Genomic DNA, 115,343 nt, shown 5'->3' on the forward strand with positions numbered 1-115,343 from the left:
GCGGGGGCTTGGGCAAACCCTGCGGCAAAGGCGGCGAACGCACGTCCGAAGGCCTCAGGATCGAGCAGGCGCAACAGCCGCGAGAAGGTGTCATGGCTGGGCGCCTCTTCATATTCGATCAAACGCGATAGCGCCTGCTTGCGCTCTTGCGCGAACAACGAAAACTCCGTCGCGTTGGTCGCGCCACACAGGCTTGCCGCGATCATCATCACGATCAGGTCGCCAAGCCGGTGCGTGGCGTTGGCTGCGCGYGGATCTGGCACCGCGCCGAAATAGCTCTCAAGGCTGGAAATGGCAGTCGCTCCTTCGCTAAGACTGCCTTCCCAAAGAATCCCTTCTCAAACCAACTTCAAGCCCAAAATCCCCATATGCGATTCCCCTGCCCTTGAGGGGAGGGTGCCGAGCGAAGCGAGGCGGGTGGGGTCCTCTCGCGTCGAGCACTGCCGCAGCGACCCCACCCGTCTATCCGCCTTCGGCGGCTGTCCACCCTCCCCTCGAGGGGGAGGGGAGCCACTCTACTTTCCACCGCCCCGGCAGGCTGATAGGCTCGGCTCGTCTGCGGAGGAGACGGCGATGGCGATTCATCTCGACGAGTTGAAAAATGCCACCAATCTGCGCGGTCGCGGCCTGCGCAACGGCGGCACCTTCGTCGCACCGCTCGACGGCCGGGCGCATGTCTCGGGCGAGCGTATCGTGCCGCTGCTGCACCAGACCATACCCGCACTGTTTTCCGACACCGTCAGCAAATACGCCACGCAAGATGCTGCCGTCTTCGTCGATCAGGACAAGCGCTTCACCTGGAGCGAACTGTCGGACACGGTCGACACGCTGGCCGCCGGCTTCCTGGCGCTCGGCCTCGAAAAGGGCGACCGCGTCGGCATCTGGTCGCCCAACCGCTGGGAATGGCTGGTGACGCAGTTCGCCACCGCCCGCATCGGCCTGATCCTGGTCAACATCAACCCGGCCTACCGGCTGACCGAGCTGGAATATGCGCTGAACAAGGTCGGCTGCAAGGCGCTGGTAACAGCGGCCAGTTTCAAGACCTCCGACTATCTCGGCATGATCGAGACGCTGGCGCCGGAGATTGCAACGGCCGTCCCCGGCAAGCTCAAGGCGCAGAAACTGCCGGCACTCAAGATCGTCATCCGCATGGGCGACGAGAATTCGCCCGGCATGTTCAATTTCGCCGATGTGCTGTCGATGGCCGGGCGCGACGAACATGACAGCCTCGATCGCATCTCCGAGGGATTGAAACCCGGCGAGGCCATCAACATCCAGTTCACTTCCGGCACGACAGGCGCGCCCAAGGGGGCGACGCTGACCCACAACAACATCGTCAACAACGGCAATTTCGTCACGTCGGCGATCAAGCTCACTGTCGACGACCGGCTGTGCATCCCGGTGCCGCTCTATCACTGCTTCGGCATGTCGATGGGCACGATGGGCTGTGTCACCAAGGGCGCCACCATGGTTTTCCCGGGCGAGGGTTTCGATGCCAGCGCCACGCTGAAGGCGGTGGCGCAGGAACGCTGCACCGCTCTCTACGGCGTGCCGACCATGTTCGTCGCTCTGCTCGACCATCCGGATTTCCAATCCTTCGATCTCTCCAGTCTGCGCACCGGCATCATGGCGGGCTCGCCATGCCCGATCGAGGTGATGAAGAAGGTGGTGTCGCTGATGCACATGGCCGAGGTGACCATCGCCTATGGCATGACCGAGACCAGCCCGGTGTCGTTCCAGAGCAGTGTCGACGACCCGCTGGAAAAGCGCGTCTCGACCGTCGGCCGCATCCACCCTTACGTCGAGGTCAAAGCCATCGATGCCGATGGCGCCACCGTCGCGGTTGGCGCGCCGGGCGAGCTCTGCACGCGCGGCTATTCGGTGATGAAGGGCTATTGGGACGACGAGCAAAAGACCCGCGAGGCCATCGACTCGGACGGCTGGATGCACACTGGCGACCTCGCCACAATCGACGCCGAGGGCTATTGCAACATCGTCGGCCGCGTCAAGGACATGGTCATACGCGGCGGCGAGAACGTCTATCCCAGAGAGGTCGAGGAGTTCCTCTACCGCCACCCCAAGATCAAGGAAGTGCAGGTCTTCGGCATTCCCGACGCCAAATATGGCGAGGAGCTTTGCGCCTGGATCGTGCTGAGACCTGGCCAGATCGCCACCGAGCAGGAGATCAAGAACTTCTGCGCCGGCCAGATCGCCCACTACAAGATCCCGCGCTACATACGCTTCCGCACGGAATTGCCGATGACGGTGACCGGCAAGCCGCAGAAGTTTCTGATGCGCGAGGCGATGGTCGAGGAGCTTGGGTTGGTGACGCAGAAGACGGCGTGAGCATAGCCTTTCCCTAGGGCTCGCAGCAACGCACAGGGCTTGAATGAGCGGTTTCGCACGATCGGTGACGTCTTATGCGATGCCCTTGGCCGCGCTGGCGATGGCCGTCGCAGTCAGAGCCAGCGGGCTGTCGGTAGACGTAGGTTCGCCGAGCGTCAGGATCCTTGTCGGAGCGCTTTCGAGTGCGATCATGTTCGTCACCATTTTCGTCGTGCTCGACCACGCCGAAGCGGTGGCCCACCGCGTTGGAGAGCCCTACGGCACGTTGGTGCTGACTTTTGCGGTGACGGCAATCGAAGTGTCGATCATCGTTTCCATGATGCTGCATGGAGAAAACAACCCAACGCTTGCGCGTGAGTCCGTCTTCTCGACGGTGATGATTACATCCACCGGCGTTGTCGGCCTGTGTCTCACGCTTGGCGGCTGGCGTCATCGCAAGCAGGTGATTGTCCGGCAAGGGACCAGCGCCTATCTGGCGGTCCTGGCCGCGCTGACCGTGATGACGCTCATTCTGCCGACCTACACGCGAACGACGGATCCCGGCACCTTTTCGGCGGCTCAGCTCGGATTTGTGAGCGTACTCTCAGTCCTGCTTTATGCAGCTTTTGTGTTCGCGCAGACTGTCCGGCACCGGGACGACTTCGTCGAAGGACAGGCAGACGATGTTTCGATCCGAACGTCCTCCCGCCAAAGCATTACTTCCAGCGTTCTGCTCCTGTTGATCGGGCTGATCGGAATTGTCATGCTCGCCGAGCAGGTCGCCGCAGGTGTCGAGGATGCGCTCGTTACCTACCAGGTGACCCAGGCTGACGCTATTGTGGGGGCAATGATCGCGGGGTTGGTTTTGATGCCAGAGGCCATTTCGGCGGTCCGTGCTTCACTCAACAATGAGCTGCAGCGTGGCTTGAACGTTGCGATGGGTTCGGCTTGCGCCACCATCGGTCTGACAATACCGGCGGTCGCAGCCGCCAGCCTGCTGACGGGAAGAGGGCTGACCTTAGGGCTCCCGGAAACTGACACAGTGCTTTTGATTTTGGCGCTGTTCATATGCAACGTAAGCTTCAGCACGGAACGAACGACATTCCTGACCGGCATGGTCCATCTTGTCGTGTTTCTTACTTATGTGTTTCTGATATTTGTGCCGTGAAGGTTGCGGAAGCGGCGCCGCAGCGAGACTGGCGCCGACGCAGTGGGGCCTCTCAGGATCGGCGGCACCCATGGAATTTTCTGGCCCCCATGTCACACTGGCACCCCCTGGCTCGTCATGGTCTCGCAACCATCAGAAGGAAGCCAATCATGACTGTCAGACTTGAACCCTTTGCCGCCGCCCCTTCGCTGATGAAGGAATGGCAACGCGCATCGATCGCCATTGCCGCCAGCCTCGAGCCGGGCCTCGCCGAACTGGTGGAGATCCGTGCCTCCCAGATCAATGGCTGCGCCAATTGCATCAACATGCACACGACCTATGCCCGCGAGAGGGGAGAAACCGAGCAGCGCATCTACTTGCTGCCGGCCTGGCGCGAAGCGCCCTGCTACACCGATCGCGAACGGGCAGCCTTGGGCTGGACCGAAGCGCTGACGCGGATCTGCGAAGGCCACACCCATGTCGCCGCCTACGAGGCCCTGAAAGCCCAGTTCACGGGGGAAGAGCAGGTGCAACTCACCTTGATGATCAACATCATCAATGGCTGGAACCGCATTGCGGTCGGCTTCGGCGGCTTCGCCGATCCGGCAGCGGTGAAGGCCGCTTCCAGAGCGCTTACTGCGCAAGCGGCTGCTGCCAAGGCGGTCGCGGCTTGACGGCGAAGCCAACGCTTGAGGACGCAGCGGCGGAATTCGATCCGCTGCGTCCAAAACTCATGCGCGTCGCCTACCGCATGCTCGGCTCCGTCGCCGACGCCGAGGATATGGTGCAGGAGGCCTTTATCCGCTGGATGAGGGCCGACCGCGCAGCGGTGCGCGAGCCGGAGGCGTTCCTGCGCCGCACGCTGACCCGCCTCTGTCTCGACCAGCTCAAATCGGCGCGGCGTCAGCGCGAGACCTATATCGGTCCCTGGCTTCCCGATCCCGTCGTCGAAGAAGACGAGGTGGAAGACGTCACCTTGCCGCTGATGCTGGTTCTGGAGCGTCTGTCTCCGCTCGAACGCGCGGCCTTCCTGCTGCACGATGTGTTCGGCCTCGGCTTCGAGGAGGTCGCCGAGACCATCCAGCGCGACCCTGCCGCCTGTCGCCAGCTCGCCGCCCGGGCGCGCAGCCATGTGCGGGACGCCCGGCCGCGTTTCCAGATGGAACGGCAACGGAGCCTGGCGCTTGCCGAGGCCTTTTTCGCGGCCTCGCGCAGCGGCGACATGCAGGCGCTTGGCAGCATGCTGGCGGCCGATGTCAGTGCCCATGCCGACGGCGGCGGCAAGCGCCCGGCGGCGATCGAGGCGATCCTCGGTTTCGACGCCGTCCTCAAGCAATACGCTTACATAGCGAGCCTGATCCCGAAGAACGGCTCAAAACTTGTCCGCGTCGGTTTCGTCAACGGACTGCCGGGTTTTGTCACGCTTGAAGCCGATGGCGAACTGCAGACCACCGCGCTCGAAATCGAGGACGGAAAGATCGCGGCGATCTATGTGGTGCGCAACCCTGACAAGCTGAGGCATCTGCATTAGTCTGGATTGCAGGCGATCCGTTTTTCGAGGCCGAGCTCACATCGCCGAACGCGGCCCCGCCCTAAGCCCCCAGCTCCGTATTCACGCCCAGCGCCTCTTCCGCCTCATCGTCGTCCGGAAGGATCTCGCCGTTCACTAGCGCATAAGATGTGACGATCCCTGTTAACCATCGATTAACTATGCGGTCGCCTTTATCTCGATGTTGGAGCATACTGATTTTGGCAGCGAACAAGAGAGCGATTGTCTGACACGAGCGCCTGTCACTTCGACCGTGCGCGACAGCCGAAATCAGAAAAGAAGCGACGGAAAACCGTTGTCTCCCAGGGAGGCGCCATCATCAGGTTTGATGAGGAGCGCCAAATGCAGATCGAAGAAGCAGTCACCGCAGCGACGGCAGAAGCCAGCCCGCTTCTGTCATGCCTCGGCCAGCCCGTCATCGCCTACCATGTCGCGGCAATCATGAGAGAGACGGACGCCGAACACGCCCGGACGATGCAGCTCGCATTGATGCGGCGAAGCATCGAGGCTCTCGTCGATGATGGCTTGGAGAGCGTCGAAGCCGAACTCTTTGCATCACAGTTCCAAGGTCGCGTTGGCTTGACCTGGGAACTCCTGCATTTGTCCGACGGCGCGCCGCACTGACCTCTACCAAACTGGCCTCGATGGCCGCTTGCGGCCGGCCTAACACCAGCTCTGAGAGACGCCGCCATACCTTGGCGCGGGACAAGCTCGATGTCGCCGACCGGTTATTCCATGACTGCTTTGGGTCAACAGCAGGCTTAAGCCACCCCTCAAGCCGCCAGCACCGCCGCGTCCAGCCCGCGAATGATCTTGGCCAGTTCTACGCACTCGTCATGCCGGACCTTGTTGCGCCGCCATGCAAGGCAGATCGTGCGTTGCGGCATCGGCTCCTGGAACGGCACAATCTTCAGGTCGCGCATGCTGCTGGCCGGCCCTGCCGCCATTTCCGGGATGAGCGTGACGCCGAGACCGTGCGCCACCATCTGCAGCAGTGTCGTCAGGCTGGTGGCGCCATAGCTTGCCATCGCCACCGGGCGCACGCTGCCGCAGACGGCGAGCGCCTGTTCGCGAAGGCAATGGCCTTCCTCCAACAGCATCAGCCTTTCCAGCGCCGGGCTTTCTGGCGGCACCGGCGGCGAGGCGAAAGCGGGATCGCCTGATGGCACGGCAAGAAAGAAGCGGTCGGCGAAAAGCGCCTCGGTGATCAGGCCGGGATGGTCGAGGGGCAGGGCGGCGATGAAGGCATCGAGCTTGCCCGAATTGGTGTCGTCGAGCAGTGCTGCGGTCACCGCTTCGCGCAGTTCGAGCTGCAGCGCCGGGAAATGCCGTTTCAGCTCCGGCAGTACATGCGGCAACAGATAGGGTGCCACCGTCGGGATGATGCCAAGCCGGAAGCGGCCTTCCATGGCCGGGCGGCCGCGCCGCGCCGTGGTCTCGATCTCGCGAATGTCGGCAAGGATGCGCTCGATGCGCGGCAGCATGACCAGCGCCTCGTCGGTCATCCGCACCGCTTTGCCGCCGCGCTCGAACAGCCGGCAGTTGAGCCGCTGCTCCATCTCGGCGATCTGCGACGATAGCGCCGGCTGGCTGACGCCGGCGAGTTTCGCGGCGCGGCCGAAATGCAGCGTCTGCGCCAGCGCTTCGAAATAATGCATCTGTCGCACGGTGAGGCCAATCATAAGAAAAAACTATCGCAACAAACAGGAAAGGCAATTTGTTTTTATCGGCTAGGCAGCCTAGTCTGGAACCATTCCAGAGTGGCGCGGCCCAAGGCCCGCCCGGGAAATCAGCGAATCGGAGAGCAAGATGGACGCGAACACTGACGATCCCAGCGCGGGCAAATGCCCGGTCGTGCATACGACAATTGCCAGGGCCAACCGCGACTGGTGGCCAAACCAGCTCAACGTCCAGGTTCTCCACCAGCAATCGCCGCTGTCCGATCCGATGGGCGAGGCGTTCGACTATGCCGAGGAATTCAAAAGCCTCGACCTCGACGCCGTCATCAAGGACCTGCATGCGCTGATGACCGACTCGCAGGAGTGGTGGCCGGCCGATTTTGGCCATTACGGCCCGCTGTTCATCCGCATGGCATGGCACAGCGCCGGCACCTACCGCATCGGCGACGGCCGTGGCGGCGCCGGAGCCGGCCAGCAGCGTTTCGCGCCGCTGAACAGCTGGCCGGACAACGTCAACCTCGACAAGGCCCGCCGCCTGCTGTGGCCGATCAAGCAGAAATATGGCCGCAAGATCTCCTGGGCCGACCTGATGATCCTGACCGGCAACGTTGCTTTGGAATCGATGGGCTTCAAGACCTTCGGCTTCGCCGGCGGCCGCGCCGACGTCTGGGAGCCCGAGCAGGACATTTATTGGGGTCCCGAAGGCAAGTGGCTGGCCGACGAGCGCTACAGCGGCGACCGCGACCTGCAGAACCCGCTCGGCGCCGTGCAGATGGGCCTGATCTACGTCAACCCGGAAGGGCCGAACGGCAACCCGGATCCGCTGGCCTCGGCGCGCGATATCAGAGACACCTTCGCCCGCATGGCCATGAACGACGAGGAGACCGTCGCGCTCATCGCCGGCGGCCACACCTTCGGCAAGACCCATGGTGCTGGCGATGCGGCTCTGGTCGGTGTCGAGCCGGAAGGCGCCGACATCGAGCAGCAGGGCCTCGGCTGGGCCAACAAGTTCGGCACCGGCAAGGGCGGTGACGCCATCGGCAGCGGTCTGGAAGTGACCTGGACCACGACCCCGACCAAGTGGAGCAACGACTTCTTCGACAATCTGTTCGGCTTCGACTGGGAACTGACCAAGAGCCCGGCCGGCGCGCATCAGTGGACGCCGAAGGGCGGCGCCGGTGCCGGCACGGTGCCGGATGCGCACAACGCAGGTAAGCGCCACGCGCCCGCCATGCTGACCTCGGATCTCGCGCTGCGTTTCGATCCGTCCTACGCAACGATCTCAAAACGCTTCCATGAGAATCCGGACCAGTTCGCCGACGCCTTTGCCCGCGCCTGGTACAAGCTGACCCACCGCGATATGGGTCCGCTCGTGCGCTATCTCGGCCCGTTGGTTCCCAAGGAAGAGCTGCCCTGGCAGGACGTCATTCCGGCGGTCGATCATGTCTTGATCGACGAGCAGGACGCTGAAGCGCTCAAGGCCAGGATCCTGGCGTCCGGCCTGTCGGTATCACAGCTGGTCTCGACGGCCTGGGCGTCAGCCTCGACCTTCCGTGGTTCCGACAAGCGCGGCGGTGCCAATGGCGGGCGCATTCGCCTCAGCCCGCAGAAGGACTGGGCCGTCAACCAGCCGGCGGAACTGGCCAAGGTGCTCGACAAGCTTGAAGCGATCCAGAAAGACTTCAACGCTTCGCAGTCCGGGGGCAAAAAAGTCTCGCTTGCCGATCTGATCGTTCTCGGCGGCAATGCCGCGATCGAGAAGGCCGCCGGCCACAGCGTGGATGTTCCGTTCTGGCCAGGCCGCATGGATGCCTCGCAGGAGCAGACGGACATCCACTCCTTCGCACCGCTGGAACCGACAATTGACGGCTTCCGCAACTATGTCAGCGGCAAGCAGCGTCTGTCGCCCGAGGAGGCGCTGGTCGACCGCGCGCAGTTGCTGACGCTGACGGCGCCCGAACTGACGGTCCTTGTCGGCGGCCTGCGCGTCCTCGGCGCCAATGCCGGGCAGTCGAAGCACGGCGTCTTCACCAGCCGGCCGGAAGCGCTGAGCAACGACTTCTTCGTCAATTTGCTCGACATGGGCACCGAGTGGAAGGCGACGACGGACGCCAAGGACGTGTTCGAGGGCCGCGACCGCAAGACCGGCGAAGTCAAGTGGACCGGCACCCGTGCCGACCTCATCTTCGGTTCGCACTCGCAGCTGCGCGCCATCGCGGAAGTCTATGCGACGGCCGACGCCAGGACGAAGTTCGCGAAAGACTTCGTTGTGGCATGGACCAAAGTGATGAACGCCGACCGCTTCGACATCGCCGGCTGATCCAGCCAGAGATCTGTCTCACAAAAAAGGCGCGGGCCGTGGCCCGCGCCTTTTTCACATTCGGGCTTCGAAGATCAGTCTTTTTCGAAGATACGTGCCTTGGCTACCACGCCGGCGATGGCGCCACCAATCAGCGGTGCGACGATGAACAACCAGAGCTGTTTGAGCGCGTCACCGCCCGTAAACAGTGCCGGGCCGATCGAACGCGCCGGATTGACCGAGGTACCGGTCACAGGGATCATGGCGAAGTGAATGCCCGCCAGCGTCAGGCCGATGACCAGCCCGGCGAATGCCGTCGAGTGCTTTTCCGCGGTCACGCCAAGGATCACGGTGACGAAGGTGAAGGTGCCGATCAACTCCCACAGGAATGCCGAGCTGACGCCCCATTTCGTAACGTCCCAGCCATTGGCGCCGAAGTTCGCGATGGGCTCGCCGGCTTTGCCGGAGACGATGATCAACAGCGCCAGCGAGGCCAGGATGGCGCCGATGATCTGCGCGATCCAGTAGGGGATGACATCCTTGGCAGGCAGCCGGCCGGCAAGGAAGACGCCGAGCGTCACCGCCGGATTGAGATGCGCGCCCGAGATCGGGCCGATCGCATAGGCCGCCGCAATCAGGCCGATGCCGAACGCCAGACCGATGCCTTCCTGGCCGAGCGGCAGCGCGCCGCCGAAGCCGCCCGTCACCACCGAAGCCGTGCCGATGAACACCAATAGAAATGTACCAAGAACTTCCGCCAGATAAGTCTTCATTGCCCTCTCCTCGTATCGATCCGCGGCTCCGCTTTTCCGCGACGCGAATCATGCCGGGGAGAGTATTCCCAACGGAAAAACTTGGAAAGCAGAGCGGTTGCGCCGCCGCTCATGCTTGCAGTCGCCAGTTGCGAACATTAGAGACCTGTCATCTATTGAGCGGTCTGTCGTTGCAGGGACATATACTGGTCGGGAAGCTTCGCCGGCCTCAATTGGCATTGCCTGACCCAGCGAGGCGAAGCGGGGTTCAAACCGGGCGCGAAAGGCTCTAAGAGCAGGCCGGGAAGATCATGTGCTCGATTTTGGTGGAATGACGAATGCGACTGGGCGGACGGCTGGCGGCAGCCATCGAAGTGCTGGAAGACATCAGCCGGCGCCACCGGCCGGTGGCCGACGCACTGAAGGACTGGGGCCTGTCGCATCGCTTCGCCGGCGGCGGCGACCGCGCGGCGATCGGCAACATCGTCTACGACGCGCTGCGCCACAAGCGTTCCGCCGGCTGGCTGCTCGGCGATGACACGCCGCGCGCCGTCGGTTTCGGCGCCCTGCTGCTCGAATGGAACCAGACGGCGCAGTCGCTGAACCAGGCGCTCAACGGTGACAAGTTCGCGCCGCCGCTTTTGAGCGAAGAGGAATTGAAGGCGCTCACCGAGCGCCGGCTTGCCGATGCGCCGCCGGCGGTGCGGGCCGACATTCCCGACTGGTGCGCGCCGCTGCTCGAAGCAACCTTCGGCGAGACATGGGTCGACGAGGGGGCCGCCCTTGCCACACGTCCGCCGCTCGACCTCCGGGTCAACACGCTGCAGGCCGATCGCGCCAAGGTGCTGGCCGAACTGACTGATACCGGCGCCAAACCAGCACAGATCGCGCCATACGGCATCCGCATCCCGCCGATCGATGGCGATGGCCGGCATCCGAACGTGCAGGCCGAACCCGCCTTCCAAAAGGGCTGGTTCGAGGTTCAGGACGAAGGCTCGCAGATTGTAGCCGCATTGGCTGGCGCCGAGGCCGGCATGCAGGTGCTCGACTTTTGCGCCGGCGCCGGCGGCAAGACATTGGCGCTGTCGGCGGCGATGGGCAACAAAGGCCAGGTGTTTGCGCATGATTCCGAAAAGGCGCGGCTGGCGCCGATCTTCGACCGCATGCGCCGCTCGGAAAACCGCAACGTGCAGATCGTCACCAAGCCTTCGGAACTCACCCCGCTCACCGGTCACATGGACATCGTCCTGGTCGACGCGCCATGCACCGGCAGCGGCACCTGGCGGCGGCGCCCCGACGCCAAATGGCGGCTGACGCAAAGACAGCTCGATGCGCGCAAGGGTGAGCAGTCGGCGATCCTCGATGCCGCCAAAGCCTACGTCAAGCCGGGCGGCCTCCTGGTCTACATCACCTGCTCGGTCTTCGATGAGGAGAATGGCGAGCAGGTCTCCGCCTTCCGGGAACGCAACAGCGGCTTTGTCCCGGTCGATCATCGCGCGCTTTGGGACGGCCGCTTTCCAGACCACGCGGCGGCTGCACGGGTCGGAGAAACCGGCGATATTTCCTTGTCGCCGGCGCTAAGCGGCACCGACGGGTTTTACTTCTGCGCGCTGCGCCGGGCGAACTGACACCACGGTTGACATCTCGCCCCGGCGCTCCAATTCCGGTCTGCGGTGCTGAAGCCGCCAAACGGGGGACCTCCTTGCAGAAATACCTGTCGCTTCTGTTTTTCCTCGTTCTGGTGCTGGGTGCCGGCCTGCTGATCGGCTACGCGACCTTGCCGGGTGAATGGTATGCATCGCTCGCCAAGCCGCCCTTCAATCCGCCGAACTGGATCTTTGGCCCGGTCTGGTCGCTGCTCTATGTGATGATCGCCATCGCCGGCTGGCGAACCTGGCGGCACGATCCGGACGGCACGGCGATGAAGGCCTGGGTCGCGCAGTTGTTCCTGAACTTCCTGTGGTCGCCGACCTTCTTCGGCACCAAACTGATGGGGCCGGCTCTGGTGGTCATTGTGCTGCTGCTTGCCAGCATCCTTGTCTTCATCGCCCGCAGCCGCGACCGGGCTTCCCGCTGGCTGTTCGTGCCCTATGCGGCGTGGGTGGCTTTCGCCACTCTGCTCAACGCATCGCTTCTCTGGTTGAACTGACCTCTTTGCTGCAGTGCAGCAAATGAGATTGCCTGCCGCTTCTGCCTCTGCGATAAGCTTTGGGTAGAGAAGTGAAGGCAACGGCCATGGCAGCAAAGATCGTACCCGCCCCGGACTATGAGGATCGTGTCAGGACCTCCTTTGCCCGCCAGAAGGCGATGGCGACCATCGGCGCCGAACTGACGCTGGTGACGCCCGGCATCATCGAGATCGAGATGCCGTACTCGGCGGCACTGACCCAGCAGCATGGCTTCCTGCATGCCGGCGTCATTTCGACGGCGCTGGATTCTGCCTGCGGCTATGCCGCGTTTTCGCTGTTGCCGGAAAGTTCCAGCGTGCTGACCATCGAGTTCAAGGTCAATCTTCTGGCGCCGGGCAGGGGCGAACGCTTCCTGTTCCGCGGCTCGGTCACCAAGCCCGGCCGCACCATCATCGTCGCCGACGGTCAGGCCTATGCCTTTACCGCCGACGGCGAAGCCAAGCTGATCGCCACCATGACCGGCACGATGATGACGGTGGTGGGCCGTGATGGGATTGCGGGCTGATCCGATGGGTGATGTTGTGCGCATCGGCGGCAAGTCCGTTCTCTTCGTCATGGCGGCGCAGGCTGAATACGGCCCGCATTTGCAGCGCCTGTTCACGCCGCTGATGACCGGCGTCGGGCCGGTCGAGGCCGGCGTCAGGCTGGGCGCCGAACTGTCGCGGCTGAAGTCCGAGAAGGCACTGCCGGATCTGGTGGTGTCGCTCGGTTCGGCCGGCAGCCGGACACTGGAGCAGGCTGAAATCTATCAGGCCATCTCGGTCGGCTATCGCGACATCGATGCCTCGCCTTTGGGTTTTGAGAAGGGCGCCACGCCCTTTCTCGATCTGCCGGTGACCGTGCCGCTGCCGCTCCGGATTCCTGATATCAGGCAAGCGACGCTGTCGACCGGCGGCGGCATCATTTCCGGCGCCGCCTACGATGCCATCGCCGCCGACATGGTCGACATGGAGACCTTCGCCTGCCTGCGCGCCTGCCAATTGTTCGGCGTGCCGCTCATCGGCTTGCGCGGCATTTCCGATGGCGCCGCCGATCTCAGGCATGTCGGCGACTGGACCGAATATCTGCACGTCATCGACGAGAAGCTGGCGGGCGCCGTTGGGCGGCTCGAACAGGCGATCGGTGACGGCCTGCTCGGCGCTTGACCGCAACCGATCAGGCCGCAAGGCGTTCCGGATCGCCGAAATCGATGCGTGAAATGCGCCCGCGCACGGTGCCGGTCGCGTCGACATAGTCGATGGCGCCCGGCGTGTGGTCGAGTTTCCAGGCGCCGGTGGGGCCGTCCTGCCATTCGACCTTGTAGCCGTCGTCCTGCAGCGTCCAAAGCCCATGGAAACGGGTGCCGTCCGGCAGCAGCATGTGCGCACGGGTCCCCGTTTCGTAGTGGATGAAGGCGCTCTTGCCGCCCATATCGATGACATGCGTGGTGCCGATCATGATAATGGCCAGCGTATCCTTGTTCAGAATTGTCATTGTCCCTGTCCAAAGGTTTGAGTTCGAAAACGCTCGACGCGATGGAAATCGTCAAGTATCTTGACTATATGGAGTCTCAAGAAAATGGTCAAGGAGCTTGACGAAAAAACCGACGCTTTGCCCGACCACGTCGGCTGGCGGCTGTGGCAGGCGAGCCGTGCCTGGCAGGCCGAGTTCGCCGCCGCGATGCGCGCCGCCGGCCATGGCTGGTTCACTGAAGCGCGCGCCGGACTGCTTGGGCACATCCCCCGCGGCGGCACGCGCCAGTCGGCACTGATCGATCGCTCGGCGATCTCCAAGCAGGCGGTTCAGCAATTGCTCGACGGCCTGGAAGCGGACGGCGTGCTGGAGCGTCTGCCCGATCCCATGGATGGTCGCGGCAAGCTTGTGCGCTATACCCGCAAGGGGCTGGACGCCTTGCGCGACGGCGACCGCATCAAGCTGCAGATCGAACAGGGCTACATCGCCCGTCTCGGCCAGCAGCGCTTCGCGGCGTTGATGGACGCCTTGCGCTCCCTCGACGCGGGGCAGGCGCACGCATTGGAGAAACCCGTCGGACCTCGAGACGAAGCACCGGAATCGAAGTGAGAGGCGCGGCTTTCTAACCCATTGCGCCGACTCATTTCTTTCTCTAAACGCTCGCCATGAAGACAGCCAATCACCCCGACACCGTCCTGATTGTCGATTTCGGCAGCCAGTTTACGCAGCTCATCGCCCGCCGCATCCGCGAGGCCGGCGTCTTTTCCGAGATCGTGCCGTTCCAGTCGGCCGAAGCAGCGTTCAAACGCATCAATCCGAAAGCCGTCATCCTCTCCGGCGGCCCGGCCTCGACCTCCGATATCGGCAGCCCGCGCGCGCCGCAGATCGTCTTTGACGCCGGCGTACCGGTGCTCGGCATCTGCTACGGCCAGATGGCGCTCTGCGTGCAGATGGGTGGCGTCGCCGAGAGTTCCGATCACCGCGAATTCGGCCGCGCCTTCGTCGAGATCGAAAAGGACAGCCCGCTGTTCGAGGGCCTGTGGGCGCCCGGCCAGCGCCATCAGGTGTGGATGAGCCACGGCGACCGCGTCATCTCGCTGCCCAAGGGCTTCGAGGTCCTGGGAAAGTCGGAGGGCTCGCCCTTCGCCATCTTCGGCAACGTCGCGCGCAGGATGTACGGCATCATGTTCCACCCCGAAGTGGTGCACACGCCGGACGGCGCAAGGCTGCTGCGCAACTTCGTCCACAACATCGCCGGCATCGAGGGCGACTGGACGATGCGCGCCTACCGCGAGCACGCGGTCGAGACCATTCGCAAGCAGGTCGGCAAGGGCAAGGTCATCTGCGCGCTATCGGGCGGCGTGGACTCCTCGGTTGCGGCCTTGCTCATCCACGAAGCGGTCGGCGACCAACTGACATGCATCCTTGTCGACCATGGCCTGATGCGCAAGGACGAGGCGGCAGGCGTCGTGGCGATGTTCCGCCAGCACTACAATCTGCCGCTGATCCTGGTCGATGCGTCGGAAAAATTCATCTCGGCGCTGGAAGGCGAGTCGGACCCCGAGAAGAAGCGCAAGACCATTGGCCGGCTGTTCATCGAGGTGTTCGAGGAAGAGGCCAAGAAACTCGGCGGCGCCGATTTCCTGGCCCAGGGCACGCTCTACCCCGACGTCATCGAAAGCGTCTCCTTCTCCGGTGGTCCGTCGGTGACCATCAAGTCGCACCATAATGTCGGCGGCCTGCCCGAGCGCATGAACATGCAGCTGGTCGAGCCGCTGCGCGAACTGTTCAAGGACGAGGTGCGGGCGCTCGGCAAGGAACTCGGCCTGCCCGACAGCTTCATCGGTCGCCATCCGTTTCCCGGCCCCGGCCTTGCCATCCGCTGCCCGGGCGGCATTTCCCGCGAGAAGCTGGAGATTCTGCGCGAAGCCGACGCAATCTATCTCGACGAGATCCGCAAGGCCGGCCTCTACGACGCCATCTGGCAGGCCTTCGCCGTGCTGCTGCCGGTGCAGACCGTCGGCGTCATGGGCGACGGCCGCACCTACGAATTCGTCTGCGCGCTGCGCGCCGTCACCTCGGTCGACGGCATGACGGCGGATTTCTACCACTACGACATGACGTTCCTGGGTGCCGCCGCCACGCGCATCATCAACGAGGTGCGCGGCATCAACCGCGTCGTCTACGACGTGACCTCGAAGCCGCCCGGCACAATCGAGTGGGAATGATTCAGACCCACCCAAACGCCGCCGAGAACACGCCAATCTGCGACGTAACATGCTGAAAACAAAAATAAATCGTTCCGGGGACAATCAGCGACAATCGGTACGCACATAAGTCCGCATGGCGGATATCGGCTGCCTTGGGATATGACGCCTCGCAGACCCTGCTTGGCCATTCGGGCAAGAAGGTGATCCGCTGCCGAGCATCGTGCTACCGAGATGGCACAGCGCCACGCCTCGCGCAGCGCCTTTGAGTCACGCAAAAGGCTCGGAGGGAGAGCCGCCTACACGTCCGCCCTGAAGGTCTGCTTCTGCTGGCCGAGCCCTTCGATGCCGAGCTCGACCACATCACCAGCCTTCAAAAACACCGGCGGCTTCATGCCGAGGCCGACGCCGGGCGGTGTGCCGGTGGAGATAATGTCGCCGGGGTGCAGCGACATGAACTGGCTGAGATAGGAAACCAGATAGGCGACGCCATAGACCATGGTCTTGGTCGAGCCGTTCTGCATGGTCTTGCCGTTGACCGTCAGCCACATCTTCAGGTTCTGCGGATCGGCCACCTCGTCCTTGGTGACCAGCCACGGTCCGGTCGGCCCAAAAGTGTCGCAGGACTTGCCCTTGGTCCACTGGCCCTGACGCTCGGCCTGGAAGGCGCGCTCGGAGACGTCATGGGCGACGGCATAGCCGGCGACATAATCCAGCGCGTCGGCCTCGCTGACATATTTTGCTTTTCTGCCGATGACCACGGCGAGCTCGACTTCCCAGTCGGTCTTCTCCGAACCGCGCGGGATCAGCACGTCGTCATCCGGGCCGACGATGGCCGAGCTTGCCTTCATGAAGATGATCGGCTCCGACGGCACGGTGGCGCCGGTTTCGGCGGCGTGGTCGGAATAGTTGAGGCCGATACAGATGAATTTGCCGGTGCCGGCAACGCAGGCGCCGAGGCGCGGTTTCCCGAAAACGGCCGGCAGCGACTTCGGATCGAGCTTCGACAGCGCGGCGAGCGATGCCGGATCGAGCGCCTTGCCGCCGATGTCGGTGACATGAGCGGAAAGATCGCGGATCGTCCCATCGAGCAGGCCGGGGCGTTCGCTCCCGATCTCGCCATAGCGCAGCAGTTTCATCTTGTTCTCCTGATTGCGCGACAGACGGTAGCAAACTGTCCCATCGATGCGGCCAGCGGTGTTTGATCACCAGCGCTGGTGCACGTAGGGCTTGATGTCCTGGTCGTAGATATCCCGGATATTGCCCATGAGTTCGACGGACAGCGGCGCAAGCTCCGCGGCTTCGGCATTGGCGATGGCCTGCGCGGGATTGCGCGCGCCCGGGATGACCACCGTGACCGCGTCGAACATCAGGATCCAGCGCAGGGCAACTTCGCCATCGTCGTGTCGCCCGAAACGAGTGGCCGGATGCGTTCGACCACAGCCAGCCCGACTTCGTAAGGCACGCCCGAGAAAGTCTCGCCGACGTCGAAGGCCTCGCCGTTGCGGTTGAATTTGCGGTGGTCACTGTCCTCGAATTTGGTCTCGGACTTGAACTTGCCCGACAGCAATCCGCTCGCCAGCGGGACACGGGCGATGACCGCCACATTGTTCTTCTTCGCGAGATCGAAGAACAATTCAGCCGGGCGCTGCCGGAAGGCATTGAAGATGATCTGGACGCTGACGACGCCGGGATATTGCATCGCCTTCAGCGCCTCTTCGACGCGCTCGACGCTGACGCCGTAGTTGCGGATCTTGCCTTGCTCCACGAGGCGGTCGAGCCGCTCGAACACTTCCGGGTGGTAGTAGAGGTCTGTCAGCGGGCAATGCAGTTGCACGAGATCGAGCGTGTCGGCCTCGAGATATCTGAGGCTGCGGTCGATCCAGTCGGTCCGCTGGCGACCTTGCTGCCACTGTGCGAGCAGCGCGGCACCAGGATCATCATCGGTGGTCCCTACAATTCCGGCATCCTGGCGACAGGAGCGGTCAAGGGCGCGACCTTCAACACCCGGCTGGCGCCGGAACCAGTGCTGGAGCGTGTGCGGCGCATCGAGGTGATCTGCGCCCGCCACAATGTTTCACTGCCCGCGGCAGCCTTGCAATTCCCGCTGGGGCATCCCGCCGTTTCGAGCGTCATCCCGGCCGCGCGGTCGGTCGAGGAACTGACGCAAAACCTGGGCTATCTCAGAGAGGATATTCTCCCGGCTCTCTGGGTCGATCTCAAGGGAGAGGGGCTCATCGAGCTCGGCGCACCCGTTCCCGCAACGTGACAAACGACCTGAAAGATGGATGAGGCGGACCGGAAGAATCGCACTTTCGCGCCGCCTGAAGCTCCTTTGGAGCTATCGCTTGCGAACGTAATTGGTTGGTCGTGAGCCTAGTTGGTCTTTAACTGGCCGACGCGGTTTTCGGCAATCCAGCGGGCGGCAAGCACCAAAGCGCCCATACTGAAATCCTTGCCATGCTTGGCCACAAATTATCGACTACCCAAGTCATTGATTTTTTTGGCCCTGCGAAAAGCCGCGCTGTGACCGGCGGTGTCACAGCTTTCCTACTCCGTTGTGCCAGCTTTTTTTCTCCGCCGATTGGTGTGCGACTGCGCGACCGCCATTTGCAACTCGGGTGTGATCTCCAATGGCGCATTCTCTGCATCATGTGGGTTCTGTAGCCCTTGGACGTGGACAGTCGGAAATGGCAGTTCGATGCCCTGCTCCTTGAAGACCTGGCGCAGGCGCACATAGAATTTGCGTTTCATGCCGAAGGCGCCTCCGGGTCTGGTCATGGCCTTGACCCTCAATACGATGCCGTACTCGCCGAATTCCTGTACGCCCTGCATCTTGATCGGGTCGAGCACCCAGTTTTTGAACTCGGGATCTTCCGCCAGTTCGAGGCCGATCCGCTTGATCAGCTTACGGGCGAAGTCGATATCGGTGTCATAGCCGACGGTGATGTTGAATTTGTCGATGACCCAGTCACGGCTTTGGTTCTGGACTGCCCCGAGTTCACCGAACGGTATCGTGAACAGCGGACCACGATGGTGGCGCAGCTTCACCGAGCGCAGCGAAAAGCTTTCCACGGTACCCTTGTAATTGCCCGAGGAAATATATTCGCCGACCCGAAACGCATCATCGAGCAGAAAAAACACGCCCGAAATGATGTCCTTGACGATGGTCTGTGCGCCAAAGCCCACCGCGACGCCGACGACGCCGGCGCCGGCGATCAGCGGGCCGATCTGGATACCCAGCGAGGCGAGCATCATCAACACCGCCATCACGATGATCGATGCAAGCAGAATGTTCTGGAGGATCGGCAACAGCGTGTGCAGCCGCGCCTGTTGCGGATCGAGGATCGGGACCTCCTCCTCGCTGATCACAGGGTGCGGTGTTTCGATGCCCAGTTTTCGCTCGATCAAAGCCTTGATGATCGACCAGCCGAAATCGGCTGCGAGGGCAATGACGACCACATTGATCAAGCCGCGCAATATGAATGTCGTCGTCGTATCGCTGTCGCGCATGGATTGCATGTTCAGACCCCACACACGCGCGAGAAAGTAAGCCGCCGCCAGGATGAAAATCATTCGGATTGCGCGATCGATGACGGCGATCGTCACCGCCGGGATCGTAGGCCGGCCGGCATCTTCCGAACCCGGCCGCAGGACGAAATTAACCCCGCGCTGCGTCAGCACGACTGCCAAAGGCAGGAAGAATGCGGCGAAGGTAAACCAGAAGTACGTATAAAGGCCGCCGATGCGCTGCAGGAACAGGGTGACGAAATAAGCAGTCAACAACCATGTCGCTTCCATGTGACCGCTGTGGCGCGCACCGTCTCGCTGCATTCTTGGCCGACGCCAGATGGCAAGCAGCAAGAGCACCAGCAGCACGAAATCGGCGCCCAGTGAAAGGACCATCATTCCGTCCTGATCGATGCCGAGCCCCGGCAAGAGGATGAACGCGGCGCCAAAGAAGGCGAAGACGCCGACGATCCGGGGTAGCCAATAGGACCAATGGTCAGCCACTTCGTTGGAGATAGGCAAAGCACGAACCTCGACGGCGTTCTTGACGTTCATGAAGGAAGGGACGAGCGTGGCCATGACGTACAGGCGCACACCCCATGTAACGACTGCCGCCATCAGAAATGTCAGTACAATCTCGCGGATAAGCATTGGCCAGTCGAACAGCATGAACGCGCCGGCGCTGCCCAGTGCAAACGAGACGATGAGCATGCTGGAATAAAGCGCGCGACCACCAATCTTCTTGGCTCGCCCGATGGGTGTATCCTTCGACTGCGCGATAACCCAAAGACGAAATGGGCGGGTGACTTTGTACGTCGCCCAAGTGAGCGCCAGGCCGGCAGCGATGAACATCGCAATTAGGATCAATACGCTGACGGGCCCCTTGCTGGACATATCCTGCATGGTCTCTGCCCGAACGCGCGCGAACTGGCCTGGCAGCAGGGGCAAGGTCCGCACGATCCGTTCGATATGATGCCTGACCCGATCGAGCGTCGAGGACGCCATCGTATTCATCTGGCCGGGTGCGGCCGCAGCGTCGGACGATACGTCGGTCGGCGAAGCTCCCGTCTCGGCAGGCGTTGATCCGGCGTTCTGATTTCGTTGTTCGGCCACCCAGGCCTTCACCGACGGATCGTCGAGAAGCTCGAACAGCTGTTTGACCCTTTCAGGCGGGACGGTTGCCGGCGCCTGCGCCTGTGCCTGACCAGCCAACAAAAGGGCGAAACCAAAGACGAGCGGCCTGGCAATCAGGACAAACATCGCAGTCAGATCTCCGAGCCGGCGTGCCGGACGCGCCCCGTTCCTGGCTCCCAATCGTCGAATCATGCGTGGCATCGTGCTATAACCTTCCGGTCAAATCGGCGGGCAACGACATCTATGTCCATCGTTGCTCCTACCTTGAACAAGCCGATCTTGTGGTGCAAGACGTCATCGTTCCTAGCTAGACCGTTGGGCAGGGCACCTTGGCGTTGGCGGTGTTTATTTAGCCGCCGGGGGCAGGGGATTCCGGCCTTGGCCTAGGCCTCCAGCCGCTCTATGGACTAGGCATCCGTGATGCAGGGCGCAGAACGCCCGGCACCGGAATCCCAGGCCAATGCTACGAGGGCATCAGCGCTTGCCATTCAGCCTGTCTTCAAGTCTTTTTTGCCTGCCTCTAATTCGCCCCGTTCTTGACAGGGCAGTGCTGCCATCCGATGCCGTCATCCGTTTTTCGACATTCGCCGACTCTTGCCGAAGAGAACGAAAGCTCGATGATCCAGGACAATGATACCGCAGGCGGTGTGGTACCGATGTTCAATGCCGAGCAAACCATCGGCGCAACGCTTGCCAGCATCCGCAGGCAGACCTATCAGGTACTGGATGTAGTCGTGGTGGACGATGGGTCGACGGACGGATCGGCGTCGATTGTGACGGATCAACGGATCTTGTTCTATCTTCGAACCAGGCGCGGGTAAGACGGCGTGGCGCATAGTCCCTTGGTTTCAATCGTGGTCCCTGCGCGCAACGCGGAGGTAACGCTGGCGCGCGCACTCAATTGCCTTCTCGATCAGGAAATTGTGGATTGGGAGGCGATCATCGTCGACGACGCCTCCACGGACCGCACCCCCGCGATCATCGCCGGTTATGTGGAGCGCGATGCCCGATTTCGGACGTTGAGCTCTTGCGCGCATAGCGCAGCCGGCGCGCGCAATAGCGGGATTTCGACAGCGCGCGGCCACTGGCTCATGTTTCTGGATGCGGACGATTGGGTGGATGCCAGCTTCCTTGCGAAAATGCTTGCCGCGCTGAAAACCGCTCCCGATGCAGTGGCCGCCTATTGCGGTTCTCGGCGCGTGATGCCCGATGGCGACCTCACCCCGTCGAGCATCTCAACGGAGGTTGCGATCCGGCCCTTCGAAACGCTCGCCCGCCGGTGTGCCATCCGCACGCACGCACTGCTGGTCGACCGGGAGACAATTGTCGAGTTGGGCGGTTTCGATGTGTCGCTGCGCACCTGCGAGGACTGGGATCTGTGGCAGCGCCTCGCACGTCTGGGCAAAAATTGGGTGCTGGTCGACGAGCCGCTCGCTTTCTATCGGGCCAGCCCCAATGCACTCTCCCGCAATTCAACGCAGATGCTGGTAGATGCGGAAATCGTGATCGCCCGCGGCTTTTCTGCTGATGCCAGGGTCAAACACCCGGCGTCAGCGCACGCCAATGGAGCGATTTCGGCGAACGGCGGCACCGCTACCGAAGCACTCGCGTGGTTCGCGTTGTGGAACGCCGCGTCGGATTGCGGCTGCGGCTCGCGCTCGATCGACCCGCAGTCCCTGCGCGCGCTCCCGGCAGGACGTAAGTGGGCGCGTGAGATCGCCAAGGTGGCCGTCGATGGCCTTATGGCAGGAAGCCTGTCGGTGCCAGCGCAATTGGCTGCCAGCTGGGACAGGTTCGGCGGCGCCATCACCGAGTTGATCATCGAACTCGGCAAGGTCTGGGACAATCCCGCAGCGGCTCGCCGCGTCCAGTATCACCTTGAGCAGATGCTTCTCGAGGCCGACGATCTTGCCGCGCCGCGTAGGCTGGCGCGGACACTTGGACTTCGCGTCGACGCTCGAAATCCGACCTCGATCGAACTTCCGGAAGGAATCGATCAAATCTATGCCTACCTGATGATGGATGGCCAGATCGAGGCTGTCGTGCAGTTCGGCGTAGTCGGGACAGTGACAACGGATCATTGGATCGAATTGATTCTGGATGTCGTGCCGCCTGAGCGGCTTTCAGACAGTCCCGCAAGGCTTGCGAGACGATCGCCTCTACCGCAAGAGGGCACCGGTGCCGACACGTCAAACACGCTTGCAGCCGAGGCATTGTTGTCCACAGCCGAACGCCGGTCCGATCCGGACGGTCACTTCGGCAAACTCGCCCAATTGGCCGCTGAAGCGCGGGAGCTGGTTCGGTCGAGCGCCGAACCAGCACAGCCTCCTGCAGCGCGGCGCCGAGCACGGGCCGCGGATAGGAATGATCGCACGGCGTTCTGGAACAGCTATTTCGCGACCGAGGATCCGTGGAACTACGGCTCGCTCTATGAGCAGGAAAAATATCAGCGGCAGCTCGAAATCCTGCCTGCCGGTCCCATCGGACGGGCGCTTGAGCTGGCCTGCGCGGAGGGCCACTTCACGCGGCAGCTGGCACCGCGTGTGAGCCATTTGACCGCAACCGACATCTCCGCCGTAGCCATCGAGCGGGCCTGTGCGCGATGCAGCGATCAGCCTAACATTGAGTTCGGCGTGCTGGATTTCGCCGCGGACACGCTGCCGGGTGAGATGGATCTGATCTTTTGTTCGGAAGTGCTCTACTATCTGGATGATCTCGCCGAGTTGCGGCGCATCACCAAAAAATTCGCTGAGGCGTTGACGCCTGGCGGCAGTTTCATCAGCGCACACGCATTCGTGCTGCGTGACAATGTTGAAAGGACGGGCTTCGACTGGAACACATTCGGTGCCCAAGCGATCTCAGAGGCGCTGGCAGCGACCGAAGGCCTCGTCTTGGAGCAATCGATCCAGACCGAGCTCTATCGCATAGACCGCTTCCGCCGCCTGTCACCGGACGACGAGGCGACGGAGCCGGTGATTGATCATGTGCCAATCCGCGCGCCCATCGAAATCGGGGTCGCGCGAAATATCATCTGGGGCGGGGCGCGGGCCTTGCGCCGCGAAGTCGCGCGTAACGAGCGGCGGCAGCGTATCCCTGTCCTCATGTATCACAGCGTCGCCGATGATGGTCCGGCCGCGCTTGCCCGTTTTCGGCTCACGCCCGCCGCATTCGCCAGCCAGATGGCCTGGCTGCGCGCCAATGGCTTTCACGCGATTGGGTCCGAGCAGCTGGAGGGGTTTATCGCCAACCGTCAGCCTTTCGCTGGCCGCCCGGTGGTCATCACCTTCGACGATGGCTTCCAGAATTTCGCCGACCACGCCTGGCCGATCTTGCGCGCCAACGACCTGACCGCGGAAGTGTTCCTGGTGACGGACCTCGTGGGTGAAACTGCAGGATGGGACGCTTACAGCGGTCCGCCGGCGCAGCTTATGGACGCCGGGACGGTGCGACGCCTCGCGGCCGAAGGTGCGTTCTTCGGTAGCCATATGGCAACGCATCGCGCGATCGATGGTCTGTCGAGTGCTGACCTGGCCGCCGAGCTCCTGCGCTCCCGTCTGTTCATCGAACGGTGGACTGGTCGGCCAACCACCGCGTTCGCGGCGCCCTTCTCTGTCACCGACCGACGGCTCGGCCGTCTGGCCCGGGAGTGCGGCTATCGAGTGGGCTTCGGCCGCAAACACGGGCCGGCGGACCACGATAGCGATCCCATCGACCTTCCGCGCATCGAGATTCGCGGCGACCGCTCGCTCGATGACTTTGTTGCCACTATCGAGGCCGTGCTCGATGAACGCTGAACGTGTCAGTGTCCCGCTCACAATGCGCAAGATACAATCGACGAGACGCGCCGTAGCCTAAGCGCACAGCCCCGTGCGCGCCGCCTAAGTCCTGAGACACACGGAGGGTTCCATCCATTCGCATCGGGCAGGATTTCTAGTAGGCTGCCGCTAGGGAAACTGGGGATTTCGGCATGATGGTGGTCGACGATCGTCTTCTCGAAAGCAAGATGACCGAGATCGAGCAAGCGCGCGCATGGAGCCCGCGCGTTATCTCAAAATTCGAAACGCTCATCAGGAGCGGCGACGACCAGGCGCTCTATCGTGTCAATCCGCTGGCCTTCGCCCGCGACCGCGCAATCGCCGAGCCTGAAGCAATCGACCTCTTCCTTTACGCGGCCCGCTGCGGCCTGTTCGATATGAGCTGGGACGTGCTCTGTCCCCAGTCCGGGATGGTGCTCAACAGTTTCGGCGCCCTGCGCACGCTGCAGACGCACTACGTCTGTGGCCTGTGCGACGTATCGGGCGATACCGACCTCGACGACTTCATCGAGGTCTCCTTCTCCGTGTCGCCCCATCTGCGGCGCCTTCCGTTTCACGAGCCCCAAACGCTCTCCGTCGAGGATTTTCACTGGAAGCTCCACTTCGGACATGACGGGCGGCTGCCGGGGCAAGACGTTCGCTTTCTCGACGTTCTGCGCGGCTTCGTCCGCGGCATGACGTTTCTGCCGCCGGGCACCACAACAATGCTGCGCGCAGACCTCGGTCCCGGCGCCCTGTCGGGCGTCAACGTTGAGACACAGGCGGCCTTCGCTGTACCTATCTCAGGTGATCCGGTGTCGGCGCCGACATTTCTCAGGATCAGCTATGACGGCAAGCGCTTCTTGCCGTCGTTGCCGGCTGTGCCGCCCGGTCCGGTTGTCATTGAGGTTGCGAACACCGGACCCGGTCGTGGCGCCTTGCTTCTCATAAACTGGCCGCCCGAGCTTGTCGCGCTGACCACCAAACCGACGCTCGATTTCGACCCATACGTTTCCGGCGGGGCGCTGCTTGCGCGGCAAACCTTCCGACACCTCTTCCGTTCCGAGCGTGTCGACGAGAAGGAGGGACTCGGCATCCGGCAGATCACCTTCCTGTTCACGGACCTCAAGGGTTCCACCGCCATGTATGAGCGCCTTGGTGATCTCAACGCCTATGCTTTGGTCCGCGAGCATTTCGCTCTTCTCAATGCGGCGGTCCACCAGCATTCCGGTGCTGTCGTGAAGACGATCGGAGATGCGGTGATGGCAGTATTCTCGCGGCCATCGGACGCAATCTCGGCCGCCCTGCACATTTTCGAAGAGATCGATCGCTTCAACGGCGGTCATGTCAGGCCGGGGATTATTCTGAAGATGGGTGCTCACTGCGGTCCATCGATTGCCGTCACACTCAACGACAACCTCGACTATTTCGGCCAGACCGTGAATGTCGCCGCACGCGTGCAGTCGCTGGCGGAAGCCGGGCAGGTCTGCATCTCCGAGGCGCTCTATTGCGCGCCCGGCGTGAGTGACTTGCTTGCGGGCCGAAGCGTCGTCGCGTTTGATGCGCCGCTTCGAGGTGTAGAGGGCGATGCAATTGTCTATCGCATCATGCGAGGATAGACCGCCTGTTTGCCTCGTTCACAAGTCTATTGGGCGACTTGGGATACGGCTGACATCAGCTCCTTCGGGTTTGGCGCGCCAAACATGTATCGCCCACCCTCTGGAACCTCGGTGAAGCTCCAGCGGACGATCCCCTGCCGGTCCAGCAGGAACTGACCAACCAGTTGTCCGTGTCCCGTTGCCATCATCTGCTCGTCGGCTTCGGTCAGTTCGTAGTGGTCCTTCTTGTCGAGGATTGCGGCGGCTGTCATAGGATCCATGGGACCGGGCAATTCGCCAGGTATGTCGACCCGCATATCCTGTGCCGCTGCCATCGCTACCTTGTACGGCCAGTTCGTCTCGTTCTCGGTGAATTCGAGATTGGGCAGCCCAAAAGCACGATGTGAAGCGCGTTCCGGGTCCGAGGCCGCCAGCAGGTTCGGCATCGGGTGGTAGCGGAAATAGAGACGCGCCCGTTCGATCGGCGTGTTGACCACAGTCAGACTCCCCACGCCCCTTTCGCGGAGCTCCGGATCAAGCCGCGCCTGGGCGGCGATATGGCGCCGGCAAAACGCACAATGCAGACCTCGAAACAGGCCGACCAGCACCGGCTTTTGTCCGCGAAAGTCGTCAAGCGCGATCTTGCCTTCCTGGGTAATGGCGTCGAGGACCACGTTCGGTGCCCGGTCGCCCGGTTGAAGCGGCAACAAGTCACTACGCGCGGACATTTCCAACCTCCAACCCCGGCTAGTCAAGAAACGGCAGCACCACAAGCCCTTCCGGGTCGAGCCCGTGCTGGGCGCATATACCCTGCGCCAGGGAAAAGTAGCGTTCGGCCTCGGCCAGATTGTCTAGGTCGAGATTGAGCGTTGCAAGACCATCATAGCACGGAAACAGCAGTTGGGGTTCGCCCGTTTCGCGGGCTACGTCCAGTGCTTCTTGGAACAAGCCAACCGCCAGGTCCGGACGGCCGTTGCACTGGTGGATCTGCCCAAGCACGATCAACGGCACCGCCAGGTGCTCGCGCTGGTCGAGCGCGCGGTCGATCTCGATGGCCTTCTCGGCGGCAGGCACGCCCTCCGTTGGACAGCGATCCGTGAAAGTACAACAAGCGACCGCCAGATTGACGAGAAGGCGCGCCTGGAAGCCCAGATCACCGATACGGCGCGCCACTTCAAGACCGCGCCGGCAGACATCCATCGCCTGCGCCGGATCGATGGTCGTGTAAAGCACGCCGAGATTGGTGTAGCCGCGGCAGGCCGCGCCCGGTAGACCGGCGGCTTCCGCCAATTCAATGCTACGCTCAACCTGACGCACGGCTTCATGGTTTCGCCCAAGGCGAGCCAACGCGACAGCCTTGGTATTGAGTGCCTCGGCGGTCACGAGAGTGGCATCACGCCCCACCTCGGAGATATGCTCGGCTGTCAGAGCACCTACGCAATCCAGCGCCGCGTCTGCCCATTTTGCCGCGAGAGCGTGATCTCCGCTACGGAACGCCTGTCGGCCACGTTCTTGCCACAGATGCGCTTGCTCGACCGGAGCATCCGCTCCATCGAGGAGCGCCGCCGCTTCAGCATAGCGGGATTCTGCGTTGTCCCGCTTGCCGACGTCCCAGAGCAGCCGACCGATCTTACGCAAAACGCGCGCCGCAGCGACACGATCGGCTGACGCGCGGTACGCCTGCAACACCGTCTCGTAGTGGTGGTGCGCGATCTCGCGGCGGCCTGCCGGGCCGCTCAAATCGGCAATGCGCTCTGCAATTGCCAGTTTGAGCGGTGTTTGCCCGATCGCGTCCAACGCAGTCAGTGCTCGCTCGTAGAAACGAAGGGCGTCGTCGTTGGCGTATATCATGCGAGCGCGATCGCCCGCCGCCTGCAGGTAATGCGCGCCCTTCTCGCGCTCGGCGCTCAGTGCGAAATGATGACCGAGCACGGTCAAATCCTCGAGCCGTTCCGGCTTGTCGCCGCACAGTTGCTCCAAGGCAGAACCGACCCGCCCGTGGATGTCGGTCCGGCGCTGCAGGAGCAGGTTCTGGTAGATTACGTCCTGCAGCAATGTTTGCGTAAAGCGGTAGCTTTGCGACGAGACCGAGCCTGATCCGGCAACCTCCTCGATGATTTCCGCGTCGCAAAGCAGTTCGCAGCCGGCCTCCAGGCGACCGGGGTCGGCTGTCACGGTTTTCAAAAGTGTGGCATCGAAGCGCGGGCCGATTACCGCGGCTTCCTGGGCCAACCGGCGCACCTCCTGGGGCAGCCGGTCGACGCGAGCAAGCAACATTGCCTGGATAGTGGCGGGAATGCCGGTTGCGACTTCGCCTGTCACAGTTCGCCATCGCTGGCCCTCGCGCACCAGTACACCGCGATCGATAAGGCCGCGAACGATCTCCTCGATAAAAAGCGGGTTGCCGCCCGCGCGCTCGAGGATCTGGTCGACAAGCCCGCCTGCGGAGTTTACCCAGCTCTCGCCGAAAAGCGCCGCCAGCAGGCTGCGTCCGTCATCACTGTTGAGTGGCGAAAGCCTGAGCGCTGTGTGACTGACCCGACTTGAGTCGAGCTGGCCGTTGTCGGGCGCCGGACGATGCGTGACCAGCAACATCAAGCGCGTGCGTTCCAACCTGTCCATCACGAAACGCAGTGCCTCGAGCGACACGGCGTCGGCCCAGTGCAGGTCTTCGACGACAATCAACAAAGGCGACAGCGCAAGCCGCCGTTCGATGATTGTGCGGACCGCGTAGAGAATTTGCCGCCGCAACTGTTCGGGCTCGACATGCTGCAAGGTGGCATCGGGGTCGCCAAGGCCAAGCACATGGTAGAGCAAGGGCATCAGCCGCTTCGCCTCGTCGCCCTGCAGGCCGAGATCGGTAAGCAAGGCCGCGAGCTTCGCCCGCATTTCGTCCCCACTGTCGTTTTGCATCATCCCGGCAGCGCTGCGCACCACCGCGCCCAAGGCGCCGAAGGATTGTTCGCCCAGCGGTGAGCACGTGGCCTGCCGCACGGCGACGTTGCGAAAACGATCCTCGTCGCCGACGCGGGCGACGAACTCCTTCACCAGCCGCGACTTCCCGATACCGGCTTCGCCGACGAGGTGGACAAGTTGGGCCGAGCCGCCGCATGCTTGGTCAAGGCTGGCCAGCATTCTGTTGAGCTCCGCACCACGACCTATTATCGGCGCGCTGAGGCCGAGCGCCTCGAGCCCACGCGCTGCACGGGGCGCCGCCAGTGGTGCATCCAGTCGATGGACGAGCACACTGCCAGCCTTGCCGCGAAGCACGACATCACCCATCGACTCGTAGGAGAACGCATGCCGGGTCAGCCTGTGCGTGAGCTCGCCTACCAGCACCTCGCCCGGCGCGGCCAGCGATTGCAGGCGTTGCGCCGTATTCACTGTGTCGCCGGTCACCGAATAGGATTTGGCGGTGCCGATGCCCAATCCACCGGTAACGACGGGACCGGTGTTTATGCCGATATGGAGCAGCAGAGGCGAGCCGGAGTGGGGGGCGCTTTCGCCGAGCCGCGCCGTCCGGGCGATCATGTCGAGAGCGGCGCGAAGCGCACGTTCCGGATCGTCCTCATGCGCGACCGGCGCACCGAACAATGCCAGCAGCGCATCGCCGATGAATTTGTCGACGAAACCACCGAAGTTTCGCACGGCCGCCGTCAGTTCCTTGAACAGTTCGTTCTGCAGCGTTTGCATGACCTCGGGGTCGAGCTGCTCGCTGAGCGTCGTGAAGCCGCAAAGGTCGGCGAACAGGACCGTTACCGTCCGGCGATCGGCGTCAGAGACGGGATGCAGCCCTTCCTCGCTTTCGATGTTCGCAAGCAGCGACGGAGTTCGAGAAGGCGGCACAATGGCCCGGCTTGGTGTCGGAGCAGGCCGTTCGACGGCCTTTGCGGGCGCACCGAGGCTTGCCCCGCATTTCGGACAGAACTCGAAATCAGGTGCGCAGGCATAGCCGCAACTGGCGCATTGCACGGGCTGGCGCCTGCCACACCTTGGACAGAAGGCGAAGCCGCTCTCAACCTCGAAACCGCAGCCCGAGCAGTCCATAGAACAAGACCTCACTAGGGGCCGTGACGGCGTGATTTCGCTACGCCTTCACGGCCAGGGTAATCACAAGGATGAACCGATAGCCGTCGACCAGCAAGCGGCAGCGCAAATGGGCGTCAAGCGATCCGTGGGTCCTGGGGCAAAGCGCTGCCGATTCGGGCGGCTGCGTGGCCGTCGTTTGCGAAAATTCCCTCTTACCCTTCCGTCTTCCTGCTATCGTGGAGATGAGGAGACGAACCCATGAGCGAGAATCGCAAGCTGGCCGCAATCCTGGCTGCAGATGTGGTCGGATACAGCCGGCTCGCGAGCGCCGACGAAGATCGTACCTTGGCGAGGTTGCGGGCACTGCGCAGCGACCTGATCGATCCGATCATCGCGGTGCACAACGGGCGGGTGATCAAGCGCACCGGGGATGGGGCGCTGGTTGAGTTTCGCAGCGTCGTGGATGCGGTGCGCTGCGCCGTTGAGGTTCAGAACGGCATGGTAGAGCGCAATGCCGGTGTGCCGCAGGAGCGCCGCATCGAGTTCAGGATCGGCATCCATCTGGGGGATGTGGTCGAGGAAAGCGACGGCGACCTGATGGGCGACGGCGTCAACATCGCCTCGCGTTTGGAGGGCGTCGCGGCGCCCGGCACCATCTGCCTGTCCGAGGATGCGTATCGCCAGGTCAAGGCGAGGCTCGACCTCTCGGTCAGCGATCTCGGCAGCACGCAGCTCAAGAACATCGCCGAGCCGATCCGGGTCTATTCGCTGCAAGTCGGCAGCGCCGGGGCCAAGGCGACCGCGACCTCGGAAACCGCCGCCGGCCGGCCGGCGGCCGCAGTGCCGCCGAAGCTGTCGATCGCCGTCCTGCCGTTCGCCAATATGAGCGGTGACGCGGAACAAGACTACTTCGCCGATGGCATTTCCGAAGACATCATCACGGCGCTGTCCAAGCTGTCGCAGCTCTTCGTCATCGCTCGCAATTCGTCGTTCACCTTCAAGGGCCAGAACGTCCATGTGCAGGAGGTGGGCACGAAACTCGGCGTGCGGTATGTGCTTGAGGGCAGCGTACGCAAGTCGGGGAACAGGGTTCGCATCACCGCGCAGCTCATCGATGCAGGTTCGGGCGGTCATCTTTGGGCGGAGCGGTTCGATCGCGACCTGACCGACATATTCGCCGTGCAGGACGACGTGACGCAGCAGATCGTCGGTGCGCTGGCGCTCAATCTGACCGAGGATGACCGTCTGCGGCTGGCGCCCGAGCACCCGCGCAGCCCGGAGGCGTATGACTGTTTCCTGCGCGGCCGGGAGCTGTGGCATCGGCTGACGAAGGACACGAACGTCGCGGCCCGCGAGCTCCTGCATCGGGCCATCGAACTGGACCCCAAATTTGCCGCGGCCCACGCTTTCCTCGCCCTCACGCACGGACTCGATTACCTCAACAGGTGGGGTGCGTCGGAATCGATGGCGCAAGCGGAAGAGGCCGCAGCGCGAGCGGTAACGTTGGATGACAGCGATCCCTGGGCGCACTGGGCGCTGGCGACGGCCAAGCTGTACACAAGGCGACACGATGGGGCCATCGACGAGGTCGAGCGCGCACTGGTCCTCAATCCGAACTTCGCCGAAGGGCATGTCTGCCGCGGCGAGGTGCTGTATTATTCGGGCAGACCCGAGGAGGCCCTCGAGAGTTTCGCCCGAGGAAAGACCTTGAACCCATACTTTCCCGATGTGCTTCTGCACTTCCAGGCCTTGGCGTCGTTTCAACTGGGACGGTACGAAGAGGCCGTTGACCTCTTGCTGCAACGGCTGGCTCGCAACGCTGTCACCGACGTCTCGCGCGCGCTTCTGGCTGCCTGCTACGGCCATCTGGGCCGTTTGGAGGAGGCCCGCGCGGCATGGCAGGACTTGCTTCGCGTCAATCCCGACTATTCGCTGGAATACCGTCGCAAAGTCTTGCCTTACAAGAACCCTGCCGATTTCGACCTCATGGTCGAAGGGCTCCGCAAGGCCGGTCTGGTGCCATGACAGGGTGACGGCCGGATCAGACGCCGGAGGCCCGGCCGATCTTGCGCCATCGGGCGTTTTCGCGAACCAGTTTCAGATCCTCGGTCGTGTCGGCAAATGTCCGCAAACGGTATTGCCTAAGCAGGTCTGGGAAGAGCGCTCCTTCCGGCAGGCCGGCAAGCTGCTCGCGGACCGAGATCTTTTCATCGATGACCCGCATGCCCCAGGCATTTTCCCGAACCTGCAACTCCGCAGCCAGATCGCGCTCTTCGGGCGCGCTTTCGTCCAGCGCAGACAGCAGGATCGAGTGGAAAAGCGCTACATAGCCAACCTGTCTCAGGCCGCCCACAACCCGCACCCGCGGCAATATGGCAAGGACGAGGAACGTCAGGAACAAGTCCGGCAGCAGCACGCCGTCCAGCAGCGCCTGCCTGAGATGCGGCCGCTCGAACGGGATGGAAACACCATGCGGCCTGTCAGGCTCGATCAGTTGCCCGTTCTCCAGGGCGAGCTTGCGCACGCGCTCCTCGCGGACGCCCCAGAAATAGGTCGTGGCATTGGGCAGGAATCTGCCGAATGGGCCCAACGCGGCCTCTTGCAAGGCATGGTCGAGACGCTGGCGCCTGGCGGGCTCAAGGAGCAGCCTGGAAAGAAGGCTGCCGTCATCGTCCAGATGCCGCGCCATGGCAGAAGCGGCGAGCCTATCGTCGATGAAGACCGGCCGGGCCATGCCGGAACGATCCCAATCGGCAACCAAATCCTGGTTGAGGGCTGTCAGCGCATCGGCGGCGGTTGCAAACACCTTGTCCTGGCTGGCGAGCAGTGTACCCAGCCAGCGGCTGGTGTCCGTTTCGTCGCCCACCGCTTCGAGTGCGCGTTTGTTGAGGGTGACGGGACCGGCCGCGCAGACGCTTTTGCGGCACAGTTTGTGGCGCCCCATGCCAAACAGGTTGACCTTGTCGTCGCCGACATCGAGCCATCCCGGCCCCTCCCGGCCGATAGTCTCCATGGTCATCGTCGCCCCCATGAAGCCGAAGAAGGCCGATAGCCCGTTTTCAACCGCGCCGAGCCAGGCAAGCAGCAGCGCATCGAAGGTGATACGATCCATCAAAAGCAGGCAGTGCAAGCCGGACTGGATCACCGGTCTGTGCTCGAATTCGTCGAGGGCCTTGCCGATCTCTTCGGGCTGTATGATCAAACCAAGGCGCTGATGCAGAACGTCGCGCAGGATCGAGCGGGCAGCGATCGCCGGCCCCGATGCAGGCCTTGCCACCGGCCGCCACAGATGGCGCGCGTATTCGGAAACCGGTGCATTCCAGTTCTGCTTGATATCACGCACGACTTCCGGGCAGAGCAGCGACAGCACAGCCAGAATTTCCACCGGAGGCGCAGGGGTCGGGGCAAAGTCGGCGGTCATCAGAACCGCAGCCGTGCCATGGTCAGGAGGTCGTGATACTGCCCGTCGGTAAAACCGGCCTTCAAATGCCGGCCTTCGATCTCGAAGCCGTGGCTGGTGTAGAGGCGGATGGCCGGTTCATTGTCGGCATAGACGGTCAATTCGACCCGCTTCAGGGCGCGCCAATTGTCGGCCACCTCAAGCAGCGCGCCAAGTATGGCAGAGCCGATGCCTTTGCCAACAAAGGCATCGTCAAGGCCGATATTGATCTCGCCTATATGCGAACGGCGCGGCGAACCCTGCACGACCAGGCTGCCATGGCCGACCACCTTGCCGTCCAGCTCGGCAACGATCCAAGTGGTCTCCTGGCCGGATTTGGCGATGCGCCGCTCCACCTGCTCCACCATCTCGAACGGCATCCTGAGCGTCCCCCAGCGGAAGCCCGGCATGTTGAAGATAGCGCAAAGCGCCTCCGCATCGCTTGGCCGGACGGCCCGGAGTTGCGGCTGGATTTTCTCGGATGGCGAGGTCATGGCTTTCCCGGCGAACGCAATCGGCCCGGCACGATGCACCGGACATCACCTGAAAATCCAGCCGTCTCTGCAGACTATGCCGCCGATTGCGCGCTAAAATGCCGGGAGGCGGCGTAGAGCTTGAAGGCGCCGCTGATGCCGATCCAGCCGAAAAGGGCGAGCCAGCACAATGTCCCGGTCGCCGTCCAGTCGATCCGGTGCACTGCAGCGTCGGTGATGACGAGGCCAAGGATGGCAAGCAGGCCAACCAGAAACTGCGCCAGGCCGAGCACCAGCAACTCCTCGCGCGGCGCGCTTTTCCAGACGAGATACACGCCGCCAGCGCCGGCGAGGAAGATGGCGCTGTAGACCTGGGCGTGAAAGGGATCGACCGGCCATGGCCAAGTGCTGCTGACCATCAGGGGAAACAGCAACATGCCGAAGCCATAGAGCCCAAGGATCGCCGTTTCCGCCAACATGTAGCCGCGCCATGCGGGGTTTAGGGTCACGCCTTTTGCTGAAGGATGGGCCCTGGCCCGCCACAGGAACAGCCCGGATACCGCGGCCGAGGCAAGATAGACCAGGAACCAGAGCCAGGTCGCTTTTCGCTCGAAGTTGAAATAGCCGAGATTGATCAACGAAACCGCCGACACCATGACGGTGAAGATGAAGGCCATGACGAGCACCAGCCTGCCGGGCGACCAGCGGTTCCAGAACAAGAGCGCCGCCATCACCGCCATTTCGGCAGTGTAGAAGCCGCCGAGGAAGCGGGCACTGAATGGCGTGACGGGCCAAGGCCAGCGCGGCTTGACCAGCGCAGGCGCGAAAAACAGGCCGGCGCCTACGATCAGGACGATGATGACCCCCACCGAGAAAAGCCGCAGGGCTGCGGGAAACGGCGGGTTGTCGGATGTCGGCGTGGGAGAAAGCCCCAAAGATGAATGCCCCATAGACCCATCATAGTTCCGAATCCGCCGAATGGAAATTGACCTGTCACCAGGCTTGTCCATTCGAATGGCCGTACGGTCCGTTTCGACGTAAGATGGGGCGCTCGGACCGAAGACCGGTCCGGTTAACACGCCTCGGGGGCGCATTTTCCGGAGCCTGCCCAATGAACGAAGCTCAGGATCTGTTCTCGCTTCTGCGGCAATCGACCGACGTCGACCCACAGGCAATCGACGCGATCAGGCGAACCATCGCGGAGGGCAATGACCGCGAACTTTGCCGCATCAATGCGCCAGCCTTCGCCAGCAAGCATGGCCTCGACGAGGAGCGCGCCATTGGAGCCTTTCTCCATGCGGCGCGGGTGGGCATCTTCGACATTTCCTGGAATGTTCTGTGCCCCGGCTGTGGCGGCGTGCTCGACACCAACGCCACGCTGAAAACCCTGCAGAAGGACGAATACACCTGCGCGCTGTGCTCCCAGGGCTATTCGCCGACCCTCGACGAGATGGTCGAGGTGACATTCACCGTCAGTCCCCGGGTGCGCAGGATTGCCGCCCACAATCCACACGAACTGCCGATGGTGGAATATTTCCGCCAGATCTACTGGGCGTCCGGGGTCGATCTGCCGGACGAGGATTTCGCGAAAACGATCGAAGCGTTCTCGCTGGAGGATATCGAGCTTGCGCCCGGTGAAAAGGCGGTTCTGCCCATACAGCTTCCGTCCGAATTCATCATTGTCTTCGAGCCGGTCACCCATTCAGCGCAGTTCATAGACGTGAAGGGCGAACCAACAAAGGAGCGCCGAAGCCTCTCTCTGGTCTTCGACCGCGACCATGTCCAGAACCAGACGCTGGAGATGCAACCCGGCCCGTTGCGCATTTCGCTGGAAAACAGGACCGACACCCGCGTGCTGCCGACGGTCTTCATCGCCGGCCAAGCATTGCATGATTTGCTGGGCAAACGCCGGCCCTTCCTGACCGCTAAGCGCCTGCTCACCAACCAGACGTTCCGCGATCTTTATCGCACGGATACGCTCGACATCAACCAGCGCCTTAAGATCACCAGCCTGACCTTCCTGTTCACCGACCTGCGCGGATCGACCGCGCTTTACGAGCGGGTGGGCGACCTTTCAGCCTTCGATCTCGTGCGCGAGCATTTCCAGGTTCTGCACGAGATCGTCGCGGCGGAGGCAGGCGCGGTGGTGAAGACGATCGGTGATGCGGTGATGGCGACCTTCGCGACACCTGATCGTGCGATGGCTGCGGCCCTCAGGATGCGCGATGCCATGCGTGCGCTCAACGACAAGAGCGGGCGCGAGGATCTGCTGCTCAAGATCGGAGTCCATGCCGGCCCCTGCATCGCCGTGTCTATGAACGAGCGGCAGGACTATTTCGGCCAGACGGTCAACATTGCTTCGCGGGTCCAGAACCTTGCCACTGCACAGGCGATCTTCGCCACTCGTGCGGTGGTCGACGACAATCTCACCGCCGATCTGTTGCGCAGGAACGCACTGACGCCCGTGCCTCACGAAGTCTCGCTGCGCGGCATTGAGCGGGAGATAGCAGTCTATACGATCCCCTGAAGACTCGGCCCCGAAGAGACGACCTAGGCTCCTGAAGATTTGGGCCGTCTCCGCCCCTTACACGCGCCTGCAGAGGAAATAACGATCGGCGGGCTCCGAAGTCGGCGGCGGGAGGCGTTGCAACTGCGGGTGATCGAGCGGTGTGCCGCTGACCGCGAAGCCGCCGACGCGAAGCAGGCGCGCAATCAGATCGGGAAGCCAGGTAGCGGTCACTGCATCGCGATCGTCATAGCCAGTGCCGATGTCGGCATGAACAAGAGCGGCGTCGATGCCGATGAACCTGACCGCCGTCTCGCGTATTTCGCCGAGCACGAGGTTTTCAGCGTCGGGAATTGAGCTGGCGTGTGCGCCAACTTCACGGTCGAACACCACTATCCGGCGTCCGGGCAGACGCTCGCGCAGATGGTGGAACGTCCGGCCATTGCCGAGGCCGAGCTCAAGCACAAGCCCCTCCATCTTCGCCACCTCGGGGCAGATTTGATTGAGAATGTCGCGCTGTGCGGTCATCCTGCTGATGAAATTATCGAGGCGACTCATATGCGATTGTATGTCCTGAACCAGCAGCCCCGGTCGAGGCTTGCCGCATATAGAGGCGAACGACGAACCCTGCAATAACGCAACCGGCCGCCGACAAGCGTCATATCGGGTGGAGTCGTCGGCAGGCCGCGCGGCGGAACAGCGATCTCACTTGTAGGGGTCCGCGGCGTCCCGCAAGCCGTCGCCGAGGAAGTTGAACGCCATGATGACGAGGATAACGGGCAGCATCGGCAAAAGCAGCCATGGATAGAACGCGATCACGCTGACACTGCGCGCCTCGGTGAGCAGGATGCCCCAGCTGGTTATCGGGGCCCTCAGGCCGAGCCCGAGGAAGCTCAGCGCCGTCTCGCCCAGGATCATGCCGGGTATGGAGAGCGTCGCCGTCGCGATCAGGTGCGACATGAAACCGGGAATGAGATGCCGCCTGATGATGCGGCTGCTCCCGGCACCCATCAACTGCGCGGCCAGAACGTAATCCTCCTCGCGCAGGGCCAGAAGCTTTGAACGCACGGCCCGCGCCAGTCCGGTCCAGTCGAGCAGCCCGAGGATGACGGTGATGCCGAAATAGATCAGGATCGGACTCCAGGTTATCGGCATGATCGCCGCCAGGGCCAGCCATAGCGGAATGCTGGGAATCGATTGCAGCACTTCGATTATTCGTTGAACGATCAGGTCGAAGATACCGCCGTGATAGCCGGCCAGTCCGCCGATGACGATGCCGAGCAGGAAGCTGAAACTGATGCCGACGAGGCCGATTGTCAGTGAAATGCGTGCGCCATAGATCATGCGCGAGAGCACGTCGCGCCCAAGCCTGTCAGTGCCGGCCAGAAAGAGTTGGCCGTTTTCGGGAGGGCAGACAAAATGCCTGTCACCTTCGATCAGGCCCCAGAACTGGTAACTGTCACCCTTGCAGAAGAAACTGAGCCGCTGAACATCGTCCTGGTTCTCGATGTAGTTCCGCTTGAGCGTGTCCATATCCAGCGTCATCTGGCGGCCATAGACGAACGGCCCGACGAACTCGCCATTGTGGAACAGATGCACCTGCTGCGGCGGCGAATAGATGTAGTCCATGTTGCGCGTGTGCAGATTGTAGGGCGCCAGGAACTCGCAGATCAGTATCATGAAATAAAGCGCTGCCAGGAATATGCCGGATATAAGCGCAAGCCGGTGCTTGCGGAATTTCCACCACATCAGCCGCAACTGCGACGCCTGAAAGACCTTCGACTGCTCCGGCGTCATCGCCTCGACAGACTGCAGGTCAAAGGGCGCGATGGAAACGTAGTGTTGCAGTGGAGCGCCCGGAGCGGGCAGCGGCGATTGCGTGTTCATTTGGTGCTGCCGCCCTGCAAACGAATTCGTGGATCAAGCAACGCCAGCGCCAGGTCGGAAATCAGCACGCCGATGACCGTCAGGAAGGCGAGAAACATCAGGAACGACCCTGCCAGATACATATCCTGGCTTTGCAGCGCCTTGATCAGCATCGGCCCGGTCGTTTCCAAAGACAGCACGATCGCCGTGATTTCGGCGCCGGAGATGATGGCCGGCAGGATGGAGCCGATATCGGAAATGAAGAAATTGAGCGCCATGCGCATCGGATATTTGACCAGTGCCTTGAATGGATGAAGGCCTTTGGCACGCGCCGTCACGACATATTGCTTGTGCAGCTCATCGAGCAGATTGGCGCGCAGCCGCCGGATCATGCTTGCCGTGCCCCCGGTGCCGATGATCAAGACCGGGATCCAGAGATGGGCGAGGATCGACTTCGCCTTGACCCAGCTCATCGGCTCGCCGAGATATTGCTGGTCCATGAGATGGCCGATGGACGTGCCGAACCAGATGTTGGCGAAATACATCAGGATCAGCGCCAGCATGAAATTCGGAATGGCAAGGCCGAGAAGGCCGAAGAAAGTCAGGCCGTAGTCGCCCCAACTGTATTGATGCGTGGCGGAGTACATGCCAATCGGAAAGGCGATGAGCCAGGTGAAGATGATCGTGACGAAGGAAACCAGCACGGTCAGCCACATTCGGTCCCCGACGACGTCGCGAACCGGCAGCTCATATTCGAAGGAATAGCCGAAATCGCCGTGCAGCATCCCGCCGACCCAGTAGAAGTAGCGAATGACCGGCGGCTGGTCGAAACCATATTCCTTGCGCATCATCTCGATGCGATCAGAATCCACCGCTTCGCCCTGGGCCCGAAGCTCGGCGACATAGCTGTCGAAATAGTCGCCCGGCGGAAGTTCGATGATCGTGAACACCAGCGCCGATATGACCATCAGCGTTGGAACCATCACGGCGATGCGCCAGACAAGATATCGAAGCACGCTCAGGAGCCTCCAAGCCAGAATGTATCCGGCATGTAGACACCGAAATAGGCGGTCGGGTCATAGCCGTAGAGCGCCTTGTCAGGCAGATTGCGCAGCCGCGAGGACACCAGAATCGGCTGATGCGTTCCATTCACAGTGCCGATCGAAAACACCTGATCGGTGTAGATCGACAGCATCGAATTCCAGATTTCGGCGCGCTCCGTGGCTTCGGTCGATCCGTTCCAGCGCTTGAGCAAAGCCATCAACTCGACCACTTCAGGAAGATCGGGCGCCTCACCCATCTTGCCATGGGACAGATAGTGAGCACCCCAGAGCGGCCACTGCAATTGGTCATCGATGGTGGGGGCAAGTTGGTACGGGTTCATGTCGGCGGTCGGCACGCCATTGTCGATGCCCGACCACATCGACATCATGATCTGGCCGCCAAGCGCGCGGCTGCGGAAGATATCGCGCTGCGAAGTCCGGATGAACAAAGCGATGCCGATCTTGCGCCAGTGATCGGTGATGAGTTCGAGCGCGTCGGTTTCCAGCGTGCTTTCGCCGGCCGTTTCCACGATGATCTGCGCAGAGCGTCCATCGGGAAGCATCCGCAGGCCGTCATCGTCACGTGCCTGAAGCCCGACCTCGTCGAGCAGGGCATTGGCCTGGTCGGGATCATGGGCGACCCAGGCTTTCGCGAATTCCGGCCGGTAGAGCGGGCTCTCCGGCAAGACCGTATCGGCACTTTCCTGCGCCAACCCGTAGAACACGGCCAAATTGATCTCGCGCCTGTCCACAGCGAGCGAAAGCGCGCGGCGCACGCGCACGTCACGCAAAAGGCCACGCCACACCGGGTCGGCACAATTCAGATTGGGCAGCAGCGCCAGCCGCGAACCCTGTGTGCGTTTCCACAGATGCATCTTCACCGGGTAGCGCTTCTCCGCGTCCTTCAGGAAGGAGTAATCGCTGAAGTCAATTCCCATGCATTGCAGGTCGCTCTCCCCCGCACCGGTCTTGGCCGAGATGATCGCCGACGAGCTGACATTCATGATGATCCGGTCGACATAGGGCAGTTGCCGGCCATTCTCGTCTATTCGATGAAAGAACGGGTTGCGCTCGAAGATGAACTGCTCGGCCGGCGGCTTGGTCCGGTTCTGCCAGGGATCGAGCGTCGGCAGATCCGGATTCTCCGGGCGATACTGCCGCGACATGCGGATATGCAGGAGCGTCCATTTCTTGGCCCGGTTCTCCTTCATCAGGCCGGCGAGCCGGAATGGATCCTGATATTTCTTGTGGAACTGCTTGAGATAGGCGGCCGGCAGAACAAGCGACAGCGGCGCGGCAGCAGCGAGCTTGGGCAGGAAGTCGGGATTGGGCGCATCCCAACTGTAGCGCACCGTCAACGGATCGACGATCTCGAAGCGTGGCGGCTTGCCATCCGCCATCAGGGCCGGAGCGAGCCCGCCTTGCGAAAGCTCATCGTTCAGCCAGACATCTTCCCAGCAATAGCGAAAATCCTCCGGCGTCAGCAGGCTGCCGTCGGACCATTTATGTCCTTCCCGTATCTTGAACGTGAAGATGCGATCATCCGCTACGTCGAAACTTTCGAGAATGTCGGCTTGCAAGCTAAGCTTTTCGTCATAGCCGACCAGCCGAGAATACCCGTAGATCGTCATCATCCGGATATCTTTCTGGCTGCCGATGATCGTCCGCAGCGTGCCGCCATACTCGCCGGGTTGCCGGCCCATGGCGGCGAGATTCAACGCGCGCGGGCTCTTGGGCAAGCGCTCAGCGAGTGCCGGCAGCGCCTTGGCCGTTAGCTGCGGCCGAAGAAAATCCGGCTCCAGATCGCCGGCACGCGACGTGCCCGGCAGAAATACCGAAGCCATGAGACCAAGGACGGTGCGACGGCTGATCAATGGCGCAACTCACTGACATCGGCCGAACGTCGGGCCAGCACGAGATGGCCGCCGCCAAGATCGAGCGGCGACAGCATATCCTCTTCGCCCTCGTCGCGGAATTGCGGTCCCCACGCGCTGGTGTCGGAAGCGCCGCCGAGCTTCAGCGTCTTGAAATCCATCGGCCGGTCGAGATCGGGGAAAGGGACTGCGGCGAGCAGTGAGCGCGTGTAGGGGTGGATCGGTTTCCTGAGCAGAATTTCGCGCGGCGCAAGCTCGACGATACGCCCGCCGCACATCACCGCGATACGATCCGCCATGTAGTCCACCACCGCCAGATTGTGGGATATGAACAGGTAGGTCAGGCCGAGTTCCTTCTGCAGATCCTTCAGAAGGTTCAGGATTTGCGCCTGGACAGAGACATCGAGCGCCGAAACGGGCTCGTCGCAGATCAGCAGTTCAGGTCCCAGCGCCAAGGCGCGCGCGATGCCGATACGCTGACGCTGCCCGCCGGAGAAACTGTGGGGATAGCGCTTGATGAAGCGCGGATCGAGCCCGATTGCCTGCATCAGGCTCTTGACCGTGGCGAGTCGGGACGCGGCATTGCCACGTTGATGGATTTCCAGCGGCTCGCTCAAGATGTTCTCCACCGTCATGCGAGGTGAGAGCGACGAAACCGGATCCTGGAAGACCATCTGGATTTTCGCGCGCAGCAAGCGCAGGGCGTCTCCCTCGGCTTCCAGGACGTCGATCGGTCCTTCGCGACCGTTGAAGACCACGGAGCCGCCGCTGGGGGTGACAGCCCGCATGAGGATCTTGCTGACGGTGGTTTTGCCGCAGCCGCTTTCGCCGACCAGACCCAGGCACTCACCCCGCCTGATGTCGAAGCTCACGCCGTCCACGGCGCGAACGGAGGTTTGACGGCTCCCGCCGAACCATCCGGACTTGCGGGTGGTGTAGACCTTTTTCAGATCCCTGACCGACAGCAGGATGTCGTCCTGCCCCTTCGATTCCGGCGCCGTCTGCTTGCCGAGCAGGTTCTCAACATTCACCGGCACCTCGCGGAGCGCCTTCAGCCTTTCGCCAGGCTTCAGGTCGAAATGCGGAACGGCTGCCATCAGGCCCTTCAGGTAAGGGTGACCTGGCCGGCGGAATATCGCCTCCACAGGTCCCGCTTCCATGATCTCGCCATGGTACATGACCACCACCTCGTCAGCGACATTGGCGACCACCCCGAGGTCGTGTGTGATCAACAGCATCGCCATGTTCAGCTTGGTCTGAAGCCCGCGCAGCAATTGCAGGATTTGCGCCTGGATGGTGACGTCCAACGCAGTCGTCGGCTCATCGGCGATCAACAAAGCGGGCCGGCAGATAAGCGCCATGGCGATCATGGCGCGTTGCCGCAATCCTCCCGAAAGTTCAAACGGATACATGTCATAGGCGCGCTTGGGATTGGGAAAGCCGACAAGGCTGAGCATTTCCTCGGTCCGCGCCTTGCGTTCCGCGCGAGCCATGGGCGTATGAATCTGCAGGGATTCGCTGACCTGATTGCCGATCGTGTGCAGCGGCGACAGTGATGTCATCGGCTCCTGAAAGATCTTGCCGATGCGGCTGCCTCTCAACGCCCGGATTTCGGGTCCATCGCGCGGCATCTGCAGGATATCCTGCGTCGTGCCGGGCTTTTCAGGATCGGAAAACAGGATACGGCCACGAACATGGGCTGTGTTCGGCAAAATGCCCATCACGGCCTGGCTGAGAACCGATTTTCCGGAACCGGACTCGCCCACAAGCGCGGTAACCTTGCCGGGCAGGACGCGAAGATTTGCACGCCTGACGGCATGCAACGGTCCCCCGATAATGGCAAAAGAGATGCCAACATCCTCGATCCGCAGCAGATCCACGCCCGAACTCATCCTCACACCAGCCCCGCTCTGTCGGCCTGCCGGCCGCCCCCACAAAGCGAGACTAGCGCATTGCCAGCCTAGAGCAACTTGGATTCGAAACGAGCTTCCCCGGCGGACCCGGCGACCCAGGTGTTCTGGTCAGATCGTGGCGGTTACTGGAGCTTCATCGGGTCGCCCGCCGACAGCCGCGAGGCATCGCGATGAAGCAGCATGAGCTGCTCGGCGTCCGATCTTCGGTCGTAGATCGGCTGCAGTGCACCGTCTTCCTCGAGTGCGAGAGCACCCGACAGATCGGGTGAAAGCACCGTCAGCTTCTGCTTGATGCCCGCCAGTTCCTCCTCGCCGAGCGTCAGCCAGTTGTTGGTGCCGCAATAGCCGGCGAAGTCTTTGCTGGCGAGAACGCTGTGCGGATATTTCTTGGTCAGGGTCTGGAGGCGCTGGACCTCGTTTACAGCCGAGCCGAAGACAGAGAATGTGAGCCGGTCGGTAAGCCCGACATTGCCGAACATCACATTGCCGACATGCAGGCCGATGCCAAACTTTATGTCGCCCAACCCCTGTTCTTTTCTGCGCAGATTGAGATCCATCATGCGCGCGCTGGCCTTGTGCGCTGCCGCAAGAGCAGCCTGGCAGGCGATCTCGGACTGCGCGCGGTGCCTTTCGCAAGGGTAGACGGCAATGAAGCCATCCCCCAGGAAACTCATGATCTGCCCGCCTTCACGATTGAAAGGTGCAGCAATGGCATCGAAAAACTGGTTCAGCGTATCGATATAGACTTCGCGGCCGGAGGTTTGGGCAAGCCTTGTCGACCCGCGCATATCGCCCATGACCAGTGCGGCCCGGATTGTATCACCCTCGCCGCGCTTGATCTGGCCGTCGAGCACGCGCCTGCCGGCGTCGCCGCCGAGATAAGTGGTCATCATGTTGTCAGCGAGCTTGGTGAGTACCGCCATCTTGGTTGCGATAGCGAGATGGTTCTGGATGCGCAGCAGCGCCGAAATCATGCTGTCGCTGAAGCCTGCAGCACTATCGGTTGACCAGGACCCCAACATGCCCTGACTGGTGTTGCCGTTGAAGGGATGGACGAAAGCCATGTAGTCGGTGACGCCCATAAGCTTGAGTTCATCGAAAACAGGAAACTCCGACGGCACCGACGCGTTGAACCGGCGCCGCAGATGGTCGAGCTTGTTGCTGAGCAGATGGTAGTAGGGGCTGGTCAGGAATCTGTCGGACTGCACGCCGCCCTCCTTGCGGAAGCCTTCCATTTCCATGCCCTGGCCGCGAAGCCAGGTGAAGCCAAGCGCGTCATAAAGCGGATGAAGCATCGAAAAGCTCAAATGCACCCGCTTCAGTGGCAGGCCGGCAGCAGCCAGCCGTTCACAAAAGCCTTTTACCAATGTTTCCAGGTCGTTGCCGGCCAGCGCCGATTGCGTCAACCAATCGGCAACCTTATCCATGAGAATGGTGGAAATTTCTGCTTGTGCTGTGCTCATGCTATCTCGAAACCCGTCGAAGACGAGCCATCTCCTTTGATCCGCCACACCCTCGAAGTTAATGAAGCCGGCTTCGGCGGCAAAAGCCGGCGAAGAATTTCCCGAATGACTGTCCTTGCAGGCAAGGAGCAGGCGTAACTGCATCTATCTCCTGGGGCACATATGTGGCGAGGCTGCCGGCGGAGTGCAACCCCGATCCTGACATCGGGCAAATTCGCCGGCTCAGACGCCGTCAGGCCTTCACCACCGTCTCTCGGGCTAGCCCGAGGCGGCCAAAAACATTGCGTGTGTCGACGATCAGAAGAGCGTGATCAGCGATCGCCTGATAATCGATCGCGTCGTGGTCGGTTGCAACGACGACAGCGTCGAAATCCTTCAAGGCCGCCTCGGTCAATTCGACCGAGCGACGCCCCTTGATCGCCATATGCTCCCGTGTGGTCGGGATCTCGGTAACATGCGGGTCGTGGAATTCCGCCCTGCCGCCCCATTCCTCGATGAGTTCAATGAGCCGCAATGAGGGGCTTTCGCGGATGTCGGGCACATTCTTCTTGTAGGCTAGCCCGATGATGAGAATGCGCGAGCGGCTGAGCGCTTTGCCGCAGCGCCGGTCCAGCGCCTTCGCCAGTTCATCGACCACATGACGCGGCATGGCCGTGTTGATCTCTGCCGCCAGCTCGATGAAGCGGGTCGGCAGTTCGTATTCGCGCGCCTTCCACGTCAGGTAGAAGGGATCGATCGGAACGCAATGCCCCCCAAGTCCGGGGCCAGGATAGAAAGGCATGTAGCCGAAGGGCTTGGTCTTCGCGGCCTCGATCACCTCCCAGATGTCGATGCCCATCGCACCGAGCACGACCTTCAACTCGTTGACGAGGGCTATATTGACCGAGCGGAAGATGTTTTCAGTCAGCTTGACCGCCTCGGCGGTCGCCGTGGTGGAAACCGGAACGACGGTCTCGACCACGCCCTGGTAGAAAGCCTGCACGAGCGTCGCCGCTTCAATGCCGTCGCCTGCCACGACCTTGGGGATCGTCGCGACTTCAAAGCTGCGGTTGCCAGGATCCTCGCGTTCGGGCGAGAAGCCGAGGAAGAAGTCTATCTTCGACTGCAAGCCAGTTGCTTCCAGTATGGGCTTGATCACGTCGTCGGTGGTGCCGGGATAGGTGGTCGATTCCAGCACGATCACCTGGCCGAGACGCAGATGCTTGGCGATGGTGCCTGCTGTGTTCCTGACAAAGGAGAGGTCCGGCTCACGGTGTTTCGTCAGCGGTGTGGGAACGCAGATAATGATGACATCGCAGACGGCCAGGTCGGCAAAATCCGTAGTGGCGCGGAACCGTCCGCTCGCCACATGGCCGGCAAGGGCTGTCGACGTCACCGCCTCAATATAGGATTGGCCGTTGTTCAGGCTCTCAACCTTCTGGGCTTCAATGTCGAAGCCGGAAACCGGGAAGCCGGCGCGTGCGATCGCAACTGCCAGCGGCAACCCGACATAGCCCAGTCCGATCACGCCGACTTGCGCGGTGCGCGTCGAAATCCGGTTCAGAAGACGGTCATATGTCGATCGTGAGGCGTCCAAAAATCTGCTTTCCCGTCAATTCGGACAGACTACCCGCCCCAATGGCGGGGCTCACCGGGTCCCGAGAACCATGGCCGAGGCATATTGCCGAAAATCGAATTCCGCAAGCCGTCATCGGACCGGCGCCTTCGCCTTCAGGCTTGCGGCAGCCATCGCATAGCCGCCGTCGGCGCCATCGATGAAATGAACGTGATCGGGCTGCAGCGGCGAGATGACGAGGCATGTCATCAAGGCCGACTGCTGGCGGTGCAGGCCATAGCTGCAGATGCCCACCTCTTCTGCCTGCTTCAGCCGGTTCTCGATCCGTTGCAACACATCCGCGTCGACGTCGATGGTCATCTTCAAGCCGTCGTCGAACTTCCGGAAATCCGAATTGCTGGCCACCTCGCGTTTGTAGACCTTCGGATCGAAACGGCCGATCGTCCAGCCAAATCTATCGGTGACGGCCGTAAGCGTCATCAGGAACACTACCCACAGCTTCATCAGCCACCGCCGCCCTGGCGGCGCCGTGGCCCGCGCCTCGACATCGAGGCCGGCGGGCAGAAGACTGTAGGCCGGCCCGTCCACCGGTACCGGGTGGCCATCGCGCTCCTGCCTGCTCGCAAGGGCGATGATGTCGGAAGCCAGAAACTGAAAACCGCGCAAGTCGCGCGATGCCCCTGGTATGGCTATGATCGAGACGATTTCGCCGTGCCGTGCTTCAATCGGGTTCCAGCGGCAGGAGAGGCCGGTCAGATCCGGCCGCGCGCCGGCCGGCGCAGGGTCGATGCGGTAGCGCCCCGCTTTCATCTCGGCTTCCGCCCAACTGCCGCCACCGCCGGCGAACATGGCATAGAAGGCCGCTTCGGAGGCCTGGAACCTTGCCACGCGAACATCGAGGCCTTGCGCCCTTATGTCCTTTATCGGCACGATTGCCGCACGCAAGGTCAGGTCCAGTTCGTCCGCCACCCATCTCTGGACAGAAGCCAGCGCGTTGCGGGCGATCTCCAGCGCCGAGCCGGGAAACGCCACGAGTGCGCCGTCGCCGCCGAAGACAAAGGGAAGATCTTGCCGACCCAGCGCATTGAGCAGCGCCGAAATGACGCTGGCGCCGGCCATATTGACGGTTTTATAGCGCCCGGCCTCGATCGCCTTGGTCGAGCCGACGATGTCGGCGGTGGCCAGCGCCCAGCCATCGGGGAGAGGCCGATAGTTATCGATATCGGCAACGCTTTCGAACTTTGCGAAGACCGGCAAAGAAGCGACAAACGGGTCGGACGCGACATCTGTTTCCATGAGCATCAGATAGCACATTCCAGCGCTTGAAGGTGAGGTCGATCGTGCGTCGAAATTGACTTGCGCAGGTTTACCGATGATAGGATCGCGCGATGCGAATTGTCTTCTACGCGCCGCTGAAGTCGCCCAATCATCCTGTTGTCTCCGGCGACCGCCAGATGGCACGGATGCTGGTCAAGGCGCTGGAGCATCAAGGGCATAGCGTCGAACTGGCATCCGAGTTGCGCTTCTATCTACGCCAGCCGGAGCCGAAAAGTTTCGATGCGCTCAAGATCGAGGCCCGGGACGAAGCCGCGCGGCTGACAAGGCTTTGGCACCGTGACGGCAAACCCGATCTCTGGTTCTCCTATCATCCCTATTACAAGGCGCCCGACCTGATCGGGCCCGAGCTGGCGTCGGCCTTTGCCGTCCCCTATGTGACAGCAGAAGCCTCCTATTCCAGGCGGCGCAACGCCGGCTTGTGGGCCGATAGCCAGGCGTTGGTGGCGAAAGCCGTCGAACAGGCAGCGCTGAACATCTGCTTCACGCAAAGGGATCGTCAGGGGCTGGTAGATGCGATTCCCGACGCCGCTCTCGGTATGCTTTCGCCCTTCATCGACACATCGGCATTCCGCGAAATGCCGGCACGGGGTTGTTCGACGCGCCTCGTTACCGTCGCCATGATGCGCCCGGGCGACAAAGTCGAAAGCTATCGCATGCTGGCGCAAGCGCTCGGCTCGATCGGCCACCTACCCTGGACCATGTCGGTCGTCGGTGACGGGCCTGCCCGTGACGAGGTCGAAGCGCAATTCGCCTGCTTGCCCGCCGACCGTATCGAATGGCTTGGCGCCATCGAGCCGGCCGCCGTTCCGGATATCCTTTACAGCGGGGGAATTTACGTATGGCCGGGTTACGGCGAGGCCTATGGCGTTGCCTATCTTGAAGCACAGGCCGCCGGCCTTCCGGTGGTGGCTCAGGACATTGCCGGCGTGCCGGAGGTCGTGCGGGATGGCCAGACCGGGTTTCTCACCCCGCCGGGCGATGTAGCGGCGTTCGCTTCCGCCATTGAAAGGCTTCTGGCCCATAACGACGAAAGAATCATCATGGCCGCAGAAGCCAGACGTTTCGTCCTTGAGGAACGCTCCCTCGGTGGTGCAGCGGAGCGCCTGGCCGAACTTCTCAAGAAGATTCCGGTCTCATGACATCCGATCCGATCTGGCAGCCCTTGGTGGAAGAACTGGCGCGCCGGCAACGGGCGGGCCGCAAGGCAGAGTTCTGGCTGCGCGACGATGACGCCGTGGACCCGACGCCTGCGCTTGATCGGCTGCTCGACCTCACCGGTGAGTTCGCGGTTCCGGTCAGTCTGGCCGTCATTCCGGCGCTGACGGATGAGAAGCTTGTCGTCCGGCTTGACGAGGCGCCGCATGCCACGGTCGCCGTCCATGGCTGGGCGCACCGAAATCATGCGCCCGAGGACCAGAAAAAGCAGGAGCTCGGCGCGCATCGGCCACGCGAGGCGGTGCTCGATGATCTGGCTCGCGGGCTGTCGCACATAACCGGCCTGCACGGCGCACGTGCCGTTCCGATGCTGGTGCCACCCTGGAACAGGATCGACGCCGGCTTGGTATCCGACCTTGGATCGATAGGGTTTGCGGCATTGTCAGTCTACGGGCCGCCGAAGCCGGCTTCGCTGGCGGTGATCAACAGCAATGTCGACATGATGGATTGGCATGGCACGCGCGGCTGCCGCGATCATGGCCTGTTGGTTCAGGCTATCATCGCGCAATTGCAGCATGCAGTCGACGGCGGCGAGCCGGTCGGCCTGCTCACCCACCATCTCGTCCATGATGAATCGGCCTGGCTTTTCCTCGAACGGCTGTTCACAGTCACCGCGCAGGCTGAAGCCTGCGCATGGCTGCCGATCAAGACATTGATCGGGCGCAGCGCCGCTGGAGGATGATCCCGAAAAGTGGAATCCGGTTTTCGGATAAGATCATGCTCAAACAAGGAGAGGAAAACAGCTCAGCGCTTTTTGTGCAACGAGACTGGAAATTTAATCGTCTGGCCATCACGCGCGGCAAAAGCGCCGGCAAACCTGTCTTTGGCCAGTTTCTCCATCTCGTCCAGTTCCCGGTCGGTGCGTGACGGATCGTGGTGAAACAGCGCAAGCCCTCGCGCACCGGCCGCCTCACAGAGCTTGACCCCCTGTTGCCATGTCGAGTGCCCGTTGCCGCGGTAGCGCTCCATTTCTTCCTCGGTGTAGGTGCAATCGTAAATGACGAGGTCGGCATCTTCGATCAGCCGAAGCACCGCCTGATCGAGTTTGCCCGGCTCGTGCTCAGTGTCTGTGATCACCGCCACGACGCGGCCACCCCATTCGACCCGGTAGCCTATGCAGCCGCCCGGATGGGTAAGACTGCCGGTTCGCACCACCACCCCTTCGCGCGGGCGAAGCACATCTCCGGATACGAAATCGCGGCAGTCGAGGCTTGCCTTGCAGATATCGAGTGTCACCGGAAACCACGGCGGCCGAATGAACTCATCGACCATCTCGCGGGTCGTCATGCGTCCAGCGAGATGCCCGGACCAAAGCGTAAGCTTGATGCCCCGTTCATAGATAGGCTTAAAAACCGGCAGCCCGATGATGTGATCGTAGTGGCAATGGGTGAAGAACAGGTCGAAATCGGTCACGCCCGACGCGCGAAGCACCGCGCCGGCAGGCCGCAGGCCAGAGCCCGCATCGAACAGAAGCGTATGCTTGCCGCATCGCATCTCAATGCAGTTTGTGTTACCGCCATAGCGAGAGAAGTCTGGCCCAGATACCGGAATGCTGCCGCGCACGCCCCAAAACCTGACCAGGAAACCGTCGTCGTCCATGCTACCCCTTAGCAGTCCAGTCGCCCATCGTAGCCAAACAACTGTTGCTAGGCGAGACAGGTTTTTCTCCTGGTGACCTTGTCAGTATGAGGCCAGTGCCATCAAGACGGCGAGGATTGAGCGCAGGTCATTCGTCATTTGGCGCTTCGTGCGTCGATCAGATCCGCGGTCGTATGGCTCAGGCGATCGGCAAGAACCCGCACCATTTCGATGGTCATTTCCGGAAACTCGTTCATAAGCCTCAGGAAATGATCCTTGCGGATTCTCAAGGCTTCCAGCGGACTTGCCGCTCTGACGGTTGCCGTGCGGGAGCTGTTGCACAATATGGCGATCTCGCCAACAATCGAATTTGGCGCCAGTTCGGCAACTTTTATCGGCCCACTGTCGGAATCGACCAGAATATCCGCGCTGCCTGAAAGGATGACATAGGCGGCGTCTCCCTCGTCGCCCTGCCGGAAAAGGATCTGGCCGGTGCTGTAGCTCACCCGATCGGATGTGAACGCAAGCAGCTTGAGCTTTGTCGGCTCGATGCCAGAGAACAAGGGAACGCGTTGCAGCATTCCAACTTCATCCTTGAGCAGCATTTTCGCAAACCTTCCCAAAATTCGCGTTTGCCAGACTAGAGCAACGGTCGCCCGGATGGAATCAATTCTGTTACCGGATGGACAGACGAGACACGCGAAAGGTGGCGAGCCCGATCAGCCGGAAACCTCAATGACCATGCAGCAAGTTCCCAGCGGCAGAATGATCCCATCTGAATGTCCAATGCTCTATGACAGCAATTCCTTGAAAATACCGTTCCCTGCCAAAAGTGTCTCGTGTGTTCCGTCTTCCACCAATTGACCCGCGTCGAAGACGACAACGCGATCGAACATCACCGCCATTGCCGGATTCGTCACGACCCACACAATTGCCGGCGAATGGCCGTCGCGCCTGGCTTCCTCGAGCACGTTTCGCAGCACCTTATCCTGCATGCGCTGGTCGAGCGCCGACAGCGGCCGGTTGAGAATGAGAAAATCGGGGCGCTTGAGCAGGGCCCGGGCAACATCGAGCTTTTGTCGCTGTCCACCGGTCAGCCGCCTGCCGGCGGAGCCGACGTTGAAGTCCAAGCCGACATCCAGAAGTTCGGCATAAAGCCCCAGTTCGTCAAGAATGTCATAGACGATGGAGCGTATGCGGTCCGGCGCGTCGGGATGGTTGGTGCCCACACGCCCGAACAGGACATTATCCATGACGGTGGCCGCGGCAATGTATTTGGCAGGATCATACCGTTCGACCGCATTTTGCAGTTCGGCCGGCAGGTTTTCATAGAACCGGTTGCGTGCAGCGACGATCTTGCTCATTAACTCGTCGCTCAGCAGACCGAAGCGGTGCCGGGGCTCGATATAGGCAAAGCTCAAGGTGATGATCATGGCGCGATCGTTCTCCGAAACCGCCTCGTGAGGACGGTTCTTGAGCCGTTGCAGCAAGGTTTCGTAGGCGGGTATCTCCTCGGCGCTCATGAAGGCGAGCTGCTGGAAGAACTGATGATCGGGCGGCAGGTCGGCAAACAGCTCGATCGTCTGTTCGGCGATCTCCATGCCCATTTCGTAGAGCGTGCGGTCGAGGCCGGCTTGCCTCAGCACAGAAGCAAAATAGGGGTTGGCCGCCAGGGCCCTGTCGGCCAGTTCGGGGCCAGCGGCAGCGCCGAAGAGCAGGTTTTGGCCGATTGTTGCTTCCTTGTTGTAAGCGCCCGGTTCGAAAGGAACCACCAGTCCGCTCAGCCCTTCGTGTTCCAGCCGGGTTCGCAGCGCCGCACGCAGTTCGACGATCCGCCTGGCAAGCTCCGTGTGACGCGTGAGGTCGGCCGAAGACCGCAAGCCAAGATCCAGAATGTCGCGCGACAGAACAACCGCGTCGAGCGCACGGCGCACGGCTTCAAAGAGGTCGTGTGGGCCGGTAGCGCCGGCGGAAGCATAGTTGATCCAGTCGCTGTGGATATCAAGATCCGGATTGCCCGACCGGCGTGCCTCGTCGACGTTCCAGCGGCGCTGGTCTGCCGCGGCACCGTCATAAGGCACCGATGTCAGCGGCGCATGCTTCAACCCGTAGAGCAGGTTATCGCGGAGGCTTGCCTGGAACAGGAAAACGTCCGACGAGGCATAGGACATGCGCCGGCCGGTCACTGCTTCGGGGAGTTCAAGCAGGTCGTCGGCGCCCGAAGTGACCCTTCCGCTGTCCGGCCAGTGCAGCCGCGCGAAGGCTTCTGCGAGCGCCTCCGCTCCACCTGTTGCGGTACTGACCAGCGCCACGGTCTCACCCGGCTTGATCTGGAGGGAGATCCGGTTGAGGAGCATTGCACCGCCATCGTCTGCTATGGACAGACTGATCGCCGACAGGGGGTTGGTCATCGGATCAGGATCGTCGATCGTCAATGCCCCGATTTTCGGCGCGATGAGACCCTCGACGGTGAACTGTTCAACGACCTGTTGATATTTGACCTGGACATCCTGCCGATCCTGATCCCAGTCGATCAGTTCCTTCATCGGTCCGGGCAGGTCCTTGTAGGCGCCGATCACGGCCACGAGCTGGCCGACGTCCAGCCGGCCCCCGATGACCAGATACCCGCCGATCATGTAGAACAGAAAGGGCGTGAGCTGCGCGAGAAAATTGTTGAGGAACTTCACCATGAATTTCCATTGGTAAAGATCGAAGCGGATCTTGAAGATGAGCCCGAGCCGGGCAGCTATGTCGGCGCGCTCGTAGTTTGATGTATCGTGGACGTGAACCGCGCCGATGCCGTCGACGATTTCGCCAACCCGGCCCGAAAGCGCGCGCGCCGTCAACTGCCGTTGGCGCCCGAGCACGATCAGCCGCCGCCGCATTCGCGGGATGAGCACGATCTGGATCACCACGATCACGACCGCTATCATTCCGAGCCAGACGTTCTGGATCATGATGAACAGCATAGCCGTCAGCGCCTGGCCGCCGAGCAGTACCGGCTGCAGGAAGGCATCGCCGATGAAGCCGCCCAGCGGCTCCACCTCGTCCTTCACCATGGTCGCCACTTCGGCGGATTTCACCCGCTTGAAGTAAACCGGCGGAAAACGCAGCACACGATCGATCAGATCGAAGCGGATACGCCGCAGCATGCGTTCGCCGAGGCGGCCCTTGTAGGTGTTGATGTAGAGTTTGAACAGGCCGTTGATGACGACCAGCAAGAGGAACACGAGGCTCAGGGCAAACAGCGTCTCCGTGCGGTCGAGCTGAAAACCGGAGAAGAATTGCACCTCTCCAATGAACGGCAGGTTGTAGTGCAGCCTCATGAAGGGCAGGGTCGCGCCGGGTTGCTCGAACCCCTTGCCCTGGATTGGGCCGTTGACGATCAGCTTCGGCAGGTCGAAGGACATGAAATACGGGATCATCGAAAGCAAGACGATCATCAATATCCAGATCTGCTGCTTCCTGGTGTGCTTCCAGATATAGCGGGCTAGGCTGGGTTCCATATGCGACTGTGGATCCTTCAGTTGGAAGGATGCAGGGTGCAAAAGCACCTGCCGGCGAATGGCGTATCGGCAATGTCTTCGTCGCCAGCGACACGCTCGAAGCTGCGGTGCATGGAGGACGCCGACGGTCCGGACAGATGCAACCGGCACTCTCCGGCACCGGGCAATGGAGAAGCGGCTAGCAGCATATTCATGTCCGCGGATCAAACAGCCTTGCTGGGGGCAAGATTGCGTTGTGTCGCCCGAAATCCCACCATACAAGACGAATATGATGGATGTCACGCAACCACGCAATGCCGGCATTGACAGGCGCGAGCAAGCCCTGGACCTCACGCGGGGAATTGCAGCCTACGTCAACCATCCTCTCGTGGCCGGGCTGGCGCGCGTCATCGCCAAGCATCCGACGGCCGATATCGCCAACGCCTTCAACCACAAGCAGGTCGCCTGCAAGATGTGGGCGCTCGACAGGCTGTTCGAAAGCTGCGGCGGCCGGTTCGGGCGCATATGGGTTCTGGGTGGATGGTACGGCGTATTGCCGGCAATGCTTTTCAACGACGCCCGCTTCGACATCACGGCGATCGACAGCTTCGACATCGATCCTGCAGTCGGACCGGTCGCCCGAACCCTCAACCGGGAAGCCGGCGACCGCTTCCGGGCGCTGACGGAAGATATGTACGCACTCGACTATGCGGCCGGGCGGCCCGACCTGGTGATCAATACGAGCTGCGAACACATAGCCGACCTGGGCGCATGGCTTGCCCTGCTTCCGCGGGGGACGAATGTGCTGCTGCAATCGAACGATTATTTCAGCGAGCCGACGCACATCAATTGCGTGGCGTCGCTTGCAGCCTTCGAAGCAATGGCGGCGCTACGGGAGGTGCGGTTCTCCGGCGAACTGCCGACAAAAAATTATACGCGCTTCATGCTGATTGGAACTGTTTGATGCATTTCGGCCAAAAGCGCGTAGCGGTTTTGGGACAACGACATGCATTAAAACAAGGACTTGAAGCGCGTCGCACCAATCTCACCAGACGCGACGCGCGTCAGGATCCAGCGTCTGTTTGATCATGAACCTTTCCGAAACCAGGCCGCTTTTAGGGACCATGTTCGATACCGCTCGCGCAGGATTTGCGCCGAGCGACGCGCGCCTTCCAGATCGAGACGATGCGCGGATGGCGTCGGTCCCACAAGCGCCTGTTCGATCGCTTGCGCCAGACCTTCAGGCGTCAGGTCCTTTTCCATCAGCACCATTGCAAGACCGAGTTCTTCGAGCATCAGGGCGCGAACCGTCTGTTCGGTTTCCCCGCCGGCTGCAAAGGGAACGAGCAGGGAGCGACAACCCGCACGCAGGACGTCACAGACCGTGTTGTAGCCGGCCTGCGAGACTGACAGGCGGGCGCCGGTCAGCAGGCTGGCGAAATCCTCGCGAAACCGGAAGATTGACAGGCCCGGCGTGGCGTCGCGTGCAATCGCGTCAACCTCGTCTTTCGGCAGATTTGGGCCGGTGATCAAGCACCATTTCCAAGCGTTGTTGGCATTCCGTGCCGCTGCGATGGTGGAGCTGACAAGGCCCTTTCCGGCAGCCCCGCCGCCAACCGACACCAGAACATCGAAGCGCTCGGGGGCCGCGGGGGGTGGCGGCGCGGCAACTAGCCCTGTGTAGGTGACCTCGGTCCTGATCGTCCCAGCCAGCGGAAATGTCTTGTCGATGGCTACGAAAGCCGGATCGCCATGGACCATAACAAGATCGAAATGCCTGTTGACGAGATCGACCGTTTCCTCGTTTCGGCCCGGCTTGACGCGCTCCTGAAGGATATCACGGACGGACGTCGCCAGCAGCGGTCTGGGCGACGTCGCGTCGATGGCCTCGATCAGCGGCAAGAGTTCGAAACGCATCTGCCGGCGCCCAAAGGGAAACGCCTCGACAATGACGATATCAGGCCTGCAGTCCCGGAATGCCTGCAGCAACATCTCTGAACGCCATTTCTTGAAGTCATCGTCGATGGGTTTGCCCTGCAGGTCGACAAGTCCGGAAAATCCTTCATCGCCGGAGGTGACAGGTGGCAGGGTTACAGATTTTACACCCGGTCCCGGAAACCCCGCGATCGGCGCTCCGCCGGTCACCACGGTTACGTCAAACCCGTCATCGACCAGAGCCGCCGCAATGCGGCTGGCGCGCGCGAGATGGCCAATACCGAGCAGATGCTGGACATAGAAGAAAGCGCGCGGCCGCTTCATTCGGCGGCCCGCCACTCCCGCTCGAACAATTCCTTGAGCTGTCCAATGCTTGCCATATGATCGAAATTGCCGCGCACGCGCGCCTCTGCGGCGTCGCCGAGGCGGGCACGGAGCACGGGATCACGGATCAGGCGCTCCAGCGCCTGTGCCAGGGCAACTGGGTTTTCCGTCGGAACCAGCAGCCCGGTTTCATCCGGCGATAAAAGCTCCGGCACGCCGGAAATATCGGTCGACACGCAGGCAAGCCGCTGGCTAGCCGCCTCCACCAGGACATTCGGCAGACCGTCCCGGTCGCCATCTGCGGTGATCCTGCAGGCCAGGGCGAAGATGTCGGCACTGCGATAGTGCTCAAGCACTTCCTTCTGCGCCAGCGCGCCTTTCCAGGAGACGCGACCCTCCAGTCCGAGCTTTTGCGCTAGCCCCTTGAGCCGTTCCAGTTCCTCGCCGCCGCCGATATGCTCGAAACGCCACGCCAAATCACCAGGCAAGAGGGCGAGAGCCTCCAGCAACGTGTCGTAACCTTTCTTTGCAACGGCGCGCCCGACACTCAGGATGAGGACCGGTTCGTCCGGCGCCGAGCCGTCATGCTGCTTTCGCGCCTCGCCGGAAATGCCGAAGCGATCAAGGTCGAGCCCATGATAGCTCAGATGCACAGACGAGTTGCCGTTAGCGAGTTTTTTCAGACGGTCGAAGCCGGTTTTCGTGCAAGTGACCGTCCAGCGCGCCGAGGCAAGCTTGCCAGCCAGATCCCAGTCCGCCGAAGTCCAGATGTCCTTGGCATGAGCCGAGCAGCTCCAGGGCAGGCCACGAAGCTGGCTGGCATAGCGCGTCACCGATGCCGGCGTGTGCGCGAAATGTGCATGTAGCCAGCCCGCGTCTTTCGGCCATTCGGTCGCCAGCACGAGCGCTTGCCCGAAGCGGCGCACGCGATTGCGCGTAAAGTCGCGGGGGATATCGGCCGCAAGCGATCCGAGCGCGCGCCAGAAGCCCGGCCGCAGCAGACAAGCAAACAGCGAGCGAACCACGCGCAGCGGCTCTTCATGCAGATATTCCGGTAGATAATGGACGGGCGCTTTGATCTCGTCATGCACGGGGTGGCGTTTTGCGTCGGTCGGCCGCCTGAGCGCGAAGATTATCAGGTCGAACCCCGCACGCTCCAGACCGAGCAGTTCCTGCGCGATGAAGGTTTCCGACAGCCGCGGATAGCCCTTCAGAACCACGACGATCTTGCGATGTTGCAACTCAGTTCATGCCTTCAATGACGGAAAGGTGATGGCCGGCCCGCCGGTCGAGCAGTTCCGCGACGATTTCAGAAATATGAGGCAGCCCTTCCAGCGTCAGATGCGGATTGCTCTGCGACGGACGGGGCCGGTCTGGCAGCACCTTCAGTGCATCGGCAAACCGCTGGGAATCCTCGGCTTCTTCCGGCAAAAGCATCTCGATGAGGCCGAGTTCGGCTGCGCGCCGTGCGCGGATCAGTTGTTCCTCGCGGGGCTCGACGCGCGGCACGATCAGCGCCGGCTTGTCGAAAGACAGTATCTCGCAATAGGTGTTGTAACCGCCCATCGCCACTACCGCCTTGGCGCCGGCAATCAGCTCTTCCATGCGGTTGTCGAACTCGATGATCTTGATATAGGGGATCTTGGACCCCTTCCTGAGCAGCTTGTTGCGCTTGCGCGCCGGCATGTAAGGCCCAAGCACGATCAGCGCCCTATGCTGCAACTGCGGATCCTGCTGATAGGCATCGATGACGTCGTGGATCAGATCGGCGCCGTCACCACCGCCACCGGTGGTAACGAGGATATAGTCGCCCTCGGGCCGGTGGCCGGGCAACTCGTTCTTCTGCAGGCTCCGTTGCAGGAAACCGACAAACTTCATCTTTGCCCTGACAGCCGGCGGCACATCCAGGCCGGTCAACGGATCGTAGAAATCCGGCGGACCATAGGCCCAGACCTTGTCGTAGAACAGGCCTATCTTGCGCATCACATCCCTGCGCGCCCACTCTGCTTCGAGCAGATGCGGCGCGTCCATCACCTCGCGCAGGCCAAGCACGAGGGTGGTGCCCCGCGTCTTGAGGTAGGACAGCGTGTCCTCGATCTCACCGCGCAGGCCGAGCGGCTCCTTGTCGACGATGAAGATATCCGGCCTGAAGCTCTCGGCTGTGTGGCGGATGATCGACTGGCGCATCCTTAGCGTCTCATGCAGATCGATATCCTTTTCCAGCGAAGTGTATTCGCCGTTGCGCAACTTGATGACGCTGGGGATCTTCACGAAGTCGACACGTGCGCGGTAGTCAAAGGCGCCAGCGATAGGCGCACCCGAGATGATAAGCACCTGAAGTCCGCGGAAATCCTCGACCAGCGAATGCGCGATCGTCCGGCAGCGCTGCAAGTGGCCGAGCCCGAACGTGTCGTGGCTGTACATGAGAATTCGAGCGTTTTGTACGTGCTGTGTCATTGTTGAACGTCTCTTAGAATTCTCGCATTGAGGACCGTGAGCGACCCGCAGGCTTCGAAACCATCCTGGTCTACCGACCTGTTTTGAAACATGATGGCGCAATTTTCAATTTGTATTACCCAAGGGGTCCAAGGATGACGCACTTCTTGATCGTGCCTTCAGGCTGATCGTCGTCCGCTATACGACGTTCGACGATGTCGTCCAAAAGCTTATTAATCACTCCAAAGGTCGGGTAATCCGAGCCGCCGCTTGACAGCGCCTCGTGGCTGATAGTGGCGCCAGCTATCACCAAATCGAAAGTATCCCGTGGAATGCCCGTCAGATAGGCTTTCTGATTACCTGAGCCCGAAACTGGATGGAATGGCGAATATCGCTCGGCAGGAGCCGGCCGAGACTCCATATTATCGTTTTGGGACGGATCGAACGGCAAAGCGGTGTCCAAAAGGTTGGCAGGGGCCATCCCCTCTTGATTCCAGTTAACTCCTGTCTCTCCGAACTCCATTGGTTTCAGAACGGTGAAGGCGAATTCCGCTATCCCGCCAACATACCTAATTGCTTGATGGGCATAAAGGACAAGGTCGCCAGGCGTCGCACGGCGCATATTGTTGTAGAACTCACGTCGCGCGCCATTGCTCTCGGTCTTGGGGGACCAAAGGTGCTGCCCATCAATCTCTTGACGTGCGGTCCGATTATGATTCACCCACCAGAGCTGAGCCATCTATCGCCCAGCCTAGCCGGAAATTCGGCAGGAATCGAGTGGATGCCAGCGTTCAAAACACACCGCCTGCAGTAGGGTGTGTGCAACACCGTTTGCCTGTCGATCGCAGACGTGCGTGGTTTGGCGTGCTTGCACTTGCAGGCCTCAACCCGAGACGAGTTCGGCAAGTTCTTCGGCTGCTTCATTGATACCGTGTGCAGCCGCTCGCTCGAGCCAAAGGCGACCGGCCGCTGGGTCGCTCTCCCCGGCGAGACCTTTGGAGAGATAGCGCCCGAGCATGAGTTGGGCTTGGCCATGCCCACGCTCGGCGGCGGCGACGAACCATTTCTGCGCCGCCGTCTGGTCGATCGGCAGGCCATGGCCGGCTGCGTACAGCGCACCAAGTGCAAACATCGCCCCGGCGTGGCCGTCGGCGGCTGCCCCCTGGAACAGCTGCACTGCGGTGTCTGGTGCGCGTGTGCCCCCGCGCCCGTTGAGCAGCATCTCGGCAAGCGCCACCTGCGCGTCCAGCACGCCGCCATTGGCCGCCCGGGCAAACCACAGACGGGCCTGCGTTGGGTCGGCCGCCACGCCGCGTCCATCCTGTAGGAGGCGGGCATACATGTACTGCGCCTCGGCGACGCCCTCGGCCGCGCGCCTCAGCCATTGAGCCGCCTGCCCCTCGTCCTGGCGGACGCCAACCCCATTGGTGAAGCAGAGCCCAAGATTGAATGCCGCGATCAGGTCGCCCGATGATGCGGCCGCCTCGAACCATCCGGCAACGCTTGCGCGGTCGTCCGGCTCGCCGGCTCCGCCGAGGACGAGATTGGCGAGGTCGATCTGTGCTTCCTGATTGCCGTGATTTGCGGCAGCGCGCAGCCAGCGCGCCCCCTCTTGGACGTCCTCGGCTACGCCGTTCCCCGTCAGGTAGAGAGATGCCAAAGCGCGGGCTGCGGCTTGGTGACCCGCTTCGGCCGCCCGCCGATACCAGTTTGCGGCTTCTGCAAAATCCGGCCGCTGCGTCTTCACATAACGATCGCCAAGGAGATAGGCTGCTTCGATATTGCCGGCCAAGGCGGCACGTCGCATCCAGGCCTCTCCGGCAATGATATCTTGGTCAACGAGTCCACCATCAATAAGTGCTAATCCCAACCGGAACTGGGCGGAGGGAAGGCCCTTCTCTGCAGCAGCCTGATACAGTCGGGCGGCTGCAGCCATGTCGCGTACCACGCCGAGTCCGTGCTCGGTAAGGACCGCCATAAGATAGGTAGCGGTCGGCAAGCCGGCGTCGGCAGCGCGTCTTACCTCGACCGCAATCCTGACCCGATCTTCGCGATTGCCACGCCGGGCGAGTGACAGGGCAAGGCCGAGACACCCTTCGGCGCAGCCAGCCAAAGCCGACTTCTCGTACCAGCGGTGCGCCGCATCTGCATTGCGCATCGGTTTGGGGCCGCTGGTAAGGATGTAACCGAGGATCGCCTGTCCGGTTGCCGAGCCCGCCTCGGCCGCCCTGGTTGCAAAGTCGAACGCGGCCGTGAAGTCTGGTTTGCCCGAGGAATCCGGTTTGAACAATTGCGTCGATTCGGCGCCCGTGCCATCAGCTTCCTTGGTCACCAGCCCGGTCAGGTAGAGAGCGGCGAGGAGCGCTTGCGCATCGGCGCTCCCGTGGTTGGCTGCCCGCAGCAGCCATCGCGCACCTTCCATACGGCTCGGCGGCACACCCGAGCCTTCGAGATAGCAACGCGCGACCCGGTACTCGGCGTCGACGATCCCCGCGCGCGCCGCTACCGCCATCAGCGGAAAGGCTTCAGCGGGCTTGCCGCCGTCAGCGAGCTGGATCGCCCGGCGCAACGCTGCCGCCGGGGAGGCCAGACCAGTCAGCCGATTTAGGATTGTCATCGATCCAGGCCTCTGATTCATCAGTACTCTATGGCTCCCGCATCGCCTCCTGGCCGATCGGGAGCATCACACCGAGAATGTACTTGAGCACTGTGCGCCGGCCGACCTTTACGTCGGCGGTCACCGGCATACCGGGGCTGACGGTGAAACCGGCAGGCACGCCGTGGAGGGCGACCTGGTCGATGGAAATTCGCGTGCGGTAGAACGGTTCGGCGTCCGAAGGCAGCATGGCCAGGGAGCTGTTCGGATCGCGAGCCTGGTCCTGCGCAGAGAAGGAATCAGGGCTGAGCGTCCGCACGGTGCCATGAGCGAGGCCGTATTGCGAATAGGCGAAGGTGTCGAACTTGATGACCACCGGGTCGCCGACATGCACAAAGCCGCTGCTGCGGCCGACGATGTTTGTCTCGATCTCAAGCGGCGCGTTGGCCGGCACCAGCGTAATCAATCGCTCGCCGGACTGCAGGACCGAACCGACCGAGACCTTGGCCACGGATTGAACGATGGCGTCTACTTCGCTCTTCAACTCGACCAACTGCTTGCGCAGCTTTGCCTTGTTGAGAAGTTCGCGGGCGTCGGACATCCGCGAGCTCGCCTCCGAAAGACTCTGCGAAACATCCGCTCGCCAACCTTGAATGTAGCCGTTGCGCTCTGCGGCCACCGCCGCCTGCTGGAGCTTCGCGGCTTCTGCAGTCTGCTCGGCATTGCCGAGCGCCCTGGACATTTCCGCGCGATTGTCCTCGGCGAGCAGTGTGTTGAGGCGGCTGCCCACCTGTCTTGCTTCGAGCTGCCTGCGCATCTCTTCGATCGAGCCCGCGACCGCGAGCCGCTGGCGGTAGCCATCGGCATCCGATAGCGAACGCGAGATTACGGAACTGAGTTCGTCGCGCTGGCGGTCGAAATTTTCCACCTTGGCGTCGTAGACCGCCTTGCGGCGCTCAAAGATCGATGCCTGCAGGGTCCAGCTTGGGTCGAGACCGTCATAGTTGAAGGTCTGGCCATCGGCTTCCGCCTTCAGCCGCGCCACTTCGGCTTCAAGCGCCGAAACCTGCATCGCAAGCGCCGCCAGGTCCGCTGAAGCAAAGGTAGCATCGAGGCGAGCAAGCACTTGACCGGCCTGCACGTGCTGACCTTCACGGACATCGATCGAGCGCACGATCGCGGTCTCTAGCGGCTGCACGACGATGTTGGGCGATTTTGACACCACGAGCCCTCTGGCCGTCACAACCTGATCGACGGGTATCAGTCCTGCCAGGGCGATCAGCGCGATGACCAGGCTCGTAATGATCCAGACGATGCCGCGCGCCGCCTGCGGAATGGGCGCATTGGCGACAGCCGTCGACGGCCACTGGAACTCGAGTATGGCTGGCATCGTCGGGTCCCTCGTTTCCATCCGATGCCGCCGAGCGGGGAGGGTGGTGAGCGAGGTACTACTCATGGGTTACCTGACCTGAAGCGCAAATGAGCCGCAGCATCGTCAAACCAACCGCGGCGGGATGGCGACCGGGCGGCCGCGGCGGCCGTCGAGGTGCCGGTTCTGCTGCGACCACAGCTGGCGATAGAGCGCGCATCGTTCGAGCAGCGTCGCGTGCGGCGCGACGTCGAGGACCTTGCCCTGATCCATGACCAGAATATTGTCGCATTCGGTCAACGAGGAGAGCCGGTGCGAAACGATGATCATGGTGCGCCCGCTGGCGATGCGCATGAGGTTGGCGCTGACCACGGCCTCGCTCTCCGGGTCGAGTGCGCTAGTCGCTTCGTCGAGGATGAGGATGGTCGGATCGTGGATGAGGGCGCGCGCGATCGCCAGCCGCTGTTTTTGACCGCCTGACAAATTGGGCGAACCTTCCTCGATGTAGGTGTCATAGCCATTCGGCATACGCTCGATGAATTCCTGGGCGCCGGCGAGGTGCGCGGCACGCATGGCGTCGGAAAGCGTTAGGCCTGCGCGTCCGGCGATAATGTTGTCGCGGATCGATCCGCGGAACAGAAAGTTGTCCTGGAGAACCACGCCGAGTCCTTGGCGAAGATGGCGCAGGTTGATTTCCTTGAGGTCGACGCCGTCAAGCTTGAGGAAGCCGCTGTAGTCGCGGTTGATCCCCTGCAGGAGGCGCGCGATTGTCGATTTTCCCGACCCGCTGCGCCCAACAATGCCAAACATGCTCCCGGCTGGGATGTGGAAGCTGACTCGGTCGAGCGCCGGTGTCTTGGTACCGATATAGCTGAAGGTCAGGTCGCTGAACGCGACCTGGCCGACAAGCCTGGGTCTCAGGCCGGTGGAATTTGAACTGCTCTCCAGCGGCCGGTTGAGGACCGACGCTGCCTCCCCGATCGCTGCACCGACCTCCTCGTAGTCCTCAACCAGTCGCGCCAGGCCGACCAGCGGCTGCGCCACGCGCTGGGAGATCATCATGAAGGCGAACAGGCTGCCGACCATATAGCCCGAACGGTCGTTCAGCGCGAGATAGGCGCCGATCAGCATGGTGCCGAGCACCATCACACGTTCGATCGGCGTGACCAGGGTCTGCGGCCAGTTGGCGAGCTGTCCGAAGGCGAGACGAGCCTTTCCCGCTTCCGCCACCCGCTCATCCCAGAGCGCCTTACGCTGCGGCTCAAGGCCAAGCGCCTTCACCGTCTTGATTCCGACGACAGTCTCGCCGAGCGCCGCCGACTTCCAGGTCTCGGCTTCGACCACCCTCTGGTATCTCCGGCGCAGCGGTCGGAGATAGGCCAGGATGATCAGCATGATCACGACCGCGCAGGCCAGCACCACCCAGGCGAGGGTGGCGTTGATGTAGAACATGACCGGTACCAGCACGCAGAGCGTGATCAGATCCAGGAACGTGCTGAGGAGTTTTCCGGTCAGGAATTCGCGGATACGATAGACTTGGGCCAGATGATACATCGTTTCGCCGGCCGGATGGCGCTCGAAATAGTCGAGCGGCAGGCGCAGCAGCCGACTGAAGACGTGCAGTTGCAGCTTGGTGTCCAGACGGGCGCCGACGACGTTGATGATCAGTCGCCGCGCATGGCCAAGAAGTGTCTCGTAGGCGAAGACCACGGCGATCACCGCAGACAAGAGCACCAACGTCGAGATGCTGTTGAACTGCAGCACCTTGTTGACCAGCGTCATGACGATGAGCGGCGGCAAGATGGTAAGGACACTCAGCGTGAACGAGGCAATGGCGATGTCGCGCAGGGGCCGGCTTTCCAGCCGCACCAGCTCGGCGAGCCAATGAAGAGTAAAAGGCGCATCCGCCGCCACATGGGACCGTGTCGCGCGCAGCAGCACCGCCTCGCCGGTCCACGCCTGCGACAGCCGCAGCTCATCGATGGCAATAGCCTCACCATCGTCTGGCGCGTCAGCGCTTTTGAGGAAGACGACGTTCCGCTCGGCACTCGCCCCGGTGAGCAGACCAGCGCCGCCATCGCTGAACAACAGGACGACCGGTCCGGTGTCCTGGAAGCGCAAAAGGTGGGACCAGCGGATGCGGACGGCGCGCGACCACATGCCGGCGTTCTGCGCCCACTCGGAGAGATCGGCGGCGGTCGGAATCGCGCTCGCTGCCCTGAATTCGTTGGGATCGAGTTCAACGCCGTGATAACGCGCGGCCCGCAACACCGCCTTGAGCCGCGGCCCGACCTGGTCGAGCTCGGCAGGGCCGCCAGGGGCTCGCGCGGCTGCGTTCTGGCCGCTCGCCTGGTCCGCTACGGTCTCGACTTCGGTGCCCGCGCGGATCGAGACTGGCGAGTTTTCGGGGTTTGCGGGGACGTTCACCATGGACTTCTCATCCGGTACGCGGGGCGAGGTTCAACAATGGCCGGGCCGAGGCGTTTCCGCCGAGGTTTCCGGCAATGCCCCATCGTACTCCGAACTGATCGGCCGCGCGACTCTCATGCCACCCCCTGTTTCGAGATGATGAACGCGCGGGCCTCGCTTTCCAGCGAAGCCCGCGCGCGCTTTTCAAACCTGGACCAATCTCCGTGCGTGGCCCATTCAACAATCCTGCTCACTCATGCGGCTTCAAGAGATCCTTCAGGGTCGTCTTGACGGTGTGATCGTTGTTGGCGTAGCCGGCGCCAGGCTTCGTGTGGTCGGAGGTGAGATCCGTGCTCGCCCCCGACGGCTTGTTCTGGTTCTGACCTCCGCTGATCGTCTTGAGGACGTTGAGCAGGTCTGTCGTTACCGACGTGGCCGCCAGGCCGACCAGGTTGCGGAACGACGCATGGTTGCCGGGATCACCGTTACCGTCGGTCGAGCCCGACTGCAGGAATTTCGCAGTGTCCTTGAGGCCGAGCGAGTCGGATGTGACCTTGGCGTGGTTGTGACCAGGACCGTTTTCTGCATTGTTATTGTTCCCGGAACCACCAGGTGCATCCTGATCTCCGTTGCCAAAGCCGTTATTGCCATGGCCCTGGTCACCTGTGTCACCGCCGCCCGAGCCCGTCGCTCCGGTCGCACCTGTCGCACCAGCCGAGCCTGTGGCGCCGGTCGAGCCAGTCGCACCTGTCGAACCAGTAGCGCCGGTCGAACCGGTGGCTCCGGTAGAGCCCGTTGCACCAGTGTCGCCAGTCGCTCCAGTCGAACCGGTCGCTCCGGTATCGCCGGTCGCACCCGTGGCTCCAGTCGAACCGGTTGCGCCGGTTGCGCCGGTCGAACCCGTTGCGCCGGTCGAACCCGTTGCACCCGTATCGCCGGTCGCGCCTGTGGCACCCGTGGCTCCGGTCGAACCGGTTGCGCCAGTTGCACCCGTAGCTCCCGTCGAACCCGTTGCTCCGGTATCACCAGTTGCGCCAGTCGAGCCTGTCGCTCCGGTGGAGCCAGTGGCTCCGGTCGAGCCTGTTGCTCCAGTCGATCCGGTCGCTCCGGTCGCTCCGGTCGAGCCAGTCGATCCGGTTGCACCAGTCGAGCCAGTCGCTCCGGTCGAGCCGGTTGCACCAGTCGAGCCGGTCGAGCCGGTCGCTCCGGTCGAGCCAGTCGCACCAGTTGAGCCGGTCGCTCCGGTCGCTCCGGTCGAGCCCGTTGCTCCGGTCGAGCCAGTCGCACCAGTCGCACCAGTCGAGCCAGTCGCTCCGGTCGAGCCGGTGGCGCCGGTCGAGCCGGTGGCACCAGTCGAGCCAGTCGCTCCGGTCGAGCCTGTTGCTCCAGTCGATCCGGTCGCTCCGGTCGATCCGGTCGAGCCAGTCGCTCCAGTTGCACCAGTCGAGCCAGTCGCTCCGGTCGAGCCGGTTGCTCCGGTCGAACCCGTCGCTCCAGTCGAGCCCGTTGCACCAGTCGAGCCAGTTGCGCCAGTCGAGCCTGTTGCTCCAGTCGATCCGGTCGCGCCGGTTGCTCCGGTTGCACCAGTCGAGCCAGTCGCTCCAGTCGAGCCAGTCGCTCCGGTCGAGCCAGTCGCACCAGTCGCTCCGGTCGAGCCGGTGGCGCCGGTCGAGCCGGTGGCACCAGTCGAGCCGGTTGCTCCGGTCGAGCCTGTTGCACCAGTCGAGCCAGTCGCTCCGGTCGAGCCGGTGGCGCCGGTCGAGCCGGTGGAACCAGTCGAGCCGGTTGCTCCGGTCGAGCCTGTTGCTCCAGTCGAGCCAGTCGCTCCGGTCGAGCCGGTTGCTCCGGTCGAGCCGGTGGCGCCGGTCGAGCCAGTCGCACCGGTCGAGCCGGTGGCACCAGTCGAGCCAGTTGCACCCGTCGAGCCGGTTGCTCCAGTCGAGCCAGTCGCTCCGGTCGAACCCGTTGCGCCTGTGGAGCCTGTTGCACCGGTCGAGCCGGTTGCGCCGGTAGAGCCTGTGGCACCGGTCGAGCCGGTTGTTCCGGTCGAGCCTGTGGCACCGGTTGAGCCGGTTGCTCCAGTCGAGCCCGTAGCTCCGGTATCACCAGTCGCACCAGTAGAGCCGGTTGCTCCAGTTGAACCAGTCGCACCGGTCGAGCCTGTCGCACCGGTTGAGCCGGTTGCTCCAGTCGAGCCAGTGGCACCGGTCGAGCCGGTTGCGCCGGTAGAGCCTGTCGCACCGGTTGAGCCGGTTGCTCCAGTCGAACCTGTGGCACCGGTTGAGCCAGTTGCTCCAGTCGAGCCCGTCGCTCCGGTATCACCCGTGGCGCCTGTCGAGCCGGTTGCCCCTGTCGAGCCAGTTGCACCTGTGGCTCCCGTTGCGCCAGTCGAGCCTGTCGCTCCGGTATCGCCCGTGGCGCCTGTCGAGCCGGTTGCCCCTGTCGAGCCAGTTGCACCTGTGGCTCCCGTTGCGCCAGTCGAGCCTGTCGCTCCGGTATCACCAGTCGCACCAGTTGAGCCGGTTGCTCCAGTCGACCCAGTCGCACCGGTAGAGCCGGTCGCACCCGTTGCTCCGGTATCGCCGGTCGAACCGGTTGCGCCCGTATCACCGGTGGCACCAGTCGATCCCGTCGCACCGGTCGAACCTGTGGCACCCGTATCGCCGGTCGCACCTGTGGCTCCGGTGGCACCAGTCGAGCCGGTCGCGCCTGTGGAGCCTGTTGCACCGCTCGCTCCGGTCGCACCTGTGGCGCCAGACGAACCTGTGGCACCCGTATCGCCAGTCGCACCCGTGGCTCCGGTTGCACCAGTAGAGCCTGTTGCACCACTCGCTCCGGTCGCGCCGGTATCGCCGGTTGCTCCGGTCGAGCCAGTTGCGCCTGTGGCACCCGTCGAGCCGCTCGCGCCAGTGGAGCCTGTAGCGCCTGTAGCGCCTGTTGCTCCAGTAGCACCCGTTGCACCTGTGGCGCCGGTCGCGCCTGTGGCGCCGGTCGCACCGGTCCCACCTGAAGCGCCCGTGGCACCTGTGGCGCCGGTCGCACCAGTAGCGCCCGTCGCCCCCGCCGGACCCGTCGGGCCTACGGTACCGCTACTTGCAAGGCTCAGGGTTCCCCCATCGAACTTATTGCCGCCATTGCTGGTGCCGCCAGTTCCATTGGCCGGACCGGGGTCAAAATCATAAGAAGTAACTGGATGTACAGGATAATCCGCCGGGATATTTGGAGTAAGCGTACCTACAAGGCCGAAATTCGCATTATATATGACATATGTATCAAGTGTATTTGGAATAGTTATCGTTGCATTAAACTCAAAAACTAGTCCATTTTGCGCAGACGGTAGAGAGAATGTTCCAACAACAGTGTCTGGGTCAAGTGATGTATCAACAAGATAATAGGTGTTTATAGATTTGCTACCGCCAGTGGCAGTTATCTCGCCAGTTATTGTCAAGTCACCTGAATCAAGCACCAAAATGTACTTTTCAACCCCGTCGGCGGTCAGTGGCGGCAAAGAGGCAGGCACGCTCGCCCGTGCAGTTAGCTCCCAAGCGCCGCCCAGAGCGGCCGCGCCAACCAGCGATCTGGATGCGCCGACGTCCGCGCCAACGGCCGCTTCCAATGCCGCTACGAAGGCCTCGCCCGCATTCCCCAATGCCGTCCGGCAGCTCCACAGCCGCAGCTCGCCGTCCGCGGCAAGCGCCCGGCCGATTGCGGCAAGATCCTCGGCCTCTTCCTTCAATGTGGCCGATGACCACTCCCCTGCAGTGAAGCTGACCCGGCCAGGCGTGCCGTGTGCGATGACGTGCACCGCATCGAGGCCATGGTGCCCTGCGAGCGCGGCAGCGATCTGCTGCGCCGCCGGTCGGCGGACGTCCAGCACAATTGCTTGGACTTCTGGCCTCAGGTTGCCGAGAACCGTCTGGAGGTCGGAGACTGAAGGGTCGACAAAAAGAATTTCAGAGGCGCGGGCCATGACTGGCTCCTGTTGGCTTCGAATTCGTTTTCAAGGGAAAACCGCCCACCGGGTTGGCCGGCGAGCGGTCAGGACAAGGAGCTTGGGCGCAATCATCGTCCAGACGGCCCGACGGCGCCGCCGGGACGTGCAACAGTGGGGCTCTCTACGCGAAGGAAGCTGCAGGCCTGGAAAGTCCCGCCATCGTCAAACGTGCCAATCGCTAATGAGCCGGCCGCGGCCGGAACCTTGACGGTGACAGCGACGGCGAGGCTTCGTTTGACGGCCTTGGGAAGAATGACCTGACCGACGATGGCGCTCTTGGCCGTGTCCAGGATAAAATAAGGCACATTTTCGGTCGTGTCGCCGATGGGCAAGACGCCTCTAACGGCAACTTCCATGACCGCAAACCCTGCTATGTAGCTCATCGTGTGCTCCTTGGCCGGCGGCCGCGCCGCGTTTGTCTTGTTTCGTGTCCTAGGGTTTCAATCGCTGCCGAGCGCCCGCGCTCGCTGATGCGGGTCGCAGCTTCTACCGGCGCTCGAGCCGCGCGCATCGGCGCTTCGATAAAGTGCTGACCCGGGCTGCCGGCATATCCGCGAACCAATCGGCGCCGCGCAGGGCGACGAGACGCGCGCGCAAGGCTTGACGGCCTCTTCGTGCCTCTCGACCGAACGGCGTCCGGCTTGTCTTCACTGAGGTGAGTGCGGAGTTCGCAGGCGCCCGGCTGCCCGTAGGGCGCCGAGGTATACCCATCAAGCGCCAGGCAATCTTTGCTGGCGGCCAGGTGCGGATAATTGAGGGATTGATTGAAGCGGAAACCTGCGTCGCGGGCGCATCGCTTCTCACTTGGTATCACACCAACCACAGCCAACTCCCAACACGCAACTTTCAAGGGAATCGACTACTTGCGAGGGAACATCAGGTTGGGAAAACGCCGGCCTTGAGTTCAAGGCAGTACGACGTCTTCTTTGCACGCCACCAAACACTCTCTGCGCCCTCACGCACGAAGTGGCTTGCTCCTGGATACTCTCCTGGCTTCGCAGACTGCGCGGACCGACAGGCCTTCGGCCCGGTCCACGGCTACCCTCCCAGACACATAAGACATTAGTAAATTATAAAATTAGCAACTTGTAAATAACCTGTTTACAATTTGTTAACTACCCAACCAAGACTAACTACCTTGGCAAACATCGAGATGGCGCGCATGCGGCCAAATGCATTGAAAAATCCGGGGCTTAAAGATGCTCCACCTTCGTTGGTAACGAAACCTTGATATCGCGGCGGGGTTTTTGCGTGAGCGATTGACCCGATTGGAAGGGTTGTTCGCCCCCCTTCGTCCAAGGCGACCGCGAGACCTTGCTGCGGTGGAAAGTGCTGGCTAACAATGGATAGCGCTGAGGTCGCGTTTGCAAAGGAAGGGATGAGCGATACTTTGCAACAAAGGTCATGCAAAATGGCCAAGGCAGGGGGTAATGGACATGGGGCATGAAGGTCGGACACGTCCGCATCGGAACGGATCGCTGTCCCAAATGACACCCGGCCACAAATGTGACCGCCTCAGCCCGCAGTCCTGCGGAAAGCCGATAGTCAGCACATGACAAGCGGCAAGCGCCTCTGCCTCAACATGATCGTCAAGAACGAGATGGCGAACCTTCAACGCTGTCTCGGGGCGGTTGTCGACCACATCGACTGCTGGGTCATCGGCGACACCGGCTCGACCGACGGAACCCAGGATTTCATCAAGGCGTTCTTTGCCGTCCACAACCTGCCTGGCGAGCTGCATGAGTTTCCGTTCCACAATTTCGAGCAGGCCCGCAACGCGGCGCTCGATCACGCCTATGCCTCGCCGCTCGCCTATGACTATCTGCTGTTCGACGATGCCGACATGGAGCTGATGGTCGAGGATACGGGCTTCCGCGAGGGGCTCGACGGCCCGGGCTACCGGCTGCTGCAGCGCTCGGATGCCGACCTCGCCTATTGGAACACGCGCCTTGTCCGGCGCGACGCCGGCGCGCGCTACCATGGCGTGACCCACGAATATCTCGATGTGCCCGGTGGCGTGCAGGAACTGAGGCGTGTCTGGTACAAGGATCATGCCAGCGGGTCGAACCGGGTGGACAAGTTCGAGCGCGATGCCAGGCTTTTGCTGGAAGCCCTCGAGAAGGATCCGGAAAATCAGCGCTACTGGTTTTATTTGGCGCAATCCTATCGCGACGCCGGGCGGACGGCGGAGGCAGCGGTGGCCTACGCCAAACGCGCCGCCATGGGCGGCTGGGACGAGGAGGCTTGGAACGCCCGTCTGCAGGAGGCTCGCTGTTTGCGCAAGCTCGGCGACGAGCCAGGCTTCATCGGCCAGGCGCTTGCCGCTTTCAACCAACGGCCGCAACGTGCCGAGCCGCTTTATGACCTGGCGCGGTTCTACCGCGAAAAGGGGTTGAACGACGCCAGCCTGCTGTTTTCGGAAGCCGGCCTGGCGATCAAGCGACCCGAGCAGGACATCCTGTTTATCGAGGACTACGCCTACACGACAGGCCTGCTGGAGGAGTTTGCGATAGCGGCAAATTATGCCCGCGACCCCGTGCGCAAGGACCGAGGTTTTGCGGCCTGCAACTGGCTGGCGCTGAACCGGACCATCGGCGACGGCCCCAGGGAACTGGCATGGTCCAACCTGTACTTTTATGTCCAGCCCGCTACCACAGCGATGCCTTCCTTCACCGCGCGTCCGGTTGGCTTCTCGGCGCCCGATGGCTATCGGCCTCTCAATCCTTCGGTAACGCGATTGGGCAAGCAGATCGTGCTCGCGCAGCGAGCCGTGAACTACACGATGACCGAAAACGGACTCCAATATCAGACCAAGGACGGCGATGCGATCCGCACTCGGAACTTCCTGCTGCGATTGAGCAATGAACTTGGTATCGAATCAGCGACAGAAATCCTGCCGCCGGTAGACATGCCGGAACCCGTTTACAAAGGCGTGATTGGCTTCGAGGATTTGCGTCTGTTTGCTTGTAACGGTGAGTTGTGGGGCTCGGCGTGTGTCCGAGAATTTACGCCAGAGGCATGGTGTGAGCAGGTCGTCGCGCGCATCGATGAGAGTGGCGCATGCAGGTTGGCTGACTGGCGCGTGCTCCGTCCGGTAGGGCCGCGGGTGCATGAGAAGAACTGGATGCCCCAAGTCAAGCCAAGCACGGCGGAGGCAGGCACTGAGACGCTGCAGTTCATCTACCTCTGCGATCCCACCCGGATCGTGGACGAGCGAGGCGCGACTCTCGCCGAAACTCATCCCGCGATTGCCGCCCAACGGTTCAGGGGTGGAACCCAGCTGATCGCATTCGCCGGCGGGTGGCTCGCATTGATTCATGAAGTACAATGGCGCACTGCCGAGAAGCGGCGTTACTATCTGCATCGGTTTGTCTGGTTCGACGAAGCCAACATCCTGCGCAAGGTGAGCCGACCCTTCTTCTTCAACAAAAAGGGCGTTGAATTCGCTGCCGGGCTGGCATGGCACCCGGACGAACGACGTCTGCTGATTTCCTACAGCGTCACCGACAGCGAGTCCTGGATCGCGACCGTCGACGAGGCAGAAGTGAGGTCGCTTCTGGAGGATGTGGATAACCTGCCATCGGGTGCGGCTGCAGCGTCCGGGCTGACGCTGTCGTCGCCGGCCTCTCGCGTCCAACCGGATTGTTCCGGGCCGTCGACGAAAGCCGGGATCAAGCCTGACCGCGCTGACGACGGAGCCAAAGGCGGCGCAAGCCAGGCACCGTCGGAAGGCAACGGCCTTAGCGCTGGCGGCACGAAGTCGACCGACGAAATCTTTCATGAGCTCGCGCCGTTTCTGCGCGACGTCGATTCTCCGCTGGAACGGCGGGAGGGATCGCGCCAGTTCGACGCGCGGATTTCTCCCTTCCTTGGCAGCGACGACACTGCACTTCCGCAGATCAACTGCTTCTACCAGGTGATGTCCGACAAGGCCGAGCATCGTACCTTGATTGCCGCCACGACGTCGATGCGAGCGGCAGGCCATCCGGTGCGGGTATGGAGCTACGCGCCCGAAAAGCTCGCCTTCCTCTTCCCTCACGGTATCGAAGTCCGCAATGCCGACGACGTCATGCCGCGCGCCTTGTTCGAGCGCATCGTCGCCGGCTCTGAGATCAGGTATTTCAGCGATATCTTCCGCTACGCCTTGCTCTACGAGCATGGCGGGCTATGGATGGATTCCGACGTCATCCTGCTGCGGCCCTTCCCCTTCCACGGCGATCATTTCTTCAACCTGCAATGGCGTGGATCGCACAAGGGTCACTTCATCTGCGGCAACGTCATGTATGCCAAGCCCTACAGCCATCACCTTAGGGCGCTGTACGAGATTTCGATCGAACGCTTCCATGACGACGGCGGCAAGGAGTTTGGAGATATCGGCCCCAAGCTGTTGTCCGACTACATAGCCTCCGATGCTGGAGCCGAGCTGCGAGAATGGGTGTTCAGCCCGATGTTCTTCAACACCATCGATTGGAATGAGATCGATCGGTTCGAGAAGCCGATAGCGGAATTGAGCGACTATCTGAACGACCAGCGCGTGGTCGGCATCCATCTGTGGACGGCGCGCAACGACGCCCGGCCGGGCGGCGAAGGCGCAGCGCTGATCTCGCTGTTGGTCAGTCCGCTTGAAAGCTTCCCCGCCTTCACCGGCCTCGCCGATCGCTTCAACACAGACAAGAACAGGCACACGGGCAACCGTCACTGCTACGCAAGGGTTTACGACCGCCTGCTGTCGACGCGGCGCTTGTCCATGCGGCGGCTGATGGAGATCGGCCTGTGCCGTGGTCTGGCCGAAGGCAACCAGACCGAGACCCCATCCGTCTCGCTGTGGCAGAGCTATTTTCCGTTCTGCCAGGTGATCGGTGTCGACCTGACGGATTTTTCGCAGCTCAACAATGAACGGTTCAAGTCGTTTGTTGGAGACCAGTCCAAGCTGGACGACCTGCGCCGTGTTGCCGCGAAGCTCGAACCGGGATCGCTCGACGTGATCATCGACGACGGCAGCCACGCCTCGTTCGACGAGCAGCTCACGCTGCGCGAGTTCTTCCCGCTGCTCGCCGAGGGGGGCTGGTATTTCCTGGAAGACCTCGACTGGCAGCCGCCCGGCGAGGACCTCGGCAAGATCACGCTGACCAAGACCCTACTGCGGGAGATCCAGCAGCACGGCAGCGCGCGATCGGTCGATCCGCTGAGTGTGAGCGCGCTTGCCGGTCAGTTCGCCGAGATCCTGTTCTTCGACAGCCACTATGAGTTGAATCGGGCAAAGCTGCTTGGTGGCCTGGTGGCTATCCGCAAGGGCGCGTCGGGCATTTTCAACAGGCGAGGTCTATCATAGCCGTTGAGTGAGGGAGTTGATTGAAAGTCGCCGTCTACACCATCGCCTTGAACGAAGCCGCCAACGCCGAGCGCTGGGCCAATTCGGCCGTCGACGCCGACTATCGCATTGTGGCCGACACCGGCAGCACCGATGACACGGTGGAGCGGCTAACAGCTGCCGGCGTTACCGTGCACCGGATAGCGGTCCGCCCATGGCGTTTCGACGATGCCCGCAACGCCGCAATGGCACTTATCCCCGCCGACGTCGATGTGTGCTGCACGATGGACATGGACCGGTTTCTCGAACCCGGTTGGCGGGCGAAGCTCGAGGCCGCCTGGACCTCCGAGACGACTGCCCTCTATTGCCAGACGATCTACAGAGCGAGTGTCGATGACCCGACGCCGCTGCGCAGCTGGCCGGCGAAGAATTTTCACCATCGCTGGGGCTATCGGTTCAGTCGACCTGTCCATGAGGCCCTGGTCTTCACCGGAGAACGGGAAGTCACGGCGAACAGCGGCGACATCGTCATGTTCGAGGTACAGGATCTCACCAAGCCAACAAGGAGCAGCTACCTGCCGCTGATGGAAGTGGCGCATAAGGAAAATCCCGACGACGCGCAGATCTGCTTCTGGCTCGGCCGGGATTTGATGTGGGCCAACCAACAGGAGCGGGCCGCCCAATTGCTTGAGGGCTACCTCGCGTTACCGACAAGCAAGTGGGGGGAAGAACGATCCGAAGCGATGCGGTACTTGGCACGAATGCAGCCGGAGCAGAGATTGTCGTGGCTGGACAAGGCTCGAATGGAGGCGCCCCATCGGCGCGAAATCTGGCTGGACCTCGCAGAGGAGTTCCATAGCAAAGCCGACTGGCTGAATTTGTTTTGGGCCAGCACCAACGGGATCGAGAAGACTCACCGGACCGGTAGCTATCTGGACGACCCGAACTGCTGGGGCTTCCGGTTGTATGATCTCGGTGCAATCGCGTCATGGCACCTCAATGTCATGAACCGGGCGGTGGAGTGGGGGCAGCGAGCGCTTGACCTCGACCCGAACAATCAGCGGCTGAAGGACAATCTCGACTTCTTCATCCGGCGACGGGAAGAAAGTCGAGCGGAAATGTAGCGGTGTCCGAAGGCTCAAGTTTACCGCGGAAGGGCTGAAATGAGTCGAGAGGACATAATTGCGCTGGTAAAACGCGAGACTAAGATGGTCGTGCAAACCGGCCCTTTCGCCGGTTTGCGCTTGCACGACGTGCAAACCTGGGGAGGCGGCGAGGATATCGGCCCACAGCTCCTTGGTATCTATGAGCAGGAGCTTCACTCTTCTCTGCTGGGTTTTGTAGAGCAACGTCCAAGTATTGTTATCAATGTTGGATGCGCCGAAGGGTACTATTCCATCGGCCTGGCACGGCTACTTCCCGACGCCCGTGTGTTTGCGTTCGACATCGACCATCGCGCGCAGGAAGCATCTCGCGCGAATGCCGATCTTAACGGTATCGGCGAGCGCTTTCGCATCGAGACGAATTGCACGCCTGCTCACCTCCGAGAACTCGTTCTCCAAGACCCGCATGCTCTGATTGTAGTCGATTGCGAAGGATGCGAAAAATTACTCTTTGACGAGACCAACATCCCTGCCTTATGCCAGGCAAACATTCTCATCGAATTGCATGAATTCACGGATAGAAATATTCTTACGCGCTTGAATGACCTATTTTCTTCTTCCCATCGAGTGTCAGTTATTCATAGTGGACCTCGCGATCCTCACAAATTTTCTTTCCTGGATGGATCGGGGGACTATGACAAATGGCTTTTGGTCTGTGAGAATCGCCCTGAGCTCCAGCGTTGGCTCATCTGCGAGCGGCGCGCTTCGTCCGAGGTTCTCGGTTCAAACGGGCGCCAAATCGCAAAACCAAACGGCGGGGAGAGCGTGACGGCCTCGCCCAAAGTTTCCAGGATGTCAGGCGCCCGACCCTATGAAATAGGTGAGGGCGGAAAACTATACCCGCTCTACCGACCGCTGATATGCACGATTGTGTATGGGCCTGATGAGTATTTCGAATGCCTTCGTTGGTTTTTGACCTCACTCGATCATTTCGGCAAATACCGCGGCGAAATAGCTGTCATATCGGACAGATCACCAGACCAAGTGCTAAAGTTTGTTCCTCAGAATTTACATGGGCGTTTAGTTTTCAAGAAAGAAACAAATATTTCTCACCTATCAAGATATAGCTTAAATGATTTCGGGTTTGATAACTACTCGCCAATAATTTATTTTGATAGCGATATTGTTATAGAAAACGAGCTAACTGACGTTATCTACGAGGTCTTCGTATCGGGGGGAGTATGCGTCTCGACCGAGGCTGCAGCATATCCTGAATTAGCCTCCACAAGTATCAGCCATATTCGGGACACAAGACGAATTGGTAATTGGTTTGGCTTGGATTTACTATCTGGAGATCCTGACTGTTCGAACGAAAATCTGCCCCTTGCTAATTCAGGAATCATTGGTTTTTGCAACAAGTATGACTTCAAGATTGTTTCGGATATCGTACAGCAAATGTATGATCACGCAGAGCATAAAATTTTGGTAAGTTTTTTTGGGGATCAGCCTTTCCTAAATTATGCGTTGGTAAAGACAGGGCTTGGTGTATATCGCCCTCTTGGCGATAAGTGTAGATTTTCGGCTCTCTGGCAGTTAGGTCAGAACGAGCGGCGCGGGTTCCTTCATTTTGTTTGGGCCCGAGGTGAAGATAAATGCAAGCAGATGAAGTCTTACGTTGATTTTCTGAATGGCGAGGCGGCGGTAAAAGTTGAGACGGGAGGTGTGTCTGAAGAGACGTGGTACCGCCGGTGGCAGGCGGCCCAATACCTGAACGAGGCGGGTGACGAAGCGGGATTTGTAAGAGTGGCGCTCGAGTCGTTTCGGAACCGCCCTCACCGTGCTGAGCCACTTCATGCTTTGGCACGCCATTACCTGCATAGATCGCGCGGCGATATTTCTATCGACTATGCCGACGCTGGGCTTTGGTTGAGCGTTCCATCAAAAGATGATTTCGGGGTCGAGCCGCAGGTGTATTCAACTGGCCTGAAGGAGGCCTTTACGATAGCTGCCTCATATTCCAGTGATTCCGCCAAGAAGGAGCGAGGACGCCAAATCTGCAACTGGCTATCGATGACCCGCGACGTAGCTGACAACGCAAGAGGCCTTGCCAGATACAACTACCGGTGGTTTGCCGAAACAGCCAGCACATTGATGCCGTCGATTGTTTATCATCCGCTATCTGTTCCAGCTCCAGAAGGTTATAAACCCGGAAACGTCTCGATCGCCCGCTCCGGGCGGGGCTTCGTTGTTTTGATACGTGCGGTGAACTACGACCTGCTGGATAGCGGGTTCTTTGACCGTCATGGCGATACCTCGTTCCGGCAACGGACCTTGCTCGTGTACCTGGACGACAGCTTGCAGGTCGAGTCTTGCAACGAAGTATTGCAGCCCGAGGACATGCCCTCGCCACGACATTCTGACTCGCTTGGCTTCGAGGACCCCCGCCCGTTGATCTGGCACGACAGGCTCTGGTGTCTTTCATCTGTGCGCCAATTGAACGAAGAGGGGCGTGCGGAAATGGTGCTTGCTCGCGTCGATCAAACATCATCAGGGCAGTATGTCTTGGCCGATTGGCGAGTGCTGCCATCAGGCATGCCAGCGCAATGGGAGAAAAACTGGATGCCGCAGCTGGTTGGCGATGAATTGCGTTTCATCTATTCGGTAGAACCAACCCGCATCATAAACGACGCTGCGGAGGTTTTATTTAATGAACCTGCACCGGTTGCAGCAGAGAATTTTCGCGGCGGAACGCAAGCTGTTCCATTCGATGGTGGGTGGCTAATGCTGATCCACGAATGGGAGCTCGCAGGAACCAGACGGAATTATTTTCATCGATTTATCTGGTTGGATGCGGATAACCGCCTTGCACGTTTGACGCGCCGCTTCTTTTTCCGGCGAATGGCCAGTGAGTTCGCCGCTGGGCTGGCTTGGCACCTGACTGGCGACCATTTGGTCGTCAGTTTTGGCACTGATGACCATGACCCAACCCTTGCTGTGGTCGAGGCTGACGAGGTTCGTCGCGCTTTGTCTGCAATTGAGGATCACAAAAAGGCAAGTGAACAGGCCTGTGAGGCAGGTCGACCCATGTGGGAAAGTATAAGCCACGGCTACCAGCCCTTGGACGGGGGCACATAATTCCGCAAACTTCGTTGCTTTTGGCCGTGAGTGGCCTGACGTTGGGTAAACTGAATGAGGCGGCGCGAGTTCACCGTAGTGGTTGCCGGCGGTGCAATCGCAAGCTTAGTGGGCACCTCGCTGACGCGGCGGCGTGACACCGACGTCGGATACCCGGCCATGGCGGCACAGATGACCCTCCCGCTCGAACCGCCGCCAACCCTCCTTACCGCCCCTATCGAGCTCGCCGGCGATTGGGGCCATATGCTTCCTCGCTCCGCCGATCTGGTCGTCGAACGCATGCGGCACGCCTGCCTTGATGGCGTCCGCCTCGTCTCCGATCGCCAACCGATTCGGCTGCGCGTCGACGAGCACACGTCGGGCCCGCCGGCTGTGTGGCTGCACCCGGACGGCGGCAGCATGGCGTGGATCATCGTCGACATCGGCGAGCGGGACTGGTCGAAGCTTGCCTACCAGTTCGGGCACGAGCTCGGCCACGTCATGGCCAACAGCTGGCAGGCGGACGCCAAGCCGGCGCCGCCCTGCCAGTGGCTCGAGGAGGCGTTGGTCGAGGCCTTCTCGCTGCGCGGTCTCGGTCGTCTGGCGAAGGACTGGAAAGAGAATCCGCCATTTGCCGGCGACAACGCGTTCGGCGATGCCATCGCGGCGTATCGCGACAACATCGTCCGCAGCTATGCGGCGCTCGCCGACAGCCAGGGGCTCAGCCGCGACGCCGCCGCGTGGTTCGGCGACCATCGCAGCGAGATCGAAATGCCCGGTCTCAATCCGTTTGCCCAAGCAATGTCCCGGACCGTCCTCACTGAGTACGAGGCGGCGCCCGACTGCGTCGAGGCGCTGGGCGCACTCAACCGTTGGCCAGGCCGCACAGGTATACCGATCGCCGAGTATCTAAAGCTATGGGAGGCGAGTTGTGTAGAACTGCAAGCCTCGCCGCGACTGCCGGCCCGGCTGCGTGAACTGCTGCGCATCATCGATTAGACGATCACGGTATTTTTCGCACTGCTGCTAAGCGGATCGATGCCAGCCTGCGGGGAGAAAATCGACCGGTCCTATCGATAGTTCGCGAAAGCACGGAATTCACGAACAGCGAAAATTCGTCATTGAAATCAAAGCCCAAGACTTTTGACGGTATCTGCGTTGAGGGAAAAATAGATTGCGCTCAAAATCAGCCGGTTATCATGGGCTGGAAACAATCGAGTGGGAAAGAGGGAAAGACGGTGGCAGCAGTAAAAACTGCGCGGGAACGGCGCGACTACCAATGCCTAAGTTTCTTCGCTCACCTTGATCACAGGCTCCGGCAGACCCGGACTATCGACTGGCCGCATGAAAACCGCGCCGCCCACATCGCTCATCTTGGTCGCTTCCGTCGTGCTGCTGTTCCAACCTGTCGTCACATACAGCGTCTTCAGTTCCGGTCCGCCGAAACAGAGGCTGGTTACGAAAGTGGCCGGCAAATAGAGCGACCTTCGAAGCGTTCCCCTGGCATCAATGCACACGACTTTGCCGCCGACATAGAGGGCGCACCAGACATTGCCGGCGCTATCGACCGCGAGGCCGTCCGGCATCCCGTCATTGTTTGCAAAGGTGAAGAAGATCCGACGGCCGGATATTTTCCCGTCCCGGTCGAGGTCGTAGGAGAGGATGCGGTGGCCGACCGTGTCACTGAAGTAGAGCATGCGATTGTCGGGTGAGAAGGCCGGGCCATTGCAGATGACAAAACCTTTGTCGGCCACTTCCGCCGTGCCGTCCAATCCCACCCGATAGAAAGCCGCGCCGGGCTCCCTCTCGGACAGATCATAGGTTCCGATCCAGTAGCGTCCGGCACGGTCGACCTTGCCGTCATTGTAGGCCAGATTCATTTTCCCGTCTTTGGGATCGGCGAAGAAGCGTGTTTTGCCGGTGCTGGTATCGAGAAGGTGTAGGCCGTGATCAACGGCGAGAAGGAGGCGGCCCTTGTCGCCAAAGACGAGCGATCCGATCGTTTCCCCGAGATCGATCTTCCAGCTTTCGACCACGCCGCTGCCCCTCTTTTGGCGATGCACGAGTGGGCCGTAAAAATCGATCCAGTAAAGAGCTTCCTCCGCCGGATGCCACAAGATGCTCTCGCCCAGCCGGTCGCGCGTTTGAGAACAGATCTGCCATTCTGAATTGCCCGTCGGCATGTCAGCTCCCGATGTGGAACGTCTCGGTGTGCCCGTCGACGGCGATGGCCTGGCCGGTCACCATCTTGGCGGCCGGCGAGGCTAGGAACAGGCACATATCGGCGATCTCTTCCGGTTTCACGAAGCGTTTGATCGACTGTGACTGGACGTATTCCGTCTGGACGACGTCGAGCGAGACGCCACGGCTTTCGGCCTCGGCCTTCATCACATGCTGCATGCGAGCGCCATCGACGGAGCCCGGGCAAATTGCGTTCGCGCGCACATCGTAGGGGCCGAGTTCGACGGCGAGAGATTTGGTCAATCCGATCACCGCCCATTTGGCCGCGGCGTAGGGCGTGCGAAGGCCGTAGCCGTAGAGCCCGGCGGTTGAGGCGATATTGATGATGCTTCCCGAACGTTGGGCCTTCATGGCGGATGTGGCGCGTCTGGCGCAGAGGAACTGCGAATCGAGACAGACACTCAGGCATGCGCGCCAGTCGTCCAGCCTGATGTCTTCGACGTAGCCGGTCGGCCCTTTGGTGCCGGCGTTGTTGACCAGGACATCAAGGCCGTTCAGGTCGCCCAAGGCATCATCAAACCAGCGGTCGATCGCTGCCTCGTCCGTCAGGTCGAGCCGTCTGACGGCGATCTCAGGATATGTCCTGGTGACTTCGTCCAGCGCCCGCTCGTCGACATCGCAAATATGAACCTTGGCGCCATTGTCAGCGAACGCCTTCGCGATCGCCCATCCTATGCCTGAGCCGCCCGCTGTGATCATGACACGCTGCGGCGATGGTGCTGCAGTCATCGCGAAAGCTCTCCGCCGTCCACGACGATATTGGATCCGTTCACATAGGAGCAGAGGCCTGAGCAGAGTGCCACGGCGACCGAGGCAATCTCCTGGGGTTGCGCGAAGCGGCCCATCGGAATGGCAGCCTCATAGCCGGCGCGAATAGCCGCGGCATCAGTTCCCGATTGCCGTGCAATATTGGCCGTCGTTGTTGCGACCATCTCCGTGTCGACGCTGCCGGGCGAAATCGTATTCACGCGTATGCCTTGCGGCGCGAGTTCCCCGACAAGCGTGTCCGCAAGCCTCAAGACGCCGGCCTTGGAGGCACAATAGGCTCCCCACAGGGGCCAGCCCTTGAGGCCGTACTGGGACGCGACAAGGACGAGATTTCCGCCGCGGCTCAAATGGCGCGACGCCTCTCGCGCAACCAGGAAGGCGCCGGTCAGGTTCACGTCCAGTACGCGGCGGAAATCCGCCGCCGACATGTCAGCCAGCGCAGCGACAGCGCCAATGGCTGCTGCGTGAACGACGTCGTCGATAGGACCCTCAGTGGCCACATCCATAAAAGCACGCACCACTGAGTCTTCATCGGCGACATCGCAGCCGCGAACGGCGTCGGATGCATTGATATCGAGGCGGACGACTGTCGCTCCGGCTTGGTCAAAAGCATCGGCAATCGCCTTGCCAATTCCGCGTGCCGCGCCGGTCACGACAGCACGACGTCCAACAAGAAGCGGTGGCGTCTGGAATTGGGGGGACGACCTCCCCTGCGGCGAGTGATTGAGTGTCATGGCAAAGGCTCCCGGTAAAGCATCTTGGATGTGCCGGAAGCGTATCGCACAGAGCGCGGCGCCAACAATGGTGCCGACGGTCACCATCTGCGGAGGCGCCTCTGCTGCGGCTTGGCCGCCGTTTGCCGAAGTCTTCGCGGCAACGCACCCAAACGTGTCGGCGCATAGTTTATGGTGACCGTCGGCACCATTGTTGGCGCCGCGATCCGTGAACTAGGCTTCCGGCACATCCAAGATTGTTTTGCCGGGAGCCTTTGCCATGAAGCCAGATACTCTTCCCAAATGCTGCATCATCGGGGCCGGCTGCAGCGGGATCGTCACCGCCAAGGCGCTTGCCGAACGCGGCATCCCTTTTGACTGGTTTGACATGAGCGACCAGATTGGCGGCCAATGGGCATTCGAGAATCCAAATGGGAAGTCGGCGGCCTATCGCTCCCTGCACATCGATACCTCGAAGTTGCAGCTGCAGCTGTCGGACTTTCCGATGCCTGCCGACACGCCTCACTATCTGCACCACACGCAAGTGCTGGCCTATCTGACTGCCTATGTGGAGCACTTCGGCCTGTCAGGCAAAGTCAGGCTCAACACCGAAGTCACCGAGGCCACACGAGACGGCCAGGGAACATGGCAGATTCGCTTGGGCGACGGCCAGACGCGCTCTTACGATGCCCTGTTCGTCTGCAATGGGCATCACTGGGATTCCCGCTTGCCGGACCCAGCCTATCCAGGCCATTTCGACGGCACGCAAATTCACTCGCATGGCTATCGCGACCCATTCACCCCGATCGACTTCAGAGGCAAAAGCGTTCTCGTCGTCGGGATGGGCAATTCGGCAATGGACATCGCCAACGAGCTTTGCCCCCGCCACATATCGAAGAGGCTCTTTGTGAGCACGCGGCGCGGCGCGCATATCTTTCCACGATTTCTGCTCGGAAAGCCGGCCGACAAGGGCAAGCTCTATCCCTGGCTGCCGCTGTCATGGCAACGCTGGGTCGGTCGTCGGATATTCCATTTCGCAGTTGGCTACATGGAGGACTTCGGTCTGCCGAAACCGGACCACCGCGTCTTCGAGGCTCATATCTCGGTATCGGACACCTTCCCGACTCTGGTCGCTTCAGGCGATATCGAGATTCGGCCCGGGATCAGAGAGCTCGATGGGGACAGCGTCGTTTTCGAAGACGGGCGCCGCGAACAGATCGATATCATCGTCTGGGCCACCGGCTATAGGGTCAGTTTTCCGTTCTTCGATCCGTCTTTCATATCGGCGCCCGGCAATCGGCTGCCTCTCTTCAAGCGCGTCCTCAAGCCCGGCATCCCGAACCTGTTCTTCATCGCTTTGGCCCAACCCAGCATCACGCTGTTCGCGCTTGCCGAGCGCCAGGCGAAATGGATCGCGGCCTATCTGTCGGGTGAATACGCATTGCCGGACGTGGAGGAACAGTCACGCATGATCATCGCCGACGAGAAGAAGCACATGGCGCGCTATTACGCTTCGGCGCGCCACACGATGCAGCTCGATCAGGACATCTATTTTGCCGAACTGGACGGTGAGCTGCGGCGCGGCCGGAAGCGAGCGCGTGCCCTTGGCTTCGGACGCACACGACTGCCGGTGCCTAGCCTTGCTGAGACCGAAGTTCCCGCTGCAGCCGAGTGAACACGGGTATCATCTTCCAGGTGCTCGCAGATGTTGCATGTAGGTGAGGAAGAGTTCTCTCTCGGTGGTGATGTCGAGCTTCTGGTAGAGGCGAAGCCGATGGTTCTTGATGGTGCCGCGCTTGAGGCCGAGGCGGCCGGCTATGCTGGCGATCGGATGCCCTTCCAGGGTGAGCATCACAATCTGTTTCTCGCGGTGGGTAAGGCAGGCAAGCCAGCCGTCGTCTTGCCCGCTCGGAGCGTGCAGGGCGGACACTTCCACCTGATCACACATGCCTCCCGGAGCAACACCAAAATCCGTAGCCAGGGGAGACCTGATGATGAGCCGGCCGTCGGCAAGCGTTGTCTGCGTTCTGCCGGGGCTGGCCAAGTCCGCCAGAGCCTCAGTGAGCCCGCCATTTGGATCAGCCTCAAGCGTCCTCCAGGCGCGATTGGCGGCGAGCTCCTTGCCGCTGCGGTCGATCAGTCGGAACGGTTTCTCGGTCGAATGGTCGACCAGGCCACGGCCGATGATTGCCTTGAGGTGCGCTTTGTGCAGCCCCGCCAAAAGCGGAAAAACGCTCTCGATGCGCGCGATCTCAACGGCGGTGAATTCACCTGCGGCCCGGTCAAGAATAAGCGTCGGGCTGGCGCCGCCGATTGGCGGCAAAAACACCGCGATTTCATCGCTGATTCTTGCGGCGCGCAGGAACTCCAGGGCGTAGCGGCTCTTCCACAATTCCGCCGGTGCCAGTCCCCGCAATGATTTGACGGCAGGCGCGGCGACTGTTCGCCAGTAATGATGGAAAGGGTCGAACGCATAGAGACCAGAGTCATAAGGCGCTGCAACCTCAGTCCTGATCTGACGAGGGATCACGAGGTCTGGCGCGCCAAAACTTGAATAGCGGACCAACGACAGGAGATCGGCTTCGACCAATGATGTCAGCACCTCCAGCAGCCGGTCATAGAAAGCCTCGCCGCCTATGGCAGCACTTGCACGCTCCATCGCGTCCCAAAATCCCGTCCCGGTCATGTTCCGCGGAACTTCGAAGGCATTCAACGACAAGGCTTGGTGTCGAGCATCGGCACGTACCGGAGAAAGAACGTTCATGTCTCACCTCCTTGGCTGATTGGCTTGAAAATTGGTCGTCTGGCCAAGTATTGATCCCATTGGCCAAATATGTCAATATCGACGCATGAGCCTGACCAGAATAAGCGATATTCGACGCCGAGAACTGCGCCATGCCGCCTATGAGGTCCTCCAGGCGGAGGGGATGGGCGGGGCAACCATCGAAAAGGTTGCGCAGAAGGCGGGCGCGTCCAAGGGCATCGTCCACCACTATTTCAAGACCAAGCAGGAACTGTTCGAGCATGCCATGCGGCACTCGAATGCTTTGCTGCGCGATGAAGTGATCCGGCTGATGCGCCTTGCATGTAGCCCTGATCAGCGGCTATGGGCGATCATCGAAGGCAATTTCAGCACGGCGTTCTTCACGCCCGGGATCTGTCGCGCCTGGCTTGCCCTTTGCGCCGAAATCCCGCGCGAGCCACAGCTGGCGCGTATCCAGCGCGTCGTTCATGCCCGCATGCATTCGAACTTGATGACCGCACTGTCGGCACTGGTTCCGGCAGACGAACGGGAAACTGTCGCGCTTGGCATAACGACACTTATCGACGGGCTTTGGCTCAGGCAGGGGCTGCATCCAGGCCAGCTGACCGCATCGGAAGCCTTGGTGCAAATGGCCGATTATCTGGCCCATCGTATCCCGCATCTAGAATGGCACGAACATCTCTCCCGGACTCATGCTGCTGTTCAGCAACTGCGCTAGTTGACCGTCTCCATTGCCGGGCTTGCTTGAGCCGGTTGGAGTTGAGCAGAGCGAGGCGCGCGGAATTTTCCAGACAGAGGTTCGGCGTCGTTTGAGCTAGGGCGATCACGGCCAGCCTCCTGGCTGGGCTGCCCGCGGCGCCTCCCCCATCAGCCAGCGGTCGGCGTTCGGTGCTTCTTGGCCTGTTGAAAACGAGTGATAAGGTCGGCCTGCGCTCAGAGTCAAAGATGGGCCGAGGGTACAGAAAATGGCACACCGCCTATGCTACGCGATGCTTGGCTTCTCGGCCCTTGCCCTGGTCGCGTGCCAAACTGCCCCTGAAACGCAGCAACCTGCCGCTGTCGAACCTGGGCTAGGACCTGGTCCCAATCCTTCCCAACCTGCCTTGGGTCCTGCCGCTGTTTCTTCCGGTTCGGCACTCATGGATCAATCCGTGGCGATCACGCCCCCTGGCAAAGGCATTCCAGCAAAGTACGCTGCCTTTTCGGGCCTATGGGCCGGACGATTGGAGGGAATGTATGAAGCCAAACTTGCGGTTCAGACGATTTCTTCCAACGGAAAGGTGACGGTCACCTATGCGTGGGGAAATCTGGCCGACAACTATCCGGGAGAGGCCGCCGGCGCCGGAAGAATAATAGGGACCACGTTGAAGCTTGGGCGGCTCCCGAATGGCGCGGACCTCAGCTTTGTGATGCAGTCAGACGGAACCCTGGCCGCAACCGTTGCGCTTTCTGGCCAGACCTACACGGGCGCGTTCCTCAAGCAATAATCAAAGACGCGTCTGCTTGGTGGCGCTCCGGCCAACCTCCGGGGCAACATGTCAGTTCGTAGATTCCCGGTGCTGGAAGAACTGCAAAAACAGTTCCCGCTCGGTGGTGATGTCGAGCTTCTCGTAAATGCGGCGGCGATGGTTCTTGACGGTGCCGACGGTGATGCCGAGTCGCTCGGCGATGTTGGCGGTCGGATGTCCGGCCAGGATGAGCTGCACGAGTTCGCGCTCGCGCTGCGAGAGTTCCGGCCACAGGCAGGCCGGGATGCTGGGCTCTTGCCGCGGTGAAGCCCCGGGGCCGGTCGGTGCCGATGTGCGGGAAAAGTCCGCGCCGCGCGCGGTAATGTCGAGCGCATGCAGCGCCTCGAACACCGGCAGCCGCTCTTCCAGCTGGGCGATTTCGCTGTCCTTGAACGAATTGGTCGAGCGGTCGAGGAAGATGCCGAGGCACCAGTCGCCGCCATCGGCAAGCATGATGCCGACCTCGTCGCAGATTTCCGACTGCGCCAGGAAGCCGGCTATGTACTGGCCGCGCTTGGCCTCTTCGTCGGCAAGCCCTTTCAGCGGCATGATGCCGAGCCGTCGCTCGCGCCGCCACGAGGCATAGAACGGATCGAAGACATAGTAGCTAGCGAGATAACGCTGGACCATCTCGTCCGAAAAGCGCCGGTGCTTGATGAATTCCGGTGTCTGCGTCGCCGAATAGCGCGTCACGGTGACGAGGTCGTGCGCGATGTCGGCGCCGATCAGATCGATCAGGCAGTCGACATGCCTGTCCGTGCCGGTGGCGGCGATCGCCTTGGCGAGCGGCGCCCAGATATTGCCCATGCGCATGCCCTTTTCTCGGCGATCCCGGCCCAACCGTCATTGTGTCTTTAGGCATATGGCGCGAGGCAGCCTGTCCAAACTAGCCTTGCGTCATCCTAGACCACATCCCGAGGCGACCGTGACCCAGCCCAATCCCGCCGGCCCCATCGTTGGCAATCCGCCGATCATTGGCAATCCCATCGTCATCGGTATCGACGCCGGTGGCACCATGACCGACACGATCCTTGTCGATCAGGACGGCCACTTCAAGATCGGCAAGTCGGCGACGACACCGAAGAACGAGGCCGAGGGCTTCCTGGCTTCGGCCGAGGACGCGGCGGATGCCTGGGGCATCTCGCTGGAGCAGCTCTTCTCCGGCGTCAATGTCGTGCTTTATTCCGGCACCGGCATGCTCAACACGCTGTTGTCGCGCACCGGCCGTCGGCTTGGCCTGATCACCACCAAGGGCCTTGAGGACATGATCCTGATGGGCCGTGGCCTGCAGGCCTGGGCCGATTATTCCTATGCCGACCGGTTGCATGCCGTGACCCATCACCATCCCGATCCGCTGGTGCCGCGCCGCCGCACCCATGGCGTCACCGAGCGCATCGACCAGTTCGGCGACATCGTGCTGCCGCTCTACGAGCATGAGGTCGTCATTGCTGCGAAGAAGCTGATCGCCGACAAAGTCGAAGCGATCTGCATCATGACCATTTTTTCGCACGTCAATCCGGTGCACGAGAAACGCATCGCCGCGATCTGCCGCCGGGAGGTTGAGAGGGCCGGCGCCGACATCATCGTCTACACCAGCCATGAGGTCCGCCCGGTCATCCGCGAGCAGTCGCGGCTGAACTCGGTGCTGATCGAAGCCTATGCCACGTCGCGCGGCCGCAAGCAGCTCAAAGGCATCGAGGACGTCTCGAAGAAATACGGCTTCAAATACGGCGTGCAGACGCTGCTCTCCTTCGGCGGCCTGACCTCGATCAACCACCCGCGCCTGCATGAAACCATGATCTCCGGCCCGATCGGCGGCATTCTGGGGGCGGCCTATGTCGGCAAGCTAATCGGCAACGACTCGCTGATCTGCTCGGACATGGGCGGCACCTCCTTCGACATGGGCGTCATCACGCGCGGCCAGACGCGGATCGAGAACGAGCCGCTGATGGACCGCTTCAAGCTCAACGTGCCGACGCTGCATCTCGACACCATTGGCGCCGGCGCCGGCATGATCCTCAAGGTCGATCCGCTGACCAAGAAAGTCTCGCTCGGGCCGGAAAGTGCTGGCTCCGATCCCGGCCCGATCTGCTTCGATCGCGGCGGCACCGAGCCCACCATCGCCGACTGCGATGCCATCCTCGGCCGCCTCAACCCGCATTATTTCCTCGGCGGCAAGGTCGTGCTGCAGGTCGAAAAGGCCCGCAAGGCTTTCCAGGAGAAATGCTCCGACATCCTTGGTGTCGGGCTGGAGGAGGCCGCCGAAGGCATGATCGACATGCTGGAGTCCGACGCCAACAATGCGCTGCGCCGCGTCATCTCCGGCCAAGGCATCCACCCCTCGGAATTCACGCTGCTCTCCTATGGCGGCTCCGGGCCGCTGCATCTCGCCGGCTGCTCCAGGGGCATCGGCTTCAAGGACATCATCACCTTCCAGTTCGCCGCCGCCTTCTCCGCCTTTGGCTGCACCACGGCCGACTTCATGCGCCGTCATTCGGTGTCGACGCAGCACGACATCCCTTCGCGCGCTGACGAGGCGACGCTGGTCGCTTTCGGCGCCAAGGTCACCACGGTGTGGAACGACCTGACAAAGGCCGCGGTCGACGAGATGATCACCGACGGCCACGCCCGCGAGAAGATCAGGACCGTGCCGTTCCTGATGATGCGCTACACCGGCCAGCTTGAGGACGTCGAGGTCATGGCGCCGCTGGCCGAGGTCAATTCGGCCGACGACATGCGCAAGGTCATCGACGAGTTCGAAGCGGTCTACGCCAAGGTCAACCATCGCGTTTCGCGCTATGGCGAGGCCGGCTTCACCATCACTGAGCTCGGGCTGATCGCCACCGCCGACAAGGTCAAGCCGGTGTTGCTCAAGCGGCCGCTCGGCAAGTCGGACCCGGCAGCCGCCCACAAGGGTGTGCGCGAGGCCTATATTGGTGGACGCTGGCACAAGGCCAATCTCTACGAGATGGACCTGCTGCAGCCCGGCCATGAAGTGATCGGCCCGGCCATCATCGAACATCCCGCCACCACGCTCGTCGTTCATCCGCAGGACCGTGTCCATGTCGATGAATGGACGTTGCTGCACTACACCCACGCTTGAGAGGGCATCGCCATGTTGGACAAACCTGCCTCGGCCCTGCGCCTTCGCGAGAGACTGCTCGATTCCGAGCGGCTGATGGAAGAGACCGGCTGCTATGACGGCATCACCGAACTCACGCTGCGCAACCAGGATCCGCTGAAATTCGAGACACTGCACACCAAGCTGCGCGCCTATTGCGTCTCGGCCCGCGAAATGGCGCGCCGCATCTCGGCTTCGCCCGGCGTGCGCGAGGTCGGCGAAATGGTGGTCGCCATCTACACCCCTGAGGGTGACGCGATAGCGCTCTCCAACGGCATCATGGTGCATGTCCATACGATGAGCCGCTTCATCAAATGGATGATCAAGAACAATTACGAGGAAAACCCGAAGATCCGCGAAGGCGATATCTTCGCCAACAACGACGCCTTCATCGGTACCGTGCAGGTGCCCGATGTCATGGATGTTGTGCCGATCTTCCATGAAGGCACGCTGGTCGGCTGGGCCGGCGCTGTCTGCCATGAGCTGGAAGCCGGCGGCATCACCCCTGGCGGCGACGTCTGTCTCGCCCAGGAGCGCTTCACCGAAGGCCTGTTCGTCTGCGCCGAAAAGATCGGCGAGAATGACGAGATTCGCCGCGATTACGTCATCCGCTGCGAGCGCAATCTGCGCATGCCGATCTACTGGGTGCTCGACGAAAAGGCCAAGGTCGCCTCCTGCATCGACATGCGCGAAAGCGTCAAGCAGCTGATCTCCGAGATCGGCCTCGACTACTGGATGAAGGTGTCGAAGGAGTTCATCGAGGAAGGCCGCCGCGCCCAGCTCGCCCGCACCCGCCAGCTCACCGTGCCCGGCATCTATCGCGGCCACACTTTTTACGGCCATGTCACTGCCGGCAAGCCCGGCTTCCAGCTGCTCGGTGATCCCGACTGGCTCTACAACATCCCGATCGAGATGGAGATCACCACCGACGGCAAGATCACCATGGACTTCGAGGGCACGCAGCCCTGGGGCTACCATTCGATGAACTGCACGCCGGCCGGCATGGATGGCGGCATGTTCGTCACCTTGACCCAGCACATGAATTTCGAAGGCCTGGTCAATGACGGCGCCTGGATGGCGACCGAGCTGAAATTGCCGCATGGCACCTGGACCAATCCCGACAACGAGATGGTGGCGACCGCCACCTCGTGGGCCCTGCTGCTGCCGGCCTATGGCGTCTTCCAGCGGCTGTTGTCGCGCAGCTTCGTGGCGCGCGGCTTCGTCGAGGAAGCCTTCGTCGGCCAAGTCAACAGCCCGATGATCGAGATGGGCGGCGAAAGCCAGTACGGCACGCCGTTCGGCATGGCGCATTTCGAATGCGCCGCCGCCGGCTCCGGCGCGCTCGCCATCAAGGACGGGCTCGACACAGCCTATGTCGGCTGGAACCCTGAGTCCGACATGGGCAACATCGAGGTCTGGGAACAGTCGATGCCGATGGTCTATATCGGCCGCTCGATCGTCCCCAACTCGGGCGGCGCCGGCAAATATCGCGGCGGCTGTTCGTTCGTCTCGACCTGGCTGATCAACAAGACCTCGCATCTCAGGCTCCACACCTCGGAACACTCCTCGCGTGTGTTCGACAATGGCGGCATGTGCGGCGGCTATCCGGCGCCGACCTGCCAGAAGCACCGCGCGGTGCGCAATTCCAACATCCACGAGCTGGCGGCAAAAGGCGAACCGCTGGCGCATGCGCCCGGCATCGACCCGCATGTCTCCGATTACGAGAAGAACATCGGCGGCGACCATGTCGTGGTCGAAGGCCCCTACATCACCTCGCCGCACAAGTCCGGCGACATTTTCAGCCATTCCTACAATGGCGGCGGCGGCTATGGCGACGTGCTGGAGCGCGATCCGATCAAGACGGCGTGGGATGTGGAGAACGGCTTTCTCACCCGCGAGGCGGCGGACCAGGTTTTCGGCATCGTGCTGAAGGACGATGCCGATGGCTATCCGGTCGCGGACATAGATGCGACGGTCGAACGCCGTGCCGCCATGCGCAAGCAACGCCTGGCCAAGGCGATCCCTGTCACAGACTGGATCGCCGCCGAGCGCGGCCGGGTGGAGAAGGCCGACTTCGCGCCCGAGGTGAAGAAAATGTACGCCAGCGCGATCAAGCTGTCGTCGCGTTTCACCAGGGATTTCAGCGATTTCTGGAACGTCGACGCCAGATCGATCTTCATGCCGGGAGCAAAGCCATGACCTCATACAGCAAGGAAGTCATCCGCGATCTGGCTGCCGGCCAGCTGCCCTGGCCGCAGACGCGGCGCATCATGAGCACCTACAAGGACGACGACCGCTTCTTCAAGATGGTCGCCGTCTATCAGGACCGCGTTGCGTGGAAGGATCCCATCCTGCTGCCGGTCTCCGATCATTTGTTCATCTGCCAGAGCGGCGATGAGCGGATAACCCGCTGCGAATGCGGCCATTCCTTCGGCGACTACCGCAAGAACTGGAAGCTGAACGCCGCGATCAACGTGCGCAACACCGAAGAAGCGCTGCGCGAGATCTATCCGAACAGCGATCTCCCCGATCCCGAATGGATGGAGATCCGCGAATTCATCTGCCCGCAATGCGGCACGCTGCACGAGGTCGAGGCGGCGGCACCGGGCTATCCGATCGTGCATGATTTCGAACCCGACCTCGAAGGTTTCTATCGCGAATGGCTGGGCAAACCACTTTAAGGATTTTGATCTTGTGAACCGCGTCGCAGGCAAGGTAGCGCTCGTCACCGGTGCCGGCATGGGTCTAAAACTATCGCATCAGATTTCGGCATCGGAGACCCATTGCCTATGACAGAACTTTCTGGCCGCGGCGCGATCGTCACCGGTGGGTTTTCCGGCATGGGTTTTGCGATTGCCACGGCGCTTGCCCAAGCCGGCGCCAATGTTGCCGTCGGTTCCTACATTGCGCCCGCCGGCGCCGAGAAATCCGATGCCGCCTATTATCCCGGCGCCGACGAGATCGAGCGTGTGCGGTCGGCCCTCGCGGCACATGGCACCAGGGTCCATGCGGCTCATCTCGACGTGCGTGACAGCGACATCACCAATCGTTTCACGGCCGAAGCCGAAGCCGCCATCGGCTCCGCCGACATATTGGTCAACGCTGCCGGCACCACCGCCGAGCAGCCGGTCTGCGGCCATTCTGACGCGCTGTGGGACAAGATCGTCGATACCAACCTGACCGGCGCGTTCCGCGTCACCCGCGCCGTGTTGCCCGGCATGATCGCGCGCGGTTGGGGCCGCATCGTCAACATCGGCTCGACGGCGGCTTCCGTCGGCTGGAAGGACAACCCGGCCTATTGTGCGTCCAAGGCGGGGCTTCTCGGCTTGACCCGTTGCGTGGCGCTGGAGGGGGCCGCGCACGGCGTCACCTGCGTCATGATCAGCCCGACCTGGGTCGAGACCGAACTGATGCGCCGCAATGTGGCGCAGGTCGTCGAGCGTGAGGGCAAGGGGCGCACGGCCGAGGAAGCGATGGCCGAGATCGCCAGGGGCAATCCGCAGCAACGCATGCTGCAGCCGCAGGAGATTGCAGCACTCGCCGTCTTCCTCTGCTCGGATTTGGCCAAGGGCATCACCATGGAAAACATCCAGATCACCGGCGGAGCGTTGTGGTAGCGTTCTTCCGGGATGGTTGCGGCCTTCATGGACCATCATGGCGGCATTGTCGATGCTGGGTAGTGTCATTGGATTTGCGCACGCCGCGCAGCTTGAGCTCAGCCTTGGCTTGCCTCTCGGGCACGTGAAGTCGTGCCGTCATTGGTTTCATCCTGCGCCATCGCCAGCGGCGCGCCTGGTTCGCCTTCCCAAAGGATCAGGCTGGCGGCGCCGATCAGTCCGGCCCGGTTGCCGAGCAGCGCCGGCACGATCGGCACGTCGCGGTAGGCCGGCATTGCCCGCTGCTGGACGACCGCCCCGATGCGCGGAGCCAACAGGTCGAAGCCATTGGCAAGGCCGCCGCCCATGACGATCAGATCCGGCGAATAAAGGTGAAGCAGATTGGTGAAGCCGATGCCCAGCCAGTTTGCCTCCGCGTCGACCAGCTCAAGCGCGCTGACATCGCCGGCCCGCGCTGCCTCGATCACATGCCGGGCCGACACGTCGCCGTCCGCCGAAAGGCGCCGCAGCGCAGAGCCATCGCCAGGCGAGGTCAGCGCCGTGGCGCGCCGCCCGAGCGCGGTTCCGGAGGCGACCGCCTCGAAGCAGCCGATGGCGCCGCAAAAGCAGCGCTCGCCTTCGCCGGTGATGGTCATGTGGCCGATCTCGGCCGCCAGCCCGCGCCTGCCATGATAGATGTGACCCTCGGCAACGACGCCGCCGCCAATGCCGGTCGATACGGTGACGAACACCATCGATCCGGTGCCGCGACCTGCGCCAAAACGCCATTCGCCGAGTGCTGCCGCATTGGCGTCGTTCTCCAGCCGCACCGGCAGGCCGAAATGCTTGCCCAAAATGTCGATCAGCGGCACGTCATGCCAGCCGGCCAGCGTCGGCGGCGCAATGACGATGCCGGCCTTGGGATCGAGCGGCCCCGGCGCCCCGACGCCGATGCCAGCGACCTTGGCCTGGGGGTGCTGTGTCAGCAGCTCTCCGGCCAGCGTGATGATCTGGCCGATCACCGCTTCCGATCCCGCACCCGCCATCGTCGGCGCCGAAACATGGGCGACCACGCGGCCGCCGCTGCCGACCAGCGCGCCGCGCAGCTCCGTTCCGCCGAGATCGAAGGCAAGCGCGACCTTTGTCATCAGGCGGCGACCTTCAGCCCATGCAGCCAGGCCATGCGCTGCGCAAGGTCGGGGTCGCCGAAAGCCAGAGAGCCAAGCACCACGGTTTCGGCGCCCGCGGCGCGCAGCCGCGGCACCGTCTCGTGGCGGATGCCGCCATCGGCCGCCAGGATGATGTCGGCTTCGCGGCCGGCTTTTCGCATCAGCGCGCGTGCCTCGATCAGGCGCGGGCAGGCCTGGTCGGACAGGCCCTGCCCCTTGACGCCGATGGATGTGCCGAGCAGCGTCACGAAGGCCACTTCGGGCAGGAAGGGCGTGACGGCGCTGACGGGCGTTTCCAGCCGCAGCACCACGCCGGCCTCGACGCCGAGCTCATGCGCCAGCCGCACGGCGCGCAGGCCGGCTTCGCCATTCTCCGCATGGACGCTGATCAGGTCGGCGCCGGCCTCGATGAACTGGCGCGTCTGCTCCTCGACGATTTCCGCTTCGACCATCAGGTGCACATGGATCGGCCGCGCCGTCAGATTGGCGATGCGCGCCACCAGGTCGGGAAAGAACAGGAAACCAGGTGTGAAGCGGGCGTCTGCGACGTCGATGTGATGCAGATCGACAAAGGCATCGATGCGCTTCAGATCGCGCTCCATATTGGCGAGGTCGGCCGACCACAGCGAGAACTCGCCGAGCAGCCGGTTGCGCGGCAAGGCAGCTATGGCAGCACGGCCGGACAAGGATTTGGTGGTCATGACGCAACAAGGCTCCGAACTTTGAAGTGGGTGTGAAGGAAGGTGGTGATCTCAGCCTGCAGCTCGGCGAAATGCCTGTTGCTATCGAGCGCCTTGGATGTGATTTCCACGAAGGTCGCGCCGGGAATGGCTGTGGCAAGCGTGTGCGCCGCCGACAGCGGATGCAGGGCATCGAGAGTGTTGCCGACGACCAGCGTGGGGATGCCGAGCGCAGCGGCGTCGCTTGTCGAGACGCCGGGTCCATCGGCAGCGATGTCGGCGAGGACCTGCGCGAACGCTGACCCATCCGGCCGGTCGAAATAGCCGAACAGCGAGGCGAGATTGTCGGGCGCCTCGCGCCGCAGCCGTGCGGCCGTCTGCGACTGCGCGAAGATTTCTTTCGCTTTGTCGGGGCCGTAGCCGAGGATGAGGCCGGCAACCTCGGCGATCGGCCGCAGGTTCGCCGGCGCCTTGTCGAACGTCCAGGCTGGCCGCACCAGCATCAGGCCCGCGACGCGATCAGGATGGCGGCAGGCGAGGCGCAACGCAATCGCCGCGCCCATCGAAATGCCGCCGGCGACGAAACGGTCGAGACCGGCCTGGTCGGAGGCGGCGAGCACATCATCGGCGAACATCTCGAAAGAGAATGGCCGGCTGCTGCCGAGTTCCGAGCTGCCGTGCCCGCGGCATTCCAGCGTGATGCGTCGGCCGGCGGCGGCGGGGAAGGATTGCAAGACCTGCGCCTCGTTGCCGCCCAGCCCATGCTGGAAGGCGACAGAGAGCCCGTCCCCGCTGTCGGAAACCCGAAGCGTGGCGTCGTCGCGCAGCAAGGTGGCCGGGCGCGGCATCAGGCCAGCCCTTTCAGGAATCGGGCGACACCGGGCGCCTCTTCGGCCGATAGCCCGTGCGTGACCAACGGTCCGTCAAAGCCTGTTGCCTTGAGCCGGGCGACGAAATCGGGGAAGTCGACGACGCCTTGGCCGGCAGTGGCGAAGCGGCCGTCGACGAAACGGTCCTTGGCGTGGGCCATGGCGACGTGGCCGGCTGTGGCTTCGACGGCGGCAGTGACGATGGCGCGCGCCTGCCCGGCGCTCGCCTGCTCGAACAGGTTTGCCGGATCGAGCACGATGCGCAACCGCTTCGAGCCCATCTCGGCGATGAGGCGCATCGCGTCCGCCGCCGACGTCACGATGTTGGCCTGTTCGGGCTCGATCCCGAGATCGACACTGTGGCGCTCGGCAAGTTCAAGCGCCTTTTCCATCTCGACTGCCATATCGGTCCATGCCGAGGGGTCGGCATTGTCCGGATGGTGCGCCCATTGGTCGTCACGATTGCGCGTTCCGGTGCAGAGCGTCACGAGTGGCGTGGCAAGCCTTGCGGCGGCTTCGATCACCACCGTCAGCCGGCGCAAGCCATCGGCGCGTACCTGCTTGTCCGGATGGGCCATGTTGTAGGTGCCGGAGAGCGCCACCAGGGCGACGCCTGAGGCATCGGAAGCGGCCGCAATACTGCGGATGGCGTCGTCAGGCACCGCATCCGGCATCGACGGCAGACCGGCGCAGGCAAGGTTGAACTGGGTGACGGCAAATCCCGCTTCGCGTACCGCCGCCAGCACGCCGGCCGGTTCGCTGCCCGGAAACGTCTTGGCGAACACCCCGATCTGCATCACACCGTTCCCGTCACGGCAGCGATCTCGACGCGCTCGCCGCTTTCGACCGAGCGGGCAATCGCCACCATGGCGCGGATCGAGGCGAGGCCGTCCTCGACATTGGCGCCGCGCATCGGCTTGCCGTCGAGCACCGTCTCGGCGAGACCTTCGAGCTGGCGCCTGAAGAAGTGCCCGTCGGCGCCGAGCGGCTTGCGCGAGGTCGCATCCTTCTCGTGAAAAATGTCGACCTCGCTCGCCCGGAAATACCAGGGATTGAAGGTCTTCGCGATCACCGAGCCGTTCTCGCCATAGAGCTGAAAACCTTCGTGCCAGTCCATGCGCACGGCCACTGTGAGGTCGAGATGGCCGAGCGTGCCATTGGCGAATTCGGTTTCGACGAACCAGCAATAGGCGCCGAATTTTTCGTTGAGACGCGCGCGCACCGCAACGATCTCGCCGCAGAGAAAACGCGCGGTGTCGACGAGGTGCGAGCCATGCGCCAGCATGAAATATTGCCGCAGATCGGCCTTCGGATTTCCCGCTGGCTTGCGCGCCAGTTTGCTGGTGACCGGTAGCGGCTGGATGGCGTCGGTGTTGGTGTAGCGATGGGTGGAATCGCAATACCAGGCCTTCAGCGCCAGGATCTCACCCATCTCGTCGCGAACGAAATCGCGCGCTGCTTCCAGCGCTGGGTCGAAGCGCTTCATGTGGCCGACCTGCAGCACCTTGCCGGAGCGCTTGACCGCATCGGCGAGCTTCTGGCCTTCCTCGACCGAGACGCCGATCGGCTTTTCGCACAGAACGTGCTTGCCGGCCGCCAGCGCCTTGATCGACATCGGCACATGATAGGCGTCCGACGTCGCGACGATCACCGCCTCCAGTTGCGGGTCGGCCAGCATGGCATCGTAGTCGCCATACATCTTCTCGGGCTCATAGGTCGCGCCCATGCGTGCCAGCAAATCGGGGGCGGCATCGCAGATCGCATAGAGGTCGGCGTTGCTGGCCTTCACGCAGGATTCAAGATGGGCGAATTGCGCGATCGGACCGCAGCCGAGCACTCCGACACGAAGACGACGGTCTTGCTTGCGGATCATGGTCTCTTCCTCACGCGCCGTAGCCGCGCATGGTCTGGCGGTTGGTCTTGACCGCGGCCGCCGGGTCGGCGGCGGCGGTCTCGGATTCTTCTTCCAGCACCAGCCAGCCGTTGAAGCGTGGCGCGGCGCTGGCGATGTCGATCACGGTCTGGGTGTCGCAGACGCCCTTGCCGAGCATGGCCCAGATGCCCTTGGCGTCGACGTCCTTCAAATGGACGTAGCGGATGCGGTCGCGGTAGGTGGTGAGCGTATCGGCCATGTCGGCGTGGCCGCGCAAGATGTGGCCGGTGTCGGGCACCCAGCCGACCAGCGACGGATCGAGCAGCCCGAAGATGCGGTCGTAATCGGCGCGGTCGAACAGCAGCGTGTTGTGGTGCGAACTTGGATGCACCGCGACCTGGACGCCGGCCTTTAGGCCGAGTTCACCAGCCTTGTTGTAGACGTCGGCCGCGATGGCAAACTTGTCGTCGCGCGGTCCGTCGGAGACGACCGTGGCCGAACCCATCGAGACCAGTGCGCCGGGAAATTGAGCCGCGAAATCGATCCAACGCTGCGCTGCCTCGAGGTCGATGCCGATCCTGTCCTTCAGCGTAAAACCGCTCTTCGAGCCGAAGGCGAAGGACACCAGCGTCAGGCCGGACGCCTTCAGTGCCGTGGCGAATTCCGCCGGCTTGTCGGCATAGCGGCCGATCATCGTGTCGGTGATCTCGATGCCGGCATAGCCGCCATCGGCGATCGCCTTCAGCAGGTCGTCGGGGCCGCCGGCAAAACGGTCTCCGAGCATTTCCCAGGTAAAGGTCTGGCAGCCGACTTTGAGGTCTTTCACGTTCATCCTTTCATTCCTTGATGCCGCTCATTTTGATGCGCTCCATCCGTTCTCCGTGGGAGGGGCATCCTACTTGACCGAGCCTGCGGTCATGCCGGCGAGGAAATACCTCTGGGCAACGAGGTAAATCAGCAAGAGCGGCAGCGAGCCGAGCACGCTCATCGCCATCATCTGGTTCCATTCAAAGGCGTGCTGCCCCATCAACAGCTGGATACCGATCGGGACGGTGCGCATGGACGTTGACTTCGTCAGCGTCAGCGCAAACAGGAATTCGTTCCAGCACAACAGGAAGGTGTAGACCGACGTCGCAACGATACCAGGCAGTGAAATCGGGACGATCACCCGCCAGAGTGCGGTCCAGCTGGTGCCGCCGTCGACAGCCACCGCTTCATCGAGATCGCGGGGCAAGGTGTTCAGATATCCCGTCATCAGCAGGATCGCGTAAGGCAGCGTAAACACCAGGTAAGTCAGGATCAGTGCGACGTAGGTGTCGAAGATGCCATACGAGACGACAAGCCCGAAGAAGGGGATCAAAAGCGTGATTGGCGGGATCGTCTGCGTGCTGATGATGAGTGTGTTGAGGCTGCCTTTGCCGCGGAAATTGAAACGGCTGAACCCATAGGCCGCCAGCAAGGCGATCAGCACCGTCAGCACGGTCACTGATCCGGCCACGAAGTAGCTGTTGAAGAAGAAGCGCAGCTTTACCGGGTCGCCGAGGATGGCCGCATACGCTTCCAGCGTGAAGGCCTTCGGCAGGATGGTTGGTGGCAGGGCAAAGATTTCGGTATTCGACTTGAACGAGCTGCTCAGCATCCAGTAGATCGGGAAGGCCGCGAAAAACAGCCCTGCGGCAAGCGCGACATGCAGCGCGACGGTGATCAGCCTGTCTTTCGGCGTGTGCCTTTTCCTCATGGTGACTACCGAGCCTTTTGATAGCGGATGTAGAACAGCGTCAGGCCGAGAGAGATCAGCAGGATGACCACGGCGCTCGCCGACGCCTGCGACAGGTTGTAGCTCGAAAACGCCAGCTTGTAGGTGTAGGTGCTCAGCACCTCGGTCGAGTAGATCGGACCGCCGCCCGTCGTTATCCAGATCAACGGGAAGACCTGCATGGTCCAGATGAAGTCGAGCAGCGAGATGCTGATGATGATCGGCATCAGCTGCGGGATGGTGATGAAGATCAGCTTCTGGTAGGCCTTCGCCCCGTCGATGTCGGCGGCCTCATAGAAATCCTTGGGAATGCCCTGCAAGCCTGCGAGCAGGCTGACCATGAAAAGCGGGTAGCCCGCCCAGATATTGGCGAAGGTGACGGCGTGCAGCGCGGTCGCGGTCGAGGAAAACCACTCGACCTTGGAACCGATGATGCCCATCTGCATGAGAATGCTGTTCACGACACCGTTCGGCTCGAGCAGGAGGCGCCAGATCACGGCGATAATCACCGCGGTGAACAGCCAGGGCAGTATGTAGAGCACGCGCAGGACATTGCGCAGCGTCGGATTGATGCGGTCGCTGTTCAGCATCAGCGCGAAGACCATGCCGATGGTCATGTGGAAAATGACACTCATGCATGTGAAGTAGAGCGTATGCCACAGCGAAGCCCAGAACACCGGATCGTCGAAGATCGCCTGATAGTGTTTCAACCCGGCAAAGGACGGGTCGCGACGCAGCACCGCGCTGTTCTGGAACGAGTACGCAATCACCGTCACCATCGGCAGCAGCATCAGAAGGCCGATTATGAGGAGCGAGGGCGACAAATAGAGATAGGGTACGACCGCTCGTTTCAGTCTATGGTGGGAGCGCTTCTGCCGGGTCATGTGCCAACCTTGGGATACACCTTCAAGAGAAGGTGAGCTTCGCAAACAGGTCCATCTCAAATTGCCGATCCGTTGTTGCCGGGTGGCCTGCCCGAAGTCAGGCCACCCGGTCGAAGATAGCAAACGGGGAACAGGCCGATCAGAATTTCGCCATCCAGCCCTTTTGCGCCGCAGCGGCCGCCTCCGCCGGCGTTTGCTCACCGGCAAGCATCTTTTGAGCCTGCACGTCGAACTGGGTCATCAGGTCTTCAGCCACCGGCAGGCCGGTGAACTCGTTGGCGAGATAGCCGGTCTTGAAGATTTCGAAAGCCTTGCCGAAAGCCTTGTCGGACGTCACGAAGTCGGGCTTGGCGTTGACGTTGCCGGGGAAGGCGTTGGCAAGCGAAACCAGCTTCGCGTTCACCTTTTCACTCATCAGATACTGGACGAGTTTCCATGCCTCTTCCTGATGTTTCGAGCTGGCGGAGACGCCGATGCCCCAGGAGGCATAGGGAAGGCCGCGCTTGCCGTCATAGTTCTCCACGACCGGGACCGGGATGAGGTCGAAGTTCAGGTTGGGATTGCGTTTGCGGATGAGGTTCACATGCGCGAGCGAGTCGATCATCATCCCGACCCGGTTGTTGACGAATTCCTCGACCTTTTCCTGTTCGGTCTTGGTGGCGATACCGGGCGAGATGGTGCCGGCATCGTTGAGCGATTTGACGAAGGTGAGCATATCCACCACCGGCTTGCCTTCGAGGTCAGGCTTGCCGTTCGCCATCATCGATTGGCCCGAAGCCCAGACCCACGACATCAGATCGTTCTGGACTCCGCCGGGAGACTGCAGCGACAGGGGCAGCACCCAGCCATACTCGTTCTTGTCTGCATGGGTCATCTTCTTGGCGGCGTCGAGAAATTCCGCGCGGGTCGACGGCAGCTTGGTCACGCCTGCCTTGGCGGCGAGGTCCAAATTGACAAAGACCGGATAGACGAACGAAGCCACGGGAAACATCACCGCCTTGCCGTCCACCTTGATGATATCCGCGACCTGGGTCTTGTCGAACTTGCTCGCATCCATCATCGGGTTCATGTCTGCCAGCGCACCCTGCGCGTTCAGATTGTTCACCCAGGCGCCATCGAGACCGACGACGTCGCTGAGCGTGCCGGTTGCTGCGCCAACCGAGATCTGGTCTCGCGTGGTCGCGTAGGGGCCGCTGACCAGCGTCACCTTGATCCCGGGATTTGCCGTCTCGAACTCATCCATGATTGCCCTGAGCGAGCCAGCCGGCAATTCGGGCTCCCACCATTGGGTGAATTCCAGCGTCGTGTCCGCCGCCATGGCGCTGGTTGCGCCAAGCAACCATGCGGCCGCGGCTATTTTCAGCATCGCGGGTTGTATCCGAAACATCGTTTTCTCCTCCTTTTTCAAGATCGACCGCACAATGCGAACGATCGTCTGCTCTATTCAGAAGCCTTCTTGTCTTCCGCAGGCGCCTCGCTCTCGCCTGCGTCTTCCGCAGATCTTCAGATCGCCAGATGCGTCTCGGGATCGAAGAAATGGAACTTGGTATCATCCACGGCCAACCGGATTTCCGAGCCGGAGTGGATGGCGCTGACCGGCTCGAATCTCGCCACCGCGTTCGATGCCAGGCCAAAATCGTCCACCGCGTCCGGATCGCCGGAGTCCACCCGGACCGCGTCGATGTTCAGGTGGACGATGTGTTCAGAGCCCAGCTCTTCGATCGAAGTGACCTTGGCGGGTATCGTCTGATACTTGCGGCCGGATTCGAGGCTGCTGTCATAAAGATGCTCCGGCCGTATGCCGAACACGATCTTGCGCCCCTCATAGGACCTCAGGGCGGGCCTGCCGACGAAAGCTGCATCCTGCAGCCGGATGGCGAAGCTGCCGGACATCAGTTCGTCGCCCGTCAGGGTCGCCTCGAAAAGGTTCATCGAAGGAGAGCCGATGAAGCCGGCAACGAACGCGTTCACCGGCGATTCATAGAGTCTCTTGGGTGTGTCGACCTGCTGCAGCACGCCGCCTTTCAACACCGCGACCCTGTCGCCCATCGTCATCGCTTCGATTTGGTCGTGGGTCACGTAGATGGTCGTTACGCCGAGCTGCTTTTGCAGGCTGGTGATTTCGGCGCGCATCTGCACGCGCAGTTTCGCATCCAGGTTGGAAAGGGGTTCGTCCATCAGAAAGGCGGCCGGCTCGCGCACCATGGCGCGGCCCATCGCAACCCGTTGACGCTGTCCGCCTGAGAGGTTCGCGGGTTTGCTGTCCAGCAAAGACGTCAGCTGAAGCGTTTTGGCGATCTCGTCCACGCGCTTCTTGCGCTCGGCCTTCGGCTTGCCTGCCAGCCGCATCGAAAAGGCGATGTTTTCGAACACCGTCATATGCGGGTAAAGCGCATAGCTCTGGAAGACCATCGCGATGTCGCGGTCCTTGGGCGGCATGTCGACGACGTCGACTCCGCCGATCCGAAGGCTGCCGCTGGTGATGTCCTCCAATCCCGCGATCATTCGCAACGCGGTGGATTTGCCGCAGCCGGACGGCCCGACGAGAATCAAGAACTCGCCGTCCTCGACCAATAGGTTCAATTGGTCGATTGCGCGAAAATTGTTCCCGTAGGTTTTGCAGATATTCTCAAGAATGACTTCTGCCATATTCCTCCCTCCACAAGTCTAAGCCACTGATTTTTATGATTACTATCGGCTTGTGTTCACCTGCGAAATATTTCCTTGTTTCACGCTATGTTCCAGTATCGAGCTGCGCATATCTCAGTTCGACTGCAGACGGCGCGCTCGTCGATGCCAGCAGTTCCGTGACCTGGTCGTAGGTAGGAAGCGCCTCGCGCCCGCCACGCCCCGTTATCGAAAGGGCCGCCGCTGCGGCCGCGAATGCCACCCGGCCTGCGGTGTCGGCTCCGCGCGTCAACGCATGGGCATAGGCGCCGTGAAAGCAGTCACCGGCGCCAGTCGAGTCGACGACGACAACCCGGTGCGGGGGCAGGTGCCAGAGACCTCTGTCTTCACGCCCGCGATAGTACACGCCCCTGCCACCATCGGTCAGAACCACGGCGCTCCGCGACGGCAACCACAATGCATCGAGTATCTCGGCGGGCGATCGGCACCCCGTGGCAGTCCGCGCAAAGCCGAGGGGAAGAATGAGATGGTCGCAGAGCGCGATCAGCAGCTCCGTGGCTGCGCCGCTGCTCCATTCGATATCGCCGAGGATGGCGAGGCCGAGATCGCGAGCCCGAGCCACGACATCCAGCGACCGGATCGCGTAGCTATCGACGATCAGGACGGTCGCGCGGCTGAGGATATCGTCCGGAAAGTCCGGAGCGGTGCCCAGCATCGCATCGTCGTCATACGCGATGAACCGTTCCCCGTCCGAGCCGACGGTGATGCGCGAGCGTACCGGACGCGCGTCGGGATGGCGCGGCGCGAACGCCGTTTCAACACCGCTCGCAACGAGATCGCACAGCACGACGTCGTCAGCGGCACTGCCAAGCCATCCGACGAACCCGGCGGTTCCGCCGAGCCGCACGACGGCAGCCAGTGCCGTCGCGACATTTCCCCCGAAAGCGCGGGCGCTCTGCAGAACCTTCCCCTTGCCCGCCGACAACGGCTGATCGACATAGACGATGTCGTCGATGGCAATAGCGCCGAAGCCGAGGATCGAGGGGACGGTGGGCATCGTTCAGGCACCCGCCTTCGCCAGCGCGTCTTGCGCCGAAAGGCCGTCATGGATGACGCCCCGGAAGGCAAGCGCTGCCTTCTGCGGATCGCCATGCCCCCAGAGATTGCGGCCGACCACGGCACCGCGTGCGCCGGCACGAATGGCGTCCGCCGTCTGCTGAAGCGCGCCGAGCAGCGTGTCGGTCTTCGGACCACCCGCGATCACAACCGGCACCGGGCAGGTCCGGACGGTCTCTCGGAACGATTCGAAATCGCCCGTGTAGCCGATCTTGATCACGTCGACGCCGGACTCGTAGCCGATGCGCGCCGCATAGGCGATCTCGTCGGGGGTGAAGACGATTTTTGCTCCGTCGGTGAAATCGCGAGGGTAGATATGCGCCACCACAGGCATGCCGTAGCGGGCCGCTGCATTTACCGAATCGGTCAGCCAGCGTATGTATTTGCCCTCGGTCGCGCCGCGCACCGGAATGGCCACGGCCAACGCATCGGCCCCCGCGCGCACCGCATCCTCGGGCGTTGCGATCAACTCGCTGATGCGATCGTCCGCAGTGAAGCAGCCCGCCTGAATCACCAGGGAAGCCTTGCCCGCATATTGCGGCCACAGATGGCGAGCGGTGCCAGGCTGGATGCTGACATAGTCGGGTTTGCCCGCCATGACGCGTGCGAGCGCACCCGGCAGGTCGGCAAGGCCGCCTTTGCGCACGTCGCCATAGCCGACGAAGTGGTCGACCGCGCCGCCAAAAAGGTTCCCCGATGGATGCGAGAAGAGGCGCGCAAGACGCACTTTGGTTCCTAGGCTCATGAGTGCAAAATTCCCTGATCGTTTGATTTCAAAACCCTGGATCCAGTGTCTCCAGTGAGCGCATGACCCACGGGCTTCGAGCCGGAGACCGGCCCTTTCGTCACGTCTGTCATTTTCTCCTCCTGGCGCTGGCAGCCTCCCAATATCGGGCCAGCGTTCCCATATGTTCTATAAAAATTTTACGCGCGTCAACATTTAAAATGCTGTATAGCGGTTTTCGAGCGGGACCGGCTGCTGGTGCAACGGGACAGCCAGTGTATCATGCGTTGGGAGGTGAGACTGAAAATGCAAGCAAAATCAAAGGCGAAGCTCGGCATCGGCGTCATCGGATGCGGCAACATCTCGATGACCTACCTGCGCAATGCGGCGCTCTTCGGCGGCGTCGAGCTACGTGCCTGCGCCGACATTTCCACAGAGCTGGCGGCGCTGCGCGGCCGCGAATACGGCATCCGGGCGGTCAGCGTCGATGCGCTTCTGGCCGATCCCGAGATCGATCTTGTGCTCAACCTGACCATCCCGTCGGCACATTTCGACGTCTCGTTTTCAGCGCTCTCGGCAGGCAAGCACGTCTTCACCGAAAAGCCGCTGGCGACCTCGGCCGGCGATGGCCGTCGCCTTGTCACCGAGGCGGCGCAGCGCGGTCTGCTGCTGGGCTCGGCGCCGGATACGTTTCTTGGCGCCGCCGGCCGGCGGGCGCGCCGCCTGATGGACGAGGGCGCGATCGGTCGCGCGGTGACCGGCACCGCCTTCATGATGGGGCGCGGCATGGAGCACTGGCATCCCAATCCGCAATTCTACTACCAGCCCGGCGGCGGCCCGGTCTTCGACATGGGTCCCTATTACCTGACCATGCTGGTCAACCTGCTCGGGCCGGTGGCGCGCGTCATGGCGATGGCGACGCGCGGCCAGGAAGAGCGGTTGATCACTTCTGAAGGTCCCTACAAGAACACCAGTTTCAAGGTCGGCACGCCGACCAACATCCTGTCGCTGCTGGAATTCCGCTCGGGCGCTACCGTCACCTTCGGCGCCTCCTGGGATGTCTTCAAGCACTCCAACCACCCGATCGAGTTGCACGGCACCGAAGGCTCGCTGAGGCTGCCGGATCCCGACACGTTCGGCGGCACCGTTTCGCTTTCGGAGCGCGGCGCCGATTGGGTCGACTTCGCCAGTGAGAGCGAACTCTACGGCGCGCGCAACTGGCCTTACGCCGCGCCCGACCGCGCCAACTACCGCATGCTCGGCGTCGCCGATCTGTCCCGTGCGCTGGCGACGGGCAGAAGGCCGCGTGCATCCGGCGACCTTGCGCTGCATGTGCTCGAGATCATGGAGGCGATCCTCGCTTCGGGCGAAAGCCGCGGCTCTGTCGCCGTCAACGGCACGGTCGATCAGCCGCCGCTGCTTGGCGAGGACGAGGCGAAGAGCCTGCTTGCCTGAGTGAGATTGCCGTTCATGACACCATCGCCTTCGCCCTTGCTCGATCCGCAAGCCCGCCATGTACTCGACCTCAGCCAGCAGGCGCCCGCGCCGCTGTTCGAGACCGGAACGCCTGACGAAGCGCGCCGCGCCTATGTCGCGGGCCTTCCAACACTGCAGGGCGAGCGCGAACCGGTCGCTTCGCTGAGCGAACCTACCATCGCCGGCCCCGGTGGCCCGTTGCCGCTCAGGATCTATCGCGGCCAGGGCGCGGCGGCAGCCGGCGCGCCGGCGCTGCTCTATCTCCATGGCGGTGGCTGGGTGATCGGCAATCTCGACTCGCATGACGAGATCTGCCGCTGGTTTGCCAACATCGCGGCCTGCGTCGTCGTTTGCCCCGACTACCGGCTGGCACCGGAGCACAAGTTTCCCGCGGCAATAGAGGATTGCCGCGCGACGTTTGCCTTCCTGCAAAGCGCGGCTGGCGCTCTCGGCCTCGACCCCAGGCGGATCGCTGTCGCCGGCGACAGCGCCGGCGGTAATCTCGCCACGGTGCTTTGTCTGATGGCGCGCGGGGATAAAAATCCGCCGACGGCACAATTGCTGTTCTATCCCAACACCGATGCCGCGCAGGCGGCCGACAGCTATCGCCGCTTTGCCGAAGGCTACGGCCTCACCGCGGCAACCATGGCTTGGTTCCGTGATCACTATGTCAGCCATGCCGGCGATATCGACGACTGGCGCGTGTCGCCGCTGAAGGCCGCCAGCCTTGCCGGCGCAGCACCTGCCTTTGTCGCCATCGCCGGTCATGACATTCTCGCCGACGAAGGCGAGGCTTATGCTAGGCGTCTGCAAGATGACGGCGTGCCAGTCGTGTTGCGCCGCTGGCCCGGCCAGATCCACGGCTTCGTCTCGATGGGCCGCCATGGTCCCGCGTCGCGAGAGGCGGTCAGTGCCGCGGTTGCCGCGTGGCGCGGCTTCGATGGAGCAGCCTAGGCCGACTGACGCATCACCAAGGTCGCGTCGAGATTGACCTTGGCGGCAACCGCCGCGCCATCCTCGTTCAGCAAGGCCAGCAGCGTCTCGACACTGCGCCCGGCCATGGCGGCAAAATCCTGCGCCATGGTGGTCAGGCCGGGGCAGGTGTAGCGGCTCAGCGGATGATCGTCATGGGCCGCGACACGCAGGTCGCAATCACTCTTGCGGCCGACCTTGAGACCTTGCGCGAAAGCGGCCGCCATCACGCCGAAGGCGAGACGGTCGTTGTTGCACAGGATGGTCTTGCCCGGCAGGCCGCCATTGCCGAGCATCTTTTCCATCTGCTCGTAGCCGATCCGTTCGAAGTCCCATGTGTAGTCGTCGATGTTGCCGATGACGACGGGCTCGTGTCCGAGCCGCTTCATTGAGGCGACATAGCTCTTCAGCCGTTCCGGCGAATTGTGGTTGACGTGCGGAATATCGAAATAAACCGGGGCGTCGCCGGACCGGCAGAGATAGTCGACGATGGTCGAGACACTCTGGCTGTTGTTGTTGCCGACGAAGGGCGTGCCGCCTTCGAGATAGGTGTCGAAATAGACGACGGGTATGGCCTGCGTCAGCTTCTCCAGCGTGCGATGGTCCGAACGCAGGCCAAGCGGCGCGATCAGCGCGCCGGAAACTTTCAGGGAGAGGATGGTTCGCGTCGCCTCCACTTCGAGTTCGCGCGAGCCGTGCGAGGAGATGACGATCGGCCAGTAGCCTTCGTCGCGCAGCCGAAGTTCGATGCGGCTGACCATCTCCGAATAGAAGGGATCGGCAACCGTCGGCACCATGATGCCGATGCTGCGCGTCCGCTTGCGGTTGAGGTTGCGGGCAAACAGATTGGGCTGGTAGTCGGAGGAACGCAGTGCTTCCTCGATCCGCTTTCGCGTCGCCGGCTTGACGCTGGTCGGATCGTCGAAATATTTCGACAGTGTCGGCCTGGAGACGCCGCAGGAGCGGGCGAAATCCTCCATCGTCTTGTGCGTTACCGGCATTCAAATCCTCGCGGCACGGACACCCAGCATCTGGTCGCCTCGGCGCCGCCCCATGCCTCTACATACGGTGCGCCGGCTTGCAACTGCAAGGCGAAATTTTACAGACAATTTCGATAGTTTCCATGCGTAAATTTATTATTTGACGCGAAAAAGCACAAGCCGCATTTCACAGGGCAGCGGATGAACCGCGCTTCTGGGCAAAGGCTCGGTCGTTGTGTGCTAGCTTCCGGCCAGCGACAGCCCGCGGGCGCGCTCGCGCAGCAGCGCAAGCAGCTCGGTCCGCCGCGCTTCCGGCGTGTCGACGGGCAACACGAAACACAGTGTCCTGTTGATGGCGCCGTGGCCGTCATGGATGGGGGCCGCCATGCACCAGGTGAAGCGGTCGGCCAGCGCGGCGGTTTCGCTGAAACCTTGCCGGTGCGCCGTGGCGACGTCGGCAAAGAACTCGGCCGGCGCAATGACGCGGCCGTCGGGAAGCTTGTAGTCGCCTGGCGGAATGAAGTCCTTCAGCTCCTGTTCGCTCATATGGCCGAGCAGCAGCCGTCCCGACGCCGTCCACGGGATCGGCACCTCGACCCCGACATCGCTCGAAATGCGGAACGGGCCGGGCGAGTCCCGGCAATCGAGGACGACATATTTGTTGCCGCGCAGGCCGCACAACTGGACGGTCTCGCCGGTCTCGGCGGCCAGCCTGTCCAGGGTCTCGAGGATGCGCCGGTAGTGGGCGTTGTGGTGCGAATAGGCCCAGCCGAACAAATGCATCGCCCGTCCGAAATAGACGTAGCCTTCCGAGCCGACATTTTCGAGCATCTCGGCTTCGAGCAAGCTGTTGACGATCTCGTAGGTGGTCGAACGCGGCGCGCCGATCATCTTGGCGATGTCGCCGACGCGCATCGGCGCGCGGTGCCTGAGCAGCGCCTCGAGCAGCATGATGACGCGGTCGATGCCGCGGCGGCGTTCGCTATTGCGCGGCTCGGCGCCGGCTTCGGTTTCGATCACGCCATCGCTCATCTCAGCCGCATCCGCACAAAATCATTTCAGCCCTCGTCTCAAGACGCTTGAAAGATGTCAAGGCTCGGACTAGCATCCCATTTGTCCGATATACAGACATGATGTCTGAAATACCAGACAAACTAACGAGCCTGACGCAGAAAGTCCCGACGAAAAACAGGCGGTTTCCGAACTCGGAAACCGGTGGGTTTCTTCGTCTCGACCAGCCGTGTCCGGGCATAACTTCAGAAGGGAACAATCATGATGAAATCATCGTTTTTCGCATCCGTCAGCGCCCTTTGCCTCGGTCTCGTCCTGGGCCTCGGCGCCGCCTCGCAGGCCAACGCCGCCGCCAACTGCATCAAGGGCGACCGCAAGGCGCCGTACACGATCGGCTGGGCCAACATCTATTCCGTGCCGACCTGGATGAAGCAGACGCAAGGCACGATCGAAGCCGAAGTCGAGACCCTGAAGAAACAGGGACTGGTCGACAAGCTCGTCGTCACCGACGCCCAGGGCGACGCCAACGTCCAGATCCAGCAGATCCAGTCGATGATCGACTCCGATGTCGACGCCATCATCCTGATCGCCGGTTCGTCGACCGCGCCGGCGCGCGTGCTGGCCGACGCCTGCGCCAAGGGCATCGCCATCATCAACTTCGACAGCCTCGTCGACACCGACAAGGTCACCGCCAAGGTCAACACCGATTCCTCCCAGTGGGGTGACCAGGCGGCCAAGTTCCTGATCGACGCCATCGGCGGCAAGGGCAAGATCCTCATCCTCAACGGCCCGGCCGGCGTTTCGGTCAGCGACGACAGACGCAAAGGCGCCGACGCTGCGCTCAAGGCTCATCCCGATGTGACGGTGCTTGCCGAGACCAACACGCCTTACAATGTCGCGCCGGCCCAGGAAGCCGTCACCAGCCTGCTCTTCGCCAACCCTGAGATCGACGGCATCCTGTCGCTCGGCGGCGCCCTGTCGGCCGGTGCCGTGCTCGCCCTCGACAAGCAGGGCCGCGACCAGGTGCCGATCACCGGCGAGAACGCCCGTCAGTTCCTCGAACTGTGGAAGGAAAAGGGCCTGAAGAGCTGGGCGACGATGCAGCCGAATTGGCTCGGCGCCTTCGCCACCTACACCGCCGTCCAGGCGCTGGAAGGCAAGGACGTGCCGGCTTTCGTCAAGATCCCGCTGCCGGTCATCGACAATTCCAACATCGACGAATACCTCGCCCGGGCCAAGGATTTCCCGGCTGACGGCTACATCTATTCGCCCTACGATGAGGAGCTGTTCAAGAAGCTGCTGGCCCAGAAATAAGCCTGAAGGGTTGTAGCATTGACAACCATGGCTCCGCTGCTCGCGGCGCGGGGGGTGTCGAAGTCTTTCTTCGGCAACCCCGTCCTGCGCGACGTTTCCTTCGCTCTCCAGCCGGGCCGCGTGCATGCGCTGCTCGGCGAGAACGGCGCCGGAAAGTCGACCTTGATCAACCTGTTGTCAGGCGCGCTGCGCCCGGACGGCGGGACGATCGAGGTCGATGGACGCGCGGTCTCGCGCATGACCCCGGCTGTTGCGCGGCAGGCCGGGATCGCCGTCGTTCAGCAGGAACTCAGCCTGACGGCCAGTCTGTCCATCGCCGAAAACATCGGGCTCGGCGCCTATCCCAGGCGGTTCGGCCTGGTCGACTATCGCGAGCTCGCCGCGCGGGCCAGGGCCGCGTGCGATCTTGTCGGGCTGCACGAGCCGCTGTTGACGCCTGTCGGGCATCTGTCGCTCGGCCGCCGGCAGATGGTGGAGATCGCCAAGGCACTCTACCGCCGGCCGCGCGTGCTCATTCTCGACGAGCCGACGTCGTCGTTGTCGGCAACCGAAACGAAGATCCTCACCGACTTGCTGCAGCGTTTGCGCAGCGAAGGCATAGCCATTCTCTACATCTCGCATCGGCTGAACGAAGTCATGGCGCTGTGCCAGCACGTCACGGTTCTTAAGGACGGTTCTTGCACGGCCGACCGCACCCTGGAAGGAACCGACGCCGCCGGACTGGTGCGGCTGATGGTCGGCCGCGATCCGGGTGACCTCTTTCCGCGTTGGCAGCCTTCGGCCTCACCTGCCGACGCCATCTCTGTCCGCAAATTTGCAGCCGGCCTGATGCATGACGTCGATCTCGACATCAAGACGGGCGAGGTGCTTGGCATCGGCGGCCTGGTCGGGCAAGGCCAGGAAGATCTGCTGCTCGGCGTCTATGGCGCCATTCCGGCACGCACGGCATCGGCGACCGTCAACGGCGCGTCGGGCCTGCCCGGCGGCGTTCCGAAAGCCAACGCAGCCGGCCTCGCCTATGTGCCGGCCGACCGCAAGCGCGAAGGCCTGCATTTGATTCATCCCATCATCACCAACATGATGCTGCCGGCCTTCGCCAGGCTGCCAGCGCTGAAGCTGCGCAGCCGCCGTGCCGAGCGCGAGACGGCCAAAGGCCTTGCCGCCCAGCTCGGCATCAAGGGCGACCTTGGCCGTGCGGCGCAGGCGCTGTCGGGCGGCAACCAGCAGAAGGTGGCGCTGGCCAAATGGATGCCGCACGACCCGCTCGTGCTTCTCCTCAACGATCCGACGCGCGGCGTCGATGTCGAAACCAAGCGTGAGATCTACATGATGCTTCGCAACTTCGCCGCCGCCGGCAAGGCGGTGGTGCTGCTCAGTTCCGACACGCCCGAACTGGTGCACCTTTGCGACCGGGTCGCCGTCGTCCGCGACGGCCGCATCGTCGCCATGCTCGAACGCGAAGCGCTGAGCGAGGAAGCCATCGTTTCCGCCGCGATGGGCGCCGAACAGCGGAAGGTTGCGGCATGAACACAGCGCCTTCCGCACGACAGACCGGCGCGCTCTACTGGCCGGTTCAGCTGCGCCGCAATGTCGGCGTGCGCAGCCTGTTTGCCGTCGTCCTGGTGTTTCTCGTCGCCTATGGGTTCCTCTTTCCCGGCCTGTTCACCGCCTCCGGTTTCGCCAAATTCACCCAGAGCTGGTTTCCATTGGCGCTAGTCGCCATGGCGCAGGCGATCCTGATGCTCACCGGCGGCATCAGCCTGGCGATTGGTGCGACGGTCAGCCTCGGCGCGGTCATCGCCGCGACGACGATGGCCGGGCCGCTGGGCGTGGCCGGCGGCACTGCTGCGGTGGCGCTGACCGGCCTCGGCATTGGCGCCGCCACCGGCTTCATCGTGGTGCGGCTTCGCCTGCCGGCAATCGTGGTGACGCTCGCCGGTTCCTTCATCATCGGCGGCGCCGCACTGCTCATCCTGCCGCGGCCTGGCGGCGCCATTCCGGCGTGGTTGTCTGACTTGCTTGCCGGCAACACGCCGGCCGCATTCGTGTTGCTGGTGCTCATCGTTTTGCTGTGGAAGCTCTATCTCGCCACACCGCTTGGCTTGAGCCTCTATGCCGCCGGCGAGAATCCGGTCGGCGCCTATCGCTCCGGCGTGCCGGTCGATGGCGCGCGCATCGCCGCCTACGCGATCAGCGGTCTGCTCTCCACCGGCGCCGGCCTGTTCGTTGCCGCACAGACCGGTTCAGGCGACCCGGTCATCGGTGCGGCCTTCACGCTGAATTCGATTGCCGCTGCCGTGCTCGGCGGCATCGGCTTCCTCGGCGGCCAGGGCACGATGCGCGGCGCGCTTGCGGGCAGCCTGCTGCTCAGCCTGATGATCAGCGTCATGTTCTTCCTCGGCTTCACGCCGGTCGCCCAATATGTCGCGCAGGGCCTGATCATCATCGGCGCGGTCGCCATCCCGCAATTCCGCAAGGTGCAGCAATGACAGCATGGAATGAGAGCGCAGGCGGCAAGCGCGCCGTGACGATCATGCGCAGCCGGCCGTTCCTGACAATTGCCATCGTTGCCGCGGTCTGGATCGTGGCGAGCTTCGTTTCGCGCGGCTTCGGCGCCTACGGCCATTTGCGCTACCTCGTCGAGCTCGGCGCCGTCATCGGCCTGGTGGCTGCAGGCCAGACCTTCGTGGTGATCGCCGGCGGCATTGACCTTTCCGTCGCGGCCATCGTCACCGTCAGCGCCGTCAGCCTGCCTTTGCTATCGTGGCAGGCTGATCCGACTGGCCTCACCGCCATCCTTACCGTTCTGGTGTTGACCACGGCAATCGGCCTGGTCAACGGGCTCGGCGTCGCGCTGCTGCGCGTCCACCCGATGATCATGACACTGGCCATGGCGACATTCCTGCAAGGCCTTCTGATCATAATCGCCGGCGGCAGCGCGGTGACCGCCGAGAATCCGCTCGTTCACTGGCTCGGCAATGGCCGGCCGGCCGGCATTCCGGCCGGCGTGCTGTTGTGGATGGTGGTCTCCGTCATCGTGCTGACGACGATGCATGCGACATCGCTCGGCGCCCGGATCTTCGCCATGGGCGCCAATCCGCTCGCCGCGGCCCTATCCGGGGTTCCGGTCACGTCGACGACACTCGCGGTCTACGGCATCAGCGGCTTCTGTTCGGGGCTTGCCGGCGTGCTGGTCCTAGGCATGAACGGACAGGGCTATGTCGGCATCGGCGATCCCTATCTGCTCGCCTCGATTGCCGCCGTGGTGCTCGGCGGCACTTCGATCCTCGGTGGGCTCGGCACCTATGCCGGCACCATCCCCGGAGCCATCCTGCTGGTCACCATCACCGCGCTGATCACCGTCGTCAACGCGTCGCCCGGGTGGCGCAGCATCCTGTTCGGCTCGCTGATCCTCGGCCTGCTGCTGCTCTCAGGCCGGGAGCAGGCGCGCCGATGACACATCGTCCAGCCGGTAGATGCGCTTTGCATTGCCGAAGAACAGCGCCGTCTGTTCGTCGGCGGAAAAGTCCACTGTGATGGTCTTGAAGCCATCATATATGTCATCGAACGATGCATGCAGGCCGGCGACCGGAAAGTCGCTGCCGAACATGGCGCGCCCGGTGCCGAAGCAGTCGATGCAGTGCAGGACCACCGGCCGCAAACTGTCGAGCGTCCAGTCATGATCGTAGGCGACCAGGTCCGATATCTTGATGGCGACGTTGTCGCGCTCCGCCAGAAGCCGCAGCCCGTCGCGCCATCTCCGCATACCGTCGGCGTCGCGGTCGATCGGACTGCCACAATGGTTGAGAACGAATTGCTGGTCGGGGAAGGCGGCCGCAAGCCGCGCCGCGTCGCCGAGCTGGCGCGGAAACACCATCAGGTCGAAGGCAAGCCGGTGAAGGCCAAGCAAGGACAGGCCGGCGCGCCAGGCCGGATCGTCCATGATGCTGTCGCGGGCGGCAAAGCGGCGAGCGGGATCAGGGTCCCAGCTCAATATGTCACGCACACCGACGACACGCTCGAATGCCACTTGCGCCTCAAGCAGCGCCGGCGCCTGGCGGTCGGCAAGCGGCACGTGAACGACGTAGCGGGCGGCGACGTCGCGCGATTTGTCGAGTGTTTCCAGCCAGCGCGTTTCACCGACACAGTCGTCACACGCCCAGCCGGCTTCGACATGCACCGTGGCGACGACATTGTGCCCTATTGCGTCGCGCGCATAATCCTGCGGCAGATAGTTACGCCGCAACGGATCAAGCTCGCCCAGGCCGCCGCGCTCGCCGGCCGTGGCGGTGAGCCAGGGATGCCGTCCCAGGCCGAGATCCCACAGATGATGATGGGCGTCGATGATCGGTCCGGCGTAAGGTACTGGCACGCGTCTCTCTCATGCTGCGGCCGGCATCGATCCCGGCTTCGTTCTGCGACATTGAAGGGTTAGCATCGGATGACTGAAAACTCACCGGTTCCACCGCTTGTCGTGCGCGAAAATTTCCGACTCGACGATCGCATCCGTGGCGTGCCGCCCGGCACCACCTGGCTGGACAGCAGCCTTGTCGCAGCCGAGCACTGGCATCCGGCCGATGGACGCATGGCGCTGCCGGTGCTGACCCTCGACGAGGCAGCCTTCGCCGCCAACCGCGACCTGTTCCTGCGCTATGCGCGCGAACACAATGTTGCGATTGCACCGCATGCCAAGACGCCGATGGCGCCCGACCTTGCCCGGTCGCTGGTCGAGGCCGGCGCATGGGGCACAACCGTCGCCGACATCAGGCAGGCCACGGTGATGCTCAAGGCCGGCCTGACACGCCTGATCATCGCCAATGAAGTTGGCGGAGCCGGCGGCGCCAGCCGGCTGGCGGTACTTGCCGGTGCCTGGCCGAAAGCCGAACTCTATGTCTTTGCCGACTCGGTCGATGCCGTGAACGCACTGGCCGAGACCTGGCACGCCAACCCTGCACTGCCGCCCTTACATGTGATGGTCGAACTCGGCGCGGGCAGGGCAGGCGCCCGCACCACCGCGCAAGCCGAGGCCATCGCCGATGCGATCACGGCTGCCGGGCGGCTCAAGATCGCCGGCGTCGCGACCTATGAAGGGGCCGCAGCGCAACCCGAGCCCGGCCGCACCGATGCGGTGATATCCGGCCTGCTGGCAATGACCGCCGACATGTTCCTGCGGCTGC

The 115,343-nt window shown here is 62.2% G+C and carries 90 protein-coding genes and 3 pseudogenes (1 of these 93 running past the window's edge); 41 read left to right on the top strand and 52 right to left on the bottom strand.

Annotated features, from left to right (window positions below; genetic code table 11):
- A partial coding sequence (locus AC1D0N_RS09095; protein WP_477243129.1) for a transposase family protein occupies positions 1-263 on the bottom strand: 263 nt, incomplete at its 3' end.
- Between the two features lie 310 nt (positions 264-573).
- Between AC1D0N_RS09095 and AC1D0N_RS09100 the strand changes: the two genes are divergently transcribed.
- The 5 genes from AC1D0N_RS09100 to AC1D0N_RS09120 all read left to right on the top strand — a co-directional run bounded on the left by AC1D0N_RS09100 (position 574) and on the right by AC1D0N_RS09120 (position 5,645).
- Positions 574-2,346, top strand: coding sequence for an AMP-binding protein (locus AC1D0N_RS09100; RefSeq protein ID WP_477243130.1), 1,773 nt, complete (start codon positions 574-576; stop codon positions 2,344-2,346).
- Positions 2,347-2,536: 190 nt separating this feature from the next.
- Positions 2,537-3,493, top strand: a complete 957-nt coding sequence (locus AC1D0N_RS09105) for a calcium:cation antiporter (RefSeq protein ID WP_477243131.1) — start codon at positions 2,537-2,539, stop codon at positions 3,491-3,493.
- A 149-nt stretch (positions 3,494-3,642) separates the two neighbouring features.
- Positions 3,643-4,146, top strand: a complete 504-nt coding sequence (locus tag AC1D0N_RS09110) for a carboxymuconolactone decarboxylase family protein (protein ID WP_477243132.1) — start codon at positions 3,643-3,645, stop codon at positions 4,144-4,146.
- The gene (locus AC1D0N_RS09115; RefSeq protein WP_477243133.1) at positions 4,143-5,003 is read left to right on the top strand and encodes a sigma-70 family RNA polymerase sigma factor; all 861 of its coding nucleotides are present in this window, start codon (positions 4,143-4,145) and stop codon (positions 5,001-5,003) included. The genes AC1D0N_RS09110 and AC1D0N_RS09115 overlap by 4 nt, the downstream gene beginning before the upstream one ends.
- A gap of 360 nt (positions 5,004-5,363) precedes the next feature.
- Complete coding sequence (locus AC1D0N_RS09120) at positions 5,364-5,645, top strand: hypothetical protein (RefSeq protein WP_477243134.1); 282 nt, start codon at positions 5,364-5,366, stop codon at positions 5,643-5,645.
- A gap of 149 nt (positions 5,646-5,794) precedes the next feature.
- Here the strand turns inward: AC1D0N_RS09120 and AC1D0N_RS09125 are convergent, their stop codons facing one another.
- The gene (locus AC1D0N_RS09125) at positions 5,795-6,703 is read right to left on the bottom strand and encodes a hydrogen peroxide-inducible genes activator (RefSeq protein WP_477243135.1); all 909 of its coding nucleotides are present in this window, start codon (positions 6,701-6,703) and stop codon (positions 5,795-5,797) included.
- Between the two features lie 127 nt (positions 6,704-6,830).
- On the opposite strand from AC1D0N_RS09125, the gene katG reads away from it, so the two are divergent.
- Positions 6,831-9,020 carry a catalase/peroxidase HPI gene (katG, locus tag AC1D0N_RS09130; protein WP_477243136.1) on the top strand — a complete coding sequence of 730 codons (2,190 nt, stop codon included), beginning with the start codon at positions 6,831-6,833 and terminating at the stop codon, positions 9,018-9,020.
- A gap of 74 nt (positions 9,021-9,094) precedes the next feature.
- Here the strand turns inward: katG and AC1D0N_RS09135 are convergent, their stop codons facing one another.
- Complete coding sequence (locus AC1D0N_RS09135; protein WP_477243137.1) at positions 9,095-9,772, bottom strand: MIP family channel protein; 678 nt, start codon at positions 9,770-9,772, stop codon at positions 9,095-9,097.
- A gap of 317 nt (positions 9,773-10,089) precedes the next feature.
- On the opposite strand from AC1D0N_RS09135, the gene AC1D0N_RS09140 reads away from it, so the two are divergent.
- The 4 genes from AC1D0N_RS09140 (at position 10,090) to AC1D0N_RS09155 (ending at position 13,085) form a co-directional block, all read left to right on the top strand.
- Complete coding sequence (locus AC1D0N_RS09140; RefSeq protein ID WP_477243138.1) at positions 10,090-11,379, top strand: RsmB/NOP family class I SAM-dependent RNA methyltransferase; 1,290 nt, start codon at positions 10,090-10,092, stop codon at positions 11,377-11,379.
- A gap of 74 nt (positions 11,380-11,453) precedes the next feature.
- On the top strand, positions 11,454-11,900 hold the full coding sequence (locus AC1D0N_RS09145) for a TspO/MBR family protein (protein ID WP_477243139.1): 447 nt from the start codon (positions 11,454-11,456) through the stop codon (positions 11,898-11,900).
- 86 nt (positions 11,901-11,986) lie between these two features.
- Complete coding sequence (locus AC1D0N_RS09150) at positions 11,987-12,445, top strand: PaaI family thioesterase (RefSeq protein ID WP_477243140.1); 459 nt, start codon at positions 11,987-11,989, stop codon at positions 12,443-12,445.
- A 4-nt stretch (positions 12,446-12,449) separates the two neighbouring features.
- Positions 12,450-13,085 carry a 5'-methylthioadenosine/S-adenosylhomocysteine nucleosidase gene (locus tag AC1D0N_RS09155; RefSeq protein WP_477243141.1) on the top strand — a complete coding sequence of 212 codons (636 nt, stop codon included), beginning with the start codon at positions 12,450-12,452 and terminating at the stop codon, positions 13,083-13,085.
- A gap of 10 nt (positions 13,086-13,095) precedes the next feature.
- Here AC1D0N_RS09155 and AC1D0N_RS09160 read toward each other — a convergent pair whose 3' ends face one another.
- A complete protein-coding gene (locus AC1D0N_RS09160) occupies positions 13,096-13,413 on the bottom strand; it encodes a hypothetical protein (RefSeq protein ID WP_477243142.1) in 318 nt (105 codons plus the stop codon).
- An 84-nt stretch (positions 13,414-13,497) separates the two neighbouring features.
- Here AC1D0N_RS09160 and AC1D0N_RS09165 point away from each other — a divergent pair, with 84 nt between their 5' ends.
- Both AC1D0N_RS09165 and guaA read left to right on the top strand, forming a co-directional pair.
- Positions 13,498-14,001, top strand: coding sequence for a MarR family winged helix-turn-helix transcriptional regulator (locus AC1D0N_RS09165; RefSeq protein WP_477243143.1), 504 nt, complete (start codon positions 13,498-13,500; stop codon positions 13,999-14,001).
- Positions 14,002-14,057: 56 nt separating this feature from the next.
- Positions 14,058-15,620, top strand: coding sequence for a glutamine-hydrolyzing GMP synthase (guaA, locus tag AC1D0N_RS09170; RefSeq protein WP_477243144.1), 1,563 nt, complete (start codon positions 14,058-14,060; stop codon positions 15,618-15,620).
- A 278-nt stretch (positions 15,621-15,898) separates the two neighbouring features.
- Here guaA and AC1D0N_RS09175 read toward each other — a convergent pair whose 3' ends face one another.
- Together AC1D0N_RS09175 and AC1D0N_RS09180 are read right to left on the bottom strand one after the other, a co-directional pair.
- Positions 15,899-16,738: a fumarylacetoacetate hydrolase family protein gene (locus tag AC1D0N_RS09175; RefSeq protein ID WP_477243145.1), complete on the bottom strand. Its 840-nt coding sequence runs from the start codon at positions 16,736-16,738 to the stop codon at positions 15,899-15,901.
- 66 nt (positions 16,739-16,804) lie between these two features.
- A pseudogene (locus tag AC1D0N_RS09180) lies at positions 16,805-17,484 on the bottom strand (aldo/keto reductase); the annotation flags it as partial.
- Here AC1D0N_RS09180 and AC1D0N_RS09185 point away from each other — a divergent pair.
- A complete protein-coding gene (locus tag AC1D0N_RS09185; RefSeq protein ID WP_477243990.1) occupies positions 17,425-17,868 on the top strand; it encodes an aldo/keto reductase in 444 nt (147 codons plus the stop codon). The pseudogene AC1D0N_RS09180 and the gene AC1D0N_RS09185 overlap by 60 nt on opposite strands.
- A 281-nt stretch (positions 17,869-18,149) precedes the next feature.
- Here the strand turns inward: AC1D0N_RS09185 and AC1D0N_RS09190 are convergent, their stop codons facing one another.
- Complete coding sequence (locus AC1D0N_RS09190; protein WP_477243146.1) at positions 18,150-20,369, bottom strand: mechanosensitive ion channel family protein; 2,220 nt, start codon at positions 20,367-20,369, stop codon at positions 18,150-18,152.
- Positions 20,370-20,860: 491 nt separating this feature from the next.
- Here AC1D0N_RS09190 and AC1D0N_RS09195 point away from each other — a divergent pair, with 491 nt between their 5' ends.
- The 3 genes from AC1D0N_RS09195 to AC1D0N_RS09205 all read left to right on the top strand — a co-directional run bounded on the left by AC1D0N_RS09195 (position 20,861) and on the right by AC1D0N_RS09205 (position 25,656).
- Positions 20,861-21,064, top strand: a complete 204-nt coding sequence (locus tag AC1D0N_RS09195) for a glycosyltransferase (protein WP_477243147.1) — start codon at positions 20,861-20,863, stop codon at positions 21,062-21,064.
- Positions 21,065-21,070: 6 nt separating this feature from the next.
- Positions 21,071-24,037, top strand: coding sequence for a trifunctional glycosyltransferase/class I SAM-dependent methyltransferase/polysaccharide deacetylase (locus tag AC1D0N_RS09200; protein WP_477243148.1), 2,967 nt, complete (start codon positions 21,071-21,073; stop codon positions 24,035-24,037).
- 173 nt (positions 24,038-24,210) lie between these two features.
- On the top strand, positions 24,211-25,656 hold the full coding sequence (locus AC1D0N_RS09205; RefSeq protein WP_477243149.1) for a DUF5939 domain-containing protein: 1,446 nt from the start codon (positions 24,211-24,213) through the stop codon (positions 25,654-25,656).
- A gap of 26 nt (positions 25,657-25,682) precedes the next feature.
- Here the strand turns inward: AC1D0N_RS09205 and AC1D0N_RS09210 are convergent, their stop codons facing one another.
- Positions 25,683-26,363 (bottom strand): redoxin domain-containing protein, encoded by a 681-nt coding sequence (locus tag AC1D0N_RS09210; protein WP_477243150.1) that lies wholly within the window; start codon positions 26,361-26,363, stop codon positions 25,683-25,685.
- Positions 26,364-26,382: 19 nt separating this feature from the next.
- The gene (locus AC1D0N_RS09215) at positions 26,383-29,682 is read right to left on the bottom strand and encodes an ATP-binding protein (protein ID WP_477243151.1); all 3,300 of its coding nucleotides are present in this window, start codon (positions 29,680-29,682) and stop codon (positions 26,383-26,385) included.
- Positions 29,683-29,922: 240 nt separating this feature from the next.
- Here AC1D0N_RS09215 and AC1D0N_RS09220 point away from each other — a divergent pair, with 240 nt between their 5' ends.
- On the top strand, positions 29,923-31,689 hold the full coding sequence (locus AC1D0N_RS09220; protein ID WP_477243152.1) for an adenylate/guanylate cyclase domain-containing protein: 1,767 nt from the start codon (positions 29,923-29,925) through the stop codon (positions 31,687-31,689).
- 16 nt (positions 31,690-31,705) lie between these two features.
- Here the strand turns inward: AC1D0N_RS09220 and AC1D0N_RS09225 are convergent, their stop codons facing one another.
- The 3 genes from AC1D0N_RS09225 to AC1D0N_RS09235 all read right to left on the bottom strand — a co-directional run bounded on the left by AC1D0N_RS09225 (position 31,706) and on the right by AC1D0N_RS09235 (position 34,526).
- A complete protein-coding gene (locus tag AC1D0N_RS09225; protein WP_477243153.1) occupies positions 31,706-33,085 on the bottom strand; it encodes a hypothetical protein in 1,380 nt (459 codons plus the stop codon).
- The gene (locus AC1D0N_RS09230; RefSeq protein ID WP_477243154.1) at positions 33,085-33,597 is read right to left on the bottom strand and encodes a GNAT family N-acetyltransferase; all 513 of its coding nucleotides are present in this window, start codon (positions 33,595-33,597) and stop codon (positions 33,085-33,087) included. Before AC1D0N_RS09230 ends, AC1D0N_RS09225 begins: the two co-directional genes overlap by 1 nt.
- A 74-nt stretch (positions 33,598-33,671) precedes the next feature.
- Positions 33,672-34,526, bottom strand: a complete 855-nt coding sequence (locus tag AC1D0N_RS09235; protein WP_477243155.1) for a hypothetical protein — start codon at positions 34,524-34,526, stop codon at positions 33,672-33,674.
- Positions 34,527-34,687: 161 nt separating this feature from the next.
- Here AC1D0N_RS09235 and AC1D0N_RS09240 point away from each other — a divergent pair, with 161 nt between their 5' ends.
- Complete coding sequence (locus AC1D0N_RS09240) at positions 34,688-36,103, top strand: DUF5939 domain-containing protein (protein WP_477243156.1); 1,416 nt, start codon at positions 34,688-34,690, stop codon at positions 36,101-36,103.
- 57 nt (positions 36,104-36,160) lie between these two features.
- Here AC1D0N_RS09240 and AC1D0N_RS09245 read toward each other — a convergent pair whose 3' ends face one another.
- From AC1D0N_RS09245 to AC1D0N_RS09280, 8 genes are all read right to left on the bottom strand, one after another.
- Positions 36,161-36,640 (bottom strand): class I SAM-dependent methyltransferase, encoded by a 480-nt coding sequence (locus AC1D0N_RS09245; protein WP_477243991.1) that lies wholly within the window; start codon positions 36,638-36,640, stop codon positions 36,161-36,163.
- Positions 36,641-36,787: 147 nt separating this feature from the next.
- On the bottom strand, positions 36,788-37,969 hold the full coding sequence (locus AC1D0N_RS09250) for an ABC transporter permease (RefSeq protein WP_477243157.1): 1,182 nt from the start codon (positions 37,967-37,969) through the stop codon (positions 36,788-36,790).
- Positions 37,966-38,964, bottom strand: a complete 999-nt coding sequence (locus AC1D0N_RS09255) for an ABC transporter permease (RefSeq protein WP_477243158.1) — start codon at positions 38,962-38,964, stop codon at positions 37,966-37,968. Before AC1D0N_RS09255 ends, AC1D0N_RS09250 begins: the two co-directional genes overlap by 4 nt.
- A gap of 2 nt (positions 38,965-38,966) precedes the next feature.
- Positions 38,967-40,865: an ABC transporter substrate-binding protein gene (locus tag AC1D0N_RS09260; protein WP_477243159.1), complete on the bottom strand. Its 1,899-nt coding sequence runs from the start codon at positions 40,863-40,865 to the stop codon at positions 38,967-38,969.
- Positions 40,862-42,757 (bottom strand): ABC transporter ATP-binding protein, encoded by a 1,896-nt coding sequence (locus tag AC1D0N_RS09265; protein WP_477243160.1) that lies wholly within the window; start codon positions 42,755-42,757, stop codon positions 40,862-40,864. The genes AC1D0N_RS09260 and AC1D0N_RS09265 overlap by 4 nt, the downstream gene beginning before the upstream one ends.
- A 143-nt stretch (positions 42,758-42,900) precedes the next feature.
- The gene (locus tag AC1D0N_RS09270) at positions 42,901-44,241 is read right to left on the bottom strand and encodes an adenylate/guanylate cyclase domain-containing protein (RefSeq protein WP_477243161.1); all 1,341 of its coding nucleotides are present in this window, start codon (positions 44,239-44,241) and stop codon (positions 42,901-42,903) included.
- A 232-nt stretch (positions 44,242-44,473) separates the two neighbouring features.
- Complete coding sequence (locus AC1D0N_RS09275) at positions 44,474-45,817, bottom strand: nucleotide sugar dehydrogenase (protein ID WP_477243162.1); 1,344 nt, start codon at positions 45,815-45,817, stop codon at positions 44,474-44,476.
- A gap of 111 nt (positions 45,818-45,928) precedes the next feature.
- Positions 45,929-47,110: a DUF3095 domain-containing protein gene (locus AC1D0N_RS09280; protein ID WP_477243163.1), complete on the bottom strand. Its 1,182-nt coding sequence runs from the start codon at positions 47,108-47,110 to the stop codon at positions 45,929-45,931.
- A gap of 74 nt (positions 47,111-47,184) precedes the next feature.
- On the opposite strand from AC1D0N_RS09280, the gene AC1D0N_RS09285 reads away from it, so the two are divergent.
- Together AC1D0N_RS09285 and AC1D0N_RS09290 are read left to right on the top strand one after the other, a co-directional pair.
- Positions 47,185-48,273: a glycosyltransferase family 4 protein gene (locus tag AC1D0N_RS09285; RefSeq protein WP_477243164.1), complete on the top strand. Its 1,089-nt coding sequence runs from the start codon at positions 47,185-47,187 to the stop codon at positions 48,271-48,273.
- Positions 48,270-49,031, top strand: a complete 762-nt coding sequence (locus tag AC1D0N_RS09290; protein ID WP_477243165.1) for a polysaccharide deacetylase family protein — start codon at positions 48,270-48,272, stop codon at positions 49,029-49,031. The genes AC1D0N_RS09285 and AC1D0N_RS09290 overlap by 4 nt, the downstream gene beginning before the upstream one ends.
- A 62-nt stretch (positions 49,032-49,093) precedes the next feature.
- On the opposite strand, the gene AC1D0N_RS09295 is transcribed toward AC1D0N_RS09290, so the two are convergent.
- The 3 genes from AC1D0N_RS09295 to AC1D0N_RS09305 form a co-directional block, all read right to left on the bottom strand.
- Complete coding sequence (locus tag AC1D0N_RS09295) at positions 49,094-49,948, bottom strand: MBL fold metallo-hydrolase (protein ID WP_477243166.1); 855 nt, start codon at positions 49,946-49,948, stop codon at positions 49,094-49,096.
- Positions 49,949-50,082: 134 nt separating this feature from the next.
- Entirely contained in the window at positions 50,083-50,532 is a 450-nt protein-coding gene (locus tag AC1D0N_RS09300; RefSeq protein ID WP_477243167.1) for a cyclic nucleotide-binding domain-containing protein, read from the bottom strand.
- Positions 50,533-50,718: 186 nt separating this feature from the next.
- Positions 50,719-53,433, bottom strand: coding sequence for an ABC transporter transmembrane domain-containing protein (locus AC1D0N_RS09305; protein WP_477243168.1), 2,715 nt, complete (start codon positions 53,431-53,433; stop codon positions 50,719-50,721).
- Between the two features lie 268 nt (positions 53,434-53,701).
- On the opposite strand from AC1D0N_RS09305, the gene AC1D0N_RS09310 reads away from it, so the two are divergent.
- Positions 53,702-54,376: a class I SAM-dependent methyltransferase gene (locus AC1D0N_RS09310; RefSeq protein ID WP_477243992.1), complete on the top strand. Its 675-nt coding sequence runs from the start codon at positions 53,702-53,704 to the stop codon at positions 54,374-54,376.
- Positions 54,377-54,498: 122 nt separating this feature from the next.
- On the opposite strand, the gene AC1D0N_RS09315 is transcribed toward AC1D0N_RS09310, so the two are convergent.
- From AC1D0N_RS09315 to AC1D0N_RS09345, 7 genes are all read right to left on the bottom strand, one after another.
- Positions 54,499-55,671 carry a glycosyltransferase family protein gene (locus AC1D0N_RS09315; RefSeq protein WP_477243169.1) on the bottom strand — a complete coding sequence of 391 codons (1,173 nt, stop codon included), beginning with the start codon at positions 55,669-55,671 and terminating at the stop codon, positions 54,499-54,501.
- Positions 55,668-56,912, bottom strand: a complete 1,245-nt coding sequence (locus AC1D0N_RS09320; RefSeq protein ID WP_477243170.1) for a glycosyltransferase — start codon at positions 56,910-56,912, stop codon at positions 55,668-55,670. Before AC1D0N_RS09320 ends, AC1D0N_RS09315 begins: the two co-directional genes overlap by 4 nt.
- A 1-nt stretch (position 56,913) precedes the next feature.
- On the bottom strand, positions 56,914-58,128 hold the full coding sequence (locus tag AC1D0N_RS09325; RefSeq protein ID WP_477243171.1) for a glycosyltransferase family protein: 1,215 nt from the start codon (positions 58,126-58,128) through the stop codon (positions 56,914-56,916).
- A gap of 115 nt (positions 58,129-58,243) precedes the next feature.
- The gene (locus AC1D0N_RS09330; RefSeq protein ID WP_477243172.1) at positions 58,244-58,846 is read right to left on the bottom strand and encodes a hypothetical protein; all 603 of its coding nucleotides are present in this window, start codon (positions 58,844-58,846) and stop codon (positions 58,244-58,246) included.
- Between the two features lie 144 nt (positions 58,847-58,990).
- Positions 58,991-60,676, bottom strand: coding sequence for a tetratricopeptide repeat protein (locus AC1D0N_RS09335; RefSeq protein ID WP_477243173.1), 1,686 nt, complete (start codon positions 60,674-60,676; stop codon positions 58,991-58,993).
- Positions 60,677-60,752: 76 nt separating this feature from the next.
- Complete coding sequence (locus AC1D0N_RS09340; RefSeq protein WP_477243174.1) at positions 60,753-62,093, bottom strand: HlyD family type I secretion periplasmic adaptor subunit; 1,341 nt, start codon at positions 62,091-62,093, stop codon at positions 60,753-60,755.
- 105 nt (positions 62,094-62,198) lie between these two features.
- Positions 62,199-64,502, bottom strand: coding sequence for a peptidase domain-containing ABC transporter (locus tag AC1D0N_RS09345; protein WP_477243175.1), 2,304 nt, complete (start codon positions 64,500-64,502; stop codon positions 62,199-62,201).
- Positions 64,503-65,338: 836 nt separating this feature from the next.
- Between AC1D0N_RS09345 and AC1D0N_RS09350 the strand changes: the two genes are divergently transcribed.
- Positions 65,339-67,663 carry a hypothetical protein gene (locus AC1D0N_RS09350; RefSeq protein WP_477243176.1) on the top strand — a complete coding sequence of 775 codons (2,325 nt, stop codon included), beginning with the start codon at positions 65,339-65,341 and terminating at the stop codon, positions 67,661-67,663.
- A 302-nt stretch (positions 67,664-67,965) separates the two neighbouring features.
- On the opposite strand, the pseudogene AC1D0N_RS09355 reads toward AC1D0N_RS09350, so the two are convergent.
- Positions 67,966-68,451: pseudogene (locus AC1D0N_RS09355) on the bottom strand (DUF4347 domain-containing protein); the annotation flags it as partial.
- Positions 68,452-68,543: 92 nt separating this feature from the next.
- Positions 68,544-68,858, bottom strand: coding sequence for a hypothetical protein (locus AC1D0N_RS09360; protein WP_477243177.1), 315 nt, complete (start codon positions 68,856-68,858; stop codon positions 68,544-68,546).
- Positions 68,859-70,075: 1,217 nt separating this feature from the next.
- On the opposite strand from AC1D0N_RS09360, the pseudogene AC1D0N_RS09365 reads away from it, so the two are divergent.
- From AC1D0N_RS09365 to AC1D0N_RS09385, 5 genes and pseudogenes are all read left to right on the top strand, one after another.
- Positions 70,076-70,270: pseudogene (locus AC1D0N_RS09365) on the top strand (glycosyl transferase); the annotation flags it as partial.
- A gap of 48 nt (positions 70,271-70,318) precedes the next feature.
- A complete protein-coding gene (locus tag AC1D0N_RS09370; protein WP_477243994.1) occupies positions 70,319-73,807 on the top strand; it encodes a glycosyltransferase in 3,489 nt (1,162 codons plus the stop codon).
- Between the two features lie 20 nt (positions 73,808-73,827).
- Positions 73,828-74,910 carry a tetratricopeptide repeat-containing glycosyltransferase gene (locus AC1D0N_RS09375; protein WP_477243178.1) on the top strand — a complete coding sequence of 361 codons (1,083 nt, stop codon included), beginning with the start codon at positions 73,828-73,830 and terminating at the stop codon, positions 74,908-74,910.
- 84 nt (positions 74,911-74,994) lie between these two features.
- Positions 74,995-78,024: a 50S ribosomal protein L11 methyltransferase gene (locus AC1D0N_RS09380; protein WP_477243179.1), complete on the top strand. Its 3,030-nt coding sequence runs from the start codon at positions 74,995-74,997 to the stop codon at positions 78,022-78,024.
- Between the two features lie 159 nt (positions 78,025-78,183).
- On the top strand, positions 78,184-79,002 hold the full coding sequence (locus AC1D0N_RS09385) for a hypothetical protein (RefSeq protein ID WP_477243180.1): 819 nt from the start codon (positions 78,184-78,186) through the stop codon (positions 79,000-79,002).
- A 284-nt stretch (positions 79,003-79,286) separates the two neighbouring features.
- Here AC1D0N_RS09385 and AC1D0N_RS09390 read toward each other — a convergent pair whose 3' ends face one another.
- Genes AC1D0N_RS09390 through AC1D0N_RS09400 form a run of 3 tightly spaced genes read right to left on the bottom strand, consistent with a single transcriptional unit; the run spans position 79,287 to position 81,833 of the window.
- Positions 79,287-80,186: an SMP-30/gluconolactonase/LRE family protein gene (locus AC1D0N_RS09390; RefSeq protein ID WP_477243181.1), complete on the bottom strand. Its 900-nt coding sequence runs from the start codon at positions 80,184-80,186 to the stop codon at positions 79,287-79,289.
- Position 80,187: 1 nt separating this feature from the next.
- Complete coding sequence (locus tag AC1D0N_RS09395; RefSeq protein ID WP_477243182.1) at positions 80,188-80,973, bottom strand: SDR family oxidoreductase; 786 nt, start codon at positions 80,971-80,973, stop codon at positions 80,188-80,190.
- Positions 80,970-81,833 carry an SDR family NAD(P)-dependent oxidoreductase gene (locus tag AC1D0N_RS09400; protein WP_477243183.1) on the bottom strand — a complete coding sequence of 288 codons (864 nt, stop codon included), beginning with the start codon at positions 81,831-81,833 and terminating at the stop codon, positions 80,970-80,972. Before AC1D0N_RS09400 ends, AC1D0N_RS09395 begins: the two co-directional genes overlap by 4 nt.
- Positions 81,834-82,005: 172 nt before the next feature.
- On the opposite strand from AC1D0N_RS09400, the gene AC1D0N_RS09405 reads away from it, so the two are divergent.
- Positions 82,006-83,400, top strand: coding sequence for a flavin-containing monooxygenase (locus AC1D0N_RS09405; RefSeq protein ID WP_477243184.1), 1,395 nt, complete (start codon positions 82,006-82,008; stop codon positions 83,398-83,400).
- Between the two features lie 9 nt (positions 83,401-83,409).
- Here the strand turns inward: AC1D0N_RS09405 and AC1D0N_RS09410 are convergent, their stop codons facing one another.
- Entirely contained in the window at positions 83,410-84,489 is a 1,080-nt protein-coding gene (locus AC1D0N_RS09410; RefSeq protein ID WP_477243185.1) for a helix-turn-helix transcriptional regulator, read from the bottom strand.
- Between the two features lie 85 nt (positions 84,490-84,574).
- On the opposite strand from AC1D0N_RS09410, the gene betI reads away from it, so the two are divergent.
- Positions 84,575-85,207, top strand: coding sequence for a choline-binding transcriptional repressor BetI (gene betI, locus AC1D0N_RS09415; protein WP_477243996.1), 633 nt, complete (start codon positions 84,575-84,577; stop codon positions 85,205-85,207).
- A 421-nt stretch (positions 85,208-85,628) separates the two neighbouring features.
- Positions 85,629-85,976 carry a hypothetical protein gene (locus AC1D0N_RS09420; RefSeq protein WP_477243186.1) on the top strand — a complete coding sequence of 116 codons (348 nt, stop codon included), beginning with the start codon at positions 85,629-85,631 and terminating at the stop codon, positions 85,974-85,976.
- A 51-nt stretch (positions 85,977-86,027) separates the two neighbouring features.
- Here AC1D0N_RS09420 and AC1D0N_RS09425 read toward each other — a convergent pair whose 3' ends face one another.
- Positions 86,028-86,810, bottom strand: coding sequence for a helix-turn-helix domain-containing protein (locus AC1D0N_RS09425; RefSeq protein ID WP_477243187.1), 783 nt, complete (start codon positions 86,808-86,810; stop codon positions 86,028-86,030).
- A gap of 160 nt (positions 86,811-86,970) precedes the next feature.
- On the opposite strand from AC1D0N_RS09425, the gene AC1D0N_RS09430 reads away from it, so the two are divergent.
- The 4 genes from AC1D0N_RS09430 to AC1D0N_RS09445 all read left to right on the top strand — a co-directional run bounded on the left by AC1D0N_RS09430 (position 86,971) and on the right by AC1D0N_RS09445 (position 92,735).
- Entirely contained in the window at positions 86,971-89,100 is a 2,130-nt protein-coding gene (locus AC1D0N_RS09430; RefSeq protein ID WP_477243997.1) for a hydantoinase/oxoprolinase family protein, read from the top strand.
- Positions 89,101-89,112: 12 nt separating this feature from the next.
- Positions 89,113-91,317 (top strand): hydantoinase B/oxoprolinase family protein, encoded by a 2,205-nt coding sequence (locus AC1D0N_RS09435; RefSeq protein WP_477243188.1) that lies wholly within the window; start codon positions 89,113-89,115, stop codon positions 91,315-91,317.
- Positions 91,314-91,799, top strand: a complete 486-nt coding sequence (locus AC1D0N_RS09440) for an acetone carboxylase subunit gamma (protein WP_477243189.1) — start codon at positions 91,314-91,316, stop codon at positions 91,797-91,799. Before AC1D0N_RS09435 ends, AC1D0N_RS09440 begins: the two co-directional genes overlap by 4 nt.
- Before the next feature lie 108 nt (positions 91,800-91,907).
- Complete coding sequence (locus AC1D0N_RS09445) at positions 91,908-92,735, top strand: SDR family NAD(P)-dependent oxidoreductase (RefSeq protein ID WP_477243190.1); 828 nt, start codon at positions 91,908-91,910, stop codon at positions 92,733-92,735.
- A 98-nt stretch (positions 92,736-92,833) separates the two neighbouring features.
- Here the strand turns inward: AC1D0N_RS09445 and AC1D0N_RS09450 are convergent, their stop codons facing one another.
- The 12 genes from AC1D0N_RS09450 to AC1D0N_RS09505 all read right to left on the bottom strand — a co-directional run bounded on the left by AC1D0N_RS09450 (position 92,834) and on the right by AC1D0N_RS09505 (position 104,434).
- Positions 92,834-93,862, bottom strand: coding sequence for an ROK family protein (locus AC1D0N_RS09450; protein ID WP_477243191.1), 1,029 nt, complete (start codon positions 93,860-93,862; stop codon positions 92,834-92,836).
- Entirely contained in the window at positions 93,862-94,584 is a 723-nt protein-coding gene (locus tag AC1D0N_RS09455) for a ribulose-phosphate 3-epimerase (protein WP_477243192.1), read from the bottom strand. The genes AC1D0N_RS09450 and AC1D0N_RS09455 overlap by 1 nt, the downstream gene beginning before the upstream one ends.
- On the bottom strand, positions 94,581-95,411 hold the full coding sequence (locus AC1D0N_RS09460) for an alpha/beta fold hydrolase (protein WP_477243193.1): 831 nt from the start codon (positions 95,409-95,411) through the stop codon (positions 94,581-94,583). The genes AC1D0N_RS09455 and AC1D0N_RS09460 overlap by 4 nt, the downstream gene beginning before the upstream one ends.
- The gene (locus tag AC1D0N_RS09465) at positions 95,411-96,229 is read right to left on the bottom strand and encodes a sugar phosphate isomerase/epimerase family protein (RefSeq protein ID WP_477243194.1); all 819 of its coding nucleotides are present in this window, start codon (positions 96,227-96,229) and stop codon (positions 95,411-95,413) included. The genes AC1D0N_RS09460 and AC1D0N_RS09465 overlap by 1 nt, the downstream gene beginning before the upstream one ends.
- Positions 96,229-97,305: a Gfo/Idh/MocA family protein gene (locus tag AC1D0N_RS09470; RefSeq protein ID WP_477243195.1), complete on the bottom strand. Its 1,077-nt coding sequence runs from the start codon at positions 97,303-97,305 to the stop codon at positions 96,229-96,231. The genes AC1D0N_RS09465 and AC1D0N_RS09470 overlap by 1 nt, the downstream gene beginning before the upstream one ends.
- Before the next feature lie 10 nt (positions 97,306-97,315).
- The gene (locus tag AC1D0N_RS09475; RefSeq protein ID WP_477243196.1) at positions 97,316-98,137 is read right to left on the bottom strand and encodes a sugar phosphate isomerase/epimerase family protein; all 822 of its coding nucleotides are present in this window, start codon (positions 98,135-98,137) and stop codon (positions 97,316-97,318) included.
- A 63-nt stretch (positions 98,138-98,200) separates the two neighbouring features.
- Complete coding sequence (locus tag AC1D0N_RS09480) at positions 98,201-99,043, bottom strand: carbohydrate ABC transporter permease (RefSeq protein WP_477243197.1); 843 nt, start codon at positions 99,041-99,043, stop codon at positions 98,201-98,203.
- Between the two features lie 5 nt (positions 99,044-99,048).
- Positions 99,049-99,945, bottom strand: a complete 897-nt coding sequence (locus tag AC1D0N_RS09485) for a carbohydrate ABC transporter permease (protein WP_477243198.1) — start codon at positions 99,943-99,945, stop codon at positions 99,049-99,051.
- Positions 99,946-100,084: 139 nt separating this feature from the next.
- The gene (locus tag AC1D0N_RS09490; protein ID WP_477243199.1) at positions 100,085-101,332 is read right to left on the bottom strand and encodes an ABC transporter substrate-binding protein; all 1,248 of its coding nucleotides are present in this window, start codon (positions 101,330-101,332) and stop codon (positions 100,085-100,087) included.
- 116 nt (positions 101,333-101,448) lie between these two features.
- On the bottom strand, positions 101,449-102,594 hold the full coding sequence (locus tag AC1D0N_RS09495) for an ABC transporter ATP-binding protein (RefSeq protein ID WP_477243200.1): 1,146 nt from the start codon (positions 102,592-102,594) through the stop codon (positions 101,449-101,451).
- 85 nt (positions 102,595-102,679) lie between these two features.
- Positions 102,680-103,630: a PfkB family carbohydrate kinase gene (locus AC1D0N_RS09500; RefSeq protein ID WP_477243201.1), complete on the bottom strand. Its 951-nt coding sequence runs from the start codon at positions 103,628-103,630 to the stop codon at positions 102,680-102,682.
- A 3-nt stretch (positions 103,631-103,633) separates the two neighbouring features.
- A complete protein-coding gene (locus AC1D0N_RS09505; protein WP_477243202.1) occupies positions 103,634-104,434 on the bottom strand; it encodes an aldolase in 801 nt (266 codons plus the stop codon).
- Positions 104,435-104,719: 285 nt separating this feature from the next.
- Between AC1D0N_RS09505 and AC1D0N_RS09510 the strand changes: the two genes are divergently transcribed.
- Positions 104,720-105,868 carry a Gfo/Idh/MocA family protein gene (locus AC1D0N_RS09510; protein WP_477243203.1) on the top strand — a complete coding sequence of 383 codons (1,149 nt, stop codon included), beginning with the start codon at positions 104,720-104,722 and terminating at the stop codon, positions 105,866-105,868.
- Positions 105,869-105,883: 15 nt separating this feature from the next.
- A complete protein-coding gene (locus tag AC1D0N_RS09515; RefSeq protein ID WP_477243204.1) occupies positions 105,884-106,843 on the top strand; it encodes an alpha/beta hydrolase in 960 nt (319 codons plus the stop codon).
- Here AC1D0N_RS09515 and AC1D0N_RS09520 read toward each other — a convergent pair.
- Entirely contained in the window at positions 106,840-107,862 is a 1,023-nt protein-coding gene (locus AC1D0N_RS09520; RefSeq protein ID WP_477243205.1) for a LacI family DNA-binding transcriptional regulator, read from the bottom strand. The genes AC1D0N_RS09515 and AC1D0N_RS09520 overlap by 4 nt on opposite strands.
- Positions 107,863-108,081: 219 nt before the next feature.
- Positions 108,082-108,873 carry an IclR family transcriptional regulator gene (locus tag AC1D0N_RS09525; protein WP_477243206.1) on the bottom strand — a complete coding sequence of 264 codons (792 nt, stop codon included), beginning with the start codon at positions 108,871-108,873 and terminating at the stop codon, positions 108,082-108,084.
- Between the two features lie 240 nt (positions 108,874-109,113).
- Between AC1D0N_RS09525 and AC1D0N_RS09530 the strand changes: the two genes are divergently transcribed.
- The 4 genes from AC1D0N_RS09530 to AC1D0N_RS09545 are packed head-to-tail and all read left to right on the top strand — an operon-like array spanning position 109,114 to position 113,623.
- Positions 109,114-110,166, top strand: coding sequence for a substrate-binding domain-containing protein (locus AC1D0N_RS09530; RefSeq protein ID WP_477243207.1), 1,053 nt, complete (start codon positions 109,114-109,116; stop codon positions 110,164-110,166).
- A gap of 27 nt (positions 110,167-110,193) precedes the next feature.
- Positions 110,194-111,693 carry a sugar ABC transporter ATP-binding protein gene (locus AC1D0N_RS09535; protein ID WP_477243208.1) on the top strand — a complete coding sequence of 500 codons (1,500 nt, stop codon included), beginning with the start codon at positions 110,194-110,196 and terminating at the stop codon, positions 111,691-111,693.
- The gene (locus tag AC1D0N_RS09540) at positions 111,690-112,655 is read left to right on the top strand and encodes an ABC transporter permease (protein ID WP_477243209.1); all 966 of its coding nucleotides are present in this window, start codon (positions 111,690-111,692) and stop codon (positions 112,653-112,655) included. The genes AC1D0N_RS09535 and AC1D0N_RS09540 overlap by 4 nt, the downstream gene beginning before the upstream one ends.
- Positions 112,652-113,623, top strand: coding sequence for an ABC transporter permease (locus AC1D0N_RS09545; protein ID WP_477243210.1), 972 nt, complete (start codon positions 112,652-112,654; stop codon positions 113,621-113,623). The genes AC1D0N_RS09540 and AC1D0N_RS09545 overlap by 4 nt, the downstream gene beginning before the upstream one ends.
- On the opposite strand, the gene AC1D0N_RS09550 is transcribed toward AC1D0N_RS09545, so the two are convergent.
- Positions 113,597-114,538, bottom strand: a complete 942-nt coding sequence (locus AC1D0N_RS09550; protein ID WP_477243211.1) for an amidohydrolase family protein — start codon at positions 114,536-114,538, stop codon at positions 113,597-113,599. The genes AC1D0N_RS09545 and AC1D0N_RS09550 overlap by 27 nt on opposite strands.
- Before the next feature lie 69 nt (positions 114,539-114,607).
- Between AC1D0N_RS09550 and AC1D0N_RS09555 the strand changes: the two genes are divergently transcribed.
- Positions 114,608-115,343 carry the 5' portion of an alanine racemase gene (locus AC1D0N_RS09555; RefSeq protein ID WP_477243212.1) on the top strand. Its footprint extends 587 nt past the window's final position, so 736 of the gene's 1,323 nt are visible here — the first part of the coding sequence; the start codon lies at positions 114,608-114,610; the stop codon falls past the right edge of the window.

It is taken from the genome of Mesorhizobium sp. P2_E10 (genome assembly GCF_056404235.1).

Bases quoted from the DNA above. Each gene is read 5' to 3' on its own strand.
- AC1D0N_RS09370 (WP_477243994.1), top strand. From the start codon at position 70,319: ATGGAGCTGATGGTCGAGGATACGGGCTTCCGCGAGGGGCTCGACGGC.
- AC1D0N_RS09525 (WP_477243206.1), bottom strand. From the start codon at position 108,873: ATGAGCGATGGCGTGATCGAAACCGAAGCCGGCGCCGAGCCGCGCAAT.
- AC1D0N_RS09410 (WP_477243185.1), bottom strand. From the start codon at position 84,489: ATGAACGTTCTTTCTCCGGTACGTGCCGATGCTCGACACCAAGCCTTG.
- katG (WP_477243136.1), top strand. From the start codon at position 6,831: ATGGACGCGAACACTGACGATCCCAGCGCGGGCAAATGCCCGGTCGTG.
- AC1D0N_RS09315 (WP_477243169.1), bottom strand. From the start codon at position 55,671: ATGAAGCGGCCGCGCGCTTTCTTCTATGTCCAGCATCTGCTCGGTATT.
- AC1D0N_RS09495 (WP_477243200.1), bottom strand. From the start codon at position 102,594: ATGGCAGAAGTCATTCTTGAGAATATCTGCAAAACCTACGGGAACAAT.
- AC1D0N_RS09160 (WP_477243142.1), bottom strand. From the start codon at position 13,413: ATGACAATTCTGAACAAGGATACGCTGGCCATTATCATGATCGGCACC.
- AC1D0N_RS09435 (WP_477243188.1), top strand. From the start codon at position 89,113: ATGTTGGACAAACCTGCCTCGGCCCTGCGCCTTCGCGAGAGACTGCTC.
- AC1D0N_RS09250 (WP_477243157.1), bottom strand. From the start codon at position 37,969: ATGAACACGCAATCGCCGCTGCCCGCTCCGGGCGCTCCACTGCAACAC.
- AC1D0N_RS09270 (WP_477243161.1), bottom strand. From the start codon at position 44,241: ATGAGCACAGCACAAGCAGAAATTTCCACCATTCTCATGGATAAGGTT.
- AC1D0N_RS09465 (WP_477243194.1), bottom strand. From the start codon at position 96,229: ATGCAGATCGGGGTGTTCGCCAAGACGTTTCCGGGCAGCGAACCGGCC.
- AC1D0N_RS09295 (WP_477243166.1), bottom strand. From the start codon at position 49,948: ATGGACGACGACGGTTTCCTGGTCAGGTTTTGGGGCGTGCGCGGCAGC.
- AC1D0N_RS09175 (WP_477243145.1), bottom strand. From the start codon at position 16,738: ATGAAACTGCTGCGCTATGGCGAGATCGGGAGCGAACGCCCCGGCCTG.
- AC1D0N_RS09305 (WP_477243168.1), bottom strand. From the start codon at position 53,433: ATGGAACCCAGCCTAGCCCGCTATATCTGGAAGCACACCAGGAAGCAG.
- AC1D0N_RS09185 (WP_477243990.1), top strand. From the start codon at position 17,425: ATGCAGTTGCACGAGATCGAGCGTGTCGGCCTCGAGATATCTGAGGCT.
- AC1D0N_RS09245 (WP_477243991.1), bottom strand. From the start codon at position 36,640: ATGAGTCGCCTCGATAATTTCATCAGCAGGATGACCGCACAGCGCGAC.
- AC1D0N_RS09325 (WP_477243171.1), bottom strand. From the start codon at position 58,128: ATGACACAGCACGTACAAAACGCTCGAATTCTCATGTACAGCCACGAC.
- AC1D0N_RS09445 (WP_477243190.1), top strand. From the start codon at position 91,908: ATGACAGAACTTTCTGGCCGCGGCGCGATCGTCACCGGTGGGTTTTCC.
- AC1D0N_RS09405 (WP_477243184.1), top strand. From the start codon at position 82,006: ATGAAGCCAGATACTCTTCCCAAATGCTGCATCATCGGGGCCGGCTGC.
- AC1D0N_RS09290 (WP_477243165.1), top strand. From the start codon at position 48,270: ATGACATCCGATCCGATCTGGCAGCCCTTGGTGGAAGAACTGGCGCGC.
- AC1D0N_RS09385 (WP_477243180.1), top strand. From the start codon at position 78,184: ATGGCGGCACAGATGACCCTCCCGCTCGAACCGCCGCCAACCCTCCTT.
- AC1D0N_RS09210 (WP_477243150.1), bottom strand. From the start codon at position 26,363: ATGTCCGCGCGTAGTGACTTGTTGCCGCTTCAACCGGGCGACCGGGCA.
- AC1D0N_RS09380 (WP_477243179.1), top strand. From the start codon at position 74,995: ATGGTCGTGCAAACCGGCCCTTTCGCCGGTTTGCGCTTGCACGACGTG.
- AC1D0N_RS09235 (WP_477243155.1), bottom strand. From the start codon at position 34,526: ATGGGGCATTCATCTTTGGGGCTTTCTCCCACGCCGACATCCGACAAC.
- AC1D0N_RS09470 (WP_477243195.1), bottom strand. From the start codon at position 97,305: ATGATCCGCAAGCAAGACCGTCGTCTTCGTGTCGGAGTGCTCGGCTGC.
- AC1D0N_RS09280 (WP_477243163.1), bottom strand. From the start codon at position 47,110: ATGTGCTATCTGATGCTCATGGAAACAGATGTCGCGTCCGACCCGTTT.
- AC1D0N_RS09150 (WP_477243140.1), top strand. From the start codon at position 11,987: ATGGCAGCAAAGATCGTACCCGCCCCGGACTATGAGGATCGTGTCAGG.
- AC1D0N_RS09400 (WP_477243183.1), bottom strand. From the start codon at position 81,833: ATGGTGACCGTCGGCACCATTGTTGGCGCCGCGCTCTGTGCGATACGC.
- AC1D0N_RS09360 (WP_477243177.1), bottom strand. From the start codon at position 68,858: ATGAGCTACATAGCAGGGTTTGCGGTCATGGAAGTTGCCGTTAGAGGC.
- AC1D0N_RS09340 (WP_477243174.1), bottom strand. From the start codon at position 62,093: ATGCCAGCCATACTCGAGTTCCAGTGGCCGTCGACGGCTGTCGCCAAT.
- AC1D0N_RS09535 (WP_477243208.1), top strand. From the start codon at position 110,194: ATGGCTCCGCTGCTCGCGGCGCGGGGGGTGTCGAAGTCTTTCTTCGGC.
- AC1D0N_RS09455 (WP_477243192.1), bottom strand. From the start codon at position 94,584: ATGACCACCAAATCCTTGTCCGGCCGTGCTGCCATAGCTGCCTTGCCG.
- AC1D0N_RS09105 (WP_477243131.1), top strand. From the start codon at position 2,537: ATGTTCGTCACCATTTTCGTCGTGCTCGACCACGCCGAAGCGGTGGCC.
- AC1D0N_RS09545 (WP_477243210.1), top strand. From the start codon at position 112,652: ATGACAGCATGGAATGAGAGCGCAGGCGGCAAGCGCGCCGTGACGATC.
- AC1D0N_RS09310 (WP_477243992.1), top strand. From the start codon at position 53,702: ATGATGGATGTCACGCAACCACGCAATGCCGGCATTGACAGGCGCGAG.
- AC1D0N_RS09220 (WP_477243152.1), top strand. From the start codon at position 29,923: ATGAGCGAGAATCGCAAGCTGGCCGCAATCCTGGCTGCAGATGTGGTC.
- AC1D0N_RS09425 (WP_477243187.1), bottom strand. From the start codon at position 86,810: ATGCGCATGGGCAATATCTGGGCGCCGCTCGCCAAGGCGATCGCCGCC.
- AC1D0N_RS09300 (WP_477243167.1), bottom strand. From the start codon at position 50,532: ATGCTGCTCAAGGATGAAGTTGGAATGCTGCAACGCGTTCCCTTGTTC.
- AC1D0N_RS09240 (WP_477243156.1), top strand. From the start codon at position 34,688: ATGAACGAAGCTCAGGATCTGTTCTCGCTTCTGCGGCAATCGACCGAC.
- AC1D0N_RS09440 (WP_477243189.1), top strand. From the start codon at position 91,314: ATGACCTCATACAGCAAGGAAGTCATCCGCGATCTGGCTGCCGGCCAG.
- AC1D0N_RS09100 (WP_477243130.1), top strand. From the start codon at position 574: ATGGCGATTCATCTCGACGAGTTGAAAAATGCCACCAATCTGCGCGGT.
- AC1D0N_RS09140 (WP_477243138.1), top strand. From the start codon at position 10,090: ATGCGACTGGGCGGACGGCTGGCGGCAGCCATCGAAGTGCTGGAAGAC.
- AC1D0N_RS09480 (WP_477243197.1), bottom strand. From the start codon at position 99,043: ATGAGGAAAAGGCACACGCCGAAAGACAGGCTGATCACCGTCGCGCTG.
- AC1D0N_RS09510 (WP_477243203.1), top strand. From the start codon at position 104,720: ATGCAAGCAAAATCAAAGGCGAAGCTCGGCATCGGCGTCATCGGATGC.
- AC1D0N_RS09225 (WP_477243153.1), bottom strand. From the start codon at position 33,085: ATGACCGCCGACTTTGCCCCGACCCCTGCGCCTCCGGTGGAAATTCTG.
- AC1D0N_RS09420 (WP_477243186.1), top strand. From the start codon at position 85,629: ATGGATCAATCCGTGGCGATCACGCCCCCTGGCAAAGGCATTCCAGCA.
- AC1D0N_RS09460 (WP_477243193.1), bottom strand. From the start codon at position 95,411: ATGCCGCGCCCGGCCACCTTGCTGCGCGACGACGCCACGCTTCGGGTT.
- AC1D0N_RS09205 (WP_477243149.1), top strand. From the start codon at position 24,211: ATGATGGTGGTCGACGATCGTCTTCTCGAAAGCAAGATGACCGAGATC.
- AC1D0N_RS09265 (WP_477243160.1), bottom strand. From the start codon at position 42,757: ATGAGTTCGGGCGTGGATCTGCTGCGGATCGAGGATGTTGGCATCTCT.
- AC1D0N_RS09450 (WP_477243191.1), bottom strand. From the start codon at position 93,862: ATGACAAAGGTCGCGCTTGCCTTCGATCTCGGCGGAACGGAGCTGCGC.
- AC1D0N_RS09285 (WP_477243164.1), top strand. From the start codon at position 47,185: ATGCGAATTGTCTTCTACGCGCCGCTGAAGTCGCCCAATCATCCTGTT.
- AC1D0N_RS09530 (WP_477243207.1), top strand. From the start codon at position 109,114: ATGATGAAATCATCGTTTTTCGCATCCGTCAGCGCCCTTTGCCTCGGT.
- AC1D0N_RS09390 (WP_477243181.1), bottom strand. From the start codon at position 80,186: ATGCCGACGGGCAATTCAGAATGGCAGATCTGTTCTCAAACGCGCGAC.
- AC1D0N_RS09395 (WP_477243182.1), bottom strand. From the start codon at position 80,973: ATGACTGCAGCACCATCGCCGCAGCGTGTCATGATCACAGCGGGCGGC.
- AC1D0N_RS09230 (WP_477243154.1), bottom strand. From the start codon at position 33,597: ATGACCTCGCCATCCGAGAAAATCCAGCCGCAACTCCGGGCCGTCCGG.
- AC1D0N_RS09485 (WP_477243198.1), bottom strand. From the start codon at position 99,945: ATGACCCGGCAGAAGCGCTCCCACCATAGACTGAAACGAGCGGTCGTA.
- AC1D0N_RS09475 (WP_477243196.1), bottom strand. From the start codon at position 98,137: ATGAACGTGAAAGACCTCAAAGTCGGCTGCCAGACCTTTACCTGGGAA.
- AC1D0N_RS09330 (WP_477243172.1), bottom strand. From the start codon at position 58,846: ATGGCTCAGCTCTGGTGGGTGAATCATAATCGGACCGCACGTCAAGAG.
- AC1D0N_RS09120 (WP_477243134.1), top strand. From the start codon at position 5,364: ATGCAGATCGAAGAAGCAGTCACCGCAGCGACGGCAGAAGCCAGCCCG.
- AC1D0N_RS09500 (WP_477243201.1), bottom strand. From the start codon at position 103,630: ATGCCCACCGTCCCCTCGATCCTCGGCTTCGGCGCTATTGCCATCGAC.
- AC1D0N_RS09520 (WP_477243205.1), bottom strand. From the start codon at position 107,862: ATGCCGGTAACGCACAAGACGATGGAGGATTTCGCCCGCTCCTGCGGC.
- AC1D0N_RS09190 (WP_477243146.1), bottom strand. From the start codon at position 20,369: ATGTTTGTCCTGATTGCCAGGCCGCTCGTCTTTGGTTTCGCCCTTTTG.
- AC1D0N_RS09135 (WP_477243137.1), bottom strand. From the start codon at position 9,772: ATGAAGACTTATCTGGCGGAAGTTCTTGGTACATTTCTATTGGTGTTC.
- AC1D0N_RS09505 (WP_477243202.1), bottom strand. From the start codon at position 104,434: ATGAGCCTAGGAACCAAAGTGCGTCTTGCGCGCCTCTTCTCGCATCCA.
- AC1D0N_RS09515 (WP_477243204.1), top strand. From the start codon at position 105,884: ATGACACCATCGCCTTCGCCCTTGCTCGATCCGCAAGCCCGCCATGTA.
- AC1D0N_RS09155 (WP_477243141.1), top strand. From the start codon at position 12,450: ATGGGTGATGTTGTGCGCATCGGCGGCAAGTCCGTTCTCTTCGTCATG.
- AC1D0N_RS09345 (WP_477243175.1), bottom strand. From the start codon at position 64,502: ATGGTGAACGTCCCCGCAAACCCCGAAAACTCGCCAGTCTCGATCCGC.
- AC1D0N_RS09195 (WP_477243147.1), top strand. From the start codon at position 20,861: ATGATCCAGGACAATGATACCGCAGGCGGTGTGGTACCGATGTTCAAT.
- AC1D0N_RS09490 (WP_477243199.1), bottom strand. From the start codon at position 101,332: ATGTTTCGGATACAACCCGCGATGCTGAAAATAGCCGCGGCCGCATGG.
- guaA (WP_477243144.1), top strand. From the start codon at position 14,058: ATGAAGACAGCCAATCACCCCGACACCGTCCTGATTGTCGATTTCGGC.
- AC1D0N_RS09165 (WP_477243143.1), top strand. From the start codon at position 13,498: ATGGTCAAGGAGCTTGACGAAAAAACCGACGCTTTGCCCGACCACGTC.
- AC1D0N_RS09215 (WP_477243151.1), bottom strand. From the start codon at position 29,682: ATGGACTGCTCGGGCTGCGGTTTCGAGGTTGAGAGCGGCTTCGCCTTC.
- AC1D0N_RS09540 (WP_477243209.1), top strand. From the start codon at position 111,690: ATGAACACAGCGCCTTCCGCACGACAGACCGGCGCGCTCTACTGGCCG.
- AC1D0N_RS09125 (WP_477243135.1), bottom strand. From the start codon at position 6,703: ATGATTGGCCTCACCGTGCGACAGATGCATTATTTCGAAGCGCTGGCG.
- betI (WP_477243996.1), top strand. From the start codon at position 84,575: ATGAGCCTGACCAGAATAAGCGATATTCGACGCCGAGAACTGCGCCAT.
- AC1D0N_RS09110 (WP_477243132.1), top strand. From the start codon at position 3,643: ATGACTGTCAGACTTGAACCCTTTGCCGCCGCCCCTTCGCTGATGAAG.